Annotated in this window: 111 protein-coding genes, 1 tRNA gene, 1 other RNA gene and 2 pseudogenes (1 of these 115 cut by a window edge); 69 read left to right on the forward strand and 46 right to left on the reverse strand. The window is 37.4% G+C overall.

Annotated elements, in window-relative coordinates; all coding sequences use genetic code 11:
- Position 1: 1 nt before the first annotated feature.
- The 6 genes from IPM56_16180 to IPM56_16205 form a co-directional block, all read right to left on the reverse strand.
- A complete protein-coding gene (locus tag IPM56_16180) occupies positions 2-637 on the reverse strand; it encodes a hypothetical protein (GenBank protein QQS35759.1) in 636 nt (211 codons plus the stop codon).
- Positions 627-1,880: a DUF935 family protein gene (locus IPM56_16185; protein ID QQS35760.1), complete on the reverse strand. Its 1,254-nt coding sequence runs from the start codon at positions 1,878-1,880 to the stop codon at positions 627-629. Before IPM56_16185 ends, IPM56_16180 begins: the two co-directional genes overlap by 11 nt.
- Position 1,881: 1 nt before the next feature.
- The gene (locus tag IPM56_16190) at positions 1,882-3,528 is read right to left on the reverse strand and encodes a hypothetical protein (GenBank protein QQS35761.1); all 1,647 of its coding nucleotides are present in this window, start codon (positions 3,526-3,528) and stop codon (positions 1,882-1,884) included.
- Between the two features lie 176 nt (positions 3,529-3,704).
- Positions 3,705-4,268 carry a hypothetical protein gene (locus IPM56_16195; GenBank protein ID QQS35762.1) on the reverse strand — a complete coding sequence of 188 codons (564 nt, stop codon included), beginning with the start codon at positions 4,266-4,268 and terminating at the stop codon, positions 3,705-3,707.
- Positions 4,268-4,735, reverse strand: a complete 468-nt coding sequence (locus IPM56_16200; GenBank protein QQS35763.1) for a hypothetical protein — start codon at positions 4,733-4,735, stop codon at positions 4,268-4,270. Before IPM56_16200 ends, IPM56_16195 begins: the two co-directional genes overlap by 1 nt.
- Positions 4,732-5,142, reverse strand: coding sequence for a hypothetical protein (locus tag IPM56_16205; protein QQS35764.1), 411 nt, complete (start codon positions 5,140-5,142; stop codon positions 4,732-4,734). Before IPM56_16205 ends, IPM56_16200 begins: the two co-directional genes overlap by 4 nt.
- A 144-nt stretch (positions 5,143-5,286) precedes the next feature.
- Here IPM56_16205 and IPM56_16210 point away from each other — a divergent pair, with 144 nt between their 5' ends.
- The 16 genes from IPM56_16210 to IPM56_16285 all read left to right on the forward strand — a co-directional run bounded on the left by IPM56_16210 (position 5,287) and on the right by IPM56_16285 (position 20,679).
- Positions 5,287-5,865, forward strand: coding sequence for a hypothetical protein (locus tag IPM56_16210; protein ID QQS35765.1), 579 nt, complete (start codon positions 5,287-5,289; stop codon positions 5,863-5,865).
- 26 nt (positions 5,866-5,891) lie between these two features.
- Complete coding sequence (locus tag IPM56_16215) at positions 5,892-6,815, forward strand: hypothetical protein (protein QQS35766.1); 924 nt, start codon at positions 5,892-5,894, stop codon at positions 6,813-6,815.
- A gap of 160 nt (positions 6,816-6,975) precedes the next feature.
- A complete protein-coding gene (locus tag IPM56_16220; protein QQS35767.1) occupies positions 6,976-7,380 on the forward strand; it encodes a hypothetical protein in 405 nt (134 codons plus the stop codon).
- 82 nt (positions 7,381-7,462) lie between these two features.
- Positions 7,463-8,098, forward strand: coding sequence for a hypothetical protein (locus IPM56_16225; GenBank protein QQS35768.1), 636 nt, complete (start codon positions 7,463-7,465; stop codon positions 8,096-8,098).
- Between the two features lie 43 nt (positions 8,099-8,141).
- Complete coding sequence (locus tag IPM56_16230) at positions 8,142-8,348, forward strand: hypothetical protein (GenBank protein QQS35769.1); 207 nt, start codon at positions 8,142-8,144, stop codon at positions 8,346-8,348.
- A complete protein-coding gene (locus IPM56_16235; protein QQS35770.1) occupies positions 8,345-8,809 on the forward strand; it encodes a hypothetical protein in 465 nt (154 codons plus the stop codon). The genes IPM56_16230 and IPM56_16235 overlap by 4 nt, the downstream gene beginning before the upstream one ends.
- On the forward strand, positions 8,806-9,021 hold the full coding sequence (locus IPM56_16240; protein ID QQS35771.1) for a hypothetical protein: 216 nt from the start codon (positions 8,806-8,808) through the stop codon (positions 9,019-9,021). Before IPM56_16235 ends, IPM56_16240 begins: the two co-directional genes overlap by 4 nt.
- Positions 9,018-9,935: a hypothetical protein gene (locus IPM56_16245; GenBank protein ID QQS35772.1), complete on the forward strand. Its 918-nt coding sequence runs from the start codon at positions 9,018-9,020 to the stop codon at positions 9,933-9,935. The genes IPM56_16240 and IPM56_16245 overlap by 4 nt, the downstream gene beginning before the upstream one ends.
- A gap of 22 nt (positions 9,936-9,957) precedes the next feature.
- On the forward strand, positions 9,958-10,593 hold the full coding sequence (locus IPM56_16250; GenBank protein ID QQS35773.1) for a hypothetical protein: 636 nt from the start codon (positions 9,958-9,960) through the stop codon (positions 10,591-10,593).
- 95 nt (positions 10,594-10,688) lie between these two features.
- Positions 10,689-11,882 (forward strand): hypothetical protein, encoded by a 1,194-nt coding sequence (locus IPM56_16255; protein QQS35774.1) that lies wholly within the window; start codon positions 10,689-10,691, stop codon positions 11,880-11,882.
- Between the two features lie 10 nt (positions 11,883-11,892).
- Positions 11,893-15,411 carry a hypothetical protein gene (locus tag IPM56_16260; GenBank protein QQS35775.1) on the forward strand — a complete coding sequence of 1,173 codons (3,519 nt, stop codon included), beginning with the start codon at positions 11,893-11,895 and terminating at the stop codon, positions 15,409-15,411.
- Between the two features lie 16 nt (positions 15,412-15,427).
- Positions 15,428-15,838, forward strand: coding sequence for a hypothetical protein (locus IPM56_16265; protein QQS35776.1), 411 nt, complete (start codon positions 15,428-15,430; stop codon positions 15,836-15,838).
- A 1-nt stretch (position 15,839) separates the two neighbouring features.
- Positions 15,840-16,277 carry a hypothetical protein gene (locus tag IPM56_16270; protein QQS35777.1) on the forward strand — a complete coding sequence of 146 codons (438 nt, stop codon included), beginning with the start codon at positions 15,840-15,842 and terminating at the stop codon, positions 16,275-16,277.
- A 235-nt stretch (positions 16,278-16,512) separates the two neighbouring features.
- Positions 16,513-18,423 carry a hypothetical protein gene (locus IPM56_16275; protein ID QQS35778.1) on the forward strand — a complete coding sequence of 637 codons (1,911 nt, stop codon included), beginning with the start codon at positions 16,513-16,515 and terminating at the stop codon, positions 18,421-18,423.
- Positions 18,420-19,730: a hypothetical protein gene (locus IPM56_16280; protein ID QQS35779.1), complete on the forward strand. Its 1,311-nt coding sequence runs from the start codon at positions 18,420-18,422 to the stop codon at positions 19,728-19,730. The genes IPM56_16275 and IPM56_16280 overlap by 4 nt, the downstream gene beginning before the upstream one ends.
- A 154-nt stretch (positions 19,731-19,884) precedes the next feature.
- Positions 19,885-20,679, forward strand: coding sequence for a DNA adenine methylase (locus IPM56_16285; protein ID QQS35780.1), 795 nt, complete (start codon positions 19,885-19,887; stop codon positions 20,677-20,679).
- Between the two features lie 105 nt (positions 20,680-20,784).
- Here the strand turns inward: IPM56_16285 and IPM56_16290 are convergent, their stop codons facing one another.
- The 11 genes and pseudogenes from IPM56_16290 to IPM56_16340 form a co-directional block, all read right to left on the reverse strand.
- A complete protein-coding gene (locus IPM56_16290) occupies positions 20,785-21,006 on the reverse strand; it encodes a hypothetical protein (protein QQS35781.1) in 222 nt (73 codons plus the stop codon).
- 30 nt (positions 21,007-21,036) lie between these two features.
- Positions 21,037-23,280 (reverse strand): annotated as a pseudogene (feoB, locus tag IPM56_16295) (ferrous iron transport protein B).
- Between the two features lies 1 nt (position 23,281).
- Positions 23,282-24,304 carry a metal-dependent transcriptional regulator gene (locus tag IPM56_16300; protein ID QQS35782.1) on the reverse strand — a complete coding sequence of 341 codons (1,023 nt, stop codon included), beginning with the start codon at positions 24,302-24,304 and terminating at the stop codon, positions 23,282-23,284.
- A 22-nt stretch (positions 24,305-24,326) separates the two neighbouring features.
- Positions 24,327-24,989 (reverse strand): metal-dependent transcriptional regulator, encoded by a 663-nt coding sequence (locus tag IPM56_16305; protein ID QQS35783.1) that lies wholly within the window; start codon positions 24,987-24,989, stop codon positions 24,327-24,329.
- Between the two features lie 140 nt (positions 24,990-25,129).
- On the reverse strand, positions 25,130-25,477 hold the full coding sequence (locus tag IPM56_16310; protein QQS35784.1) for a TM2 domain-containing protein: 348 nt from the start codon (positions 25,475-25,477) through the stop codon (positions 25,130-25,132).
- Positions 25,478-25,488: 11 nt separating this feature from the next.
- Positions 25,489-25,803, reverse strand: coding sequence for a DUF2752 domain-containing protein (locus tag IPM56_16315; protein QQS35785.1), 315 nt, complete (start codon positions 25,801-25,803; stop codon positions 25,489-25,491).
- A gap of 125 nt (positions 25,804-25,928) precedes the next feature.
- Positions 25,929-26,588, reverse strand: a complete 660-nt coding sequence (locus IPM56_16320) for a cobalamin-dependent protein (GenBank protein ID QQS35786.1) — start codon at positions 26,586-26,588, stop codon at positions 25,929-25,931.
- Between the two features lie 67 nt (positions 26,589-26,655).
- Complete coding sequence (locus IPM56_16325) at positions 26,656-27,186, reverse strand: cob(I)yrinic acid a,c-diamide adenosyltransferase (protein ID QQS35787.1); 531 nt, start codon at positions 27,184-27,186, stop codon at positions 26,656-26,658.
- Position 27,187: 1 nt separating this feature from the next.
- The gene (locus IPM56_16330; GenBank protein QQS35788.1) at positions 27,188-27,592 is read right to left on the reverse strand and encodes a hypothetical protein; all 405 of its coding nucleotides are present in this window, start codon (positions 27,590-27,592) and stop codon (positions 27,188-27,190) included.
- A 2-nt stretch (positions 27,593-27,594) separates the two neighbouring features.
- Entirely contained in the window at positions 27,595-28,137 is a 543-nt protein-coding gene (locus IPM56_16335; protein QQS35789.1) for a DinB family protein, read from the reverse strand.
- A 429-nt stretch (positions 28,138-28,566) separates the two neighbouring features.
- A complete protein-coding gene (locus IPM56_16340) occupies positions 28,567-29,520 on the reverse strand; it encodes an MBL fold metallo-hydrolase (protein ID QQS35790.1) in 954 nt (317 codons plus the stop codon).
- Positions 29,521-29,684: 164 nt separating this feature from the next.
- On the opposite strand from IPM56_16340, the gene IPM56_16345 reads away from it, so the two are divergent.
- From IPM56_16345 to IPM56_16355, 3 genes are read left to right on the forward strand one after another with little or no spacing between them, the layout of a single operon-like run.
- Positions 29,685-30,281 (forward strand): hypothetical protein, encoded by a 597-nt coding sequence (locus IPM56_16345; GenBank protein ID QQS35791.1) that lies wholly within the window; start codon positions 29,685-29,687, stop codon positions 30,279-30,281.
- Between the two features lie 39 nt (positions 30,282-30,320).
- A complete protein-coding gene (locus IPM56_16350) occupies positions 30,321-30,596 on the forward strand; it encodes a GlsB/YeaQ/YmgE family stress response membrane protein (GenBank protein QQS35792.1) in 276 nt (91 codons plus the stop codon).
- A gap of 2 nt (positions 30,597-30,598) precedes the next feature.
- Positions 30,599-31,057 carry a MarR family transcriptional regulator gene (locus IPM56_16355; GenBank protein ID QQS35793.1) on the forward strand — a complete coding sequence of 153 codons (459 nt, stop codon included), beginning with the start codon at positions 30,599-30,601 and terminating at the stop codon, positions 31,055-31,057.
- Here IPM56_16355 and IPM56_16360 read toward each other — a convergent pair.
- The 6 genes from IPM56_16360 to IPM56_16385 form a co-directional block, all read right to left on the reverse strand.
- Positions 31,054-31,794 carry an NAD-dependent deacylase gene (locus IPM56_16360; protein QQS35794.1) on the reverse strand — a complete coding sequence of 247 codons (741 nt, stop codon included), beginning with the start codon at positions 31,792-31,794 and terminating at the stop codon, positions 31,054-31,056. The genes IPM56_16355 and IPM56_16360 overlap by 4 nt on opposite strands.
- A 2-nt stretch (positions 31,795-31,796) precedes the next feature.
- On the reverse strand, positions 31,797-32,585 hold the full coding sequence (locus IPM56_16365) for a tetratricopeptide repeat protein (GenBank protein ID QQS35795.1): 789 nt from the start codon (positions 32,583-32,585) through the stop codon (positions 31,797-31,799).
- A 1-nt stretch (position 32,586) separates the two neighbouring features.
- Positions 32,587-33,579 carry an HD domain-containing protein gene (locus IPM56_16370; protein ID QQS35796.1) on the reverse strand — a complete coding sequence of 331 codons (993 nt, stop codon included), beginning with the start codon at positions 33,577-33,579 and terminating at the stop codon, positions 32,587-32,589.
- Complete coding sequence (locus IPM56_16375) at positions 33,579-34,100, reverse strand: UpxY family transcription antiterminator (protein QQS35797.1); 522 nt, start codon at positions 34,098-34,100, stop codon at positions 33,579-33,581. The genes IPM56_16370 and IPM56_16375 overlap by 1 nt, the downstream gene beginning before the upstream one ends.
- 34 nt (positions 34,101-34,134) lie before the next feature.
- Positions 34,135-35,469 carry a UDP-glucose/GDP-mannose dehydrogenase family protein gene (locus tag IPM56_16380; GenBank protein ID QQS35798.1) on the reverse strand — a complete coding sequence of 445 codons (1,335 nt, stop codon included), beginning with the start codon at positions 35,467-35,469 and terminating at the stop codon, positions 34,135-34,137.
- 113 nt (positions 35,470-35,582) lie between these two features.
- Positions 35,583-36,128: a response regulator gene (locus tag IPM56_16385; GenBank protein QQS35799.1), complete on the reverse strand. Its 546-nt coding sequence runs from the start codon at positions 36,126-36,128 to the stop codon at positions 35,583-35,585.
- 22 nt (positions 36,129-36,150) lie between these two features.
- Between IPM56_16385 and IPM56_16390 the strand changes: the two genes are divergently transcribed.
- Positions 36,151-36,297: a hypothetical protein gene (locus IPM56_16390; protein ID QQS35800.1), complete on the forward strand. Its 147-nt coding sequence runs from the start codon at positions 36,151-36,153 to the stop codon at positions 36,295-36,297.
- A 61-nt stretch (positions 36,298-36,358) separates the two neighbouring features.
- On the opposite strand, the gene IPM56_16395 is transcribed toward IPM56_16390, so the two are convergent.
- Complete coding sequence (locus IPM56_16395) at positions 36,359-37,093, reverse strand: hypothetical protein (protein QQS35801.1); 735 nt, start codon at positions 37,091-37,093, stop codon at positions 36,359-36,361.
- A 166-nt stretch (positions 37,094-37,259) separates the two neighbouring features.
- Here IPM56_16395 and IPM56_16400 point away from each other — a divergent pair, with 166 nt between their 5' ends.
- On the forward strand, positions 37,260-39,545 hold the full coding sequence (locus IPM56_16400; protein QQS35802.1) for a TonB-dependent receptor: 2,286 nt from the start codon (positions 37,260-37,262) through the stop codon (positions 39,543-39,545).
- 42 nt (positions 39,546-39,587) lie between these two features.
- Here the strand turns inward: IPM56_16400 and IPM56_16405 are convergent, their stop codons facing one another.
- A complete protein-coding gene (locus IPM56_16405) occupies positions 39,588-40,112 on the reverse strand; it encodes a hypothetical protein (GenBank protein ID QQS35803.1) in 525 nt (174 codons plus the stop codon).
- A 289-nt stretch (positions 40,113-40,401) separates the two neighbouring features.
- On the opposite strand from IPM56_16405, the gene IPM56_16410 reads away from it, so the two are divergent.
- Positions 40,402-42,402, forward strand: coding sequence for a von Willebrand factor type A domain-containing protein (locus tag IPM56_16410; protein ID QQS35804.1), 2,001 nt, complete (start codon positions 40,402-40,404; stop codon positions 42,400-42,402).
- 100 nt (positions 42,403-42,502) lie between these two features.
- Here IPM56_16410 and IPM56_16415 read toward each other — a convergent pair whose 3' ends face one another.
- The 5 genes and pseudogenes from IPM56_16415 to IPM56_16435 all read right to left on the reverse strand — a co-directional run bounded on the left by IPM56_16415 (position 42,503) and on the right by IPM56_16435 (position 48,547).
- Positions 42,503-43,672, reverse strand: a complete 1,170-nt coding sequence (locus IPM56_16415; protein QQS35805.1) for an NAD(P)/FAD-dependent oxidoreductase — start codon at positions 43,670-43,672, stop codon at positions 42,503-42,505.
- An 80-nt stretch (positions 43,673-43,752) separates the two neighbouring features.
- Positions 43,753-44,115: pseudogene (locus IPM56_16420) on the reverse strand (four helix bundle protein).
- Positions 44,116-44,169: 54 nt separating this feature from the next.
- Positions 44,170-44,361 carry a 4Fe-4S binding protein gene (locus IPM56_16425; protein QQS35806.1) on the reverse strand — a complete coding sequence of 64 codons (192 nt, stop codon included), beginning with the start codon at positions 44,359-44,361 and terminating at the stop codon, positions 44,170-44,172.
- 115 nt (positions 44,362-44,476) lie between these two features.
- Positions 44,477-46,645 (reverse strand): DNA helicase RecQ, encoded by a 2,169-nt coding sequence (recQ, locus tag IPM56_16430; GenBank protein ID QQS35807.1) that lies wholly within the window; start codon positions 46,643-46,645, stop codon positions 44,477-44,479.
- 27 nt (positions 46,646-46,672) lie between these two features.
- Complete coding sequence (locus IPM56_16435; GenBank protein QQS35808.1) at positions 46,673-48,547, reverse strand: DNA primase; 1,875 nt, start codon at positions 48,545-48,547, stop codon at positions 46,673-46,675.
- A gap of 221 nt (positions 48,548-48,768) precedes the next feature.
- Here IPM56_16435 and ispG point away from each other — a divergent pair, with 221 nt between their 5' ends.
- The 8 genes from ispG (at position 48,769) to ruvA (ending at position 57,173) form a co-directional block, all read left to right on the forward strand.
- Positions 48,769-50,775: a (E)-4-hydroxy-3-methylbut-2-enyl-diphosphate synthase gene (gene ispG / locus IPM56_16440; protein ID QQS35809.1), complete on the forward strand. Its 2,007-nt coding sequence runs from the start codon at positions 48,769-48,771 to the stop codon at positions 50,773-50,775.
- Positions 50,776-50,984: 209 nt separating this feature from the next.
- A complete protein-coding gene (locus IPM56_16445) occupies positions 50,985-52,103 on the forward strand; it encodes a Nif3-like dinuclear metal center hexameric protein (protein QQS35810.1) in 1,119 nt (372 codons plus the stop codon).
- A 5-nt stretch (positions 52,104-52,108) separates the two neighbouring features.
- Complete coding sequence (locus IPM56_16450) at positions 52,109-52,831, forward strand: hypothetical protein (protein QQS35811.1); 723 nt, start codon at positions 52,109-52,111, stop codon at positions 52,829-52,831.
- A 254-nt stretch (positions 52,832-53,085) separates the two neighbouring features.
- An RNA gene (gene rnpB / locus IPM56_16455) (RNase P RNA component class A) lies at positions 53,086-53,504 on the forward strand.
- A gap of 25 nt (positions 53,505-53,529) precedes the next feature.
- Positions 53,530-55,254 (forward strand): single-stranded-DNA-specific exonuclease RecJ, encoded by a 1,725-nt coding sequence (gene recJ / locus IPM56_16460; protein QQS35812.1) that lies wholly within the window; start codon positions 53,530-53,532, stop codon positions 55,252-55,254.
- 6 nt (positions 55,255-55,260) lie between these two features.
- Positions 55,261-55,986 carry a YebC/PmpR family DNA-binding transcriptional regulator gene (locus IPM56_16465; protein ID QQS35813.1) on the forward strand — a complete coding sequence of 242 codons (726 nt, stop codon included), beginning with the start codon at positions 55,261-55,263 and terminating at the stop codon, positions 55,984-55,986.
- A 29-nt stretch (positions 55,987-56,015) separates the two neighbouring features.
- Complete coding sequence (gene ruvC, locus IPM56_16470; protein QQS35814.1) at positions 56,016-56,552, forward strand: crossover junction endodeoxyribonuclease RuvC; 537 nt, start codon at positions 56,016-56,018, stop codon at positions 56,550-56,552.
- A 39-nt stretch (positions 56,553-56,591) separates the two neighbouring features.
- On the forward strand, positions 56,592-57,173 hold the full coding sequence (gene ruvA / locus IPM56_16475) for a Holliday junction branch migration protein RuvA (protein ID QQS35815.1): 582 nt from the start codon (positions 56,592-56,594) through the stop codon (positions 57,171-57,173).
- Here ruvA and IPM56_16480 read toward each other — a convergent pair.
- From IPM56_16480 to IPM56_16500, 5 genes are read right to left on the reverse strand one after another with little or no spacing between them, the layout of a single operon-like run.
- The gene (locus IPM56_16480) at positions 57,170-57,826 is read right to left on the reverse strand and encodes a fumarylacetoacetate hydrolase family protein (GenBank protein ID QQS35816.1); all 657 of its coding nucleotides are present in this window, start codon (positions 57,824-57,826) and stop codon (positions 57,170-57,172) included. The two genes, ruvA and IPM56_16480, sit on opposite strands and share 4 nt — an antisense overlap.
- Positions 57,807-58,946, reverse strand: coding sequence for a glycosyltransferase family 9 protein (locus IPM56_16485; GenBank protein ID QQS35817.1), 1,140 nt, complete (start codon positions 58,944-58,946; stop codon positions 57,807-57,809). Before IPM56_16485 ends, IPM56_16480 begins: the two co-directional genes overlap by 20 nt.
- A 1-nt stretch (position 58,947) precedes the next feature.
- On the reverse strand, positions 58,948-60,201 hold the full coding sequence (locus IPM56_16490) for an asparagine synthetase B (protein QQS35818.1): 1,254 nt from the start codon (positions 60,199-60,201) through the stop codon (positions 58,948-58,950).
- Between the two features lie 53 nt (positions 60,202-60,254).
- Entirely contained in the window at positions 60,255-61,508 is a 1,254-nt protein-coding gene (gene clpX / locus IPM56_16495) for an ATP-dependent Clp protease ATP-binding subunit ClpX (GenBank protein ID QQS35819.1), read from the reverse strand.
- 8 nt (positions 61,509-61,516) lie between these two features.
- Positions 61,517-63,286, reverse strand: a complete 1,770-nt coding sequence (locus IPM56_16500; GenBank protein ID QQS35820.1) for a tetratricopeptide repeat protein — start codon at positions 63,284-63,286, stop codon at positions 61,517-61,519.
- A gap of 211 nt (positions 63,287-63,497) precedes the next feature.
- Here IPM56_16500 and IPM56_16505 point away from each other — a divergent pair, with 211 nt between their 5' ends.
- From IPM56_16505 to IPM56_16520, 4 genes are all read left to right on the forward strand, one after another.
- Positions 63,498-65,270, forward strand: coding sequence for a T9SS type A sorting domain-containing protein (locus IPM56_16505; GenBank protein ID QQS35821.1), 1,773 nt, complete (start codon positions 63,498-63,500; stop codon positions 65,268-65,270).
- A gap of 147 nt (positions 65,271-65,417) precedes the next feature.
- The gene (locus tag IPM56_16510) at positions 65,418-66,668 is read left to right on the forward strand and encodes a T9SS type A sorting domain-containing protein (GenBank protein ID QQS35822.1); all 1,251 of its coding nucleotides are present in this window, start codon (positions 65,418-65,420) and stop codon (positions 66,666-66,668) included.
- Between the two features lie 134 nt (positions 66,669-66,802).
- On the forward strand, positions 66,803-67,342 hold the full coding sequence (locus IPM56_16515; protein QQS35823.1) for a hypothetical protein: 540 nt from the start codon (positions 66,803-66,805) through the stop codon (positions 67,340-67,342).
- A 194-nt stretch (positions 67,343-67,536) separates the two neighbouring features.
- On the forward strand, positions 67,537-68,079 hold the full coding sequence (locus IPM56_16520; GenBank protein QQS35824.1) for a DinB family protein: 543 nt from the start codon (positions 67,537-67,539) through the stop codon (positions 68,077-68,079).
- A 185-nt stretch (positions 68,080-68,264) separates the two neighbouring features.
- Here the strand turns inward: IPM56_16520 and IPM56_16525 are convergent, their stop codons facing one another.
- Positions 68,265-69,158 carry an EamA family transporter gene (locus tag IPM56_16525; GenBank protein QQS35825.1) on the reverse strand — a complete coding sequence of 298 codons (894 nt, stop codon included), beginning with the start codon at positions 69,156-69,158 and terminating at the stop codon, positions 68,265-68,267.
- 400 nt (positions 69,159-69,558) lie between these two features.
- On the opposite strand from IPM56_16525, the gene IPM56_16530 reads away from it, so the two are divergent.
- The 16 genes from IPM56_16530 to IPM56_16605 all read left to right on the forward strand — a co-directional run bounded on the left by IPM56_16530 (position 69,559) and on the right by IPM56_16605 (position 82,553).
- A complete protein-coding gene (locus tag IPM56_16530; protein QQS35826.1) occupies positions 69,559-70,353 on the forward strand; it encodes a hypothetical protein in 795 nt (264 codons plus the stop codon).
- Positions 70,353-70,802, forward strand: coding sequence for a hypothetical protein (locus IPM56_16535; GenBank protein QQS35827.1), 450 nt, complete (start codon positions 70,353-70,355; stop codon positions 70,800-70,802). The genes IPM56_16530 and IPM56_16535 overlap by 1 nt, the downstream gene beginning before the upstream one ends.
- 10 nt (positions 70,803-70,812) lie before the next feature.
- Positions 70,813-71,139 (forward strand): hypothetical protein, encoded by a 327-nt coding sequence (locus tag IPM56_16540; GenBank protein QQS35828.1) that lies wholly within the window; start codon positions 70,813-70,815, stop codon positions 71,137-71,139.
- 111 nt (positions 71,140-71,250) lie between these two features.
- Positions 71,251-71,823 (forward strand): RNA polymerase sigma factor, encoded by a 573-nt coding sequence (locus IPM56_16545; protein QQS35829.1) that lies wholly within the window; start codon positions 71,251-71,253, stop codon positions 71,821-71,823.
- The gene (locus IPM56_16550; GenBank protein QQS35830.1) at positions 71,820-72,989 is read left to right on the forward strand and encodes a zf-HC2 domain-containing protein; all 1,170 of its coding nucleotides are present in this window, start codon (positions 71,820-71,822) and stop codon (positions 72,987-72,989) included. Before IPM56_16545 ends, IPM56_16550 begins: the two co-directional genes overlap by 4 nt.
- Positions 72,990-73,028: 39 nt before the next feature.
- Positions 73,029-73,580: a hypothetical protein gene (locus IPM56_16555; protein ID QQS35831.1), complete on the forward strand. Its 552-nt coding sequence runs from the start codon at positions 73,029-73,031 to the stop codon at positions 73,578-73,580.
- A gap of 115 nt (positions 73,581-73,695) precedes the next feature.
- Entirely contained in the window at positions 73,696-76,548 is a 2,853-nt protein-coding gene (locus tag IPM56_16560) for a T9SS type A sorting domain-containing protein (protein ID QQS35832.1), read from the forward strand.
- Positions 76,549-76,694: 146 nt separating this feature from the next.
- Positions 76,695-77,168: a DUF2269 family protein gene (locus IPM56_16565; GenBank protein QQS35833.1), complete on the forward strand. Its 474-nt coding sequence runs from the start codon at positions 76,695-76,697 to the stop codon at positions 77,166-77,168.
- A gap of 70 nt (positions 77,169-77,238) precedes the next feature.
- Positions 77,239-77,604: a cupin domain-containing protein gene (locus IPM56_16570; protein QQS35834.1), complete on the forward strand. Its 366-nt coding sequence runs from the start codon at positions 77,239-77,241 to the stop codon at positions 77,602-77,604.
- A gap of 130 nt (positions 77,605-77,734) precedes the next feature.
- Positions 77,735-78,412, forward strand: a complete 678-nt coding sequence (gene aqpZ / locus IPM56_16575) for an aquaporin Z (GenBank protein QQS35835.1) — start codon at positions 77,735-77,737, stop codon at positions 78,410-78,412.
- A 204-nt stretch (positions 78,413-78,616) separates the two neighbouring features.
- The gene (locus tag IPM56_16580; protein QQS35836.1) at positions 78,617-79,024 is read left to right on the forward strand and encodes a DUF3788 family protein; all 408 of its coding nucleotides are present in this window, start codon (positions 78,617-78,619) and stop codon (positions 79,022-79,024) included.
- Positions 79,025-79,028: 4 nt separating this feature from the next.
- Positions 79,029-79,880, forward strand: a complete 852-nt coding sequence (locus IPM56_16585) for a pirin family protein (GenBank protein QQS35837.1) — start codon at positions 79,029-79,031, stop codon at positions 79,878-79,880.
- 67 nt (positions 79,881-79,947) lie between these two features.
- Positions 79,948-80,985: a bifunctional transcriptional activator/DNA repair protein Ada gene (locus IPM56_16590; GenBank protein ID QQS35838.1), complete on the forward strand. Its 1,038-nt coding sequence runs from the start codon at positions 79,948-79,950 to the stop codon at positions 80,983-80,985.
- Positions 80,986-81,106: 121 nt separating this feature from the next.
- Positions 81,107-81,652: a dihydrofolate reductase gene (locus IPM56_16595; protein ID QQS35839.1), complete on the forward strand. Its 546-nt coding sequence runs from the start codon at positions 81,107-81,109 to the stop codon at positions 81,650-81,652.
- A gap of 21 nt (positions 81,653-81,673) precedes the next feature.
- Positions 81,674-82,114 (forward strand): SRPBCC family protein, encoded by a 441-nt coding sequence (locus tag IPM56_16600; protein ID QQS35840.1) that lies wholly within the window; start codon positions 81,674-81,676, stop codon positions 82,112-82,114.
- A 13-nt stretch (positions 82,115-82,127) separates the two neighbouring features.
- Complete coding sequence (locus IPM56_16605; protein ID QQS35841.1) at positions 82,128-82,553, forward strand: DUF1801 domain-containing protein; 426 nt, start codon at positions 82,128-82,130, stop codon at positions 82,551-82,553.
- 50 nt (positions 82,554-82,603) lie between these two features.
- Here the strand turns inward: IPM56_16605 and IPM56_16610 are convergent, their stop codons facing one another.
- Positions 82,604-84,643, reverse strand: coding sequence for a cellulase family glycosylhydrolase (locus IPM56_16610; protein QQS35842.1), 2,040 nt, complete (start codon positions 84,641-84,643; stop codon positions 82,604-82,606).
- A 176-nt stretch (positions 84,644-84,819) separates the two neighbouring features.
- On the reverse strand, positions 84,820-85,086 hold the full coding sequence (locus IPM56_16615) for a SemiSWEET transporter (GenBank protein ID QQS35843.1): 267 nt from the start codon (positions 85,084-85,086) through the stop codon (positions 84,820-84,822).
- 99 nt (positions 85,087-85,185) lie between these two features.
- On the opposite strand from IPM56_16615, the gene IPM56_16620 reads away from it, so the two are divergent.
- A tRNA-Lys gene (locus IPM56_16620) sits at positions 85,186-85,258 on the forward strand.
- Between the two features lie 29 nt (positions 85,259-85,287).
- Here the strand turns inward: IPM56_16620 and IPM56_16625 are convergent.
- Both IPM56_16625 and IPM56_16630 read right to left on the reverse strand, forming a co-directional pair.
- Positions 85,288-85,956: a hypothetical protein gene (locus tag IPM56_16625; protein QQS35844.1), complete on the reverse strand. Its 669-nt coding sequence runs from the start codon at positions 85,954-85,956 to the stop codon at positions 85,288-85,290.
- 94 nt (positions 85,957-86,050) lie between these two features.
- Complete coding sequence (locus IPM56_16630) at positions 86,051-86,707, reverse strand: hypothetical protein (protein ID QQS35845.1); 657 nt, start codon at positions 86,705-86,707, stop codon at positions 86,051-86,053.
- A 238-nt stretch (positions 86,708-86,945) separates the two neighbouring features.
- Here IPM56_16630 and IPM56_16635 point away from each other — a divergent pair, with 238 nt between their 5' ends.
- From IPM56_16635 to IPM56_16655, 5 genes are all read left to right on the forward strand, one after another.
- A complete protein-coding gene (locus IPM56_16635) occupies positions 86,946-87,857 on the forward strand; it encodes a glycosyltransferase family 2 protein (protein QQS35846.1) in 912 nt (303 codons plus the stop codon).
- Between the two features lie 8 nt (positions 87,858-87,865).
- A complete protein-coding gene (locus IPM56_16640) occupies positions 87,866-89,317 on the forward strand; it encodes an ATP-dependent DNA helicase RecQ (protein ID QQS35847.1) in 1,452 nt (483 codons plus the stop codon).
- Between the two features lie 33 nt (positions 89,318-89,350).
- Complete coding sequence (locus IPM56_16645) at positions 89,351-90,004, forward strand: hypothetical protein (protein ID QQS35848.1); 654 nt, start codon at positions 89,351-89,353, stop codon at positions 90,002-90,004.
- A gap of 142 nt (positions 90,005-90,146) precedes the next feature.
- Positions 90,147-90,545: a hypothetical protein gene (locus IPM56_16650; GenBank protein ID QQS35849.1), complete on the forward strand. Its 399-nt coding sequence runs from the start codon at positions 90,147-90,149 to the stop codon at positions 90,543-90,545.
- 173 nt (positions 90,546-90,718) lie between these two features.
- Positions 90,719-91,120: a HEAT repeat domain-containing protein gene (locus tag IPM56_16655; protein QQS35850.1), complete on the forward strand. Its 402-nt coding sequence runs from the start codon at positions 90,719-90,721 to the stop codon at positions 91,118-91,120.
- 74 nt (positions 91,121-91,194) lie between these two features.
- Here the strand turns inward: IPM56_16655 and IPM56_16660 are convergent, their stop codons facing one another.
- The 3 genes from IPM56_16660 to IPM56_16670 form a co-directional block, all read right to left on the reverse strand.
- On the reverse strand, positions 91,195-92,133 hold the full coding sequence (locus IPM56_16660; GenBank protein QQS35851.1) for an alpha/beta fold hydrolase: 939 nt from the start codon (positions 92,131-92,133) through the stop codon (positions 91,195-91,197).
- A 227-nt stretch (positions 92,134-92,360) separates the two neighbouring features.
- Positions 92,361-93,722 carry a TraB/GumN family protein gene (locus tag IPM56_16665; GenBank protein ID QQS35852.1) on the reverse strand — a complete coding sequence of 454 codons (1,362 nt, stop codon included), beginning with the start codon at positions 93,720-93,722 and terminating at the stop codon, positions 92,361-92,363.
- 137 nt (positions 93,723-93,859) lie between these two features.
- Positions 93,860-94,816: a lytic transglycosylase domain-containing protein gene (locus IPM56_16670; protein ID QQS35853.1), complete on the reverse strand. Its 957-nt coding sequence runs from the start codon at positions 94,814-94,816 to the stop codon at positions 93,860-93,862.
- A 78-nt stretch (positions 94,817-94,894) separates the two neighbouring features.
- Between IPM56_16670 and IPM56_16675 the strand changes: the two genes are divergently transcribed.
- Together IPM56_16675 and IPM56_16680 are read left to right on the forward strand one after the other, a co-directional pair.
- Positions 94,895-96,871 carry a PBP1A family penicillin-binding protein gene (locus IPM56_16675; protein QQS35854.1) on the forward strand — a complete coding sequence of 659 codons (1,977 nt, stop codon included), beginning with the start codon at positions 94,895-94,897 and terminating at the stop codon, positions 96,869-96,871.
- Between the two features lie 211 nt (positions 96,872-97,082).
- A complete protein-coding gene (locus IPM56_16680) occupies positions 97,083-97,973 on the forward strand; it encodes a T9SS type A sorting domain-containing protein (GenBank protein QQS35855.1) in 891 nt (296 codons plus the stop codon).
- A 202-nt stretch (positions 97,974-98,175) separates the two neighbouring features.
- Here IPM56_16680 and IPM56_16685 read toward each other — a convergent pair whose 3' ends face one another.
- On the reverse strand, positions 98,176-99,648 hold the full coding sequence (locus IPM56_16685; GenBank protein QQS35856.1) for a peptidase M64: 1,473 nt from the start codon (positions 99,646-99,648) through the stop codon (positions 98,176-98,178).
- 16 nt (positions 99,649-99,664) lie between these two features.
- Positions 99,665-100,990 (reverse strand): adenylate/guanylate cyclase domain-containing protein, encoded by a 1,326-nt coding sequence (locus tag IPM56_16690; GenBank protein QQS35857.1) that lies wholly within the window; start codon positions 100,988-100,990, stop codon positions 99,665-99,667.
- 140 nt (positions 100,991-101,130) lie between these two features.
- Between IPM56_16690 and IPM56_16695 the strand changes: the two genes are divergently transcribed.
- The 8 genes from IPM56_16695 (at position 101,131) to IPM56_16730 (ending at position 110,863) form a co-directional block, all read left to right on the forward strand.
- Positions 101,131-101,901, forward strand: coding sequence for an FKBP-type peptidyl-prolyl cis-trans isomerase (locus IPM56_16695; GenBank protein ID QQS35858.1), 771 nt, complete (start codon positions 101,131-101,133; stop codon positions 101,899-101,901).
- A 7-nt stretch (positions 101,902-101,908) separates the two neighbouring features.
- Positions 101,909-102,268, forward strand: a complete 360-nt coding sequence (locus tag IPM56_16700) for an MmcQ/YjbR family DNA-binding protein (protein ID QQS35859.1) — start codon at positions 101,909-101,911, stop codon at positions 102,266-102,268.
- 209 nt (positions 102,269-102,477) lie between these two features.
- Positions 102,478-103,473 carry an Omp28-related outer membrane protein gene (locus tag IPM56_16705; GenBank protein ID QQS35860.1) on the forward strand — a complete coding sequence of 332 codons (996 nt, stop codon included), beginning with the start codon at positions 102,478-102,480 and terminating at the stop codon, positions 103,471-103,473.
- Between the two features lie 58 nt (positions 103,474-103,531).
- Positions 103,532-105,592 carry an Omp28-related outer membrane protein gene (locus IPM56_16710; GenBank protein QQS35861.1) on the forward strand — a complete coding sequence of 687 codons (2,061 nt, stop codon included), beginning with the start codon at positions 103,532-103,534 and terminating at the stop codon, positions 105,590-105,592.
- Positions 105,593-105,660: 68 nt separating this feature from the next.
- A complete protein-coding gene (locus IPM56_16715) occupies positions 105,661-107,952 on the forward strand; it encodes a T9SS type A sorting domain-containing protein (GenBank protein QQS35862.1) in 2,292 nt (763 codons plus the stop codon).
- Between the two features lie 63 nt (positions 107,953-108,015).
- Positions 108,016-108,765, forward strand: a complete 750-nt coding sequence (locus tag IPM56_16720; protein QQS35863.1) for a T9SS type A sorting domain-containing protein — start codon at positions 108,016-108,018, stop codon at positions 108,763-108,765.
- Positions 108,765-109,271: a TlpA family protein disulfide reductase gene (locus tag IPM56_16725; GenBank protein ID QQS35864.1), complete on the forward strand. Its 507-nt coding sequence runs from the start codon at positions 108,765-108,767 to the stop codon at positions 109,269-109,271. Before IPM56_16720 ends, IPM56_16725 begins: the two co-directional genes overlap by 1 nt.
- A gap of 59 nt (positions 109,272-109,330) precedes the next feature.
- A complete protein-coding gene (locus IPM56_16730) occupies positions 109,331-110,863 on the forward strand; it encodes a hypothetical protein (GenBank protein ID QQS35865.1) in 1,533 nt (510 codons plus the stop codon).
- A 178-nt stretch (positions 110,864-111,041) separates the two neighbouring features.
- Here the strand turns inward: IPM56_16730 and msrB are convergent, their stop codons facing one another.
- Positions 111,042-111,584: a peptide-methionine (R)-S-oxide reductase MsrB gene (gene msrB, locus IPM56_16735; GenBank protein ID QQS35866.1), complete on the reverse strand. Its 543-nt coding sequence runs from the start codon at positions 111,582-111,584 to the stop codon at positions 111,042-111,044.
- A gap of 213 nt (positions 111,585-111,797) precedes the next feature.
- Between msrB and IPM56_16740 the strand changes: the two genes are divergently transcribed.
- The 3 genes from IPM56_16740 to IPM56_16750 form a co-directional block, all read left to right on the forward strand.
- On the forward strand, positions 111,798-112,340 hold the full coding sequence (locus tag IPM56_16740; protein ID QQS35867.1) for a hypothetical protein: 543 nt from the start codon (positions 111,798-111,800) through the stop codon (positions 112,338-112,340).
- 62 nt (positions 112,341-112,402) lie between these two features.
- The gene (locus IPM56_16745; GenBank protein ID QQS35868.1) at positions 112,403-114,769 is read left to right on the forward strand and encodes a TonB-dependent receptor; all 2,367 of its coding nucleotides are present in this window, start codon (positions 112,403-112,405) and stop codon (positions 114,767-114,769) included.
- A gap of 302 nt (positions 114,770-115,071) precedes the next feature.
- Positions 115,072-115,343, forward strand: the start of a protein-coding gene (locus IPM56_16750) for an EamA family transporter (GenBank protein QQS35869.1). It continues 604 nt past the right edge of the window; only the first 272 of its 876 coding nucleotides appear in the window; its start codon is at positions 115,072-115,074; the stop codon falls past the right edge of the window.

Raw genomic sequence — 115,343 nt, forward strand, 5'->3', positions numbered from 1 at the left:
TCTACAACTTTTGTATATGTTGGACAATGAGAGCGGCAGCATCAGATGTAAGTGAATCAATTTCCTTTTGTGTTAAGCCCATAAAGAGATGTTTCTTTTTTGCTTTACCTGCACCTACATGAGCGTAGTAAGCTTTCAATGCTTCGTCCGGAGATGGAAATCCAAGTACACCCTGCACAGCATTTGTTTCCTGCCTGAGTATTCCCAGGTTGCGCATCATTCTGCCAGTCCAGTGCATTGTAACTCTCGAAGTATCTTTACCCGATAATTCACGGTAGCGTTTGTAACCCTTCATTATCCACACATAAGTGTGACCATCTTTGTGTGTGTAAACTTTAAACTCCCCGCTCGATGCAGTGGTTAACTCTTTTCCGCCCTTCTTAATTGTTTTTGAAATATCATCTTCATCATTTGCAGCAGCTTGAGCTAATGCTTTACCAAACTTCTTAACAAACGCACCGTAAGGAATAGGCATTGGAGTTGTACTGTATTGATCAGCTCCCTGGGAAGAACCTTCCAGGTACTCAGCACGCACCACACGTTCAACAATAAAAGCTTTAGCAGTGTTGGTCAGAACAATCATTACAGCGTTTGAGGTTAGATTATTCTTTACCTGGTCAAATGGATTATTCTCCATCAATCACTTTCTTTTTAGGAGCGAACTGAATTACTTCCTCACCTTCTTTTGGTTCAGGTATTCCAAGTTTCTTATAGAATACTGATTTGCCAATAGGAATTTTCTCTCTCAATTCTTCATCGGTGAAAATGTTTGTGAATATACGTGAGTTGCTTTCGTAATCTTCCTGCTCTTCTTTTACTTCAACAAACTCGAAGTAATCATTTCTTGGTTCACCGTAATTGTTAATGAAATCCAGTTTCAAATACTGATTGGTAATGATGTCAACTCCTGTATCAACATCAGCATCGGTTATAAGGTCATCAACTTCATTCTGTACCTGTGCGGCGGCGCGGCTTCCGCCCTGTACTTCTGTAGTTAAATTCTGACCAACAATAGTAATTGCCATTTCAGTATTAGCGGCATCAAGAAACTCTTTGAATGAATCAGTTGAGTCTGACTTCAATGCCTGTTCATAAAGTATTTTTACATACTCAGGGAATACAGCAACTGAATCTTTCTTCAGCTTTTCAACCATTGCAATCAGTTTGCTTATCTCAACTTCATCAAGAGCTTCAGGATGTGTTGCATAAGTTGGGGGAATGCCATGACGCTCATTGTTGTCCGCCCAATGCCATCGTGTATGATATTTCAGAAATGACAGAAGATTAATTGCACGTGCATATGAACCGACATAGTGTTTCCTGTTTTTCATCGGTGAAAAACGTGTGATAATATTTATGTCCGGATCAAGAGGTATACGGCTAAACTCTTTTGTCTTTTCATCAGTGATTAATTCATCAAGCCAGTTATCAAGTGTTTCTGAATGGTCAAGCTCTGTAAGATCATAAGATTCTTTTTTCGTAACCATAGTACCGAACCTGGTATTATCGAAATACAGTCTTACTGCACTCTGACCAAAAATAATTCCGTCAATGATGTCATTCCATAGTGAAAATATATTAGCTTTTCTGAAACGTGTTTTAGTTTCGAGCAATTGTTTTTCTTCAACTGATGTCATCTTGTATTCTGCAGGCAGTTGAATGTCAAACTTGCGTGCACGTACAGCTCTCTTTCTTCGTTCGACTAAACCAAGAAATCTTCCGTCAACTTCCTGAAGCCTCTGCAGGTAACTCATAAGCAGTCTTACATCACGCTTTGTTTTTTTTTCAGTCAACGAAATGTTGGCAAGCCTGAGATATCGCTTTATCTGTGTGGTTGTTGGAAGCAGGCTATTTGTTAAATCTGAATTATGATAAGGCATATTAAATCCTCTCGGCTAATGTACGTTGTGAAATAGATTTTATTGCACCATCTACTTTGAATGAATTACTGTAGCGCACCAAGTGAAGTTCGTGAAGCAATTCAATTATGCAGATGAACCAATCGGGAGGGTCATCTTTTTTATTTCTCTTCTTTCCCTGAAAGTTGTGGAAGAGAGAACAGAACACTATTCCCATTTCTGTATCTTTGAATCCGGGAGGGAAATAGACTTCACGATTTTTATAAATGCGTTCAGCGTTCTTGGTGAGTGCATCAACATCATATTTTTTATACTCAATTGGCGGGACCGGAAAACCATGATTACGTGAATAATTCCTGACGTGAATAGTCCAGTGAGATTCCTGGCTGACATTACCATCAAACGCAAGTGAACGAACTATGTAACCATTCTCTTTAAGTTTCTTACGCATCTCAAGGGTGTCATCAAGAAGATCATCAGGGTCAGAATAACTTTTACAAATTACAATCGGAATAAAAAACTTTTGAAGTGACGGACTGAATCCCATTGAACCGGAAACAGTAGAATCACCTTTCTTTTTCTTAGCAAGGTTCGGGTCGGTGTAATTCACGATCTTAATATCTTTCGGAAGACTATCCCACTCCTGGTAGAATTCAATTGGAAATATATCAGACCCACGAAGCTTCGGACGTTGTTGAAAGTTGCCTGCCCAGTCATAATCATCTTCAGGCTGTAAGAACTCTTTAAGCTGTTCCTCAGTATCAGCAGGAAATTTAGCATACCACAGTGAACGTTGTTTGCCAGGACGTGAAGCATCCCAGGCAGGAAATACATGCAGTTCAAAATTCTTTGAAAGCTGACCGTTATCTTTTTCCCTGAGCAGTTGATTCATTGCTGTATCAACATTGAAGTTGTTACCTTCTGCGACAAATGTTCCCCAGGGTTCAAGAGACGAACGCATTTCATTTATTCTGTCAATACGTTTTCTTACTGCTTCTTTTGTAAGAGAGACTGTTTCGTTTTCAATATCTGTGAAAACAATTAAGTCATAACGATCAATAAGATTTCTTTGTCCGCCTCTTGTTGAACGCTCTTCTGATAACGGTTCAAGGTATGAGCCCTCCGGAGATTCAGATACATCAGAAACAATGTGCAGACCTTCGTCAGATATTTTTAACCACTTGATGTGATAGTCATTTTTGATACGGGGATTCTTTGAAAGGAACGTGTACACATCCATTAAAAATAATTTAGGCGCACGAAGTGTTCCTGAACCAAAGCCAATGTATTTTCTTTTAGCATGAAGAAAGGCATAAATAACTTTTCTCTTCAGGTAAGATGTTTTAGCATGCTTACGGGGACCGTAAATGATGTGAGCCTTTGCATCCTTGTTGTCAGTTATGCTTACAAGCTCATGATGAAACGCACCAGGTTCGGCGTAATCAGGATATACTTCCGGAGGGAAATAAGTTTTATCCCAGTACCAAAAATCATTTTTAGATTTTTCTTTACGCTTGTTCTTTGCTGTATCAGATAACTGTGATTGTTTGAACGGAGGAATGCGGCTTGCTTCTTTGAATACTTTTTCTTGTTCAGCAAGCGACTCTCTTTTTAATTCTTCCTCCATTTGTTTGAGGAAGAGATCATCATTCAGGAAAAATTCATTCATGGCTTAAATTTGGTAATTGTAAAAATTGAACCTGTCGAAACAACGTATTTATAAAAAACATCGATTTTATACCGTTTAAAACCCGTTTAAATTCAACCAGGATCGTTTAAAAATAAAAAGCCGTACTTTGTACCGGTTTTCTGAAAATCGTGGCTTGTACGCAAAATCAGGGTTTTTCACTTTTTAGTTTCTTTCCGGAGGATTTCAGCTTCCTCTTTATAAATTTTTAGTATCTCTTCATCACTTAAATTTGTTGAAGGAAGTAAAGCACATCTTCGCATTACACGAATTGTTAAACGGGCATTTGCATTTTTCAAATAGTGTTCAATCTGTGCAGTTTTATTTTTAAGTGATATCTTCTGAAGCTTCTCAACAAGAGCAGTTCGTTCCTTCAGAGAAATTCTTTTTGAATTTAGTTGTGCTATAATGACCGCAACACTGTGCTCGAAAAATTTTTCAATTGAAGTGAAGCTGCTTAGATCTACTTCCGGCAGATCCGTTACTATACTATCCGCTTCAACCTCTTCAATCTCACCTTGTTCATTGATATTAGTATCTGACAGTTTAGCGGGACGTGGATTGATTGTGTTATACACCTGCCAGTAAGTGAACTTACCATTAAAGTGTTCTACAATCTGTGCGGGCTTCAATCCGCTTTCAGCAAGATCTCGTATTTCTTTCTGGTAACGTTTTGAAATATTGAGAGCTCTTGTTTTTCTTTTTGGTTTTGGTTTGTTCATTATAGTCCCATGATGTTGCGGATATCGTATTTGAATTGAAGAGAAATTACTGAAGCCTGTGCGGACTTTCTTAAAACAACCATTGGTACATCCTGAAAATCAATTCTGATTAATTCATCATTGCCTTCAGGATTTTGTAAAACATATTCACCATAGTTTTCACGAATGATACGCATAACTGCAACTGCCATTAAGAATGCTTCCTTAAAACTTTCTGCAGCAGTCTCTTTTTCTGAACTGCAGCATTGAGCATAAACTGAAACGGGAACAGCAAGCGGGGTTTTATTTGCCGAGAGCTCTGCAGGTAAATCAAAGTCAGCATAAATACCCACGTAAGGTTTCTGCAAATTTTTTGCTGAGTCTTCAGACATTTCTTTTACATCAACCACATAATCCGGAAGTATGGTTTCATTCTGCAAAGCTGTTTTATCAACAAGTGTTTGAATAGTAGTTGTTGGTGGTATCATAATCTTTCACTCCGGTTATCTGAGTCAACATAGTAGGTTGATGTTTTAGAAAACCCCGTTTCAACCTTTACACCGTTATCATCATACACATCAAGCTTACCTGATTTGATCTGCATGAGAGCAGCCATTGCGTCATCAAACATTTTGCGCCGGCGCGACATTTCAAACTCATCCAGTTTATCCTGCATGCCGGTTGTAATCCACTGATAAATACTGTGTGCGTAAAACTGGAGGATTCCAATTGCCTGTTCGATATCCGCAGGTATTGGAATTAATGTATGCTGATACACAATGTTAGAGGCTTGCTTAACGGCGTCATCGTGACCAACGATAGCTGTATCACCCTGTGTGATGAATGAATTCTTACCGTAAAAACTTTTCAGTGAACTGCGATCAATAAGCGGCATTGTAACTCCTGATTAAAATCACTCTAAACTTAAACCGGCTGATTAAACTTTTCTTGACGGATACGGCATCCGTCATTTTTCTTTCTATTGACCGGTGTAGGTTGATGCCAATCTTTAATCCATTACTGAAAGGTCATAAAGAAAATGTTTGAGAAGCTGAAAGCACTATTAACAAAACTCGGTTTTAATCTTGAAGGCAAAGAGACAGAATTAAAAACTGAGATTGAAAAATTAGAAAAAACTAACGATGGCATCTATGACTTTTCCAAACTTGATTTGAGCAAGTTCAAAGATGACGGCAACAAGGAATTGATTGAAGCAGTTGTTAATCAAAATAAAATCCTCACAGAAAAAGTAACTACACTGCTTAATACAATCGGTCAGGAACAGACCCAAAGAGAAAATGCAAATAAAGCTGCAGCAGACCAGGCTAAAAAAGATTTTGAAAAGAAAGTTGATGACGCTGTCGAAAAACTTTTCACCGACAAAAAAATTACTGAGGCTGACAAGAAACAGTGGAAAGAAGATTACACAGCCAACTTTGAAATGACAGAAAGATTTGCTGCAAAGCTTACACCGCCTAAACAACTGGCAGGTAAAACTACTGCTGATGACAAAACCAAAACAACATCCACCACTGCAACTCCGGATAAGAAAGAATCTCCGCATAAGGTTTTGACTGACGCTATTCGTGAACAAATGGAAACAAGTAAAACAGTTTAATTTTTTATAAAACTAAAGGAGCAAAAATGAGGTTCAGGGATATATCAGGACAAGATTCAATCACCGCCACAGTTGTTAATGCGATGCTTGAAACATCAAATGTTCTTAACAACGCAGAGTTCTATTCTATAATCGGTAACGCAGACTATACAAGAAAGTCTGCATCCGCAACCGGCGGACGTTTCAGAGAGCTGAACTCCGATTACCCCGCCAACCAGGTTGACCCCCAGTTTGCTAACCCTACACTTACAATCTTTGGTGATAAGGTTGAAGTTGACAGGGCACACGAACGCAGAGGGTCAGATATTCCTTCCGTTCGTTCTTCTGAATTATTAAGCTTTGCCAAAAACCTGGGCAAAGAATTTCAAAACTATTTCTTTAACGGCGACAAAGCTGTCGACGCAAAGCACTTTAACGGGCTGAAGAAAATTGTTGTCGGTAATCAGAAAATAACTCCTGCTGCAGATGGTATACAGGTACTGCTTGGCAATACCAACGCAGCAAAAGAATCACAGCAGAAGTTCCTGGAGAACCTTGATGTTTTAATTCAGTCTGTAGACGGTGGCGCGCAGGCAATATCTATGGACGGAAAAACACTCAGCCGTTTAACCAGGATTGCTGAAGGTCAAGTTCAGTGGGATGTTGATGAATTCGGAGTTCCGTTACCAAGATATAACCGCATCCCGATTTTAGTTGCCGGTTATAACAAATCAGGCGGCTTGATTCTTCCACATAATGAAGTGTGCGGTAACTCCGTTAACTGTACAAGTATTTATGGTTACCGTTTCGGTGAAAAGAGTGATTTGAGTTTTGCGACAAACATAGGTGCTGAAGTTAAAGACCTGGGACTTGTTGGTGTACACTACACACATTCAGTTGATCTTGATCTTGACCTGGTTCTTCTTAACGCTAAATCAGCTTCAAGGCTCGAAGGCATTATAATACCATAGTAACATCGTGCGTCCCCTCGTGAGGCTTGGTGATATCATGACTGAGCCTCACTTTTTAAAGTACAAGCATTAAAACTTGTACGCAGGTAATACAAGCTTAAAACATTGAAAGGTCAGTATGAAAAAATTTTCGTTGTTCCTAATAGCCGGGGTGATGTTAATGAGTTTAACATTACCGGCACAGACCGTTGTTTCAGACAGCGGCACAATTGTATTTGATCAGAAGTATTCTGTAATGACTTACTCAGGGACCATAAAAGGAACCGACACTGTAAAACTTAAACCCGTGATACCGGTGAATGTCGGAGATCTGCTTGATGTTCAATATTACTTCCAAAGCGCAACTGACTCAGCAAAAGTAACGGTAAAGAGACAAGAAAGTTACTGGGCTGATCAGTGGAAGGATGTTAAAACCATTGTTACCGGCGATACCGGAGATGTTTATATAGCGGTAAGGGATACAATTAAAACATTTCCTTCAGCGACAAGACCCGTATTGATAGGAGTAACGGGCAATGGTTATACAACAACGTTCAAAGCAAAGTTAGTTTTCAAAAAAGAATAAAACAGGATGCCATTCCTGTCTCCACAATAAGCGGTGTGGTTTTCCTTTTACCCATGCCGCTTGTCTATAAAAGGAAAATTTTATGAAAGAATTAACAGTCCTCTTAATAATCCAGGTTCTGAAGAAATTTGGTTACAAGGTATTTGATAACAACAAACCTTTTAACCTGAATATCGTTGGCATAAGGTCGAACAACAACAAGCCCAATCAATTTGACGATACACTTGTGGTTTTCTATAAGGATGAAAGCGGCAAGTGGAAACTTCATCAATGGAAAATAACAACCGACCCGGGATTGTACTATCTGAAAAATCCATTGAACGTGGAGGGTGCGGCAATACTTGTTGAAGATCAGTATGAAAGTGCATACCAGATTGGTAAACACAGGGGCAAGTATGAAGCCCTTGTCCAGGTTAAGCCTGTTAAAGTAATTCGTGACGCTAACAGGGATGGCGTTCTTGATTTCGGTGAATCGAAACAGGAAGCCGGTTTATTCGGCATCAACATTCACCGTGCATACCCCGTTGGTGAAACAACTGCAGTTGATAAGTGGAGTGCCGGCTGCCAGGTATTTAAAGATGCGGAAGAGTTCCGTGACTTTATGCAGTTGTGTTATATGTCCGCAAGGAGATATGGTAACAGCTTCACGTACACATTGTTAAACGAAACAGATTTTGAAAGTGAGAAACAGAATGAGATATCTGATAGCGCTGCTTAATTGGCTGGGTTCTTTTTTTAACGAACCAAACGGGAAAGCTTCAATGAAGAGACTGATAATGTTTCTTATTACCTGGGCTTTCATTTACAGTTTTATTAAAGTCTCAATAGCCAGTGTTACAATTACAGATATCCCCTTGAACTGGGCATTCCTGCTTGCAAGCTTTATCGGGCTTGGTATTGCTGATAAGTATGTGACACTCAAAAAGAATGGAAATCCGGAGACAGAAAGTACTGCAGGTGAAAGGTGAACACAGTAAAATCCTTTGTTGCCTTGCTGTTATTACTGTTAACGCTGTTTGTTATTGTGATGGTAGCCGGTTGTTCAACACAGAAAGATATTATCCGGGACAAGAAAGTTACTCTTGCGGTTCCGCCATTAAGAGTAGTACTGCAGGAAATTAAACCGGTTAATGTTGATTCATTGATTCAGCATGTAATTGATTCGCTTGCTACCGACTCAACTTACTATGAAGCGGAAAAGGTAACACAAAAAGGCGACTCGGTAAAAATTAAGTTCTATCTGAAATCAAAAGACACAGGCAAGCCCAGCATTGAGGTTGATGTTAAACAGGTTCCGGTTGACACGACTTACGCAGATACAACAAGCGTTGTTAAGGAAAACAAACCGTTCACTGATTACTTACTTGGTGTGGGCGCTTTTGTTTTGATTATAGGGATGATAATATTTTTTATTAAACGAAAGTTATGATAACCAAATTGAAAAATCTTGCTGATATCCCGGTCTTATGGATAATCAATTTTTTTGCATCAATACTTCCCAAGCAGGAAGATCTGCTTGCGTGGGGTCAGCTATTACTGTTATGGTTAACAATTTTCTATACCGTTCTCAAGATCATATTGTGGTTGAAATTTCACGGACCTAAAATTTTTAAGAAGTATAACAAGGATAAAAAATTATGACACCTGGAATCCGACAAGCCTGGATAACTTCACGCAACAACCTGAACGCTGTAAATCCCAACGGACGTTTAGCTATTGGTTTTAACTCCGATCATCAATTTGTAATTGAGGATAAAACACAAAAAGATTCCCGCCAGAGAGATCTTCTTATCGGAACTGATTTTATGTTCAAGGGAACATCAAAACAAAACACTATGGCTGACTTACTGTGGTTTATTCAAGCCTGGAGAGAAGGTGTTGCCGCACAGATAACTTCTGAAAAAGAAGGTGCCACTTACGGCGCGGGTACATACAATTTTGACGGCGAAGAATTTATGGGTCTTGAGTGGAAGCTTCGTGAGTTCACAAACGAAAGAAGTCTTGAGATAACACTGCAGGCTCAGTTCGAACCGGCGATAACCACGCAATTAATTCAAAGTGCCGGCACAAATGTTCCCCGTGACCTGAATGCATTAAATCTTGGTCACAGAGGAGAGGATGATACAAAATACAAAGCACCGTTCCAGGGAGATGTTCAAAGTCCTGTAGCTACACCAATATGCAACGGTGAACAGGTGTTGAATAAAGAGTTCCTTGTTGAAAATATAGTTACACGACGTCACCGCAACCGTGCAACAACAACGTGGATTCATTTTTATCTCAAACTGCTTTTAGATAAAGCGGCTAACTGGGATTTGATTTCTCTTTATACAAAAAACCGTAAAGCAAGTTTGCTTGTATCGGAAAAAAATTCCTTGTCACCGGCAAGCACCAATACTTACAACTTTGGTGATGGTGTGTTATTCCAGAAAAACAAATTGAGCATCGATAAGGATGTACGTACACAGGAGTTGATCTGGGAAGGTTACGTATCACCGGCTGATATAGCCATTAATACCAACACCAATACACTGACCGTTACTGAGACCGTTTAACAATTAAATAAAAGGTAATTAAATGAGTGTTATAAACATCAATGCCGACCAGAACCAAGCTATAGTTGTAACAATAAATGATGCTACTGCAGCAACCGGTGAAAATATTCTTGTCCAATTTTTCGCTGACGATATCAACGTATTTAATAAAGCTGTATCAACCCTGGGCGGTAAGCAGAATGAACTGACCATAAACAATGGCGTTAGTTATGTGTTTACATTGTCCGCAGCAGATGCATTGCGATTGAACGGTGCTAATTCAAACACATACAAGATGTTTAAGTTATCAAACAGTGTTGATACCGCACCTGTTTTGAAAAACAATGGAGATATCACAGTGGAGCCCCTGGAAGGCAGTGAACCCATAGTTGAAAAAACATTTTCACAAAAACGAAAATACAGACATGTATTAGCTCACCTTGATCAGTTACTTCCGGATGACGAAGTTATTGTAATACACCCGCCCGATGGACACTCGGGTCCCTTTGTATTCGCACTGCTTGACCCCGCTTTACATCCAGGAAAAGAGATAATGGTTCTTAATGCAATTGACCTGGGTGAAATTACTGTTACGCTTTCCAACTCAGCAACCCAGTTGGCTGCAGGTGAAGCCGCATTGTTGTTTGATGACGGAAATGAGTGGATACGTTTTTTCTGAGAGCCCCGGGGACTGGCGGGGCTTTATTGAGGACTTCAGATGGGGATATACTTAGAACATCAGACGGTAAAATTTTAAGAGCAAAGGAAAGCTAAATGAAACACGCATATAAATTTTTTGCAATACTTTTTCTGTTCTTCACACATTTATTACTCGCACAGACCGACACAGTTTATTATGATCTCAATTTCACCGGCGGCAAAATCGACACACTCCTGAATAACATCGACCAGGGAATAATGCCGGTTAACTCAATCAGCTTTAGTGAGATGAATACAATTGCAACCGGCAACCTGCTTGGAAGAAATACTGCGGGCACCGGCGATATAGAAGTGCTGTCGCCATCAACTATACGCACATTGCTTGGGTTGGTTGTTGGAACCAATGTCCAGGCTTATGATGCTGACCTAACAACTTACGCAGGCATAACACCTTCAGCTAATGTTCAAACTTTATTAGGAGCTGCAGATTATTCAGCAGTAAGGACTCAATTGTCATTGACAATTGGAACTAACGTTCAGGCGTATGATGCAGACTTAACAACCTGGGCAGGAATTACACCAAGCGCTAATGTGCAAAGTTTATTAGGTGCTGCAGACTATTCCGGTATGAGAACTTTATTGAGTCTTGTTCCCGGAACAAACGTGCAAGCTTTCGACAGTGATTTAAGTACCATTGCCGGGTTGACAGCAACAACAGATAATTTTATTGTTTCGGTTTCATCTGCATGGGCTTCACGTACACCATCGCAAGTGCGGACTACTTTAGGTTTAGTAATTGGAACGAATGTTCAAGCGTATGACGCTGACCTTACTACTTACGCGGGGATAACTCCAAGTGCAAACGTGCAAACACTGCTTGGCTCTGCTGATTATAGTGCGTTCAAAACAAGTTTGAGTTTGAATAATGTTACGAATGAAAGTAAAGCAACAATGTTTAATTCCCCTACATTTACAGGAGTGGCAACATTCGCAGCAACGTTAAGCCCTGCGGTTGGATTAGGCACTGTTACAACTGCGATTGATTGGAGCCAGGGAAATAGTTTTACTGCTACGTTAACGGATGCCAGAGAATTTACCTTCAGTAACGTAGGCGATGGTCAGGTAATACAGTTATTGATTTTAAGAACGGATGGAGAGCTGGCAACTTTTAATAATGCGAACCTGGAATGGCCCGAAGATACACCTCCATCAAATGGTACAGGTAATGGCAGAGATATTTATACCTTCTGGGCTACGGGCGGAAAAATATATGGATGGCTGACACCTTTTATCGCACGTACCTGGTAAGGAGTGACTGATGAATAAATACTTATTCTTTTTCTTATTTTTCCTGTGTGGTTTGTTGTATGGTCAACAACACAAATTCGGGTTTTGGCATGCTGCGTGGAGCGGCACTCCTGATTTACCATCAACCTTTGCAATCACAGATGACGGTAGTGGATTCATTAATGTTTTTGCGAATGGATTCAGCAGTACTCCGATTGCTTATGATAGCTGTTTAGTATTATTAAAACAGGGTTCACTTCCATCGAGCCGTTATGATGGTACAGCAATCAGTAACTATTATAATGCGCCAACAATTCTTGATGAAGCGATCAATGCGTCAGCTCTCGATGGCGAAATTTGGTACGGCGCTCTTTACTTAAGAAGTACTGATGGCAAATGGTCAAGCCCGATTACTGATACTGCTTACATCGGAATTCCGGAGGAACTTTCAACTCCAACACTTTTACTTTCAGCCGGATCAGGAACTATCACAGTTAACGCCGGCTCACTTGATCCGAATGCAACTCACGTTCTGATTCAACAGCGAAGCTTTCAAAACCATACTTCAATTTGGAGAGATGGTTCAAGATTCAGGGATACTTTAATCGCAGTAGGAAATCTTCCTGTTACATTCACAGGAAAATACTATGATGAAGTATGGCATTATAAAATGGCTGCAGTCAACCCGGGAGATACATCCGGATTCACACCGATTGATTCAAGCTGGGCTGTCAACACAGTTGGAGATACAATCTGGTATGCTGCAAGCGCTACCGGCAATGGATCAGGAAGTGATACTCTGAACTGTAAACTTTATTCAGTTACTAATTTTCAGAACGATGTTTATGCAAATGTTTCGGGGCGACACATTAAACTAAAGAACGTGGATACGTTTGCTTCATCATCAAGAATTCTTTTGCCTTACACTCAGTCGTGGAGTGGAAGATCTTACGCGCCGGTTGTTGTTGAACCCTGGTATGATAACGGAATACTCCCGGTAGTTGACCGCACTACATCAGGTGAAATAATTTATGTGGAAAGAGGCAATCATATAATCTTCAGGAATATTCATTTTGCAGGTCACGTTACTTTCAATGTTCCATCAACTTATCATGCTGATAATTTCAGATTCATAAACTGTGAATTCATCGGAACAGGCTCCGGTGCAAGCGGTATGATCGCAATGTTCCTTCAGGAGACAAATGTTGTTGCTTATGATTCAGTTAACAGAGGATTTGCTGATTCGTTTTATGTGTACAACTGTTTATTCCAGAACATTTACTCAAGTGATGACGCTATCGGTTCTTCATCAGGTGGAATTGACTGGGTTATTTACAGGAACGTTGTAGCGAACACCGGCTCTGCTCTTGGTCAGGATGGAATTGATGTTGGATATGGTTTAAGAGTTATCATTGCATATTGTAAAATCTACAATACCTGGAACAACGGTATTAAGATAATGGCACAGCGGGGACCAAATCACGATGCACTTGTATGTTACAATTCGGTTATCGGAAATAATATGAGTGGTGATGGTAACTTTGCTTTTGATATTCGAACCTGCGTTGGTATCAGGTTTATGAATAACTCAGGAACAGGTTTCGGATATGGATTACCTGCAGAGACAAGCTGGCCCGATAACACTCATTCAGGTGCATTGAATGATAATTCAACTTATCCTGTTATTGCTTTCCAGGGACTCGGAAATAATATCTTCAACAATCTCTACGTTGGTGGAAGCGGTAATGGTTTTTCCGGATGGATAATTCACGGCGGAAAAAATATTATGTTCACTTATCCTGGTGGAGATACAACAAGAGCAACCTGGGGACCCGGACGCGATGACTGGGGAAGGTGGTATCTGAATTATTCAAGCTGGCATCACAATCTTTACAACAATCCTGCAGGCGGTGATAAAGCAAGATACATTGCGCGGCACTGGCCCTTAACCGGAAATGGAAGCATTACCTGGAATGGATCTTCTTATGATCTTTCAATCGGTTCCCAATCGTGGATTGAAAGAGATATGGAAGAGTTCGGAACAGGCTATGAAGATAAATTTTTCTCAAACATTTTTCTTCCTGCCCAGGTTGTTGATTCATCTTACAATAATGACGGCGATAGAGGATCACTTCAACCTGTCGAAGGTTCACCTGCTTTGTATGCAGGAACATTCAACGGAATGGCAGTGGACTTAAACTGGATGCCTGTTCCGGATACACTTGTTTCGATCGGTGCATACCAGGAATGCAGTGGATGCATCACTCCGGATTACCGTTACACAGTATCACCATATCCATTTGCATTCGGCACAATGGATACAACCGCAGCGAGTGATACTGTTAAGGTGCTTACAATCACTAATACAGGATTGCTGCCATTAACCATTACATTCAGCGGATTGAACACTCCATTCAGTATTGGAAGCGGTGGAACGATTAACAACAACGAACTGATAAATGTCAATATCACCGGCGAAAGGAATATGTCTCCGGGAACTTACATCGATACACTGCTGATCAGTACAAACGATTATGATACTACAGTAATTGTATCAATCACTCTTACACTTCCAAGTCCTCCTGCAATACTTAGTGGAACATTCACGGCACAGCAGGCAAATGATTCATTAAAAGTACAGCTCTCCGGATTTAATAATCCTGATTCAATAAGAATAGTTGGACAAACAGGTTCTTATCCTGCTAATCAATGGAGCGGAACAGTTGTTTATGCAGGAACAGATACTAATGCTGTTAATAATGATGTGTTCTACAATTCCGATTTCGATAACGGTGAAACCTGGTACTTCGCAGCTTATCAGCAATGGGCAAATGGTCAGTGGTCACCGGCAGTAACTGATACAGCATTATTCGGAACGGCTCCTGTAGTTGGAGATATTTTCAATATCACTTTTGAATCTAACTCAATGACCGGCTCCGATGCTTTCACTTCAGTAACAGCAACAACAAATACTTTTACAGTAGTGAGTGATACAGTTGCAGTTGGTACATACTCAGCGAAGATTGACCCGACAGGTTCAAGCAGTGCGGTAGTTTACGGCACAAAAATATTTACCAGCTCGGGCAGTATTTACATAAAATGGAAAGAGTGGCTGGGACATCCGGCAACGGGAGATTATGAAGCTGCGCCGTGGTTCAGGATTGATGACGGGGCGGGTTCAGATTTAATTTCAGTTTCAATAAGAAGAGGAACCTTTGAACCCGGTGGATATGATTTTCAATTTTCAGGAACAAACTTAGATGGCGGTGAATATGATTTGGGCACTGGTTCACTTACAATTGCAAATACATTTGGTCAGTATGTTGAATGTGAAGCGCGTTGGATAGACCACGCAACGACTGGCGGTGCGGTCGTTATTATCAATGGTGTAACTGTATTTTCCGAACTTAACAAAAACACATCGGCATTGAACAATCCCGCAAGATTCCAGATCGGGTTTGGTAATAACTCAAATGGTAATGGCGGTAATCTTCCGAATGTGAATAGCTATGTTGATGACATCAAAGCAAACAGTACGGCATTCCCTTGATGAATAAAGGAATCTTATGACAGCCCTATTTTTAGCTTCCGGCATTTTGATTTTAACAGCGTTGTTGATAGCAATGTTATGCAGAAGTCTTGTACATCAGTTGTGGCATCATTACCAACGCACAAAAACAAAGCTTGAGAAAATTCTTAAACGCAGGATAGATGATTATTGGTGGAACCCGGTTCTTTCCTACAACAACAAGAAAACAACTATGGTGCAGTTCTCAGATGCTTTCCACACGTTCAATACAATTGAGTTGGGTTGTTATGATTTTGTGATATCGCTTTTAGTTACAATCATAATTCACCTGGTAGTTGTATTACATGTGTGGCTGTTTATTGCTGTCTTGGTAGCAGTGTTTTTATTCATCGGTATCCTTGTGATGCCGCAATTTTTTAATCTTGGTTATGATAAACTTTGGAGATAAAATGGAAGAGGCTCAGGTTATAAATACTTACATCATTGAAGGTGTAGAATTTCAGCGGAAGGATTTGTCTATCATAGAATCTGATGCAGTTAACAAACTGCTTAAATATCAGATCAACAACACTATTGAAGTGAAAGGCGGGGATTCAGAAAAATTTCTTTCAATGGTACTAACGCCAATTAACATACAACCGGAACAGATGCTTGTGTTGAGCAGAACTCCATTCAGCAGAATAAGCAGGTTGTTGTATTCGCTGAAAGCTTTTATAACCCGTAAAAAATTATTGTTGGTTTGTTTTGGTAATTGTAATGAGGATACAGCCGCTGAGGTGCTGAAGCATTTTTTTACCAGGAGAATAAAGAACGGACTGAATTTACAGATGTTTTTCAACGACTTAATCAACGAATCAAAGAAGTCAACGGCGAAGCAAAATCGCTAAAAAAATATTTTAGCTCCCTCTTTATTCCTGAAATCAAATATGGTGATCTTGAATTAACGTTAATGTTCCTTGCTAATTATGACTTAACAAAAATTGAGTATCTAAAAACTAAAGTTCCAATGAGCAGTATCTACAAAGCATCATACTATCTGCAGGTTCAAAAACTAAACGAGCGTATTGATACAATAGCTTACCTTAAATACCTGGAATCACAAAAACCCCCGACTGTACGTTAATGGAAAATGTAATAAAACTTAAAATAGTAATTGACGGCAAAGAGGGTGAAGGCACTATCGATGTGATGCAGATTAAATCTGCGCTGTTAAAAGAATCCCTTGAAAATGCTCTGACTCCCAACGTTAATACCGCAATACTAAAATCATTTGTTACAGAACTTCTTAACATCAATGAAGCCTCTGAGGAAGCTGCAAAGGGTGTCGCTGATTTTATAAAGTACAACGATATCAGCGAACAGGAAATTGAGGAAGTGATATCAGCGCTGGCAAAAGAAAGAAGTCAGCTTGGGATTAATTCCGCAGCTTACAAAGAGCACAGCAATGCAATTGCCAATGTGACGCGTGCACTTGATCTGATGAATGAAACTCAGCAGACGAAAGTAGTCCCAGGCAGCTACAATATGAATATGGCAATAATGCAGTCTGGCTATATTCTTAATGATGCTTCAATGATCACTGTAAACTTTAGAATGGCAATGATGGGCGTTGCAAACAATATTCCTATGGTAGTTCAGGGAATAATGGCTGCAAAGAATGAAGCAAGCGGAATGGGTAAAACATTCGGACAGCTTGCAATGGAATCAATTAAGGGACCAGGTGGAATTCTGCTTGCCGTTAATGCTCTTATGCTTGTGCTTCAATTGCTTCCAGGACTGTTTGACAGCGGTACAAAATCAATTGCTGATCAGAAGGAAGAGTTAAAAAAATTACGTGATGAATATGCAAAACTAACAGACGTACAGCTTACAAATTATATTCAATCACGTGAGGAAGAGTTACGAAAGCTTCAGGAGAAACATCCTGGCAGAAAAACAATATATGCTGGTCCCGTTGGCGAGGAAGTGGCGGTAGAAGTTGATACAAAAGGACAAGCAAGGTATGGTTCTGATTTTAATAGGGTTCAAACACTTGAAGCTGAATTGAGTGCGCTAAAGGAAACAAAAACCAACCTGGGTGAAATAGAAAATATTGAGAACAGGATTTCACTAAACAGGCTTCAGCGTGAGAAACTGAGCCGCAATGAAGACAGTCCGTATTACTGGAAGAATGTTGTTAAAACAGCAGAGAGTTTCGAGGAAGCAAGAAAATCTTTAGAACAGTACATTGCTGCAGATGAAAAACTAATAGCATCGAGCAACCGCAACTCTTCATCAACAAATAATAACAATGAAGAAAAAACCAAACTGATCACTACTGAAAAGGAATTGCGTGAACAGCTTGCACTTGTAAACGCTGAGTTGTTAAAACAGAATACCGAACTTGATGAAGAAAACCTGAAAGCATTGCGTGAAAGTATTGAGGAACAGCTTAGACCTAAATCTGCTGAAGAGCCTCCGATTGTAATCTCCGGAGAGGTTGAAATAGAGGAGATCATTCTTCCTGATGAAGTGATAAGTGAAACAGAAGAGTTAGTGTGGTTAACTGATACTTTAACAGCATCATACCTTGAAGCGGGTCGTGCTGCAGCTTCCGCCGGCGCGCAATCAATAAAAGTATTTAGCCAGGCAAATTCAGTACTGCAGATATTCATCAACTCGCTGATACAGGCAGTTGCTGAGGCGCTTATGCTAAAAGCCGTAATGATGATATTTGATTTCTTTAGTGGCGGTGCTGCGTCTGCAGCAACATCATTTATTCCTGGTGCGGCTAATGGTGCAATTGTAACCAAGCCGCGCATTATGGCGGTAGGTGAAGGCAATGAGCCGGAAGGTGTGTTTCCATTAAGTAAGTTGAATCAGTTTGTAGCTGGTTCCGGCGGAAGTAATCTTGAGCATTTACTAAACACATATCTTGATAAGGTTGATGAGTGGCAAAGGAACATCACATTAGAAAGTAAGATTAAGAATGACCACATTCATATTGCCAATGAGAGAGCGGGGAAAATAAGAAAGGATAACAGAGTTGAATGAGTGTCATCAATGTAAAGTTTCGTACACCTACCGATAAATTTCATTTCATAATTAATGTCACTGATGGTGACTCCAAAACATATAACTACGATGGAATAGAACTTGAACCTTTTGAATACGGGAATGATGAAGACCTTGAAACTATTATCTATCCTGAATCAGTTACCATAAAGTTTTCATTACTGCCTGACACCGGCAGCATTGCTGCTCTTGATAACAGATATGTACAGCTTGGGAGATCGTTAAGACTTAACGAAACTAATGTGACCATCAATAAAAATGGGCAGGAACATTTATTGGGATTCATAGATGGGAAAACAGTGTCCAGTACCTATAAGAATAAAGTATTCCAGATAACAGTGTTAAGTAACTTTCATAAACTAAAGGATATTGACCCCAGAACATTAGACCCTAACGATTTTACTACCCCGGTTGATGTTGTTGTTGGTCCCGGTGGACAAGTTTTGTTTGTGGATTTAGTTCTGAAGCTTATTCAGCTTGTTTACCCAAGCGTTAATCAGGTAATTCTTGTTAGTAACATCAAGAGCCAGACGTCATATACAATACTTGGTGAACCATGGATTGCCAATGCTCAGTACTTCGGAGATTTTTCTAATAACTACATTGGTTCGATTTCTACATTTACAACTGCAGCACAAATAATTAAAGAGGTATGTGCAAATTTTGCAAGTGTAGGTATATTAAAAGATAGAAAGTTTTACATCCAATCAAGGTTCTATCAGTCACAATCAGCGGTTGTATTGAGTAAAGAATTGTTAGCTGACGATGCGGGACCAGAGCCGATTGATTCAACAAGATTTGATGGTCTGCAGGTTATCGTTACGCCTGCCGGCACATCTGCGGTTTATGAAGAGCTGTACGGTGAAGTTATAAAGGATGAAAACGGAAATGTTAAAAATTCTGATAATGTGGAAACGATACAATTGATTCAGCAAGGCGGATATCCACCCGGCAATGAAGGATTCCCATTACTCATTCGCAACCTATGGATATATGTTCCTGGATTCGTATCCGGTATAGGAAATACGCAGTTTACATCTTCTCTGCCTAACTCATTCTTTATCATTACAGGTGAAGCCCAAAAACCCTTATGGAAGTGTGTAGCAGACGCTGTCTGGGCTCTTATACAAAAGGATAGGGTTGTCTTTGGAATCACCATGAGTGCATTGAGTTGGACTTATGATACGTGGTATGTATTTGAGAATACTTCCGTTTATTTGAGAGCTCGCAAAATGTTCTATGATGAAATGAAAACCCGAACAAGAATGGAGTTGATAGATGGCTAAATAAAAAGGAACATACTCTCGTCCAAATTCCCTCGACACGGCCATCTCGAAAGGGCATTGAAATAAAAATATATTCCTTCCAGGTATTCAAGAAAAGCTTCTCAAAAACCTCTGTTAAAAATAGTAAATCAACTAATAAAAAACAGAGGCAAAAATGATTCCGTATGTAGGTGGAAAATCTTATCTGGCTAACTGGATTATTTCAAATTTTCCTGCAGATTTTCAGAAGAAACATTACTGTGAAGTATTTGGCGGTGGAGGCTGGGTTCTATTCAAGAAAGAACCAAGTTATCTTGAAACGTATAATGATCTCAACAAGCACCTGGTGAAGTTGTTCACGGTAATAAGAGATAATTATGAAGAGTTCAAACATTGTATCAACTGGAGTTTTCATAGTCGTGAAATGTATAATGAAGCAAAAGAAAAACTGAAAGATGATAAATTTCTTAATGATGTTGAAACAGCTTTGTACTATGCCATCAGGCAGATACAATCATTCTCCGGAAACAGTGAAAGCTGGGGTTATCAGTTGACCTCACACAAGCTTGTACAGGGTAAATGGACACCATTTATGAGAAGGTTGGAAATAATAAATGCACGATTGAAACGTGTTCAAATAGAGTGTCTGGACTTTGAGAAGTTGATAGCTAAGTATGACAGTAAGGACACTCTATTTTATGTTGACCCGCCGTATGTCGATTGTGAGTATTATTACAACAAGAATGGTGTGAACTTCACGTATGAAGATCATAAACGATTGGCGGACATACTGAATAACATTAAGGGGAGTTTTGCTCTTAGTTATTATGAGAATAAGTTAGTGCGTGAACTCTATAAAGGTCACAGGATAATCAAGAAACATACAGTGAAGCATTCCTGTGGCATTGTAAGAGCCAGAGAGGATAAAACAAAGCCTAAGTCAGTAGAGTTGCTCATTACAAATTATTAGGCTGTTTAGAAGCATTTACACACCCATTATTGACTATGTAATGGGTGTGTAAAAGTGCGAAAAATGATTATTTTAGAGGGGTAAAAGTGAATGAAATTTCTCAAATTAGTTGCAAAAATTTCTCAAACTCGTTGCGGCGTTATAATCATCAAACTTTTCACCTGAAAATTCAAACCCCGTTTCGATCTGCAGCCATCCGACAGGTACTATGGATGCTGATTCGGTTTTATCAGGTCTGTCAGTAACTAACTCGGGTACAGTATCCTGTGAAAACAAATCAACATTCAGACATAAGAATCCTATCAACAGTAACAAAACTGATTTCATAATTTTCCTTGCAGATGGATGATAAAATTTTTAAGAAGCCAGCAATCGCCAGATCTGTGTAACAAAAAATGTAACTAATAATCCCATTACAACAGGCAGCATTGTAGATATCAATGTCCACTTAATACTTTTAGTTTCTTTATAGATAGTAAAGATCGTTGTCGAACATGGATTATGCAGTAATGAGAACAGCATCAGGTTTATGCCTGTTAACAATGTCCAGCCACCAGCCTGAAGAATGTTTGCTGTATCAGCAACAGAATCAAGCTCAAACATCACACCATCTCCTGCACCTATGCCTGTTAGTCCTGAAGCTAATACAGTCAGCATAAGTACGGTGGGAATTACAATTTCATTTGCGGGTATTGCAATGATGTATGCAAGCAGAATCACACCATTCAGTCCAAGTACAAATGCAAACGGATTAACCCAATTAATAAAATGTACTGCAATACTGACATCACCAATTTTAATATTCGATACCAGCCAGATAACTATTCCCGCCGGTATTGCAAATACAATTGCACGCCACAGCACAAACAATGTTCTATCGATTAAAGAAGTGTAAAGTGTCTGCAAAATTCTTGGTGGTCGGTAAGGCGGAAGTTCTAATGTAAATGCAGAAGCTTCACCTTTTAAAACAGTTTTTGATAACGACCATGAAACAACCAGGCTGAAAGCAATTCCAAGTACAGCGACAGCAACAACGGCACCTGCTGAAACTAACCCTGCAAGGTGCGCAGGAACTGCAGATCCAATAAATATCGTTGCGATTAATATTTGTGTAGGCCAGCGTCCATTGCAAAGAGAAAAATTATTTGTAATTATGGCAATCAATCTTTCGCGAGGGCTATCAATAATTCTTGTTGCAATTATTCCTGCAGCGTTACACCCGAATCCCATACTCATTGTTAATGCCTGTTTACCATGTGCCCCGACTTTTCTGTATAAACTATCCATATTAAAAGCGACGCGCGGCAGGTAACCAAAATCTTCAAGTATGGTAAAGAGCGGGAAAAATATTGCCATCGGTGGAAGCATAACACTTATAACCCATGCCATTGCTAAGTAAGCCCCATCAATTAAAACACCGCTTAACCACCAGGGTAATATAGAATCGCAAAAAGTTTTTAATATTGGATGAAGAGTATCAACAAGTAATGAAGCGATCATGCCGGAAGGAACATTAGCGCCTTCAACAGTAAGCCAGAACACAATCGCAAGAAGCAGAAACATCAACGGAAACCCGAGATAAGGACTCGTGACGAGTTTATCTATAAATGAATCTATATCAAATTTCTTTTTGCTGTTATCCACTACAACGCTCTTGCCTGATATTCTTGCAGCATCGCTGTATATGTTTTCCATTAGCGAGTCATGAAAGTTTTCACCGAGTTCCCACCGCATATTATTTGCGAGGTTAAGAATAGCGTCGCTGTTTTTTGCTTCCTTTATCATAATAAAATTTTCTTAAGCTATTGACATGTTTGATTCATAACTATTTATTTTTCTTAGCTGTCCAAGTTCACCTGATTTAACAGCATCTATAATTTTCTGATCACCTTCTAGTAAACGCAACGCGACCCATCTCGCATTTGGTAAACCGGGAAAAAGTTCAAGTACTTTCAGTGTTAATGTTTCAACTGATTTTTTTATCTGTGATGAATCACTGCTTATTCTATGTGGTTTACAAATGTATTCGCCTATTGCTACTTCACTTATAAACTGAAGCAGTTCTTTGATTCCCTCTCCCTGCCGCGCCGCACAAAGCACAACAGGAATTCCAAGTTCGCGTGATAAACTTCTGTCATCAATTTTAATTTTGTGTCTTCTGGCTTCGTCAATAAGGTTGACACATAATACAGCACGATCTGTTATTTCAAGAACCTGGAGAACAAGATTTAAATTTCTCTCAAGTCTTGTTGCATCAACAACAATCACGGTTACATCGGGCTGACCAAATAGAATAAAGTCACGCGCAACTTCTTCATCTGTACTTGTTGAAAGAAGTGAGTATGTCCCGGGAAGATCAACAAGTTTAAAACGTTTATCCCTGTACTCAAATCCACCTTCAGCTCTTGTTACTGTTTTACCAGGCCAGTTACCTGTGTGTTGTTTCAATCCAGTAAGACTATTGAAAACCGTACTCTTACCTGTATTGGGATTTCCTGCAAGCGCAACAACAAAATCGAAGCGGTCCATATTGATACCAAGTTTTTTAAGATTACCTACGTTATGAACCGGGCATGTTTCGCATTGTGGATTCGTGTTCATATCATTCCTCGTTCTCTTTCACATATATTAAATCGGCTTGTTGTTTACGCAGTGCTACTGTTGTTCCTTTAATTGAGTAAGCAGTCGGATCACCGGTTGTACCTTTTAAACTTGGTTTTATTTTAGTACCTGGCACAACTCCAAAATCCAAAAGTCTTCTTCTTTGCTGACCTCTAATTGCTTTTGAAATACCGATAACAATTCCTTCTTCGCCGACCTTCAATGAAGATAGTGTTTTGAATTCATTCTTAATTTCATGCTGTTGGTCAATTGGTATAACGGTAATGTTTGCGGCAACTATCGGTGCAAGAACACACTCATCACCATCAGCTTCAAATTTTATTCTGTCTTTTGATGTTTCGATAAGATGAATCTGCATTCCGGGATGTAAACCCTGCGCGACTAACTGAGCATATACCGCCTGCGGTTCATCTTCGATATGGATTATACGAACAAACTCTCCAGCTCTTACATCTGAAAGTGAAACTCCTTTATGCCTGGGAAGTTTTCCATCAGAAGAAGGAATTGGATCGCCGTGCGGATCAAACACCGGGTTACCAAGTTGTGCTGCGAGTGCCTCCACTTGTTCAATTGTTAAATTGTGTTCTTTATCTTCGGCGGAACTATGCCACTCTACTTCAGGAGTAGTTGTTTCATCCGCTAAATACCGCTCCCAAAGCCTGTGGACTCTTATTACTCTCAATGCGTATGATCTGCCTTCGGATGTAAGTTGAATTTCATTATTGATGAATGAAACGAGTCCCATTTTTTCAAGTCGTGTGATTAATGCTGCGGACTCATCCGGAGTTATAGAAAGATTCCCGGCAAGACTGTTTAGATTACAAATAATATTTTTGTACTCACAGTCATATAAATATTTAAGTGCATCTTCAATCAGAATTCTTTTGTTGTTTCGTTTTGCATTTTGTATTTGAGAAAACATTCCTTTGCCCGGAAGAAAGAACAGAACAAGTACTGCTATCACAAGTACAGATACGATTAAAGCCAATAACGGGTCTATCATAATATTTACCTTTTGCTAAAACCTATTTTGTTTTTACTTCAACAAAAATATTTGCGGCAATAGTTGAACTCAGATTTATTTCTTTACCATCGATAATGACAAGCATTGAATGATCAAAATTCAGAATATCTTTTATTAAAATTTCTTTGTTCAATTCAATCCCGATCTTCGAGATGTATTTAAGAAAACCATTATCAAAATCATTTACTCTTATAACTTTTGCTTTTTGCTTTTCTTTCAAAATTGTTAATGGTATTGCTTTCCTTGGCTTGGGAAGCGTACCGTCCTTTCCTGGTATCGGGTCCCCGTGCGGATCATATTCCGGAAAGTCGAGCATCTCTTCCATCCGGTTTATCAAATCATCTGAACATGAATGTTCAAGCTTATGCGCTTCGTCGTGTACTTTATCCCAAGGCATTCCAACAACCTGGTAAAGAAATACTTCCCAGATACGATGGCGGCGAACCATATTCTTTGCGTAGTTCTTTCCTGATTCGGTTAACTGTATTCCTTTGTATTTCTCGTATTTAATATGACCATCACGTGAAAGTTTTTTTATCATATCAGTTACGGCGGCATTTGATATTTCAAGCTTCTCTGCAATTACACTTGTTTTAATTTTTCCGCCTATGTCAAGATTTTTATAGATCACACTCAGGTAATCTTCTTTAGAAATATTATGCATTCTCAGTTTTAAGTTTATTGTCGCTGTTAATTTAAGTGAACTTAAATTATTTGTCAAGCATCCTTCAATAAGATTAATTTTTAATGTGCATAAAAAACCCCGCCAAAGCGGGGTATTATGAATTAATATTTCAAGATAAACTATGATCCAACCATTGCGGCTACCTGGCGTGCCACTTTCAGATTATAATCGAATGCTAACTTTTTATAATTAACAAGATCGATGATAGTACCGATGACACAAAGACCGCCGGTAAACAAGTATAGAAGTCCCATACCTATTTGATCAAGTACAAACCGCTGAACCCCGGCAATTCCAAGGAATCCGATTAAAGTAAGTAACATGATTGTTTGAGCGTCTTTTCTCCTGGAGGTATAAATAGTAGCAAACTGTTGAAGTTTTGCATCATCCATATCTTTAACCAGTGTTTGAACATAAGCCATTTCATCCATTTCAAGCGTGGGCAGGTATTGGTAAATTTTATCCATATGAACTCCCTTCAATTAGGAATGATTTTATTTTGATTATTAATTATTTGATCTTTTGTTAGCTGAACTATTCTATAAACTAAAATTAATAATGCCGGAATTCCAAGCGGGTGCGATGTGAAAGATTCATAAATTTCAAAACGGAAAAGATGTGATATTGAATGACCAAGACCGCAACCGGGACAAAATCCAATTCCAAGATTATTAAACAAACAAAATGTAAAATGATTTTCAGTTGATGGAGAATAAAATGCAAGAAAGGTGAGAGCGAAAAGCCACAATAAAGCTTCAAGATTAATGCTGCGATATATCAGTCGGGCTTTCATATTCAATCTGATTTAAACTTAAATTAAAATAGCCATCAAGTCAATCTTTTCCTAATTGATGCCAACCGTTTATCAGCATTGAATTGCAGTTAAAATAATTTCAACCGATTAGCTCTGCCGTGCAATCAGTTGTTTTTAATGAAGGAATCCAGTTCGTGCAGTGAATCAAAGTAGAGAATATCAGGAAATTGTTTTAGTATGTTATCCTTTTCAAGTCTTGCTGCCTGCCCGCCGATAACAATTTTTTGTTCAGGAAAAAACTTTCTGATATGTTCAATGACATTAAGCAGGCGTAACAGATTCAAATACAAATTGAAAGAAAGTCCAACCAATTCCGGTTTAAAGGATTTTATAAGTTTTAATAAATCTTTTGACGGCACCGACGCTCCGAGAAATTTTGTGTCCCATCCATTGAATTCAAAAATATTAGAAACCATTAAAGCTCCGATTTCATGATGTTCTTTATCAATGCAGCTTATGATCGCCTTTTTAACAGATTTATTCTTCCCGGACTTTTTCGGTTTAATTGATGTGATCAATTCAAGTGTTATTTGTGATGCGGCATGCTCTTCGGCTACGGTTAAACTGCCTTCATCCCACATTTTGCCCACCCTGTACAAAGAACGCTGATACAAATCGGTATACACATCTTTTATATCAGTTTTTTGTGAGAGAAGTTCTTTTACTATTTCGGAACACCGCTGCTTTTTTCCTTCAATGAGATTATTAAAATAATCCAGGAAATAAACTTCACTTATATTTTGTTTTTCTTTTAATGTTCGCATATATCTTTAAATGTATGTTAAAGTATAAATCAATTTGATCAAAAAAAAGTTCCATTCAGAAGAACAATTATGATTCTATTCCTCTTCTTGATAACACCCCTTGCTGATAATAATGTTTAACTTCTTTCATTTCTGTTACAAGGTCAGCTTTATCAATAATTTCCTGCGGGCAATACCTGCCCGTAAGAATGATCTCAACTTCCGATGGCTTCTCGTTAAGAAAAGCTAATACCTGTTCCGTAGTTATCAACCTAAAGTATATTGAAACAAGAATTTCATCAAGAATTATTATATCGAAATCATTACTCAACATTTTATTTTTAGCTGATGACATACCTTTTAATGCCTTTTGAATTTCTTCATCCGGCGGCAGTTCTTTTTTATAAACAAAATCATCACCCGCAAATTGTTCAATTTCTATCCACTCATTCAGTGAGTTCAGACTCTTAAGTTCATTGTAAGGAAACTCCTTCATAAACTGCACTATGTAAGTTCTCAAACCAAAACCAGCAGCCCTGATCGCCTGCCCTATAGCAGCGGTTGTTTTGCCTTTTCCATTTCCGGTATAGATCTGTATAAATCCTTTTTCAAGTTTCATATTATTTTTTGAATATCAGTTTTTTGAAAGCCGTTGTAAATACTCCGAGTGTTATACCTGAAAGTAATCCTATCAGAGGAGCCATCATAATAAAAAAAATTTTTGCATCGCCGGGCGATGGCAGTTTCTCAAACCCTGACTTTAACTGCGGGTTATTATTTATATAGTGATCAAAAAATATTACCTGAATGGCTGATGACAACACTGCCAGTAAAAATCCAAGTACAAATCCATTAACAAAAAATTTTGCTGTAAGGAATTTTGCAAGTATAAATGCACAAACCATAAAGACGGGCAGCCAGATTATAAGTTCATACTTACCTAATAACCCCAGAACACCGGCGGCTCCCATTAATATTCCAAAAAATAAAAGCGGTAGAATAAGTTTCAGATTTATTTTACTCATTATTATCTATTTAAAACTCCAATTGCATTTTTTGCCTGTTTCAAATGTCTCCGGTTATGATAGGCAATGATCATCAAACAATCTCCCAGATTGTATCTTACAAGCGGTGAAGCGGGTGAAGTAATTTTATATGCAGCTAAATTTTTGTTTTTAAAGGTTTCAATTAATTTATTCAAATCTTCAAGTTGTTTTAAGAAAACCGAAATTACATCGCTTCTCACATTGCTCACTGTCAATCTGAATGCTTTTGGTGATTTATATTTTTTCATCTGATCCGGATCTACAGTTTTGATTATCATTTTTCCAATGAATGAATTCTTGAAATGAATATTCCCATTAGCATCTGAATTGTGTAAAGAAAGTTTAAGTTTCTCAAACACCGGAAAATACAAACCATTTGTTTTTATAAGATGTTCAAAACATTCACCCGCGCTCCAGGATTCAGATGATGGTTTTCTATTCAATAACTCGGGGGCAATATTTCCAAAGTCTTTTTTTATTTCGTTGGTGACTTCGGTTGAATAATCAAAATAAAATTTTAGCAAATCATTACTTGTCATATAACATATAAATTTGTTGAAAATATCTTTGCCCTAAGTTATAAAATTGAATGCTTACAATCCTCTTAATTTGAGACGTAGTTTGACTAAAGTTCATAGAATGAGACCACTCACAAATTTTTCATTTAATAATCAGAATTTTTTATCACTTATCTGTTGGCACAGAATTTAAGATTCAATTATTGGTTGGAAACAAACCATTGAGGGTAACATGGAAAATTTATCAAATCACGTATTCCAAATATTTGCAATACTGATTTTTGCCGGAGGACTGTTAGGGTTCCTATTCCTGTTAATGTTTGATGATAAATAAAAATTAGTTTGCTCAAAGGCTGATAGGATCGTCTCTTTTTCGATTAACCGGGGATCTAAATGAATGAAATGTGTTCCTGCGTAACTAACAAACGCATCCTGTCAGCTTTTATATTTGAAACTTCCGCCGATATCTTTTATCGCTATATTTATTTCATGTTTTGAAGCCTCATCAAGTAAACGCTGCATCGGTTCTTCTACAGGTTCCATTCCCTGTTTAAAAGTATAAAAATGAATAGGTATAAAGTGTCTTGCTTTAATATGCTGTGACGCCATTACCAAAGCCTCTTCAGGTGTGCAGTGATTTCTTCTCCATGGATGATAAGCCCCAATCGGCATTATTGCTACTTCGATATTATTTTCATTTATCGGCATAAATAATTCATGAAAAGCTGTATCGCCGCCGAATAAAATTTTAGTGTTATTCTTTTCTATTATATATGCGTTGAAGCTTCTGCCGTCTTCCATAAATCCTCTTGAACGATCTCGTTCCCATGGAAAACGCCAGCCGAAATGTTTTACCTCTAGTGCTTTAATTCTTAAATCAAGGGGAAAAATTTCTTCATTCCAGTCAATTTCATTAAGTGATTTCCATTCAAGATCCTCGATAACATCCTTAGTATTAAATGCTGTAACACAATCGATCTGATCAGGATACAGATCAACCAATGACGACAGAGTTTCATAATCCATGTGATCCATGTGAGCGTGTGACAACAAAACAAGATCGGGTTTTGGTATTTCTTCGAGTTTAAGTGCAGGCATTGTGTACCTGCTTGGTCCAAAGGTAAGTCCGAATATGTACAATCCTACTCTTTCAAAAAGAACCGGGTCTGTAATAATAATCGTCCCGAAAAAATTTATAAGAACTGTAGCGTGACCAATCCAGGCAATGTTTATTTCATCATCTTTCCAGGCAGAAGGATCTGGTTTTAATAAAGGATAAACATCATCTTCACTTCGCTTCCCGTAAATCTTTTCACTTAAAAAAGGAAATGACATTAATGACCCGACAAAAGCCGACGATATATTTCTAATGAATTTTTTTCTGTTCATATTTTACGAGTAATGTTGATGTAAATTAATACTGATATAATAATTTTGGTTTTGAATTTATAGTAGTAATAAAATAGGTTTAGACAAGGAAAATGATTTAAACTAAAACAATGGATTTTCCGTCAAACACATTCTTATATAACAATTTCCAAAATAAATTGCGATTGAAAAATTACCATCTGTTAAACAAAAAATACGCTCTTCTTCATATGAAGATATTTGTGATACTTATTCTTCCATTTGCCGGATGCTATGATGACAAAATCGAACAGGTAAAAGATGTGTATGTCAGTTACTTTCCGATGCAGCCCGGGAATAGATGGGTTTATGAAACCAACAATCTTGATTTGACTATTGAAATCTCAAGCTCAATATATTTAAACCATAATTTATATCATGAAGTTCTGAGAATTTATGATGGGGAAAGTGACACAATTTATTTGCGCGGTTCAATTGATGAAAAAATTTTTATCAACTTTAATAGACAGGATTATATCTATGTGGACTTTCTCAGGAATGAAGGGGAAATCTGGCAGTCCTTCGAAAGTTTTTATAGTAAAGTGAACAAAAAAGGATTGACTGTTCAAACCGCAGCAGGAACATTCCACAATGTAATCGAAATATTTACAGATAATACACAACTTTCTGATCTCTATGAGTTTAACAGGTACGCGCCCGGTGTTGGTCTTGTTGAATCAATAGGTTTCAGAAGAACCTACAGACTTAAAAGAGCATATGTTAATGGTATTACTTATCCATAAAATGAATTAATTTTCTAAGAACTTTTTTCAGGAAAAATTATGAGCCTGTTTCAAATATTAATTTTATTACTAATCGCTGGTATTTGCGGTTCAATTGCCCGATCGCTTGTTGGATTTTCAAAAGGCGGGTGCATTCTTTCTATAGCCGTTGGGTTTATTGGAGCTTTAATCGGCAACTGGCTTGCCCGCGAAATGAACCTGCCGGATTTTTTAACTCTCAATATCGGCGGAACCAGTTTTCCGGTTGTGTGGGCGATAGTCGGCGCAGTTCTGTTTAGCGGTATCCTGAGCGCACTAACTTCAGGTAAAAAATAAATATGGGAACACAGTTCAAAGGCAAACAGCAAGAGATAAGTTCACTTAATACTTATCTGAAATTAATAAGAGCCGCAGATAGCATAAGAAGCAGACTAAACAATTACCTTGTTGAAAATGGTATAACAGAAAATCAGTTCAGTGTTCTTGATGTGTTATATCACCTTGGTCCTACAAACCAAAAAGAGCTTGGTAAAAAATTGCTGCGAAGCGGCGGAAATATAACCCTTGTTATAGACAATCTGGAAAAATCAGGTCTTGTTAAAAGAGTGAGAGGCAAAGAAGACCGCAGACAATTTATTGTTGAGATTGAAGAACCGGGTAAAAAACTTTTCAAAAAAATTTTCCCGGGTTTTCTTGATATGATTGTGGAAACTGCTGACATCCTTTCCGCTAAAGAGCAGAAAGAACTTCAAAGACTGACTAAAAAAATCGGGTTGGGAAAACCGGTTGACGATTAATTTTCACGTTTAGTTTTTAGTTCATCAAGTACAATTGGCAACACCACACCGGAAGCATCAAACAGTGAAATATCTGCAATCGAAGAAATTTCGGTTGGATTAATATTCACTTCAACCAGGTAAGCTCCTGCACGTTTAGCTGTATAAATCAATGATGCGGCAGGATAAACAATCGCCGAAGTCCCGACAATAAAAAATAAATCGCAGTTTAATGAAGCTTCTTCCGCGCCTTTATATTGATCCTGTGGAAGGTATTCCCCAAACCAGACAACATCAGGACGTATTAATCCACCGCAGCTGCATCTTGGAATTTTTTCTAATGGATTAAAGTCTTCGTTATAATATGTGTGACAGTCTATGCAATAGTTTCGTTCAATATTTCCATGCAATTCATAAATTAATTTACTGCCTGCACGCCGGTGAAGATTGTCAATGTTTTGTGTCACGACTGAAACCTGTTCAAAATAATTCTGCATTTCCGCAATTGCCAAATGCCCCTTGTTAGGTTTTGCATGATGCACAATTTCTTTTCGATGATTATACCACTCCCATACGAGTTGAGGGTTTCTCAGAAAAGCATCAAAGTTTGCAAGCTCTTCAGGTTTTAATTTGTTCCATATACCATCTTTACCGCGGAAGGTAGGAATGCCGCTTTCAGCTGAGATGCCGGCACCGGTAAAAAAAACTACCTTCTTAAACGAAGGCAGTTTATTAAAAAAATCTTCCTGGTTATCCATTACTATTCGTCTTTAATTTCATTCAGAAGATTTTTTGCTTCGCTTAAAACTTTATCATCATCCTCATCAGCTTTGGGAGCCTTTTCAATTTTCTTTAAAACTTCTCGAGCTTTTTCGTATTCATCTTCTTCAATGTAAGCTTTGCCAAGGTCAAGATAGAACATCCTGAAATTAGGTCTTAAATTTATTGCCATATTAAATTGTCTGATTGCTTCTTCAATATCACCCCAGCCAAGTCCTATCGGTAATCTTACCAGGTATGATTTTTCGCAGACTTTTGCATGTGTTCTTCCAAGAACATAATGTGCTAACGCCTGAAAATGACTTCCGCCGTTGCCAAGCTGAATGGCTTTTTCACAATCTTCTTTAACATCATTCACTGTTCCGATTGCTGAAAATACTCCTTCAAATAACGCAGTCTTACCATTTGCTATTGCTCTGCGCAGATAGGTTATTGATTGATCGGAAGCCAGCTTTACGGATTTATCTGCATAATCAAAAGCTTTTCTGAACATAGCTTCCTGTTCATCTTTTTGTTTGTCGGTATTGGATGGAAGATGTTCGGCTATATCAACTAAAGCCCGGCTCATTCTCCAATGCACTTCCCAGTTATCTTTAAATTTTTGATTTGCCTGTTCAAGAATTTCAAGTGCTTTTTTGTTATTGAATTCACTCACCTGTTTATCAGCATCTTTTAATAGATCCTCCAGTGATTGAGGAAATACAATTATGCTTTGAACAAAAATTGCGAACAATAAAATCAGTCCTCTAAAAGTAAGTTTAGTTTTCATGTCAGTCATCAAATAAAGTTTTTTTTTCCTGTTCCTCTTTAATTAAATCCTGCCCATACAGATCGGTGCCTGCAAGCTGTATATATTTAGTCCACTTGCTGTCACTTTTCAATTCAGTTTGAATTGCATTTTTGTATGCGTTCACCTTTGCGCTTAACTCATCAGCCTGGTAAAGCGCAATTGCTTCAACTGTTTTGGGAACAACGGGTGATGCGTGTTCCAGCTTGCCCTGGTGACTAAGAATCAGATGGAGTAAAGAATTTTTTAGTTCTTCCGGAAATTCTTTAATCAAATTTATTTTTTCATTTACGATCATTGCAGCAATTGTAATATGACCTAACAATTTTCCCTTATCGGTGTACTCGAAAGATGTATCTGAATTCAGTTCTTCTATTTTTCCGAAATCATGCAGCATTGCCCCGCATACAAGCAAATCCCTGTTGATGTCCGGATGAATATCGCTCATCAGGTCGCAGATTTTTATTATCTCAAGTGTGTGTTCGATCAAACCATGCAAATATCCATGATGCCACATTTTTCCTGCTGGTGAAACAGAAAACTTTTGAAAATTCTCATCATCAAAAACTAAAGTAATTAGCTGCTTAAGTTTTTTGTCTCTGATTTTTTGAATGCGTGCGGTGAATTCCTTTTTCATTTCTTCAGGATTTCTTTTTGACTTCGGAAGAAAATCGGAAGATGAAACACCATCTGACGGGATTGCAAGACGAATGGTATCAACTTTTATTTGATTTGCGTTCTGGTATTCCTCAATGTGTCCTTTTACTTTTACAAGATCGCCGTTCTTTAAACCGGGAACCTGTTCTTCATAATTATCCCACACGTTTGCGCTTAAAGTAAGTGATTGATCTCCAAGTTCTAAACTAAGGTAAGGCTTCTGGTTTTTTGTTAATCGGACTTCGTTTCTTCGCACCAGAAGAAAATGGTCAACCCTGTTTCCTTTTACTAATGAAGCAAGCTCGGTTTGTTTTGTCATTATTGTTCTTTCAGAATTTCGTAAGAACTTTCTTTCGGTAAATGAGCAAGCACTGACCTGTTAAGCAATTCTATTGAAACCGCTATTGTCTTTTCGTTTGCTTCTTCCCGGTACACAGCAACAACATCTTTAAATGGACCGTCAAGAATTCTAATTCTCACTCCCGGAACAAGCCCTTCTTTAATAATATATTCTGTTTCAGTCTGCAGCATTTTTCTAAGATTATCAATTTGCCACGCCGGAATTTTTGCGGGGCTGCCTTTATCCGAAACGCATCTTACAACAGAAGGCTGTGTTAAAGAAAGTATTCTTTCTTTCTCGTCGGCAAAAATAAAAATATATCCTCTAAGCAAAGGTTCAGTCACTTTTTTCTTACGGTCACTCCATTGTTTCAATCTTGTTACCGATGGAAGATAAAACTCAACTCCTGCTTCTTCAATCTGTTTTGCAGCTTTAAATTCACTTCTTGGTTTGGTGTATAACGCAAACCAGTGTCTCTGATGTGTTAATTCATTTATCATCAGAGTTTCCCTGAAAAAATTATTATTAAGATCATCACTTACCCTGAACCGCAGCTCTTCCGATTGAATAGTAAGTTAAATCAAGATGTTTCATCTTTTCAATGTCGTATAGATTACGACCATCAAAAATCACAGGTGTTTTAAGTTTTGATTTAACTAAATCAAAATCCGGGTTCCTGAAAACATTCCACTCAGTTACAATTATCAGGGCATCTGCATTTTCAATTGCGATGTAAGAATTTTGTGCATACTTAATCATATCACCAATAACTGCTTTTGTTGTTTCCATTGCTTCAGGGTCGTAGGCAGTTACAGTAGCGCCTGCATCCACAAGTTTTTTTATCAGGTAATGTGATGGTGCTTCACGAACATCATCTGTATTCGGTTTAAAGGCAAGTCCCCACATCCCAAAGTGTTTTCCTTTTAAACTATCTTTATAGTGTCTGCTTATTTTCTGAAAGAACAAATCAACCTGGCGGTAGTTAACATCAATAACGGACTTTAAAATTTTAAAGTCATATTTATTTTCATTTGCGGTGTTAACGAGTGCAATAACATCCTTAGGAAAACAAGAACCTCCGTACCCTACACCGGGAAATAAAAATCGTTTACCGATTCTTGAATCAGCACCAATTCCGATTCTTACTTTATCAACTTCAGCGCCTGTTAGCTCACAAAGATTTGCGATTTCATTCATAAAGGAAATTTTTGTGGCAAGGAAAGAATTTGCCGCATACTTTGTCATCTCGGCAGATTTTTCATCCATAAAATATATCGGGTTACCGGAACGTATAAATGGTTCATAAAGCTGTTCAATTATTTCTTTCGTTTTAGGATTGCTCGTTCCTACAATAACTCTTTCAGGTTTCATAAAATCTTCTACGGCAATTCCTTCACGAAGAAACTCCGGGTTTGAAGCAACATCAAAATCAAAATTGGGGGCATGTTTTTTTACAGCGGCACGAACAAGTTCACTTGTACCAACAGGCACAGTACTTTTATCAACTAAAACTCTGAAGCCGAGGTTGGGTTCAGCTCTGAAGAACTTTCCAAGATCATCTGCAACTTTTAGTACGTATTGAAGATCAGCTTTTCCATCGCCGCCTTGTGGTGTAGGCAGGCAAAGCATAATTACAGCTGCTTTTCTCACAGCGTCGTGAAGGTCTGTTGTAAATGTTAATCTTCCTTCTTTAATGTTTCGTTCGAATAATGAATCAAGCCCTGGTTCATAAATCGGCATTTTACCGTTACGCATCATATCAACTTTTGCAGCATCAACATCAACACATATAACATTATTTCCGGTTTCAGCAAAACAGGTTCCTGAAACTAATCCCACATAACCTGTTCCAACTACTGCAATATTCACTAAGTCCTCCGTTTTTTTACTGTGAAATATAGCGATTGACCCAGTAACTTGGAACTGAATTGATTGATCGATAAAATGGATTAGGTGAGAAGAAAAATATTAATTCAGAAAAGTCAGTTTTCGAAAACCGCTTTCATTTTTTCTATTAATATTTTTTTGCTGACTGGTTTATCAAGGATATAGTTTACACCTAGCCTGGAGTATTGTTCTTTAACTTCATTCGCCTGCTTGTCGGCGAGAATTATAACCGGCAGCCGATAGTTCTTTATTGTTTTCCTTACTGACTCGGTTAATTGAATCCCGCCCATTAATGGCGACGAATGATTTGCAAGTATTAAAGTAGGAAATTTGCTCAAAGTTAATTCTAATGCCTCAAAACCATTTTGTGCTTCAACAAGGTTGAATGCTGGAAAATATTTTTTTACGATCTCGCCATAAAAATTTCTGTCCTGTTCATTTTCATCTACAATCAAAATACAATTTGAACTGCAGGGAATGGTAAAATGAAATTCACTGCCTTCGCCCTGCTTTGAATAAAGCCAGATATCACCGCTGTGCCTGTCAATAATTTCTTTTGAAAGAATCAGCCCCATACCCGTTCCCTTCTCACTCCTTGTTCCGGCGGTTGAAAACATTTTATCTATCTTAAAAAGTTTCAATTGATTTTTTTCCGAAATGCCGATGCCTTTATCCTTTACAATAATCTCAGCCATTTCGTTGTTAAAGATATTTGCGCTTACTTCAATTTTACTTCCTTCATTTGAATACTTAATTCCGTTTGAAAGCAGGTTTGTTATAACTATTGAAAGATGCCGTTCGTCACCCTGAACAAAGAGAGTGTCGCTGACGTTTAGTTTGATTTCAATTTTTTTTCTTATTGCCGCACCGGTTAAGGTTGATACGCAATTATAAATAACAGTTTTGCATGAAGTCTCTGAGTCTGAAGTTTAAGTCGTCCTGTGCTTAATCTCGACCAGTCAAGAAGATTATTGATCAACTGTAATTGATTTAAAGACGAATCATAAATGAAGGTCAGGTATTCAAGTCTGTCTTTCGCCGACAGTGAATTTTCGTTCATTAATATTTCAGCAAAACCAAGGATACTAGTAAACGGTGAACGGAGGTCATGTGAAAGCAGTGATATAAAACTATCTTTCGCTTCGTTTAATCTTTTTGCTTCAAGCATTTTTGAATGAAGCAGGTTTTCATTTTCCTTTGTGGAGGTAAGGTCGGTCAGTGATGCGTAATAGTAATTAATCTCTCCTTCTACGCCCCTCTCCTTCTGTATATTTTCTTTAATGAATATTTTTTTTCCTTTTTGAGCGGTTAAAGTATACTGAACTTCAAGCGCATCTTTAATGCTGCCGTCAAAAAAATCATCAAGTTGTCTGCGGACTGATAAATACTCTTCCTTATCAATAAGCGAATAATGTTTACCTTTAAAAGAATTAATTTCCTGAGCAGAATATCCGGTCAGGATAGTTATATTTTCCGAGAAAAAAATGTTCTGATTTATGTCGGCAGTTTCTGAAATCCAGAATGAAATGCCCGGTAACTTTTGAAAAATCAAATCAAAGTTTTTTTGTCCGCCATGCCTGGATGATGAGCCTTTTGCTTTAATCATATATGAAAAACCGGATTAAGAAATTTGAGGGCACTAAAATATCAACAGCATTTATTATTGATGAATCACACACAAATTATATAGAAATATAAATAATTACTTTGTTTAAGAAAAACGGAACTAATTAACATAGCTTTCTGTTTCAATAAAAAAATCTAATGGCAAAATGAAAAAGTATTTTTTCGTAATAATCTATTTGTTCGTACTTTACACACTCAACAGTCAAGCTCAATCAGGCAGTGCAGTAATTTATGGAACAGTTACAGATGCAACTACAAAACAGCCCATAACCGGAGCCAATGTTTTTATTCCCGGAAGTTTAAACGGTGATGCATCGGACAAAAACGGAAACTACCGTATTTCCGGACTTGAACCGGGAACATATCAGCTAAGGGTATCATCGATAGGCTACACCTCATTAATAAAAACTGATATTGTGCTTAGTTCCGTTAAACCTGTTCAGGTTGATTTTGAATTAACAGAACAGATTATTGAACTTGATGGAATCACTGTGTCAGGAGATTATTTTTCCAAAGATCCTTTCGAAGTAAATAGCATAAAAAATTTCAGTTATGAAGAAATAAGAAGAAGTGCAGGCGGATTTGAAGATGTTGTTCGCGCGCTTTCGATATTACCTGGTGTTGCGCAGGCAAATGCAGGAAGAAATGATCTTATTGTTCGCGGAGGTGCGCCTTCAGAAAACCTGTATATAGTCGATGGTATTGAAGTACCGAATATAAATCACTTCGGGACTCAAGGTGCAACAGGCGGACCGCTGAGTTATATCAATCTCGATTTTGTGAAGGAAACATCTTTTTCTACGGGAGGATTTCCCGTTCTTTACGGGGACAAACTTTCATCCGTGTTAAATATTAAACTAAGACAAGGACGAAATGATCGGCTCGGCGGAAAAGTTACAATAGCTGCAACTCAGTTTGGTTTAAATCTTGAAGGACCTTTAACGGCAAATTCTGATTTTATTTTTTCTGCAAGAAGAAGTTATCTCGATTTTATTTTCAAAGCCGCCGACTTTGCTTTTGTGCCTGAATATTATGATGTACTATCCAAAGCCAATTTTAAAATTGATCAGTACAACTCAATTTCATTTCTTTTTATCAGTGCGTTTGATAATGTAAAATATTTTAATGATACGGAAGAACAGAGATTTGATAACTCAAGAATACTCGGAAGCAATCAAACTCAATATGTAACAGGATTTATCTTCAGACGTTTATTCGATTATGGTTTTATTGATGTAACGTTGAGCAGAAACTTTACTGACTATGATACTCAGCAGAGCGATACTCTTTTTAATCCGATCTTCAAAAATAAATCTATTGAAGGTGAGAATAGTCTGAAAGCAGAGGCTGTAATAAAGCTAACAAAAACTTCAGAGTTAAATTTCGGAGGGATGATCAAGTCGGTCAAGTTTGAAGCCGATATTCTCTTTCCGACGTTTAAAACTTCATTCGGTGATTCACTTCCTTTGCAAACTTTATCTTCATCAAACAGGTTCACCAAACTTGCGTTATTTTCAAACTACAGTTTTTTAATGTTTAACAGCCTAATGATTAACCTTGGTCTGCGCGGTGATTTTTTTGATCCGCTTGAAAGTAAAATATTTGTAAGCCCAAGAATCTCCGCTTCATATCAATTTAATGAACTGACTACATTGAACTTCAGCGGAGGTATTTATCATCAGTCACCATCATACATTTGGCTTGCTGCTGATCAATTAAATAAAAAACTAAAGCATGTGCGGAACAATCAGTTGGTGATTGGATTTGAACATCGCTTGCGTGAGGATGCCCTGCTTAAGATAGAAAGTTTTTATAAAGACTATAAAGATTATCCGGCTAGTTTGATAAGACCATACCTGGTTCTTGCTAATACTGGGGCGGGATTTTCGGGCAGTGATGATAATTTTTCTTCATTTGGACTTGAACCATTAATAAGCGAAGGGATCGGAAATACAAAAGGTGTTGAACTATCTGTACAGAAAAAACTTTCTGACTTACCGTACTACGGCATTTTAAGTTTAACATACAGTCAGTCTGAATTTACTCCGCTTGACGGCATCACAAGAAAAGGAAGTTATGATCAAACATGGATATTTAATATAAGCGGTGGTTATAAATTCAATAACGAGTGGGAAACCAGTTTAAAATTACGGTACGCTTCAGGAAAACCATTCACTCCTTTTAATTCAGATGGTTCACAAAGTGTAGTAAACTATAATTCTGCAAGACTTGAAGCAAATCACAGTCTTGATATCCGCGTTGATAAACACTGGTTCTTCAGCGGCTGGACACTTATAACTTATTTAGATATTCAGAATATTTATAACAGGACCAACAGAAGCTTTATCCGGTGGGATGCGCGTAAACAGGCTGTTGATGATGAATCATCAATTGGTATTTTACCTTCAATAGGAATTAGTGCAGAGTTTTAGAGCACAATAGTACACTGATTATTATGATGTTTATGATCTGAATTATCGTCGTCGGTTATAAATCCCCAGAATAATACCGAGAGCTAATGACCATATTGCTGCTAATCCTATCTGAAATTCTTTTGGAAGTATAAATGTGACTGTGTGTGCGGGTATCCAGAACCACAACAAAGAATAAAATCCTTTATCAATATTTCTCCAGTTACTTTGTTGTGCAATTGCGTTGTCCAGCACACGATGCATAATTACAAGGAAAGGTCCGAATTGTAAGTTCATCATTGCTGAAATTGCAAATGATTTTCCGATGCCATCAAGTTCAGGCAGATAGTTATGAAAAATCAAACTGTCTACAAAGCCATTAAATCCCACAAAAGCATATTTGATAAAGACTGCAAGTATAGCCCATTCGATCATCTTCAACAGTAAAGTTTTTAAATCGTACGGTGAAAAAATTTTCCGTTTAACTAACCAATGTGAAACTATATCTCCTAATGTTCCAAGAATTGCAAACTGAATCATTGCTGAGATGAGTGGAAAATTTTTTACGAAATCTATATACCAGGACATTCAAAAACCTTTTCAATAACAATTACAAAAATGATTTCAAACATAGAAGTATTTATTGATGCACCCAAATAAAAAATTCTATCATAACAAACCATAAAGAACTTAACGCCTTCCAATCGGACTCAAATCAGCGTACTATTGCCCTTACCATCGATTGTATGCTAACAACAGTTTACTGCTGCTGGTACAATAGTTGAAAAATTTGTGCTAAAAAAATCCGGAGAAAATCCGTCTCTTGACTATAGCTGACTTCACGCATACATTGAAATCAAATTCATTGGAGGTTAAAATGTCCGCACTCAAAACAATCCTGTTAAGTTTGGCAGTCACAATCTCACTTTTTGCGGGTGAAGGAAAAATTGTTGGTAAGGTAACTGATGCTGAAACCGGCGAACCATTAATCGGTGCTAATGTAATTATTGATAATACCAAGCTTGGTGCAGCCACAAGCATAGATGGTACTTACATTATTCTGGATGTACCTGAAGGTACTTACACAATCATTGGGAAATACATTGGATATAAAGAAACCAAAGTCAAGGAAGTTATAGTATCTTCCAATCTCACAACTGAAGTCAATATTAAGCTGATTGCTGAAGCTTATCAAATAGATTGTATAGAGATAGTCTCTGAAAAGCCTTTAATAAATAAAAACCTTACTAACTCCACTACGGTTGTAAGTCCCGATAATACTTCGGTTCGAGGTGTTAATGGAGTTGTGAGTACGCAATCTGGTGTAGTCAATCAGAATGGTAATCTTCACGTAAGAGGCAGCAGAAGTGATAACAGTGGTTATATTGTAAATGGTGTGCAGGAAATTCAATTTCAGGCAGGTGGTTATACATGGGGAAATTTCAACACAGAAGAATACAACACAATAGTTGAAAACGAATTTCTTGAATCAATGTCAAATCCACTTTCGACTTTTTCGATTGATGTTGATGCCGCGTCATACAGCAATGTACGGAGATTTATTAATGCAAACACCATTCCGCCGAGAGATGCTGTAAGAGTGGAAGAGTTTATCAACTATTTTGACTATGATTACCCCCAGCCAAAAGACGGTTCACCATTTTCAATAACAACTGAAATTGGTGAATGCCCATGGAACAAAGACAACTATCTCATTCACATCGGGATAAAAGGGAAAGAATTATCTGATAATGAAAAACGCCAAAGTAATCTTGTGTTTCTTCTTGATGTTTCCGGTTCAATGACACCTGAGAATAAACTCCCGCTAGTAAAAAGATCAATGAAGATGATGCTTGATAAAATTTCGCCTAATGATAAAGTATCAATCGTTGTTTATGCAGGTGCTGCCGGATTGGTTCTTCCTTCAACGTATGTATCAGAGAAACAAAAAATTCTTGATGCAATCGACAGGCTTAATGCAGGTGGTTCAACTGCCGGTGGTGCGGGGATTCTGCTCGCATACAAAACCGCGGAAGAAAATTTTATAAAAGGAGGCAACAACAGGATCATCCTTGCTACTGACGGAGATTTTAATGTTGGTGTCTCAAACACGTCAGACCTGGTTAAACTTGTTGAAGAAAAGAAAAAGTCGGGTATTTATTTAACCATACTCGGATTCGGAATGGATAATCTAAAGGATGGCAGACTTGAAGAACTTGCAGATAAAGGCAACGGCAACTACTATTACATCGATAATTTTATGGAAGCAAAAAAAGTACTCGGGCATGAAATCACTTCAACATTGTTTACAATTGCCAAGGATGTGAAAATCCAGGTTGAGTTTAATCCTGCAAAAGTTTTAAGCTACAGGTTAATAGGATATGAAAACCGTATGCTGAAAAAAGAAGACTTTGAAGATGATAAAAAAGATGCCGGCGAGCTTGGCGCGGGTCACACTGTAACAGCATTGTATGAAGTTGTTCCCGTTAAAGAAGTAGCTGCAATACAGGGATATGAAAATCTTCGTTACCAGGAACACAGACTAAAGTATGAAGCAGTAAGCTCAAAAGAAGTTTTATTGTTCAGCATCAGGTACAAAGAACCGGATGAAGATACAAGTAAACTGCTGACTAAAACACTTGAGCTTGATCCTGAAAATGAAATGCAAGTTTCAGAGAATTTTCTTTTCTCATCCGCTGTTGCACAGTTTGCCTTGCTGTTAAGGGATAGTCAGTTTAAAGGAACATCTAACTTTGAATCAGTCATAAGTCTTGCTGAAGACTCACAAGGGAAAGATGAGTTTGGCTACAGGGAAGAGTTCATAACATTGGTTAGAAATACAAAGGATATGATTGAAAGAATAAGTATTCGTCAATAATAAGTTTGAATAGCACACGGATTAAACAGATCAAACGGATAAAAACTGATCTGATCCGTGTTAATCAGTTCCATCAGTCTAATCTGTGTGCTATTTGTGTTTAAACAACAAACACTTTTGCAATATCAATCAGCAATGATGGATTGTTCATCAACGCAGTTGTAAACACTTTGCCTAGTGTTCTTTTCTCGATTGGAATTTTTAGAATGGATTGTGCAATACTGTTAAACTTATCATCCGAAAAATTGTAAATGCCTTCCTTAATCCTGTTGAAAGTTTCGTGACGTTTACCGAGCCTGTCCTTCCATGCTTTATCATAAGTCAGGACATGATCGGGTTTGTTCATCTTAATAGCTTCAGCAGCAATTCTTCCGGCAATACTTCCACCGATCATTCCGCTTGCAATACCTCCGCCGCTTAGTGGATTCACCTGTCTTGCAGCATCACCGACAAGCATAATTCCCGGGGCTGAAATTTTATCAAGTGTAATTGAACATGGAACTCCGCCCGCAATTGTGGTAAGAACGGGAGCGTCAGGATAGTGTTTGTTCATAAAATCATTAAGGAAAGATTGTGCTGATTTTTTCTTTCCGATCAACCCGCTTACACCAAGACCAATATTTGCCTTTTTATGACCTTTAGGAAAAATCCAGAAGTAACCATTCGGCGCAACATCTTTTCCAAAGTAAAAGTAAAGTGTGTTCTGATCGACAGGAATATTTGCAGCAGTAATTTGCACAGCACTTTCCATATCACGGAAGTCAATGTGTGTTTCAAGTCCAGCCCATCGACCTACTCTTGATTCAACACCATCAGCAGCGATAACTACTTTTGCAGTTACTTCTTTTTGTTCGCCCTGAAATTCATATTTAACTCCGTTTACTTTTCCATCATTGTCAAACAATAATCCGTTTACATAAGCACGTGTGATAATGTGAGTTCCGGCTTCTGCGGCAGTTCGAGCGAGTTCGTAATCAAAAATTCTTCTGTCTAAAACATAACCTGCTTCACCGAAATCAATAATGACTTCGCTACCATCAGGAGCGTTAAAAGAGAACTTGCAGATCTTTGCCGCAATCCATTTATCATCACTTGAAATGAATTCTTCAACACCGGGTTTACTGATTGCTTCGCCGCATCTTACAGGATAACCAACATCACGATCTTTCTCCAGCATTAAAACCGAAACACCCTGTTCAGCAGCATAACGCGCGGCTATACTTCCGGCGGGTCCGGCACCGACTACTATTATGTCGTAGTTTGTTTTCATTCTTATTCTAGATTTCAATTTTTAATTAAACTGATTTCATTTGGAAAGTCTTCAGTCCACAGTTCTCAGTCAGCAAATCTTTATTTAAACTTTTCAGGGTTTTCAATCATATGATTTAACATTTTACCGACTTCTTCAGATATTAATTTATAGTCCTGGTAAACTTGTTTAGTAATGTATTTACAGCTTAAAGAAAAATCCAACCACACCTGTGTTTCAGAATTTTCCATATCGGCATCAGTCACTTTAGAAATAAAATGAGCGGGATATTTTCTTTTTCTATAAGCTTCTCCAATCGATGAACAAACACTGCGAGATGATCTCCTTATCTGAGAAGTCAATCCAAACTTTTCTTCTTCAGGGAAGGATTTAGTTAGATTAAAAATATCCATCGCCAACTTAAATGCTTATTGATATACTTTTAAATCTCTAAAAGTGCTCATCACTAAACTTTAATCATTTTTCTGATTGAAGGCTGACGACTGCGGACTGATGACTCATCCAGCTAACACACCTTCCTTCTTAAACTTAATCACCTCAATCGGGCAGCTCCAGACACACTTTGCGCAATTTGTGCAGCGAGGGTCAATGATAAATATTTCCGCTTCTTTCAATTCAATCGCGTCTTCAGGACAAACACCAACACAGCACCCGCAAAAGTCACACTTATCCGGAAGTATGTCTATCATTAGTTTGCCGGTTTTTGCTTGTCGGTAATTCATCATTTATAATTTTTTATTTGGCGGGAAAAGTTAAACAAACTAAGTGTTAATGAAAAATTTATTCATTGGGCGTCATTTTATGTTAATCCCGATTGATGTAAACCAGCTTCAGCAACTGAAGGTCATCATATGAAACACTGCCTTCGAATAAATCGAAAATTGTTCTTAAAGGAAACACACCATTTTTTTCAAATGCGTCAAAAACTTTTTGATGATATTTTTTTGATAAGTTAATTCGTTCAAGCAGTTCATTGGTTCTTATACTGTTTCCTTCATTAGCATATTTAACCAGATGCTGAATTATTGTCCTTTCCTGAACACCGAACTCCTTCGCTAATTTATCAATCGGTTTGCCTTCATTATAAAATTCACTTACAATCATATACTTTGGTTTTGCAGATGCGATTGAATTTATTTTCACTCTTGGTCTTGTTTCACCGATTGATATGTTATTAAGACTCATATGGTTTTTTATGATGCTCATAAATGCTTCACCATAACTTTCAAACTTGCGCTGACCTACTCCGCTTATGTGTAAAAACCCTGCGGTGTTAACAGGATATGTAATGCACATCTCGATCAATGTTTTATCCGAGAAGATAACATACGGAGGCACACCTGCTTTATCGGCAAGTTCTTTTCGTTTTGCTCTAAGCAGTTCAAATAGTTTTTCATCGTAAGGCTGATCAACCCCGGCAACAGCTTTTTTAGCTGATTTAATTTTTACTTCCGGCTCTTTAATAAACCCAAAAACTTTTTCGTTGCGGAGAAGTACACCATAAGATTTTTCCGTCAACTTCAGACTGCCATATTCATTATCGTTATTAAGATATTCTTTATTTACAAGTTGTCTTGCAATTAACTGCCATTGTTTTTTATTAAACTCTTTGCCGACTCCATACACAGTCAGGTTCTGATGGGCGTTAGAAAAAATTTTATCGTTTTCACTTCCGGTTAATACATCAACTATATAATTGATTCCAAAAATTTCCCCGGTGCGTTTAACTGCCGACATAAATTTCTGAGCTGCAATTGTTATATCACTGCTTTCCTTTTCATCACCAAGACAGTTATCACACATCGCGCAGTTTTCTGTTTTGTAATGTTCACCGAAATATTTTATGAGCGGATGTCTTCTGCACGATTCAGACTCGGCATATTTTATCATTGCATTAAGATGAACCTGTGCAGAACGTCTTTCAGCTTCATCTTCCTTCTGGTCGATGAAATATTTTATTTTGACAATATCAGAGTAAGAGAACAACAAGAGACAATCCGATTTCAAACCATCGCGTCCGCCTCTTCCTATTTCCTGGTAATATGACTCAATGTTTTTAGGAAGATCATGGTGAAGTACAAATCTTACATTCGATTTATTTATTCCCATACCAAACGCTATTGTCGCAATGATAATCTGAACTTCATCCTTGATAAATAATTCCTGGTTTAAACTTCTGTCTTCATCTGATAACCCGGCGTGATATGGTTTTGTTGAATAACCAATTGATGAAAGATAATCGTGAAGTGAATCAACCTGCTTGCGTGAGAAACAATAAATTATTCCGGATTGATTTTTATGTTCATTAATAAAATCAACAACCTGCTGATAAGAATTTTGTTTCGGAACAACTTCAAGAAAAAGATTTTCGCGGTTAAAACTGGCGACAAATTTTTTATGTTCAGTAAAATTCAGATTGTTTGCAATATCATCCTGCACACGCGGAGTTGCAGTTGCAGTCAGCGCAATGCAGACTGCTTGTGGAAATGCTTTCCTGAAAATGCCAAGCTGCCTGTAATCCTTCCTGAAATCATGACCCCATTCAGAAATACAATGTACTTCATCGATTGTAATGCAATCAAGCTTAACCGTTTTAATTAAGTTTGAAATATCTTCTTTCCCCAAAGACTCGGGTGCGAGATAAAGAAGTTTTGCTTTCCCGTTTTTTACACTTTCAAAATTCTGCCTGTAAACATCCTGTGTAAGCGAACTGTTGAGAAGAGCTGTACTTACTCCAAGCTGTCGTAACTGTTCAACCTGATCTTTCATTAATGAAATTAGCGGGGAGATAACAATTGTCAGCCCGTCAAAAATTAATGCGGGAACCTGATAGCAAAGTGACTTGCCCCCACCTGTCGGCATAATTACCACGGTATCTTTTTTATCAAGAACATTTTCAATTATTTCTTTCTGAAGTGATCTGAAAGAATCATAACCAAAAATATCCTTCAATATTTTGTATGCTTTATCCAAATGATATTTAAAGACTAAAAATGAATGTCAGATCTTTAACCCGTTCAGGTCCCTGCTTATTGAAACTTTTTCCTGCTCGAGTTCACGGTTAAGTTTCAGCAGTTCAAGTTGATTTAACTCATCCGTTGATTCCCGGATCAACCTGTGATTTTCTTCTATCTTTCTGTCAATCTCCATCGTCTTGAATTTTTGTACAGTATCAATCGCAATTTTTATCAAAAGTTTTTCAAATGATTCATTGGGACGAAGTTCATCCCAGTATTTACTTACTGAATATTTTTCAAATGTAACTTCAAGAAGATACGCGCGGAGTTTTTCATCAGAAATTTTTTCAAGGATGGATGATGCAATTATACTTTCACCATCATGAAAACAATTATAAATAATTTCAGCGAGATTGCGATGAGGCTCAAATAAATAATCATCTGAGGTTATATATCGATTTATAAGTTCAACTATGCTTTCGTTTCCCTCGAGCAAAAGTTTTATTAATTCTTTTTCAACTAAATAGTTTACTGACAATGAATCAGCAGGCTCCTGTTCAAGTCCGGAAACATTTCGTCTATTTAAACCAGCCGATTGTTGTTTTGTGTTTCTGTCATCCTGTTTAACGATGATCTTATCAAGTTCCGATTCAAGAAGTTTTTCACGCAGTCCGAATTTTTGAGCAATTGTTTTTATAAGAATATTTCTTTTCAACTCATCATTTATCAAAGCAACGGGTTTAACAAGCTCGCGTATCGCCGCAACAGTTGTTGATGCATCTTTGAAATAACCTTCGCGTTCATAATATGCAGTCTGGTATTCAAGAAAGTTTACACCTTTGTCAATTATCTCTTCAAACTTATCAGCACCATAATTATTTACGTAAGAATCCGGGTCTTCACCAGCCGGAAGAGAAACGACTTTTATTTCAATATCACGTTTTAAAAGAAGTTCTATACTTCTCATAGATGCTTTGATGCCCGCTGTATCGGCATCAAACAGCAGTACAACATTTTTTGTGTAACGAGAAAGAAGCAAAACCTGGTCTTCGGTCAATGCAGTTCCGGAAACTGCCACAACATTTTTAATTCCGTTCTGGTAAAGCGAAATCAGGTCCATATAACCTTCAACAAGAATGGCTTTATCCTGTTTTCTGATTTCATCTTTTGTCAGGAACAAGCCGTAAAGTGTTCTTCCTTTTATATAGACTAATGATTCCGGTGAGTTGAGATACTTAGCTGTGTTTTCCCGGTCTTCAAGTATTCTTCCGGCAAATGCAATTACTCTTCCATTAGGTGAAAAAAGGGGGAAAATTATTCTGCCGGAAAATTTATCGTAAAGTCTTCCGTCATTGTTTGAGCCTATCAGACCGAGGTATAATGCTTTTTCAAGATCAATCTTTTTTGCTGTTGCGTATTGAACAAAGCTATCACGTGATGAAAAAGAATAGCCAAGCCCGAATGCTCTTATTGTTGCCTGTTTGATTTTTCTATTAGCAAAGTATTCACGTGCAATTTCAGCATTATCATCATGCAAAAGATTATCTGAAAAATATTTTGCCGCATGTGTGTTTATCTCATAAAGTAATTCCTGCTCGGTTTGTTTTTCAGTTGATTCTGCATCATCAAACTCTAATTGAATTCCGGTTTTCTCAGCCAGTTCCTGTACAGCTTCGATGAATGATATTTTTTCATATTCCATCATGAACTTGAAAACGTTGCCGCCATTATGGCAGCCGAAGCAATGATATATCTGTTTATCAGAACTTACCGTGAATGATGGAGTTTTTTCACCATGGAAAGGACACAAGCCAAGCAGGTTTTTCCCGCGTTTTTTTAAAATGACGTACTCGGAAATTACATCTACAATATCAGCCGCAGCTCTTATCTCTTCAATTTTTGATTCAGGGATTCGCATTTAATGAGGTAACATAAGTAGAAAATAAAACATGAATTACTGTCTAAATATATAATTATGAGTTACAAGTTTGAAGTTTAAATTCATTATCAGTTGATATTTTATTTTTGAACATTAAATTTGAATAAAATTTAAGCGGTTCTGAATTAATGGAATCAATAAAAATCCAAAATCACTTATATTGTGGATGAACTAGTTAATCTTTTAAAGAAAGCTATACGATGCACGAACCGGTTGAAAAAATAAAATCATACTGCAACAGCTTAACAAAGTATTCCCGCTATAAAACCAGGGTTGTAAAAATCGGCGATGTTCCGCTCGGTGGAGATAACCCGATACGAATACAGTCAATGACAATCACTGACACAATGGATACTAAAGGTACTGTTGAACAAACCATAAGAATGGTAGAAGCCGGATGTGAGTATGTCCGCATAACAGCACCAAGTATAAATGAAGCGGCAAATCTTGAAAATATTAAAAAAGAACTTAGAGCAAGAGGATATTCAGTTCCGTTGATAGCGGATATTCACTTTACTCCAAACGCTGCCGAACTTGCTGCAAGGATTGTTGAGAAGGTAAGAGTTAATCCCGGCAATTATGCCGATAAGAAAAAGTTTGAAGAAATAGAATACACCGATGATGCTTATGATGCAGAGCTTGAACGGATAAGAAAAAAATTTACACCCCTTGTAAATATCTGCAAAGAATATGGAACAGCTATGAGAATCGGAACAAACCATGGTTCATTGTCAGATAGAATAATGAGCAGGTACGGAGATTCACCTCTTGGTATGGTTGAATCAGCATTAGAGTTTGTAAGGATTTGTGAAGACTTAAATTATCATGAAATAGTGCTATCTATGAAAGCCAGCAATCCGCAAGTGATGGTTCAGGCATACAGACTTCTTATTCAAAAAATGGAAGAAGAAAAAATGAACTATCCTCTTCATCTTGGTGTGACTGAAGCAGGCGGTGGTGAAGACGGAAGAGTAAAATCAGCAGTTGGAATAGGAACATTGCTCGAGGACGGACTTGGAGATACAATAAGAGTTTCATTAACTGAAGATCCTGAGTTTGAAGCGCCTGTTGCAATTTCATTAGCATCCCGATACACAAGCAGAAGTAATCACAAGGTAATTAAGCCGAATACATTTCTTCCTTATGATCCGCTTAATTATAAAAGAAGAAATTCATTTGAAGTAAATGGAATCGGCGGGAATAATGTTCCGCGGGTTCTTTCAGATTACAGTAAGAAAGGTGTAAGTGATTTTAAAGATCTTACTTCTATTGGCTATATTTATGATGCGCCAACTGATAAATGGAATATGAGTGATATGGCTGCCGACCTGATCTATCTTGGTAAAAAAGATAGTCAAATTGAACTTCAACCAGGATTAAAAGTTATACACGATTTTGATCACTGGCTGCAGCTTGGTGATAAAACAGCAAGTCATCCTTTATTTAATGTAAATGAATATTTACTTACCGAGCAAAAATCTCTTTCAGCAAATTTTCTGTTGCTGTCATTAAATGAATTAAATGAAGAGCTTATAAATAGACTTCGTGATGACAAAACTGTTGTACTTGTTGCTCAAACTCAAAACGAACACGCTATGGCTGAGTTACGAAGATTATTTATTGAATTAGTTAACAATGAAATACTAAACCCGGTTATCATCAAACGGGATTATGAAAATATATCCGAAGATGAACTAAGATTATTTGCCTCTACAGATATTGGCGGATTATTAATAGATGGATTCGGTGATGGCGTCTGGTTATCATACAATTCAAAAAAGTCTCCCGACGAAAATAATGGAACTTATGTCAGATCATTTATAAAAGATAAGAGTTCGGTTCAGGCAAACATAAACAGGTTATTGTTCGGCATACTTCAAGCGGCGCGGGTTCGCATTTCAAAAACAGAATATATTGCCTGCCCTTCCTGCGGCAGAACTTTATTCGATTTACAATCAACGACAGAAATGATCAGGAAAAGAACAGAACATCTTAAAGGTCTGAAAATAGCAGTTATGGGTTGCATAGTTAACGGTCCGGGGGAAATGGCTGATGCTGATTACGGATATGTTGGTTCGGGAGTGGGAAAAATTACGCTGTACCGGGCAAAAGATATTGTAAAAAGGAATGTCCCGTCAGAAGAAGCGGTTGACCGGTTGATAGAAATAATTAAGGAAGACGGATATTGGATTGATCCCGTCGTTTAGTCCAAAACTCCTAAATAAATTATTAAAATAGCATTGTTGGCGCATTTATTGATAATTAGAAATCAATAAGCTATATTAGTCCACCAAATATGATTGCTATTTTACCAGAAAGAATTTTAATCTTTATAACTAAACCCGGTCCTGAGTCAGGGCTTAAGAAAAGAAAAGTTTAGAAATGCACTTCAAATCCAGAAGTGCATTTTTTTTGTATGAAAAGTAAAGATGTGATAGAAGACATAGAAGAATGGACGCCAAAAGAAATCGCATGGCAAAAAGACAATGTCGGTTTACAGGTTGGCAGCTTAGAGCAAGAGATTAAAAATATTATGTTATGTCTTGATGTTGATGAAAACGTTATAGCAGAAGCCGGAAAGAAAAACTGTAACCTTATCATTTCCCACCATCCGTTCCTGTTTTATCCTATTAAGAAAATCAATACTGCTTCCGATCAAAAATCAAAATTAGTTTCCACCCTGTTAAAGAAAGATATTTCTGTTTACTCAATGCACACCAATTTTGATTATACAAAAGATGGTGTCAGCTTTAAACTTGCCGAAGCACTTAAACTTCAAAACATAAGATTCCTGAAAAACTTTGATAATAATCAGCTTAAGCTGGTCACGTTTGTGCCAAAAGACTCATTGAACAAAGTTGCAAATGCAATGTTTAATGCCGGTGCCGGAATAATTGGTGAATATAGTTCATGTAGTTTTTTATCTTCCGGAACAGGTACATTCAAAGGCTCTATAAAATCAAATCCGGCAATAGGGAAAAAGAATTTTCTCGAGCAAGTCGATGAACAGAGGCTGGAAGTGGTGTTAGATTCCTGGAAGTTAACCGGTGTAATAAAAGCCTTAAAATCATCTCATCCGTATGAAGAACCCGCATATGATGTTTATCCAATTTTAAATGGCAACGTAAATTACGGCGCGGGTGCAGTTGGGGAGTTATCCAGCCCGATGAATCAAAAAGCTTTTCTTGATCATGTTTCAAAATCATTGAGAATAAAAAATTTTCGTTACAGCGGAAAAGTAACAGGATATATAAACAAGATAGGCGTATGCGGAGGTTCCGGCACTGAATATATTAGCGATGCTGTGAGTGCTGGGTGTGATGCTTTTGTCACGGCAGATATAAAATATCATACTTTTCAGGAAATGGAGAAAAAAATTCTGTTGATTGATGCCGGACATTACGAGACCGAAATTCCTTCATTAAAAGAAATTGAAAAACGGTTGAACAGGAAATTAACCGGAAAACAAATAAAAGTTTATAAGTATAGCGGTTCAACGAACCCGGTAATTTTTTATAATAAAAAAGGAGCATAAATAAATTGTTTAACAGATTAAAAACTCTTTACGAGTTACAATTGATTGACGATCAGCTGGATGAACTGGAAGAACTCAGAGGTGATCTTCCAAATGCGGTTAAAGAACTTGAAAATAAAATTGACGGAATTAACCGTGACGTTGATCAGAAGGAAAAGGAAAGAACGGATTCCTTAAAAAAACGTGAACAGAATGATGAAGAAATCGAAAAATTAAAAGACAACCAGAAAAAATTTAAAGCTCAGCTTTACCAGGTCAGAAACAACAAGGAATATGATGCGCTGACAAAAGAAATTGATCATTCAGATGAAATAGTAAATAAACTTACTGCTGAAAACGATGCGCTTGCCGATCTGAGTAAAAAACTTAGTGAGGATATCGAATTAGTAACCCCAATGTTGTCGGAACTGACGGAAGAACTTAAAATAAAGCAGGCTGATCTGAAAGAAATCATTAAAGCCAATGAAAAAGAAGAAGCCAAACTTCTGCAGCTTAGAAAAACTAAAGAGACTGAAACGAAAAAACCTGACTATTCCGCATATATGAGAATCAGGAAAGCAAAAAAAGGAAAAGCAGTAGTAACAATAAAACGATCAGCCTGTTCAGGTTGTCATAATATTGTCCCTTCACAACGTCAACTTGAAATAAGAAGGAACAACAAGCTGTTTTTCTGTGAATACTGCGGAAGAATACTTGTTTCTCCGGAAGTTTCGGAATCTACAGAATAAAAAAAATCAGGAGGCTGCCTCAGAAGTACTTTCATACTTATAACAGATTTTTGAAATTTTACTTTTGAGACAACCTCTTCCATCCGGATGAAAATCCCCTATCATCTCAGCAAATCTTTTTAGCTGTTTTAGCAAGAGATATTTCGTATATTCGCACCACTGAATTCAATTGATTAACTGCTCGTTATTATCAGAGTGGTTTGAACTTTTTAATCAATTAATAACTTTTTTTATAAATACAGAATTAACATACTAATCCAAACCGGGCAATCGCTTTTGGTTTTATAACCAGAGGAGGAAAGTCCGAACTTCGTAGAACAGAGTGCCGGGTAATTCCCGGGGTTCCGCTTTTGCGGGATACGGAAAGTGCCACAGAAAAATACTTCTCCGGTTTAAACCGGGGTAAAGGTGAAAAGGCAGGGTAAGAGCCTACCGCAGTAATGGTAACATTACTGGTCCAGAAATGGATTCCGCTTTTGGCGGAACAAGGTAAACCCCACTCGAAGCAAGGTCAAATAAGGTAGTTGTTCCTTAACCGGAAGTGAGTTGTTCGCTCATAATAGCTGCCGGGTAGACCGCTGGATCCCGTTAGTAATAGCGGGACGAGATAAATGATTGCCGTCCTGATTTTTTTTCAGGATTACAGAATTCGGCTTACAGGTTTGGATTGCTATTAGTTCTTTAATTACCATAACTTTATGTTGAAAAAGCGTTGGAAAATTCAAGAAGTAAATGACGAATACGCAGTAAAATCACTCGCAGATTCCCTGAACATTTCTGAAGTCCTATCCAAACTTCTGGTTCAGCGTGATATCAAAAATTTCTCCCAGGCAAAATATTTTTTCAGACCAACACTCGATTCACTACACGATCCGTTCCTGATGGATGGAATGGAAGCCGCAACATACCGTGTTATAAAAGCACTTACAGAAAATCAGCTCATATATATTTATGGCGACTATGATGTAGACGGCACATGCTCAACTGCTCTTCTTTATATGTTTCTTAAAGAACTCGGGGCGAATGTTAAATTCTATATCCCCAAAAGATTAACTGAAGGTTATGGTATTTCAACTTCAGGAATTGATCATATAAAAAATGAAGGTGCCTCATTATTAATTTCTGTAGACTGCGGAATAACAGCCGTTGAAGAAACCGATTACGCAAATCGTATAGGTCTTGATATAATAATCTGTGATCATCATCAGCCTAAAGATCAACTGCCTAATGCTTATGCAGTGCTCGATCCGCTTAAACCGAATTGCAACTACCCGTTCAGTTATTTAAGCGGAGCCGGTGTAGCATTTAAACTTGCACAGGGAGTTTCTGAACGAATCGGTAAACGTGACCTGCCTTTAAAGTATCTTGACCTTGTTGCCTTAGCAGGTGCCGCTGATATTGTTCCTTTGATTGATGAGAATAGAATTCTTGTGAAAGAAGGATTGAACCAGGTCAACACTAATCCACGTCCGGGTATTGAAGCCTTGATTGAAAGCAGTAATATGGAGCCCGGTAATCTTACATCAGGACAAATTGTATTTACAATTGCACCGAGGATAAATGCTGTGGGCAGATTAGGCGATGCTGAACGCGCCGTTGAACTTCTTGTAACAGAAAATAAAAATGAAGCACTCGAACTTGCAAAAGTTCTTGAAAGTGAAAACTACCATAGAAGAAAAATTGATGTTGATACTTTTGATAATGCGCTCGACATAGTCGAAAACTCACTCGATCTTAACACCGACCTTGCCATAATTCTTCACCAGGAAAAATGGCATCCGGGTGTTATTGGTATTGTTGCGTCAAGGTTAGTTGAAAAATATTACCGCCCCACCATTATGCTAACAACAGTCGATGGAATTGCGAAAGGTTCTGCAAGAAGCATTTCAAACTTCAACATTTATGAAGCGCTGAAAAAATGTGAGGATCTTTTAATTCACTTTGGAGGACATCAGGCTGCTGCGGGACTTGCTGTTGAAGTTGAAAAAATCGAAGAGTTCAAAAATAAATTCAACAAAGTTGTTAAGGAGTCAATTACAGAGGAAGATCTTCTTCCGGAAATTAACATTGATACAAAACTAAAGTTCAGTGAAATCACTCCAAAATTCTTAAAGATAATTGATCAGTTCTCCCCGTTCGGTCCCGGCAATATGCGTCCGGTTTTTCTTGCAGAAAATGCTGAAGTAGTTAACACTCCAAGGAAAGTAGGAACCAATCATCTTATTTTGAATTTAAAACAAAACGGGTCCGATAAAATATTTGATTGTATCGGTTTCAATATGGCAGAACATTTTGAATCAGTAACTAAAAGCGGAAAATACCTGGACGTTGTTTTCACCATCGACAAAACTTTCCGTGATGGAAGAACATTTCCACAGTTCAGGTTAAAGGATTTAATAGTAAAAGAAAAATTTCAGGAGTAACCAGTAATGTCAGGTCATTCAAAGTGGGCAACCACAAAAAGAAAAAAAGCCGTGATAGATTCCAAACGCGGAAAAATTTTTACAAAGATGATCAAAGAAATCACCATCGCTGCACGTGAAGGCGGAGGCGATCCAAACGGCAATCCGAGATTAAGGCTTGCAGTAGATAATGCCAAGTCTGTAAACATGCCGGCAGATAACATTGACCGCGCAATTAAAAAAGCAACAGGAACTCTTGAAGGCGCTTCATACCATGAACTTACTTATGAAGGATATGCACCTGCGGGAATTGCTGTGGTAGTTGAAGTAGCAACTGACAATAAAAACAGAACTGTCGCTGAAGTCAGACACCTCTTTAGTAAAGGCGGAGGAAGTATGGCTGAAACCGGATCAGTATTATGGATGTTTGACCGCAAAGGTGTTATCACTCTTCCATGTCAGGGTAAATCTGAAGACGACTTGATGGAAATAATACTTGAAGCTGGCGCAGATGATCTTACAACGGAAGAAGAATATTTTGAAATACAGACCGCGTTAGAATCTTTTGAACCTGTAAGAAAAGCTGTTGTTGAAAAAGGATTAAGCATTGAAAATGCCTCGCTTCAATATATCGCAAAAAATATGGTTGCTGTAAAAGGCGAAGATGCTGAAAAAGTAATGAAGCTGATTGAGTCATTAGAAGATAATGACGATGTTCAGAATGTTTACTCCAATGCTGATTTTATAGACTAATTATTTTCAATAAAATATCAGGGAAATTTGTGATAATTCTTGGTATCGATCCCGGAACAATTATAACCGGTTACGGAATTATTCGTCACGATAAAAACACTTTTACCCATATAAGCAACGGGTTGATCAAACTTCCCGCATCGAATGACCTGCCTCATAAACTTGAATTAATTTATAACGGACTGTCAGAAATAATAAAAACTTTTAAACCCGATGAGTTTGTAATTGAAACAGCATTCTATGGAAAGAATGTTCAATCAACATTAAAAATTGGATATGCAAGAGGTGTTTCAATTTTAGCGGCCGTACACAATAAAATTCCTGTGAGTGAATATTCACCAAGAGAAATAAAAAAGGCGGTTGTTGGAAAAGGTGCAGCCTCAAAAGAACAAGTCAGCTTTATGATTAAAAGTCTTCTTAATCTTAAATCAAAAAAAATGAAACCTGATGAAAGTGATGCGCTTGCTGCTGCATTATGTCATGCTTTCAGAATGAAATCACCTGTTAAAAAATCAAAAAGCTGGAAATCATTTGTTGAACAAAATCCGGAGAGAGTTATTTCTTAATTGAAAAATTAAAGATTAAAAAATTGAAAGAACAAGACAGTGATAGGATTTCTTAGCGGCAAAATAATTTTATCAAAACCAACAAGGATTTTACTCAATGTAAACGGAGTTGGGTACGAAATAAATATTTCAATTAATACTTTTGAAAACATTGCGGAGAAAGAGGAGGTTTCTCTTTTCATCCATACTATTGTTCGTGAAGATTCAATAACGCTATTTGGATTTTATGCTGAATCAGAAAAAGAAATGTTTAACCTGTTGATCTCTGTAAATGGTATCGGACCCAAAATCGCATTAAGTATTCTTTCAGGAATTCAGACTGATGATCTGAAGAATGCAATTCAGTCAGGTGATATTTCAAGGATACTTGCTGTCCCCGGCATCGGCAGAAAGACTGCGGAAAGATTAGTATTAGAACTTCGTTCAAAAGTAGATTCGATAACTTCAGGTGAAACGGATCAGCTTCCTTATAATGTAAAAAATGAAGCAGTTGCCGCACTAACTACATTGGGGTATAATTCAAAAGTTGCTGAAAAAGTTGTCAGAGATATACTTCAAATGTTTCCCGCATTATCAATTGAAGAAGTGATCAAAAAAGCATTAAGCGGATTGAATAACTAAATAACTTCAGTTTGCAGTTCAATCATTTTTTCAAGTTTCGCTTTTAGTTTGTCGCCTCGATTAACTTTGCTGACTCCAGCCGGTGTTCCGGTAAAAATCAAATCTCCTTTTTCCAATGTCATTAATGAAGAGATGTATTGAACGATTTCTCCAGGTTTGAAAATCATCTTATTCAGTTTTTCCTTCTGTTTAATAGCTCCGTTTACAGTCAAAGAAATTTCTTCATCAAGAGTTAAATGATGTTCAGAGCTTAAAATAAATTCAGAAACAGCCGCCGAAGTATCAAAACATTTTGCAATTGTCCAGGGATGACTTTTTTTCTTTAACTCATTTTGAATATCACGAAGTGTCATATCAAGTCCTACTCCATAACCTGCAATTACTTTTTCTGCTTCAATCAATGATGCGTCTTTTATTGTTTCACCTATCAATAGAACTAATTCAACCTCGTGATGCATGTCCGTTGAAAAATCCGGATGAATTATTTTTTCACCGGAATAAATCATAGACGAAACAGGTTTAAGAAAAATTACAGGCTTCTCGGGAACTTCATTTCCTAATTCTTTTGCATGCTCTGCATAGTTCCTACCGACACATACAATCTTCCCGACAAAAAATTCTTTATCACTGTTTTTAATTTTTACTGATTTCATTTTCACCTTTTGCATTTTCAAATTTTAATTTAAGAACATCTTCAATTTCATTTATTACCTGCTGTGCGGTTATTCGCTTCATACATTCAACAGGAAAAATATTTTTGCATATATCCCATTGAGCCGGTTTGGGATTTTTATTCACGCAGGGAATGCATGCAATATCTGACGTAATAACTCTTGCCGCAACATCGGGGTGATAAGGTCCGGTATCGTCTTTGTTCATATAACCCATAAGACAAACGACGGGAATGTTTAATGCAGTAGCCGCATGGATTGTCCCAGTGTCAACACCAAGAACTAATTTTGAAATACTAGTTAAGGCAAAGAGATGTCTTACAGAAATTGTTTTTTCTCCTGCAAGCATCAAAGGTTTGCAGGAAAGTTTTTTTAACAATTTATTGAAAACTTCTTCATCCCTTTTCATTCCGTTAAAAATAATTTTGTAACCGAAATTCATAGCAAAGTGATCTGCAACATCGACATATGATTCAAGAGCCCAATCTTTTGGCGAATGCTGTACACTGCTGCCGGGGTTTATTAAAATTATTTTATCAGATTCATCAATTCCATTTTGTTTTAGAAAATTTTTTATTTCTTCAAGTTCGGATGATGAGACGACTAACATTGTTTTATCTTTGCCATCCAGCGTTGTCCACTCACGGACTAATTCAGCCTCAGCAAGTGCTGCCTGCTTTTTAGGACGGGGAATGAAATAGTCAACTGAGTTTTTCATCGACCCGGCAAATGAAGCTATCTTTTTTGCAAAGACCAGCTTGCCCATCAATGTGTAATGTGGATTAACTTCAGGTATGATTAACAGGTCATATTTCTCAAACGCCAACGAAAAAAAGAAAAAAAATTGTTTGATGATCGACAAAATGCTCAGGTCATAATTGAAGGGAATTATTTTTCTTACTCCCGGAAAATGTTTTAACACATCAGCGGATTTTTTTCCAACTATCACATCGATAAAAGCATCAGGGAAAGTATGATTTAATCTTGCAAGAATTGTTGTTATAAAAACAGTGTCGCCGATCAATCCGTCACGCAGCAGTAAAATCTTTTTTACGTTTGATTTCTTCTCAACAAAAGAAAAAAATTTTTCCCGCCTGTTCATTCTATGTTTTTTGTTTCTTCTTTGTAGCTGCAGGGAATAAAATATTATTGAGAATTAATCGGTAGCCCGGAGAATTTTTGTATAAAGTAAGATCAGTCGGTGGATCACCAACAGCGTGCTGATAATCTTCCGGATCGTGTCCGCCGTAAAATGTAAATGTTCCTCTGCCAAAATTTCCATGAATATATCTTACCTGGTCAGTGTTCTGCCGTTCAGCAAGAATGATGACTGAATTCTTTATCAGTTCTCTCCTGAACATAGATGTTTGCCCCATAAACCCGCGAATGACGTTTGCGTGATTTTGCGTCAGCATTGTTGGAACAGGATCGTACTTTGCAGAAAATTCGAATAGCGTGAAATAATCATTATCAAAATTTCCAACTTCAATTGGTTGTATATCAATATCACTGTACTCATATACAAAGGGATTCATTTCCAACTTAAAATCTTTAAAGGCAAGTGTGTTTGTGAAATCAAGTTTTTGTTGCGCGTTAGCATCAGAAGGATCACCATCATACATCTGGGCGCAGATATCGGTATTCATTGCCGCAAGCGCAATGTCATAAGAATCAGTAGCTGAACACATCGCAAACAGAAAACCTCCCTGCCCAACATAGTTTTTTATTGTGAGTGCTACATCCCTCATCATATCAGAAACTTTTCTGTAACCGTTTTTCTTTGCATTGTTCTCATATAAAATCTGGTTATCAACATACCATTGAGCATTTGCAAAACTTCCATAAAACTTTCCATACTGCCCCGTAAAATCCTCGTGGTGAAGATGTATCCAATCGTAATTTGAAAGATCGCCGCGGAGTATTTCGTCATTCCATATCTTATCATATTTAACATTTGCATACTCAAGTGCTAAAGTGACTGCATCATCCCAGGGCGCAAAACCCGGCGGAACATAAACAGCTATGCGCGGTGCTTTTTCAAGACGAACAATATCCATGTTGTTGTCTTCACTTTGAAGTAAAGAATAAAGTTGAACGACGGTTGATGCATCAACTATGTCAAACGCCACACTCTCAAGTCTGCACTCGGCTGCAAGTTTATCGGAGTACTCAAGCAGGAAAGAACCACCGCGATAATTTAAAAGCCAGTCTGCCTTGCTGCCCTGGGTAAGTGAGTTAAAAGTTATTCCATAAGCTTTGAGGTGATCGGTCTGTTTTAAATCCATGTAGATCAGGATTTTTGACTGAGCGAATGTAACTGTTGAAATGAAAATCAAAAAAAGAATTGTTCTAATCATAATTCATCGAAACAAATGATATGATACAGGTTAGAAATTTTCTCTGAAAATCTTTATGCGGATTTTCTGTCAGCTTCAATAAAAATAGGCTGCGCGCCTTCTTCAATCACATCCCTTGTGATGATGCACTTGTCATATTTTTCTTTGGACGGAAGATCATACATAATATCGAGCATAAACTCTTCAACGATGGAACGTAAAGCTCTGGCGCCTGTTTTTCTTTCAATTGCTTTTTTTACAATCGAGTCAAGCGCGAAAGGATCAAACTCAAGCTCAATGCCTTCCATCATAAAAAGTTTTTTATACTGTTTGAGTATAGCATTCTTCGGATCAACAAGGATGCTCTTATATGCTTCTTCCGATAGTGACTGCAGCGGTGCAATAACAGGAATTCTTCCTATCAGTTCAGGGATCAAACCATATCTTAACAGATCTTCGGGTAATGTATGTTTTATCAGATCATCATCTGTGGTTTTGGTTTTTTCAAGATTGGAAGCAAAGCCCATTTTATTTTTATTGATGCGCGTTGCAATGATCTTATCAATACCGTCAAATGCACCGCCGACGATAAACAAAATATTTTTTGTGTTTACATTTATCAGGCTCTGTTCCGGATGTTTGCGTCCGCCTTTTGGAGGAACACCCGCAACTGTTCCTTCAAGAATTTTTAATAATGCCTGCTGAACGCCTTCACCAGAAACATCTCTTGTAATTGATGTACTCTCGCTTTTGCGCGCGATTTTGTCTATCTCATCAATATAAACGATTCCCTTTTGTGCGCGTTCAAGATTATAATCAGATGCCTGAAGTAAATGTACAAGGACAGTTTCAACATCATCGCCGACATAACCGGCTTCGGTTAATGTTGTGGCATCTGCAATCGCAAACGGAACATCGAGAATTCTTGCAAGGGTTTGAGCGAGTAAAGTTTTTCCGACACCCGTAGGGCCGATGAGAAGAATATTACTCTTTTCAATTTCAACATCGTCAAGCTCAAAGAATGAACTTCTTGAATTAATTCTTTTATAATGATTGTACACCGCAACGGCAAGAACTTTCTTACCGCGTTCCTGACCGATCACATATTCATCCAGCGCTTTTTTTATTGATGCCGGGGTATGTGATTTGGGGGCGCGGGACTGGTTATTTCCATAAGCAGCAAGATTGTTCTTTAAGATATCAACACTGCTTCCGATACATATATCACATATATAAACATCCGGACCGGCAATCATACTGCCGACTTCACTACCGTCTCTTCCGCAAAATGAACATTTAACAATCTTCTGATTTTGTTTCTTAGCCATTCTATTCTCTAACTTATTTTTTCTTTTAACTTTATTATTTCTGCTCTTGCTTCATCCAGGTAAACAGATGAAGGAAACTTTGCAAGCAGTTTTTCATATGATTCAACAGCTTTAAAAGTATCTTTCAGTCCAAACTGAAAAATTTTTGCCATCAAATATAAGGCTTTATCGGCATAAATGTTTTTCTCAGCTTCATCCGAAATTGACTGCAGTATAGGTATTGCCGAAGTATAATCGTCAACCGCTATCATCATTTCCGCACGACGGAGTCCCGAAATATTTTTCAGAATGAAAGCCTGCTGATCTGATGCAATATTTTTATATATCTCATTCGCCTGAACATATTTCTGCTGTGCGGCAAGATATTCCGCTTCAGCAAACTGCAAAAGGTTAGACGAATCATAAGACGCTGTGTTCAAAAGTAATGAAAATCCTATCGCATCGTTTGCGGTGTTATCACCCAGGGATCGGGTAATTTCCTCAAGCAGTTTTTTTGATTTTTCCGATTCATTCTTAAAGAAATAAAATTGAGCCAGACGGTACTTTGCAGAATTCCGCCTGTCAAAACTTGTCCGGGAATTTTCATTAATCAACGAGTAGTATTCTATTGCCTTATCAAGATTCCCGTTGAGCAGCGAAATTTCACCAAGTCCTTCATAAGCGCTTGATGAAAATTGTGAATAAGGTGATTTCTCAATTATCTGTTTAAAGTACACACCTGCATTATTCCGGTCAGCGTATTTGAAAAAATAAAGCCAGCCAATCCGTAACTCAGATTCGTAAGAGACATCACTATCAGGAAATAATTTTGTTAACTGTTCATACAGCTTAATCACCTCTCCAGCTTCGTCTGTCCGGTTTGGTTTGATGATTGAATATGGTTTCCAGGTTTCCATATCTTCATCCGAAGTCGAGTAAAGTATTGCTTCTTTGGTTTTGGCAAGACCGAGTTTTATTTCCGATATGAAAGAAGAAGCAGGATACCTTTCAAGAAGCACGGTATAAACATTTTGCGCGGCGTTAAATTGTTTTTCATTGAAAAGGAAAAGAGCAAATGACATAAGCTCGGCACCGCCGCTGTTTAACTTCTTATCTATTGAAGAATAAAGATCAAACGCCCTGTCAAAGTTTTTTTGTTCGATATATAATCTTGCAAGTAAGTATTCAAAATTTGTATGTGAGTCACTGTACTTTTCAACTACAGAAATAGTTGACGTCAGCGCATCTGTTTTATTTACATATTGCATAATCCTTGATTCAACAGACGGAAGCTGATCCGGGTTGCTTGACAATATCCTGCAGTACTCTTCCGCTGCATCTTTATATTGCATTGTCAGCGAGTACAGGTTTGCAATCTCATAGGAAAGAGATTTCTTATCATCACCGAACTGCTGCCCGCGTTTAAGTATATCAATGGCTTTGTTGAATGCTCTTCTTTCGATTGCGTAGTTTGCAATTGTTCTGAATATCTGCGGATTATTCCCCATTCTGTCCAGGGCATCATCCCAGGTTTTAAAAGCCGAAACTTCATCACCTTTAAGATGATAGGTTGCACCGAGCATTCCGTAAAGTGTAATGTCGTACGGAAAATTTCTTAGTCTCTCTTTCAGCAATTGTTCGGATGCATCATACTCTTTAAGAGACAAATAAATTTTGTTCAGTGAATAGAAGTACTGAACATTTGCCTGGTCGGTTTTGAAGAGTTCCTCAAAAATGCTTTTTGCTTTTTCAAGATCGCCAGCCTGTTCATAACTTTGTCCAAGCAAAAAGCGGTTCAACTGGTTGTTTCCTGATTGCGCAATGCAAACATTCACCGAAATAAATAATATGATGAAGTACTTAATCACAGCTCAAAAATAGTAATTATTGTCCGGCTTTCAAGGCAAATTTCAGCGTTAAAAAATCAGGTTATTTTGTTGATGAATGTGCATGACTTAATCCTTAAATTTAAACAGAGATAGATTTCACAATGAAGCAGCCGGAGGCAAAATGAAAAAAGTATTTTTACTTCTCTTACTTTCAACCACTTATGTGCTTGCACAAACCATACCTTTTCCCGTTGATACAATTGTAAGAAATGAAAGATTCAACAACAGGGAATTTCCCGCGTATGATTCACAGGGAAAAATTCACCTGACATACACGGGACAGGTTGGAACAGACGGAGCGACGCGTGAAATTTATTATGTGAAAGAGGAAACCAACGGAACATTCACTACAACCAATATTACTAATAATCTTGTAGATGATAATTACTCATCATTTTCTTTTGACCCCGGCGGAACTGCGCATGTTGGGTTTACAGGAAGAGACGGTTCCAATCTTTTCCAGGTGAAGTACACAAATAATTCTACAGGCAGTTTTGGAACACCTATGTTCATAACAGCCGGGGGGTTAAACAAAGCAACTCCCATTTCAAAAGTTGGTCCTGACAGTATTGTGCATTTTGTGTTCTTTACATTTACGAGCGATCCGGATAATATTTATTACACAAATATTGATTCACGCGATTCTATGATACTGCTTACACCGGTGCTACTTGCGGCAGGTAAAACCGGCGGTGATTTTGATGCTCATCTTGATGTTGATCTCAACGGCAAAGTTCACATAGTAATGAAAACAGGAAGCGCGTTGGGCGGACCATTAAAGTATTTTAATTCAGTTGGCGGTGGGTTAGGTGAAGTTCCAACAGGAGTAACAGCAAATGTTACAAATCCTAAAGTGCTTATTGATAACAATAACAAAGTTCACATTCTTTACAGGAATGAAAGCGATCTGCGGCTTTATATAATAAATAATGTTTCAGGCAGTTTCAGTGCGCCGCAGCCGGTTACTCCGCCGGGGCAGCGACCTGCATTCGCGCAAAACTTTGCGATGGATGACAATAACAGGATTTATATTGTTTATCAGTCAAGCGTATCACAATCCGGAAGAGGATTTTATTTTATCTGGGGACAGAACAATGTTTACTCGGATACAATGCTTGTCTATGATCTTACATCAGAATATGTGACGAGAAATTCATCTGCTGTAATTGCAAGAGGTGACGGAGAGATTGCGATGTTCTACGCGCCGGGTGGTGTAAGGAACTCACAGGTTATATGTGATATCTTTTTACGAAGAGGAAATCTTTCACAAATAGTTCCGGTTGAACTGGTTTCGTTTAGTGCAGAAGCCCTTATGGACAGGGTTATGTTGAGCTGGGTCACAGCGACGGAAGTTAATAACAGAGGGTTTGAAGTGGAGCGGAGGCAAGTCTTCAGTCGGCAGTCTTCAGTCGGCAATCAGGAATGGGAAGTTCAAGGATTTGTTACTGGAAAAGGAACAACAACTGAACAGAATTTTTATTCTTTCATTGATGAAAACTTATCGGCAGAAGTTTATCAGTACAGGTTAAAGCAAATTGACCATGATGGTACGTATGAGTATTCAAAAGTTGTTGAGGTGGATTTATCCAAGCCGTTTACTTTTTCACTTGAACAGAATTACCCGAATCCGTTTAATCCATCTACGAAAATTAAATTTACGATTCCCTCAAACGTCAATGGTGAAACGGTAAATGTGAAGCTTACTGTTTTTGATGTGCTTGGAAATGAAATAGCTTCACTTGTTAATGAGGAAAAACCCGCAGGGAGTTATGAGGTTACTTTTGATGCTAACGGACTTTCGAGCGGAATGTATTTTTACAGGCTGCAGACTGGCGGTTTGTCTGACGGCAAGGCAGGGTTTAGTAAAACAAATAAAATGATACTGGTTAAGTAAGTGCATTGAATTATTCAAATGAGCACAATAAATACTCATAAATAAAATTACGTAGTATGTAATTTCGGTTCTATGTAGATTAATTGTAAGAATTTGATTGCTCAAAATTAATAATATAAGTGGGTATATTAATAGCGGGAGGATCATATGAAATTTCTAATGATTTTGCTTCTGGCTTCGTCATTTCAACTGACCTATCCTCAGATTTCCTGGCAACTTATAAGTAATCTTGATTCAATGGGAAGTGTTAACTCACTTCAGTTTGATTCAAACAGGAGGATTTATGCGGCAGCAAATAATGGTTTGTTTACTTCAACGGATTTAGGAATATCCTGGGAACGAAATCTCAGCAACGAACTGATGAATTCTATGATAACTGATTTATTGTTAATCGATACTCAGAATTTACTGATAGGAACTCATGACAAGGGGATTCTTAAAAGTATTGATGGAGGGAAAACCTGGAGTCAGACACAACTTAGTAATACCTGGATTGAAAAAATTGTTTTGAAAAAAAATACAGCAATTTTTGCTGCGACCGATGATAAAATGTACAAATCCACCGACGAAGGAATAAACTGGGAGAGATTAAGTAACGGATTTAATCCGTTCTTAAATGTTGTCTGGTCACTTTATATAACTGACCGGGGCAGGGTTTTAGCCGGAACTGAGTGCGGGCTTTACTCAACAGATGATAATGGTTTAAACTGGAACTTAATTGAGTCATTTAATTGTGGAGATGTTTTGGCAATCAATGGAATGACTAATGACGCAAAGATTCTTCTTGGAGGGGCAGATAGGTTATATGGAATTTATTTTAGTGAGGATGCAGGAAACTCATGGGAATATCTTCATTTTAATGATACAATATTTTATACGTCATCAATCTTGGTTTCCGGAAACAATGACTTTTACATTGGCGCAAAGATAAGCGGTATTTACAAATATAATGTTCTTGAAAATACACTGACGTCATTAAATTCAGGATTGCCGCATAGTCTGAATCTCGGGCGCGAATGGTATTTTGTCAGCGCAATAGCCATGGATAGTCTTGGATATTTGTATTTAGCAGCAAGTAATTTATATAGAAGCCGGGAGCCAGTCGATTCCTTAAAATACATAGCGAATAATTTTTATGATTTTTCTTTGAGCCAGAATTACCCGAATCCATTTAATCCAAGTACCAGTATTCAGTATGCGGTAGGCAATAGGCAATATGTATCACTAAAAGTTTTTGATGTGCTTGGAAATGAAATAGCTACGCTTGTTAATGAGGAAAAACCTGCGGGAAGTTATGAGGTTACTTTTGATGCCAACGGACTTTCGAGCGGAATGTATTTTTACAAATTGCAGGCAGGGGGTTTTAGTAAGACGAATAAAATGATCCTGATTAAGTAAATATGTATAAAAGATGGAATAGAGGCTGAGGTGAAGGCTTAGGGGGAGTGAAATTGTAAAAATAAACATTCAGGAAATCTTTTAAATGTTTATAAATACGGCGTAGTATTTTAACAGTACAGGTTGTTATTCAAATGATGATACCATCAATTTTATGTGATAAGTGTAATAAATTATTTCCTCAAAATTTAATTGTAGAGAGGGAAGATAATTTTTATTGTAGAAATTGCTTTGAGCAATTTATTGAAAATAATGAGCTTGCGCGAAAAGATGATTATAGTTTTTCAGTAAAATATCCTAAAACATATCGAGTAATAAAAATTTTATTCAAAAAAGAATTCAAAGTCATATTACATGTTTTATATGTATTCTCTTTAGCACTGTTAGTATACTTAGTGAATCAAAATATTTTTAATGACAATCAACTCATTATAAGCTTAATTGTTTTGAATTTGCCGTACATATTTTTTGTTTGGTCAGTTGTTTTTACAGACCTTGATGATTTCACGGATTCAATTTGGTACACGTTTAGGTGGGATATAATTTCACTGATTAAAGGAGAACCTCAAAAAGATTGGAATGCTGAAAGGGGATTGAAAATATGGATTTATGCGTCTGTGATAATTGTTATCACGGAATATATGTTGATCAATATTCTTAAATGGCAATTTTAGTTTAGAAAGAATAGTAAAATTCCAATATCCTGTAACTAGTTCAGCAAACATTTTGTGAAAAAGATTCATTATTAAAAATTAAACAATCCATATTTGCCTCAAAGAAAATTAATTCTCTATATTCTCATCCACATTTCAATAATTACGGTTCCATAAAAAGTTTTTAGTAAATCCACTTATTAAAGGAGTGAGTCATGAAAGTGATCGGTGTTCTTAGTTTGCTTGCTGTCACGTTGTTTGTTGTTACGGGATTTAACAGTAATCCTCCCTCGCCTGTTTTTGTTGATGAGTATATAGGTCAGTTGAAATTTATTGAAAGCCGTGTTCTTCAGCTTGAAGAGGCGGTGCCGCAGGATAAATATTCATACCGTCCCGCAGAGGGTGTAAGGTCTGTAAGTGAAGTTTATCTTCATATAGCCCAGGCAAATTATCTTTTTGTCGCTTTATCGGGAGGAAAACTTCCTGAGGGTCTGGAAATGGATCAAAAGAAATATGAAATGCAGACGATGGATAAAGCCAAAATAGCAGAGCTTATCAAAACTTCTTTTGCGTTCGCAACAGAGTATGTAAAGAAACTTAATGAGGAAGATCTCAATAAAGAGATTGAAGCTTTCGGAATGAAGTTCAGTGTAAGAAATTTTATGGTTACAATGTTAAGCCACACTCACGAGCATCTTGGACAGGCAATCGCTTATGCGAGAATAAACGGTGTAACTCCGCCGTGGAGTATGGAATAATTTTTTTAATTGAGATTGATCTGGCGATGTTAAATTTCCAGATCAAATTTTTAACTCACCTTACATATTTGTCATGCTGAACCTGCTTTGCCCGTCGGTTTATTTCAGCATCTGAAAACTTAAAATGCGAAGATCCTGAATCAAGTTCAGAATGACAAAGACAAAAACCTTATGTAAGGTGAGTTTTAATTTTTCAAAAAACTGATACGCAGAATACTTACCAGTAAAACTCCCGCTCCTATCCATTGAACGACACCAAGAATATTACCGTGAACAAAATATTCAAGTATGACCGCAGTAAGCGGAAATGACAGTTCGCATATAGCGGCAACAGAGGCAGTTATTTTTTTTAATCCGTAATAGTAAAGGAAGATCGCTGTTCCGCCAGTTGAGAACGCGATGATGAGAAAGATATAAACCTGGTTAGTTGTAACAGCACCTGCGGAATTTATTTCGCCCGTAAGCAGAACAATAAAAAGCATTACAAAAGATGTAATAAGGAATCTGAGGTACGTGCCCATCCTGTATTCAACATTTCTCAACGCCCGTTTGCTTAACACTGTCGATGAACTAAAGCTTATAGCCGCAACAAGTGAGAAGATTGCGGCGATGGTTGTTTTATCACCTGAGTTGAAGTCGGGCAGGTTTGTCCCGAACGTCATAAAGTACGCGCCGGTTATCGCAATTACAGCCCAGATAAAAAAATCTTTATGAAGTTTTTCTTTAAGCAGAACCGCCGCTAATGAAATAGCAAATACAGGCTGGAGTTTCTGAATCAGAATTACAATTGAAAGATTAACAAAGTTTACATAGAACAGTGCTTTAGTGATTGCCATTGTGCCAACCGCACCGCCGAGTATTGCAACTCCGGCAAACGCAATCCAATCTTTCGGTTTAAGACTTTTCAGTTCCGCAAAACGTTTTAAGAAGAATGGTGTAAGGATAACCGCGACCACAGCGCTTTCTATCAGCACAACAACAACAACGGGAAGACTGAACAGTGATGGTCTTAACACTATCCCGTCCAAAGCCCAGAGGCTTGCGGCTATTATTATAAAAACGGGTGCGAGTCTTTGCATAAAACTAATTTCAAAATTTGATTTGCAAAATTAAGTATGATTCATTTCTAAACCTAAATGTGAAATTCCGCTGCTGACAAACCATAGAGACTTAACAAAATGTTGTGTCCTAATTTCACTTTTAGATTCAAATTAGCAATCTGTCATTCTGAATTTATTTCAGAATCTTTTCAATTAAGTAGATCCCGAATGGCAATGCCATCGGGATGACTATTTGTGAAATTAGGACACTACTTAACAAAAATATTTCTTGCCTTTTTACTGAATTAAAAATATGTTGCTTCAGCATAAGGCAATAAAACTCACACCCGCTGATATTGCATATTCATTTCTACAGTTGATACCCGATAAACCTGTTAACGATCTGAAATATTATTGTTCATCATAAATAGGATTTAAGATGCCGTCAATATCATTAAGCGTTTCGTTACAAGAAGAATATACACGGTTGTTTAATACGTGTAATATTAAGACTGAAAAATTTCCGGATGTCGAGAATATTATTTCAAAGTTATCAGCAAATAAATCCAGGTATGAAAACGCAGTTGCAGGATTGAAAATTCCATGGTACTTCGTCGCGGTTATTCACAATATGGAATCATCGTTAAATTTTTCAAGGCATTTGCATAACGGAGATCCGTTAACCGCACGCACAAAACAGGTTCCAGCAGGCAGACCAGTTGATGGTGATCCGCCGTTCACATGGGAGGAAAGTGCAATGGATGCTCTGATGTATAAGAAACTTGAACAATGGGAGAATTGGAGTTTACCGGGTATTCTTTATCAGCTTGAAAAATATAACGGGTGGGGATATCGTTCAAAACACCCGGAAGTTCTTTCACCGTATCTATGGAGTTTTTCCAATCACTATACCAGAGGCAAATATATTGCCGACGGAACATGGTCTGATACCGCCGTGTCAAAGCAAAGCGGCGCAGCGGTACTGTTACGCCGTATGGCGGAGAAGGGAATAATTATTTTTCCCGGTGAACCCGTAATAGCAGTTGATGATGATGTTGATAAACCGGCGATTAGTTTTTCAAATAAAGTTATCCCTTACGGTGATGAGCTGCAAAAATTCTTAAACCGGTTTCCGGGTATTTATCTTAAAGAGGATGGTAAGCCGGGTAAAAAAACTTCTGAGGCATTTAAAAAAATTACAGGTTATTATCTGAAAGGAGATGACAGAGCATAATGAAACAAAAAAATTTTATCGCTTATCATGTAGAAACGATTGCCTTATTACTTGTATCATTTCTCTCATTAGAATGCACACCGGTAGCGAATTATAGTCCGATAGCTTATGAACAGGCAGTCACTTTAAAAGTAGAATCACTTGAAATAATGGAACTTGCGACGGGAGAATATTCAGCTAATGAAGAAACGGTAAAAGAACTGAAGAGAAATCTTAATATTGCTTATGAGTTTTCCAAAGGAAGATTGAATAATGAAATTTCCACCAAACAATGGGAGATACTTCTGGATCCGGAAAAAAACCTGCTGGGAGGATTTTTAGTTAGATGGCAGAATGCCGGTTCACTTTCCGAAATGTTCATAAGTGAAATGAAAAAAATTGTATCCGACGCTTTTGATACGATCATCGGACTTGAAGGCGGAAAAATAAAACCATCCGAAATTAATTAAAGGAATAGTTATGCCTGATTTTAAAGATCTGCTTAATACTATAAAGAATGACCTTATAGCACTCGCGAAAGATAATTTTGATGAATTGAAAGACGAGATACTAAAAGACGGAAGTGCATTTGCTAAAAAACTTCAGGATGATGTCCTCCGCTGGGGTGAAGGATTGGCTGGCGGTCATCTTACACCCGGAGATGTGGAGTTTTTAGTAAAAGCCAAAAAAGACCTTGCAGAGATGGAAGCCTTAAAACTTGCGGGACTATCTAAAATCAAACTTGAAAAACTGAAGAACCAGATCATTGATACTGTGATAGGATCAGTAATTAAAGTGTTTGCCTGACCCGGTATATCGAAGACAGTCGTGACTTTCGAATTATTTAATAATAATTAAAGACCATTTAAACCATTCAAAACCATCCGGAATCAAAACGTTAAAGAATATGAACTAAAAATGTTTAATGGACAATCTCAAATACACAATTACAGGGAAAGCAGTTTGATCGATTCACCTGAATCGGCTGTTGTAAAAGAAGCTCAATCAGGGAGTCATTCTGCGTTTGAATTTTTATACAAACAAAACGTGGGAAAAATATTTGCAGTGTGTCTCCGGCTGATCGCTGACAGAACCCGCGCGGAAGAATTAACACAGGATGTTTTTGTGAGAGCGTGGGAGAATCTTAATTCCTTCAGAGGCGAAAGTTTGTTCTCAACATGGCTTTACAGGCTTGCAGTGAATGTTGTTCTCGTGGATATGCGGACAGTTAAGAGACGTTCATTAAGATTTTCAGGTTTAAGCAGTCTGTTAAAGTTCACAAAGAAAACTGAACATAATCATGGTGATTCAATTGATCTTGAAAAAGCTGTTTCAACATTGCCTGAAAAAGCAAGGGTTGTTTTTGTACTTCATGATGTTGAAGGTTACAAACATGAAGAGATAAGTGAGATGCTCGGTATTGCTGAAGGAACAACGAAAGCTCAGCTACACCGGGCAAGAAAGTTATTAAGGGAGGTTCTTGTAAAATGAAATGCAAAGAAGTTAAATATTATATAAATGATTATGCCGATGGTTTACTCCCCGATGAAATGAGAGAAGATATTCATGCGCATATCCTGATCTGTGAAAAATGCAGGAATGAATATGAAGAGATTCAATCAATAAAATCGGAGGCGGCAAATCTTCCTGATGAAATTTTTCCTTCGCAGGAATTATGGGAAGGTATAAACAGCCGGATCAATCCGGGAAAGAAACAAGTAAACCGTGAAGCGAAAATTTATAACATCGCCTCAAACAAATCCGTTAGTACATTCGGTGAATCGCTTACACTGCGATTCAAACAGCCGTCACATAAAAGAACAATTTATGCTGCCGGCTTAGCTTTTGTGCTTATGGTTATTGTTTCGATTAGTCTGCTTACACTCCCGGGTCCCGCACCGGCGGCATTCCTCCAGGTGCAGAGTCTTGAAGGGACTTCAAAAATAAGTGATGAACAATTCAGTGATATCGGTCTTATAAAAATAGGCGACTGGCTTGAAACAGATGCTCTTTCACGTGCTAAAATAATTGTCGGATCAATCGGTGAGGTTGAAGTTGAACAGGACTCACGAATTAAACTGGTTCAGACAAAAGCCAATGAACACAGGTTAGCGCTTGATAAAGGAAAAATTCATGCAACTATCTGGGCGCCGCCAAGATTGTTCTTTGTAGAAACACCTTCCGCGACCGCTGTTGATCTCGGATGTATGTATTCGCTTGAAGTTGATGATAACGGTTCAACATTTTTACACGTTACCTCGGGATGGGTAGCGCTTGAAAACAACGGACAGGAATCCATCATTCCAGCCGGTGCAGTGTGCGCTACGTACAAATCATCGGGAACCGGAACTCCGTATTTCAAAAATTCAGATGAAAAATTTATCAACACGTTACAATTGTTTGATTCAGGTGTAAGAGATGTTGCTGTTATTAATGAACTATTGAAGACCAAAAGCAAAGATGATCTGCTCAGCCTGTGGCATATCATACCTAAGGTTGATGAAAAGTCGCGCGGAGAAATTTTTGCAGCAATGAAAAAATTAGTTGATGTTCCTGATACTATCACCAAAGAAAAAATAATCACCGCGGATAAAAAAACACTTGATGAACTCTGGGAAGTACTTGGGTTTGGAAGTAAATCTTTGTGGAAGATTTGATCACGAATAAGAATAAGAGAAAGATAAAGAGGTATTACAATGTTTATTAAAAAGTTGAATTCCCGAAAACTTGTCGTAACAGCAATTATTGTTTCAACAATGCTTGCTCTTGGTATGCTGTTCCAATCATCTGACCCGACTGGAAAAAACTGGCAGATAAAAATCAGATCAGAGAATGAACCTGGGGAAAAACTTGTTGTTACCGGAAAGGTATTTGAAAGTGATGGCAAAACTCCCGTCGAAGATGTTGAAATACTTGTATATCATACGGACGCAAACGGATACTACGGTGAAGGTGATGACCGGCTTGACGGGATAATGTTCACAAACTCCGAAGGACGCTATGAATATCACACAATAAAACCTGCGCCTTATCCGGGAGGAACAAACCCGGCACATGTGCATTACAGGTTAAGAGGGAAAAATATTCCTGAGCAATGGTTTGAACTTCAGTTTGCAGATGATCCTCACTTGAAAAAGGAACAGATTGAAAAAGAAATGAAAAAGAAAAACTTTTCTCAGATTCAAAAACTCACGAAGGATTCTGACGGCTCACTTAAATGTGAAATGGATATAATGATAGAAAGGTAATTGGTTTATCACATTTTGAAGTTTGACACCGGGAAAAATCTTTTCATTTACTAAGGGCTTATGATTTCTTAATTTGACCTCACTTTTTATAACACAAAATTCTGTTGAGGTCCGAATGAAAAACTCCAGACTGATTATTATTTTCTTACTGCTTGTGGCAGGAACTTCTTATTACTTCTTTGACTTAAACACATACAAACCTGACCCCAAAAAAATATTTAAAACTTCAGGCGCTTTAAAAGCTATGCAGTTTATGAATATGAAAAGGTCATACCCCGGAACTGATATTCCATCTGATGGTTATCAAAAAGCATACGATTATTCCAGACTTACGTTTGATAAGTCGGCGAATAAATTAACGACATACACCTGGGAACAAATCGGTCCACACAACATAGGCGGAAGAACACTTGATGTAGAATTCAATCCTCAGAATCCGAATACAATTTTTGCGGGAGCGGCAAGCGGCGGATTGTGGAGGAGTTATACCGGCGGACTTGGTGCAATGGCATGGGAAAGAATTGAAACGGGATTCCCTATGCTCGGCGTAAGTTCAATCGCGATTCAGCAGAGTGATTCAAATACAATTTATATCGGCACCGGTGAAGTATATAATTACCAGATGTCTTTAGGCGGTGAAGTTATCAGAACAACCAGAGGCAGTTATGGAATCGGAATTCTTAAATCAACTGATTATGGAAATACATGGATTAAAAGTCTTGACTGGTCTTACAACCAGGAACGCGGCGTAAATGAAGTTGAGATTGATCCGAATAACTCATCAATAATCTGGGCTGCAACGAGTGAAGGTATCTTTAAATCAACGAATGCCGGCGCTACATGGAATATCTCTAATAATGTTTTAATGGGTTTTGATATCGCCATAAATCCTTTGAACAGTAATATAGTTTATGTGTCACACGGTAATCTTGGATCAGTTGGACATGGTATTTACAGAACAACCAACGGCGGCACAAACTGGACAAAACTTACAAATGGTTTACCGTTAACATTCGGCGGCAAAGCAATATTCTCGATGTATAAAACTAACCCGCAGATAATTTATGTGTCAATAGGAAATGGCGATGCAAGCGGTGCGGGAACGTGGTTATGTAAAACAACAAACGGCGGAGACAACTGGACAATCGTAAATACTACAGACTATGCAACATACCAGGGCTGGTATTCACACTGGGTTGGTGTTCACCCAACTAACCCGGATTTTCTTTTAACCGGCGGGATAGATATTTATAAATCAACAAATGGCGGAACAAACCTGAACATTAAAACAGATTGGGCTGCATGGTATTTCGGAGTTACGATTCCCGGTGAACCGGAAGGTCCCTCTGATTATGTACATGCAGATCAGCACTCTGTTACTTTTCATCCGACAAATCCGAACATAATCTACTTTGGAACCGACGGAGGTGTATTCAGAACAACAGACGGAGGTGAAACTTTCGGCGGATGCAACGGCGGTTATCAGTCGACACAGTTTTATAATGGTTTCTCATCTTCATTCCAGACACCCAATCTTGGTATTGGTGGTTTACAGGATAACGCAACTGCAATATTTGAAGGAACAGTTGCATGGAGAAGAGTGATTGGCGGGGACGGCTGTCAAACAGGAATTAATGCAGCAAACGAAAATATTCTTTATGGAACTTCTCAATATCTTAACCTGCTCAGATCAACCAACAGAGGATTGAACTGGTCAGGTATTACCCCGGGAGGCAGAGTAAGTCCTGCATTTGTTGCGCCCTTTATAATATGTCAGTCCAACCCAAGTGTTATTTATGCAGGCAGTAAAGTTTTTCATCGTTCAACAAACAGCGGAAGCAGCTGGACTTTAGGTAACGGAGGAGTTCAACTCGATGGAAATGAAATCCTGGCTATAGGTGTTTCCGCGACTTCAACAGATACTGTATATGTTGGAACCGCGCCGACTACAACAACTGCGCATGTATTCAGAAGTACGAACGGCGGTTCAACATTTACAAACATAACAGGAATAATTCCCGACAGGTATATTGATGACATTGCTGTAGATCCATCCGATTCAAAAGTCGTTTATGTTGTCGTGTCAGGATTCGGTACTTCACATTTATTTAAATCGACCAACGCCGGTAATGACTGGATTGATATCGGGTCAACGCTTCCGGATGTTCCTTCGAGTGCAATTGTGGTTAATCCATTCAACACCCAGCAATTATTTTTTGGCAATGATATCGGGGTTTATTTTTCGCCCGACGCAGGACTATCCTGGTATGAATACATGATCGGGTTGCCGCAATCTGCAATGATCATGGACTTAAGTATTGTAAGATCAGATAACAGGATAAGAGCAGCTACACATGGCAATGGTGTATATGAAGCAGATATTGAAAATCTTGTTCCAGTTGAATTGGCTTCATTCTCGGCTGAAGTCCGGAATGAAAAAGTAATTTTGCGATGGTCTACTGCTACTGAGTTAAACAATAACGGCTTTGAAGTGCAACGATCGGGTGACGGAAAAAACTTTTTTACAATTTCATTTGTGGAGGGAAACGGAACTTCGACCGAAACAAACAACTATACTTATGAAGATAATAATGTCAATGGAAGATTATTCTACAGGCTTAAACAGGTTGATTTCAGCGGCAGATATTCGTACTCAAACATAATAGAAGTTAATGCAATTGCGCTGAATGATTTTGTGCTGGAACAGAATTATCCGAATCCTTTCAATCCGTCAACTATAATAAGTTATAATCTTATTGCTCCGTCTGTTATAACTCTGAAAGTGTTTAATGCTAACGGGGAGGAAATTAAACTACTTGAATCCGGTTTAAAACAAACAGGAAAACATTCTGTCCGGTTTGAAGATGAATCATTGAGCAGCGGTATTTATTTTTATAGTCTCACAGGAAAAAACCAGAACAGCGGAAGAGAATTCAGCATCACCAAAAAAATGTTGCTGATAAAATAAAATTTCTGTTAGTCAGAAATCTGAGTTGCATTGCTGCTGATGAAATGGTTTTTAAATATTTCCAACGGTTAACTTGAAAATTGTTTTTAGGTTAACCGTTCTCTATGTTTGTCTGCAGTCACCCTTAATATTTTTAATTTCAGCCAATGATTTATTTCTATCTGAAAATTTTTCATATCGCCGCGGTAATAATTTTTCTCGGCAATATTTTTACAGGTTTATACTGGATGCATAATGCCTTTAAAACAAAAGACCTGAGAATTATTTCTTATTCTATGAATGGCGTAATAAAGAGTGATAAAATATTCACCGGACCAGGTGTGGTCTTAATAACTTTTTTCGGATTATATATGGCATTCGAAGCTGGATATCCGATACTCAGAACCGGGTGGATATTCTGGAGTATTATTCTTTTCACAATATCAGGATTGATTTACGGAATAAAAGTCGCGCCGCTTCAGAAAAAAATATATAAACTATCTTTTGATAATATTGATAACTCAAATTTTAACTGGAGCGAGTTAGTCTCACTTTATAGACAGTGGGAGTATTGGGGATTAGCGGCATTATTAACTCCTGTTGCTGCAACGGTTTTGATGACACTTAAACTTCCGCTTTAATAAGTCAGTTACTTTAATCCCATTTTTTGTGGGAGTTGGGATAAAAAAATTAAAAGAGGTTAAATTCCAAATGGATTATAACTACAACACAAAGCTCGATATAAAATTTGCACATCTTGAAAAAGTAAGTATTCCCGATATGGTTAAAGAGAATACGCATAAATGGTTTAATCAAACTCTGACACAGGTTAATGATAGTGTTGTGCGCGTAGGAATTGTTCAAGGAGAATATCACTGGCATAAACATGATAATGACGATGAATTCTTTTTTGTACTTGAAGGAAAATTATTTGTCGATCTTGAAGAAAGAACAATCGAATTAAATCCCGGCGAAGGCGTTACAGTTTCAAAGGGAATTGTTCATCGCACACGGGCACCGCATAAAACAGTTATGCTAATGGTTGAGAATAAAGGAATTATTCCAACCGGAGATTGATTACCTTCTTAATTTATTAAGGATAAACATGTTTTATTGTTAATCATTTTATTCTTTTCTAATTTGGTTTCGTGTCTGGCTCCAAAACTATATCTGAAACAAATACATTTAACATTTACCAGGAGATGTTATGAAAAAGTTCGCTGCTGAATTCATTGGAACATTCTGGCTCGTGTTGGGTGGCTGCGGAAGTGCTGTACTTGCCGCTGCATTCCCGGGTGTTGGTATTGGTTTAGTTGGTGTATCATTAGCATTTGGTTTAACTGTACTTACTATTGCTTACTCTCTGGGACATATTTCGGGCGCACATTTAAATCCCGCTGTGTCTGTCGGCTTATGGATTGGAGGCAGATTCAATGCAAAGGAATTGCTGCCTTATATAATTTCTCAAATACTCGGAGGTATAGCTGCTGCAGGTGTTCTTTACATTATAGCTACAGGCAACGGAAGCGACATTGGCGGTTTTGCGGCAAATGGTTATGCAGAACATTCACCTGGTAATTACAGTCTTGGAGCAGCACTAGTAACTGAAATTGTAATGACATTCATTTTTCTGATTGTGATTCTCGGCGCAACTGATGAAAGAGCGCCGAAAGGATTTGCCGGGCTGGCGATCGGTCTTGCATTAACATTAATTCATTTAATAAGTATTCCCGTTACAAATACTTCCGTTAATCCTGCAAGAAGTATTAGCCAGGCTCTGTTCGTTGGCGGTTGGGCTGTTGAGCAGTTGTGGTTGTTTATTGTAGCGCCAATTACAGGAGCCATATTAGCCGGAGTGGTCTATAGTGCAATTTTCAAAAAATAGTTTTTAAGTTTGAACCAAAACAATCAAGTCACATTACACATATAGATTAGTTGTTTAGAGATGACATCTTTGTTACTGCTTTCGACTTAGATAAAAGTTTTGTTTGAATAATAAAATTAAATGTTTGATTCCTGATAAAGATGTCATCTCTTCCCAAGCTCAAAGTAAGTTATCAAGTAATTAATAATTCAGCGGTAGAATAAGATGGAAGAAAAATCTTTCATTGAAAAAAATATTAAACCTGATGAAGCGGGTTTAAAAAAGGCACTTGGAAAAACTTTTTCATTCTATGAAAAAATTATTAAGCAGGTTTCATCATTTAAATCAGATTGGAGCTTCTACAATAAAAGCGGATGGCTGTTAAAAATTTATGATTCGAAAAAAGCGCTGCTTTACTTTGTTCCGCTTAAAAATGAATTTATGATAAGTATGACTATAAGAGAAAATGAACGGACTGTTTTTATGAAAGATGATGAATTATCTTTCTTTCACGAAGAGATGAATACCAGCAAAAAATATCCTGAAGGATATGCTTTAAGATTTATCATTAAAACGAAAACTGATTATGATAATGTGTCTTTATTCATTCAAAAATTAATTTCGATGAGATAATATTTTGCGGACAATTAAAAAAATACATTATGCTGAGTCAGTACCGTTTGAAGGATTGAGAACGAACTCTCCCCTTCAATCACCAAACACTTCACCAATTGATCCGTTTATTTTACTTAACCATCACGGTCCGCAAACATACGAACCAAACAACACCGGACTTCCATTTGGTCCGCATCCTCACAGGGGAATGGAAACAGTTACATTTATTATCGACGGTGATCTTTCACATAAAGATTCTGCCGGACATGACAGCATAATAAAATCAGGCGGTGTTCAATGGATGACCGCTGGAAGCGGAGTTATACACGCTGAAGTTTCGTCAGAAGAATTTAAAAGGAACGGCGGCAATCTTGAAATACTTCAACTGTGGCTTAACCTTCCCGCAAAACTAAGAATGGCAAAACCGTTTTATAAAGGATTACAAAAAGATGAAATCCCTTTTAAAAGTGAAGATGAAGGCAGAGCAATCGTTAAGGCAGTTTCAGGTGAATGGAAAAATATTAAAGGTGTTATTGAATCAATATCGGGAGTATCAATATTTATTCTTGAAATGAAGTCTGGAGGAAAACTTGAAACAAGTGTTCCTGTTGATCATAACATATTCTTCTATGTGGTGAACGGAGAAGTAATCGTAAATGAACATCAGTCATCTGAAGGTGAACTTGTGGAGTTTAATCATGACTCCGAAAATATTTTTATTGAATGCAAAAAAGATTCTGTAATCCTGTTCGGACATGCAAAGCCATATAACGAAACTATTTTTGCATACGGTCCTTTTGTTATGAACAACCGCCAGGAAATACAGCAGGCTTATGAAGATTACCAGGCTGGAAAATTCGGCAACTGGGTTTAAAAAAATAGTTGTTAATTTTCCGGTTGTCAGTACGCTTCTCTCCTGTTAAGTTTCAAATAAAAAAATTATGCTTTCAAACACATCAATGTATAACGCGCTTGTAAGGAAAGATTCTTCATTCGAGGGAATATTCTTTGCGGCAGTTAAAACCACTGGAATTTTTTGCAGACCAACCTGTACAGCGCGTAAACCTAAAAAGGAAAATGTCGAGTTCTTCAAAACAACAAAAGATGCAATGCTCAGCGGGTACAGACCTTGCAAAGTTTGTAATCCATTAGAGAAATCGGGCGAAACTCCATCTTACATAAAAAGTATTTTGAAAGAGTTGAGTGAAAATCCTACCATAAAATTTAAAGATTATGATCTCCGCAAACGCAACATTGAACCAAATAAGATCAGGCGATGGTTTATAAAAAATCACGGTATGACGTTTCATTCATACCAAAGAGTTTACAGGATAAATTCAGCATTCAAAAAAATTCAGAACGGAGATTCAGTGACAACAGCGGCATTTGATTCAGGTTATGATTCATTAAGCGGGTTCGGTGATTCATTCAAAAATATTTTCGGTGTATCCCCTGTAAAAAGTAAAAACAAAAATGTTATTGATATAACAAGACTTGAAACTCCCCTCGGAACAATGTTTGCCGCAGCTATTGATGACGGAATTTGTCTGCTGGAATTTTCTGACAGAAGAATGCTTGAAACCGAACTGAAATACCTTTCAAAAAAATACGGGGCAACGATTGTTCAGGGAAATAACAAACATTTCGAAATACTTCAGGAGCAGTTAAGAGAATATTTCGATGGGAAAAGAAAAAAGTTTACCGTTCCCGTTGTAACGCCGGGCACAGAATTTCAGAATAATGTCTGGAATGAACTTCAGACTATTCCTTATGCAACAACGCGATCATATAAAGAACAAGCGACCGCATTAAACAAACCGGAATCTGTACGTGCAGTAGCAAACGCAAATGGTATGAACAGGATTGCAATAATAATTCCCTGCCACAGGGTTATTGGTTCTGATGGAAATCTTACAGGTTACGGCGGAGGATTATGGAGAAAGAAATGGCTCCTGGATTTTGAGCGTTCAAATAAATAAAGCAATACAATTGCTGTTGAAGATTCTGTGAACGATCATTTTTGATATCCGGCTTGATACTTACCTTGAATTAATTCTATTTTCTACCAGCCTTTATTACCAACATTAACCGAACATCATAATGCAACCAGAAAGAAAAGTGTTTGTTTATATCGCAATAAGTCTGGATGGTTATATTGCTAAAGAAAATGATGATATAAGTTTTCTATCGATTGTTGATAAGCCCGGTGAAGATTACGGCTACTCTGAATTTATAAAAGATGTTGATACAGTTATTATCGGAAGAAAAACTTATGACAAGGTTTTAACTTTCGGTATCGAGTTTCCGCATAAAGACAAACGCTGTTATGTAATTACACGAACACCGCGTGAGCCGGCTGATAAACTTATTTTTTACACACACAGTCTTAGGGATCTTGTTCTAAAACTAAAACAGGAAGAAGGAAAAAATATTTTTGTAGACGGCGGTTCGGAAATAATAAATACTTTACTGAAACAAAACCTGGTTGATGAATTTATTATATCCGTCATTCCCGTATTGCTTGGGGGCGGAATAAAGCTTTTCAGAGACGGCAGACCGGGAATGAATTTAAAATTAATCGGATCGAAAGAATTTGATACCGGTTTAATCCAGCTTCATTACAGAAAAATCAGTGATCAACAATAATAAAAATATATTGAGGGTTAAATGAAATACTCAACAGAAATTGAAATAAATCTTCCGGTAAACAAAGTGATTGAACTTTTTGATAATCCCGATAACATGAAAGAATGGCAGCCGGGTCTGGAGAGTTTTGAACATTTAAGCGGAACACCGGGACAGCCGGGGGCTAAGTCAAAACTGAAATACAAAATGGGAAAACGGGAAATTGAAATGATTGAGACTGTGACTGTGAGAAATTTACCAGAAGAATTTTCCGGAACTTACAAGGCAAAAGGTGTATTCAATATTGTTAAAAATAAATTCGTTCCTTTAAATGATGGAAAAACAAAATACATTACAGAACATGATTTTCAATTCACCGGTATGATGAAGTTATTCGGTTTGCTGATGCCCGGGGCTTTCAGGAAAGAGTCATTCAAACTGATGAAACAGTTTAAAGAGTTCGCGGAAAAATCAGGTAAATAAAAAGAGGAATAATATGTACGAATTAAAAACAAAACTTAATGATGCAAGCGTTCAAAAATTTTTGAATTCAGTTAAAGATGAAAAACAGCGCGAAGACAGTTTTGTTATACTTGATATTATGACAACAATAACAAAGCAGCCTCCAAAAATGTGGGGACCTAGTATTATCGGTTTTGGTTCTTATCATTATAAATACGAAAGCGGACACGAGGGTGATATGTGCCTTACAGGCTTTTCACCGCGCAAACAAAGTCTGACACTTTATATTTTGCCCGGATTTGAAAAGAACAAAGACCTGATGGAAAAACTCGGCAAGTATAAAACCGGCAAGTCATGTTTGTACATAAAAAAACTTGAAGATGTTGATATGAAAGTATTGAAAGACCTTATCAAACGCGGGCTTGCGCAAACAAAAGAGTCAGTGAAAAAGTATAAATAAAAATGCCGGACAAAAAATCCGGCACTTATTTTTAGAGTAGAGTAAGTTATCTATTTCAGTATCATCATTTTATTTGTCTGTATAAATGAACCGGCTTTAAGCTGATAGTAATAAATCCCTGAAGCTAATCCGGATGCATCAAAGTTGACTTCATGTTTTCCTGTTTCTTTGTATCCATCAACCAGCGTTGCTACTTCATTTCCTAATACATCAAAAATTTTTAACGTCACGTGTAGAGACGGGGCATGCCCCGTCTCTACGGATGGAAGTGTAAATTGAATTTTTGTAGTCGGGTTAAATGGATTCGGGTAATTCTGTTCAAGTTTAAATTCGTTTATTGTATTTGATTCATCTTCAACATCGCTTACGGTCAGAACAAATTCATAAAACGCAATATTAAATCCGCCGAAATAAAAATTAACACTGAATGTATGTGTCCCCTGCGGCAGCCAGATATCCGGGACAACTAAAGTACTCCAGTTCTGCCAGCCACCTGTTACAGGCAGTGACAGTGGGTTTGTTATATTATTTCCATCCATACGCAACAGCATGTTTCCGCCTGATTGGTTTGCGGCATATTCAATATTTATATCATATAATCCTGACTGCTGAACATCAATGGTATAGTTTACATATTCACCGGTCTGTATGAATGCAATATTAAAACCGTTAGAGAACGGATGACTTGACGCTTCTATATCAACACCGTCATTGCGGTACGACCATCCGCTGTTATAAGCTGGTCCCCCGTTACCCTGTATATTATGATAATCAACATCACTATATGCCGAATTGTTTCTACCCATATCATAATCAACCGCGTTGATTATACCCGGAACTATATTATCGGCAAATTTTAGATTAGCACTTGAATGAGGCAGGCGGAAAATTGCATCAATGACATCCTTCTGATATACACACTGGCTTATATGTAGTTTTTGCGCCTGAGTATTTAACGCATTAACAGAAAATTGGAGAGTTGGCTGAGAAACCTGTCCGTTCCAGTATCGAAGTAAATAATTATAGTCGTTTGTTTTTATTGCTGAAAGCGGATCGGCAATAGAACCAATCTTTTTATGCGGCCACCACGCCCACCCGATGTTGTTTGCTTCCATAAGACTTATACAGTCACTGAACCATTGATTTGAATTTTCACCCGACTCGCCAAGCCACAATGGAACATTATGTGTATTTCTGATATTCAATAAATACCCAATCGCACTTGGAGAATTTTCATTCCAGTATTTGTGAAAACTGTAAACCATGTTATTGTCCCAGGGCGGCGTAAGTCCGCTGAAATCAGTTGCGAACCAGTTGCCTTCGATAAACACAATATGATTTGTATCTACTTCACGGATTGCTGTTGTGATATCAATGAATAATTGTCTGAGAGGAACATTATTCGTTCCAAGGTCCCATGCTGTTTCATTTATAAGATCATAACCGCCGATCCATTCTTTGTTCACGTAACGTTCGGCGAGTTTTTTCCATAAAGCGATTGTCCGTTGTTTGTTTAAATCACTTTCCCATAGTGATGGATATGCAGGATCGTAATCACTTATGTTCTCTGCATTCTGTCCTCCGGGGGCACAATGTAAATCAAGAATAAGATAAAGTTGATTAGCTTCGCACCAACTTAATAATGAATCAATCTGCGCGAACCCTTCTTCGATGTAAACATACGGTTGATTGCGTTCGGTAAGCAGATCATAATGCATAGGCAGTCTTATTGAATTGAATCCCCATTCTTTAATGCGGTTAATATCAAGACGGTTAACATAGTTTGCGTAGTATAGATCCCAGAAAGTTTCTGCATTAGCTTCACCAATTAATGCTTTGATTTTATTTCTTATCTGCGTAGGTGAATTTGCAAATCCGCTTGTCTGAAGCATATAGCCTTCAGGTACAAGCCATCCGCCAAGTCCAATTCCGCGGAGAAGAATTTCATCGCCATTACCTTTAACAATTTTTTTGCCTGAGGCTTTAAGAAAACCCTGCGGGTAAGATGACCCGGTGAAAGCAAGAATCAGAGTGAAAATGAGAATAGCAAAAACTAAAAACTTTATTGAAACGTTGTAACCAGATTTCATTCGTAACTCGTTATTAATAATTAATTCTGCCGGAAGGCTGCAAAAATCAATCCGGTTTGGTGTGTTAATTTTTAACGCTTAATCACAGATTCGAGAATAATATCAGGATTATCTTTTTCAATTTTAATAATCAGGTGTTATTAAAATGATAAATGTGAGAAGCCGCTAAATGATCTTCACTTTTTTAGATAGTCAAGCCTGAACTTCATTAAAAGAATGTAAAGTGAAAGCAGAAGTGTAATCGAATTTGCGGCAATGATTGGAGGGGAAAGCAGAATTAACCCGTATATCAGCCAGCTTAACACACCGAGCGTCATTAATAAAAACATTCCGATAGAGATATCAGAAGTCTTTCTGGTTTTGAAAACTTTAAAAGCCTGCGGAACAAAAGATGCGGTTGTACAGAAGGCAGCCAGATAGCCGAAGATAAAATCGGAACTCATTAAAAATCCTTAATAAAAAATTGAGTAAAAATAAGAAGAAACTATTTAACAAGAATAGATTTATTTGCTCGATGAAATCAAAATCCGTAATTTTGCCCCGCACCCATAGCTCAGTTGGTAGAGCATCTGACTCTTAATCAGCAGGTCGCCGGTTCGAGCCCGGCTGGGTGCACGAAATGCTTTAACTATTTAAGGTTTTGTCTAGCCCGGTCCTTTGATTCCGATTAAAAAATTATAAGACATAAAAGAAAATTTGCCTACGTGCTCTCTAGGGTATTTGTTTAATTCAGGAGTTACATTAAATTCAAAGAAGCATTTGTTTAGCATCAACTTTAAACCTGCTTTAACTGTCACGGAAAATAACAATTCATCCATATACCATGGTGAGCGTTGAATGTTTTCTACACTTCCTTTTCCAATAAAATAAATATTATTCTCACCTATCGTATATCTAATATCAAATCCTAACAATGGAATTATTTTTAATTTTTCATTTAATGGAAATGAATATTGGAATACAAAAGGAACTCCTAAAATTAAATCGAAAATATCGTAACCCGAATAAACCATTTTACCATTAATATCGTGACCTTCTGGAATATTGATTGTAGCATTCTTTACTCGTAGTTCAATGCCCGAATAAGAACTTAATTCGTCCCCAGACATCAGATAAATTTCAAGCCCGAGTATTAACCCTAATCTGGATTCATATACGATCGGATAAATATTTAAGGTTTGTTCAGTTAATTTTGTATCAAAGAAAGTTCCGGCTTTGAATGATACTTGGGCAAGACTTAAATCTGAAAAGAAAAGTAAAATTACAATTACAATTACAATTACGATAACGATAACAGCACAATTCTTTTTCATATAACCCCATTATTAAAAATTCTTCAGTAAATATAGTAGTTTGTTTGCTCAATATATTTCGGGAAGAAATAAATCTTATTACTATATTATTTTCTTAGAACTCTTTTCCGCTAATTCCCGCCATTATATTAAATGACATAAATGAATATTGACCCACATGCTCAATTGGATACTCTGAAATTTCCGGGGTTACATTAAACTCAAGAAAGAACCTGCTATATGTAAGCTTTACCCCGGCTCTACCAGACGCGGATAATATCGCATCATCCATATAGTATGGTAAATACTCAATGTTCTCTATACTTCCCCCTCGACTAAAATGTATCATATCCTGATTCCAGGTAAATCTGAAATCAAATCCTAATAACGGAATAATTTTAATTTTTTCTGCTAACGGGAAAGCATATTCAAATACAAATGGAATGCCTAGCATATAGTCATACACATCGTAACCCGAATACACCATTTTACCATTAATGTCGTGACCTTCAGGCATACCAAATGTTGTACTTCGAATACGTAGCTCGACTCCGGAATACATACTAAAATCTTTTTGAGAAATGAAAAAAACATCCAACCCTAAAATCAGACCCAGATTAAATTCATACTTGATTGGATAAACTTTTGCAATAGTCTGTTCAGTTAATTTTGTATCAAAGAAAGTTCCGGCTTTGAATGATATTTGGGCAAGACTTAAATCTGAAAAGAAAAGTAAAATTACAATTACGATAACAGCACAATTCTTTTTCATATAACCCCATTCTTAAAATTCTTCAGTAAATATAGTAGTTTATTTGCTCAATATATTTCGGAAAGAAATAAATCTTATTGTCATTCAGATTTTTTTAAGAATCCATCAGGGAGAGGATCTGAAATGAATTCAGGTGACAATAATTGAAATTGCGACACCAATTATACTTTTCCTGCTATGATTTTACCCGCTTCTAAATTATTTTGAACTTCAAATCACGAATATTTATTCAATAAAAATGCCTTTATTCAGCTTACTTATTCCTGTTTACAACAGGGGAAAATTAATTACCGAAACTATCGACTCCGTGTTGAACCAATCTTTTAAAGATTTTGAAATCATTGTTGTTGATGACGGATCAAGTGATGATTCTCTTGAAGTGCTTAAAGGTTACGGCGATAAAATAATTCTGCTTCAGCAAAATAATTCGGGTCCTGAGGTTGCACGCAATCTTGCTGCAGCAAATGCTAAAGGCGGATATTTTGTTTTTTTAGACAGTGATGACCTTCTGCTTGATTGGACTCTTGAAACTTATGCTAAAATTATTTCAAGGTTTAATCAGCCGGGAATCTTACTCGGTAAACTTTTTGCGTACAGGAATGAAAATGAATTGATGTCATTGAACAAAATCAAAACTCCAATTGAAGTCGTTGTGTATGATGACTATCTGAAGAAAGACAGGAAGAACTGGAGTTCAAGCAGTATAATCGTTGTTAAGAAAAAAGTATTTTTTGATGCGGGAGGATTAAGGAACAGCACTCCGAATACATTTCACATTGATGATCATAATTTTTTAATGCGTACCTGTACTTACGGATCAATGATTCTTGTTGAACACCCTTACACTGTACTTTACCGTTTGCATGAAACCAATTCGATTCACAATCTTCAATTGATCATTAATGGTGTGCAGCGGTTAAAGTCGGCAGAAATAAATGGTGAATATCCGGGCGGCTCTTCTCGTAAGTTTGAAAGAATGGCTTCAATTGGCGGGCCGTTTTACGGCTGGGCTTTGTCTATGTTAAACAACAATCACTACCTGCTTGCTGCGGAACTTTTCTTTTCAGGTTTACCGATGATTATCGCGAACGTAATTCGGAAAATAAAACTAAAGCTAACAGGTGTTAAACAATCAGTTATTATTGAATAATATTTGCTATGTCGGCTAAACTTTCAACTCTTAAAAAATATTTCGGTTATGATTCTTTCAGAGGCGTGCAGGAGAAAGTAATTAACCGGATTGTTGATGAAAAAAAACATTCGCTTGTTTTAATGCCCACCGGAAGCGGAAAATCTTTATGCTACCAGGTTCCCGCATTAATGTTTGAAGGCGGAACAATTGTTATCAGCCCATTAATTGCACTTATGCAGGACCAGGTTGATGCACTCCGCAAAAAAAATATTCCTGCAGCTTTTATCAATTCAACATTATCTGCTGAGGAAAGAGAATCACGGCTAAAAGATTTTTTGAATGATAAACTGAAACTTCTTTATGTAACTCCGGAAAGATTTCGTAAAAAAGATTTTGCAGAACGAATCAGTAAAAAGAAAATTTCCCTTCTCGCTGTTGATGAAGCTCATTGTATCTCTGAATGGGGACATGATTTTCGTCCTGATTACTCACGTATCGGTGAGTTCCGAGATCTGCTTGGTAATCCTTTAACAATTGCTCTAACGGCAACTGCAACTAAGGATGTTCAGAAGGACATCGTTAAAAAACTTCATTTAGCTGAAAGCGAAATTGAGGTTTTTCACCAGGGAATCGACAGACCAAATCTTCGCCTTGAAGTAAGAGATGTATTTGATGAAAAAGAAAAGATGAATGAAATAGTATCAGTACTGAATAATTATAAAGGCGCGGGTATAATTTATTTTTCATTAATACAGACACTCGAAAAATATTCAGAGAAACTCGACGATAAAGGTTTTAAACACCTTGTTTATCACGGTAAACTTTCAGACAAAGAACGAAAACAAAACCAGCGCAAATTTTTAACAAGTGATTCTCTTATTCTCGCAACTAACGCATTTGGGATGGGAATAGATAAACCTGATATTCGTTTCGTCATTCACAATGAAGTGCCGTCTTCAGTTGAATCATATTACCAGGAAATCGGCAGAGCCGGAAGAGATGGAAAAGATTCAATATGTATGCTTCTTTATAACCAGGATGATCTTGCCATTCAAATGGATTTTATAAAATGGTCAAATCCTGATTCAAATTTTTATTCTGCTTTATATGATCTGTTGAAACGTGATATTCAAATGGTGAATGCTTCGGGCATTGATTCTATCCGTGAACAAATGCATTATAAAAACAGGAATGACTTCCGGATAGAAACTGCACTTAATATGATGGACAGGTATGGAGTTACTGAAGGTGCAATTGAAAATAATAATCTTTCAATTATCTCTGATTTACCAGATGAACTTTTAGATGAGGAAAGACTGAAAGCAAAACTACTAAGCGATAATAAAAAACTTTACTCAATGGTTCAGTATTTTAAACAGCAGGAATGCAGAAGAAGATTTATTTCAGGCTATTTTGGTTTTAATTCTGATAAGTGTGGTAACTGTGATAACTGCAGTGATGTTGAAAATGTGAATTAATAAAACCGGGTAAAAATTATAAAAGGTAATGTTATGAAGAAAATATATTTACTCATTGTCACTTCGATCCTGTTCCTTTCATGTAATGAAGATGATATTGAAGAATTATTTGACAGCACAATAACCGCTAAAGAACCAATCAGTGAAGTGATCACAGCAGCCCGCACTACTTTTGCCGCGGATGCAAGACTATCGGCTATATATGGAAAAGGTGTTGACATAAATGGTGAGATTGATCTGCGCAATACAGTTTCGCTGAATGCATTCGTTTACATTGTTCAATCCAGCATAAACCAGTCAAATGAATTTTATGTCCCGGTATTTGGTGCTGGACCAGTTAAGTCCCCGATAAACTTCATTACAATACTTTCATTTATAAGTGACACTACTGCAAAAAATATTGTTAGTGCCGCACTCGGCACATTAGCTTCTGTCAGCATTGATGATTCTGTAGATTATATGGACAGTCCTGCGGTGATTGATACGGCAATGCAATACGGCGGGTCAGTTTTTATGGATCAACATTCGGATACCAAGATTGATTTGCTTTTACTGCCGAGTAAATCCATCGACACAACAAGTATCAGTAATTCAGCTGACTGGATTGTCAATTTCCATTCATCCTCAGGTTCTTTGGTTCTATGGCTGAATACTCAAACCGGAAATGTTATTAAGCTGTCGCAATAAAAAATCAGGCTGAATAACTGACTTAAAATTAGCCCGCAATTATGTTTTGACATTTCTTAGACGATTTTGTGACAAGTAATCTTACTCAACAGATTATGTTCCAGCCAGCAATTTCTGATTCACTTTTTAAAGGAGGTATAACATGAACAGATTTAAATTGCAGGCAAATTTTTATTTACAGATCTGCCTTGTTTTGTTACTTTTTGCATTTTTTTCAACTGTTTCTGCCCAGGTTTCAAAAAGTGTTTCTGCCAAACCAGATAACCGGGCAATTAAATCTGCGAGCATTGCACAAAACTTCAATAACCTAAAACTTGCTGAAACCGCAGTTCTTTTTTCTGCCGATGAAAGGATTCAGGAAGCATCATCACTTCTTTTTGAAAGGCTTAGTACAGAAACAAGCCCGGAGCTTAAAGCGTTGATCGCATTTGCCCTTTACAATATTGGTGATGAGCAAGGACGAATCGCTGTAAGTAAAATGGCGGAAAATGATGAGAGTGAATATTTAAGGCGCATCTGCTTGGCAATTCTAAGTAAGTAATTTCAACATCACGCCTCTTTCTCAAGGGGTGTGATTTAATATTTAAGACTTCCCTTTCTTGCATGACAATTTTTTACAATCTGTTACCTTAGAATGACACTCATTGCAACACTATCCTGTAGATTTACATCAGAGCTTTTAACTAAGCTTACAACAAATTAACGGAGACTAAAATGAAAAACAGATTATTGACTACCGCAAAAAGAAACCTGGTTTTATTAACCGGAGTATTAATGCTTGCACTAAGCGTTAATCTTACAGCTCAAGGTGATAAAGTTGTTAAAAAAGAGATAAGTGAAAACATGCTAAAGAACCTTGAAGTTGCTATCAACTCTGAAAATGAAGGACTTAGACGAAGTGCCGTTTACCTTGCAGGAAAGTATAAAGTTGCCGAAGTAGTTGATGACCTTACAGAAATATTATCAACCGAAAAAGATCCGAATAACAGGGTGTTGATAGCACTTGCATTAAATGAAATAGGAAGTGAAGAAGCTCTTAAAGCTCTAAAAAAACTTTCCGTAAATGATGAAGATGTTTATGTAAGACGAATGAGTTTAGCCATAGTTAACAAATAAAAGATTTTCCTTTCCTCCTTATAGTTAGACAGCGTAAGACCTGACACCCTGAAGCGAAGCAGGGTGTTTGGGTTTTAAAGCCCTTCTGTCAGATACTTTTTAAAAAATGAAATTATTTCACGGTTATATATCTGACCACCTATAGCAGAAACATCATTATGACCAGCTTGCTCAATTGGGTACCAGATTTTGACAGGTGACCGTAAGTTCTCATAAATCTGCTTTCCATATTCAGGTTTGATATGACTATCATTTAAACCATGTACAATCATTGTTGGTTGAGTGATTTTAGAAGCAGAAAGAAGCGGCTGTACACTATCTGCAGAAAAATGAGCAATAACTTCAGCTTTATTTAATGAATTATCTGGAATAGAATTAATACTCAAAACAATGACTCTGGAAAAATAATCTCTGACAATTTCGCGAAGCGATCCGAATGGGCTTTGAGCAATTCCACAAACAATTCTATGATCTTCTGACATTGCCTGAATTGCGACGGCAGCACCGAGTGAAGTTCCGAAAACTGCGAATGGACCCGATCCACTAAAAAGAACTATTGCTGAATCTATATAAGCTGAGAGATCTTTTTTCTCGTAGTAACCAAACGTGCAGTTCAATCCCCCGCTTTCTCCATTTGCTCTTGAATCATAAACAACACAATTAAATCCTTGTTCAACTAACATTTTTGATGTGCGAAGCATTACGGATTTTGAGTTTCCGATTCCATGAAGTAAAAATATTGTACCGGTAGCTGGTTGGATTTGCGAATGGATAAACCAACCCTTAAGCTTTAATGTATCTTCAACTGTGATATCAAATTGTTCATATTTAAGATTAAGGTCAGATGGTAGTACAACTCCGTCATTAAATTTTCTGATGTCATCGGCTGTAACTCTTGACGGTCGAATAATAGAGTATGGCAACACATTCTCAACAGCATAATCAATTATAAAATATATTGCGATCGAGATAATGATTAATGCAATCGAAAATATTTTAATAAACTTCTTCAAGGAATTCAGGATTTAAAAAAGAATGTATAAACTAAGTATAAGACAACAACACTTACTATTAATCCCAAAACAACGAATAAGAGTTTATATTTTTCTTTGATTTTTTCGCCGGGAAATCTGCCAATGGTTATGACTCTTAAAAACAATACTCCTATTGTAAAGAAGATTGGATCAAGTATTTCATCGATTATTATATGAATCAGCATTAGTTTAGAATGATAATTGAATTAGTGATTATTTTTTTTCAACCTGAATGATCTAAAAAATCTTTCAGCATTTTTCTTTCCTGCTGAATCATCCGGAACAGAGGCAATGAACATCAAAATTTTTTTATCAACAACGTAGTAATTAACAAGAGCGTTCATCCCGTTTATTTCGGTTTGAATTTGTTTACCGGCACTCCCATCTACCGATACAATTGATTCTATTTTTAGTGAATCGGTATTAACCGTGATCCATCCGAGAATATCCTGCAAGATACTGTCTGCTTTTTCATTAATATCTGACAAAGTTTCATACTTGATCGCAATGAACACACTTTTTTCCGCAATATCTAAACACATACCGGATTCTATTTTTACATCAGGATCAACGACTGGAAACGGAATTGGAAATGGAGTCCCCGGCATCTCAATTTCAAACTCTCCTGTTGAAGGAGAATAAATCTGCCAGAGCAGTTCCATACTTTCAACAGAATATTTATCGCTTACTTCTGTGTTGCTGCTGAATACAGGTCTCAACTTAAATCCATCTTCGGCTAATAAAGAAATTACTCCTCTCTCGCCGGAAAGATGTCCCGCCCCGATTGCAATAAACACAGTTTGGCGCTTAACCAGATTATTGATCTCTTCAGCCATTTTAATATTCCGGTCGTATAAAATCACATTTGCGAGTTCGGGAAAATCTTCATCCCACCCGGTCATCATTTCGTTTATGAGTTTTAAATCATTTCTACTGTAAGCAATAATAAGCTCTTCAATGTCTGTTGATTCATCATTAATTATTTTTAATAACGACTCTCTAATTATTTCTTCTGTCATTGAGTTTAATACATTAAGCTGATCCTCAAGTGTTTCAACTGATGTAATTTTCAGTTTGTTGTATTTGGCAATTCTGTATAGGTATTCATCTAACGTGAAATCAAAATCTTCGTTTAGTTCCCCGTCCTCTAATGCAATGGTTATTATTCTGGGATCTTTGATAGGAATTTCATTCAGAGGCAGCCCCAGAATTTTCTCGGATTTTTTATTCAGCTTTTCATATTCTTCTTTTGTTAATAATTCCTCTAAGCTTTTACCTGTATATTTTATTTCTGCCAAATAATTCATAACCTGTAAATAGACCGAGTCCATATTCAACTCGCCTGCAAATGCATCGCAGTTTTCGATTGCAATTACAACTGAATCATGCAGCTCAAACACTCTTTTATCCTGAACGTGAATTGTACCGTACAGGTAGGATGGTTTCGTTAAACCATTATCTGAAATTTCCCACAAAAGACTTTCATCATAGTTCTGTGGAAAAAGGTTTATTGAAATGAATAAAAATATTATACCAGGCAGGACAGATTTTGTATGTATGTTTTTCATGTGAATATTTTGATGTGACTAAATTGAATTACCCTATTTTGTTTTAGCTCTGCAGCAAAATTAGAAAATATAATTCTCAAATACCCGTTAAGAATTCCGAAAATATCTCCACCCCCATCTTATTCTTTTTCTTAATCTTACTCTTTTATCATTTCAATACTTCCCTCTTCAGGAAATTTAAAATAATATTGAACTCTGTTTTTGTTTGTAAGCGTAACATCTCTGAGCCACGGGTTATACATTTTTAATATTTTATAATTGTACCCGTTGTTAATCGCGAACAAAGCAAGATCATTTATCGATGAATCAACAAGCATATCTTTGGTTTGTAAAGGCGGATATAAATCTTCATCCTTCAGTTCATAACCATATCGTTTGGGATTTGTAAGTATCAACTTCACAGATAATATCCTTGCCATATACCGCGATGTTTCTTCACCAAGAACAAGATTGTAATAATTTTTTGTGCGCTGCCGTTCAAGCTGTTTGGCAACTCCGTCAATGCCCATATTGTATGAAGCAGCAGCCACTGTCCAGCTTCCGAAAAGATCATAAGCTTTCTGCAAATACCTGCACGCAGCTTCAGTTGATTTTTCAACGTGATATCTTTCATCCACTTCCTTGTTCACGGTAAGACCGTATTCCTTTGCTGTCTTTTCAAGGAACTGCCAGAAACCTGTTGCACCTGCTGGTGAGATAACATTTGCAAGTCCGCTTTCAATCAATGCGACATATTTAAAATCATCCGGAATATTATTTCTTATTAATATCGGCTCGATTACCGGGAACCACCTGTTCGCTCTTTTAATTGATAAGAGTGTGAATGAATGCCAGTAAGTGTTCACCAAAAGTTCGCGGTCGAGTCTTTCTTTAACTTCATAATTATTCAGCGGAACATTCTCTCCTGCAAATTCCATTTGCGCAGGCATATATGGAGAGATAATTTTATATCCCTGCGGAAAATCATCATTGACTTTTCCATCAGCCTTAACTCCGTTTACAAAAACAAAAGTGTTAAGAAGATAATACAAACCGCCTGCTAAAATAAACCCGGTGAGTATGTAATAATATTTGTGTCTGTTACCTATTGTCATGCTAACCTTCAAAAATTTTTTAATATTCTGATAGGAAATTTTGATTTTGTTCACGTCTAAATATAACACAAGTGAGTAATGAATTCACATCACAACAAAATGACTTTGAAAAATTATAAGAAAATTATTTTCGCTCTTGTTCTTTTCCTGAATCAAATACTGATTGCGCAGGAACTTCCCCCTATCAATTTGGATTATTCATCCTATGTATTATCATCCGACGGAAAAGTTCTTGGTTATTACGGCGAGAAAAAACGAGTTGATGCCAGAAGCACGGGTTACGTTTCAAAATATGTTTTGTGGTCATTGATAGCTACAGAAGACCGTGACTTTTATAATCATGATGGTGTTTCAATTAAAGGATTGGTAAGAGGTCTGTGGCAAACGATAACGGGCAACACACAAGGCGGTTCGACTCTTACAATGCAGCTTGCAAGAAATTTATTCTTAACAAATGAAAGAACAATCTCACGTAAGCTAAGCGAGATTGATATTGCATATCAGCTTGAATCGAAATACACAAAAGATGAGTTATTGCTTTTATACCTCAACACAGTGTTCTTCGGACATAATGCTTACGGCATCTGGGCTGCTGCAGAAACTTACTACAGTAAAACTCCCGATCAGTTAAGCATAACAGAAAGTGCCGCGCTTGTGGGTTTGCTTCAATCGCCAAACGGATATGATCCGCTGAAGCGTCCTGATAAAATGTTGAAAAGAAGAAATGAAGTTTTATATAATCTTGTTGAAGTTGAAAAAATATCGGAGCGTGAATTCAACAAACTAAAAAAAGAGCCTTTGAATCTTATAATGAATGAAAACATTGCGGGACATTTTGTTGAATATGTAAGAATCGAAGCATCAAAAATTTTATCTCAGCTTGGATTATCTCTCAACAAAGATGAACTGAAAATTACAACAACACTCAATTATGAATTTCAAAAAGCTGCTGAAGATGCGGTTATATGGCAGTGGAATCAATTCCCCGAAAAAATGAAAAGCGCACAAATCGGATTAGTTTCTGTTGAACCAAATACGGGTGAAATAAAAACGATGATAGGCGGAAATCCAGACAGCGACAGTAAAGGATTCAACCGCGCGACACAAATTCTTCGTCAGCCGGGTTCTGCTTTTAAACCTTTTTTATATGGAGAGATGCTTGAAGATGGTTTTACAATTGAAACGCCACTCATTGATTCACCGCTGGTTGTTGATTCAGGAAAAAGCTATGAATGGCGACCGACTAATTCTGATAATTCTTTTTCTGGAATTAAACTCCCGATGATTACAGCGGTGCAGCATTCTGTTAATCTTTCAGCAGCACACGCAATAACGGAATTAACTTCACCTGATTCCGTGATTGAATTTGCAAACAGGATGGGGATAAAATCATTTTTAAAATCTTTCCCATCACTTGCGCTTGGAACAAGTGAAGTAAACCCGCTTGATATGGCATCATCATTTGCGGTGTTTGCTGCTTATGGAAATTATGTTGAACCGTTCGCGATAAAGAAGATCGAGGATAAGAACGGCAGGATCGTCTATGAAACTAAAAATGAAATTCAGACCGTTACCGATTCCGCCACAGCATATCTTTTAACAACAATGATGGAAACAGTTGTTGACAGCGGAACAGCAACATCAGTAAGAAAATATTATAAGGGAACAGCAGCAGGAAAAACCGGAACAACACAAAACTCAACCGATGCATGGTTTGTGGGTTACAATCCGCATTTATCAACTGCCGTGTGGATAGGTTATGATGATCCGCAAAAAAAACTTTCAGGTGGATTTCAATACGGCGGTTCTGCGTGCGCCCCCGTCTGGGCACGAATGATGAATGACATTTCTAAAAGTGTTCCCGGGTTTTTCGGAGATGTATTTCCAATGCCTTCATCAGTTGATTACAGAATGTTGTGCATTGATTCAGGTGAGCGTGCTGTTGAGGATTGCGTGAATGTCGGTTACTTCCCTGTTAATATTTCACTTCCGGTATTTGAATGTCACATTCACTCAAAAGAGAAAGAGTATTTTGATATTCATTATGCGTGGTGAGGGAGAAAGATTTCACGGAGAACCACGGAGACGAAAAAGTGAACCACAGAGAAATAAAAAATACTTTGACTATAACAGTTTGGCTTTATAGGTTAGTTGTAAGTTTAGTTCATTTTATTTTGGGGATGATTGGGTGTTGGGCAGTTTTTCGGATCAACTTCTCAACTGTTCCTTGGAGTGTAGTTCTTCTTTCACCTAAAGGAGTTTTGATATGCGAATTATGATATTACTTATATGTACATTATTGGTTTGTACATTGATGAACGCTCAAACAATTGATCCAAAAAACTTCTTTCCATCTTCTGTTGGTAACATTTGGCAGTATAGCGGTATATGGGGCGCAACAGAACATCTCTTCAAAGATTCTGTAGATAACGAAGGATTTCGTCATCTGTTTTACACATACGATGGTTTTTTTCCTGACTATGCTACTTACAAACTTGATACGCTGAATCAAGTGGTTTATTATACTCCATTTCAACTGAGCTGGTATTACTATAAACTTAATTGTGATAGTGGAGCTATTTGGATTGTAGATTCACTAGATTTAGGAATTGGAATGACATACAAATTAGCATTGTGTCGGAATCAATATAATGGTCAGATATTTGGTGTAAACACTACCTTTAAAGAAATAACTTTTTACGATTATCAGTCAGACACAATTATTACTCAACAGTCCTGGCCTCGGTACACATTTATACTTGCATACGGAATAGGTGAAATATCGCAGTTTGATGAAGAAGGCGGTGGTCCAGTTAGAGTTTTGCAAGGTTGTATAATTAATGGCGATACATTAGGCATAATAACTTCCATCGATCAAAATCTAACTTCCCTAGATAAATTTATTCTTCACCAAAATTACCCCAACCCATTCAACCCAAATACAACAATCAGTTTCAGTATTCCCGAAACTGATTTTGTGCAATTAAAAGTTTTTGATATGCTTGGTGAGGAAGTTGTAACACTTGTTAATGAATCTAAATCACCAGGAAATTACTCAGTCCATTTTAATGCGGCTGATCTGCCGAGCGGGATTTACATTTATTCATTGAGAGTTAACGGGCAAGTACAAAACCGTAAGATGTTGCTGATTAAGTGATGTAATCACTTAATAAGAAATCCCTGTGGGAATACAGTCAAAATAATTTTCCTGGTGTACTTTGTGAAAAGAAAGTTTTTCAGAATACAACTTCGTGCTCTTTGTGGTTTCTGTTTTTTTTACCACTAAGAGCACAAAGCAGAATGTAATCATCAATGTTTTTCACAAAGAACACAAAGTGAGAATCACTAAATATTTCTTCTCACTCTTCCGCATAAAAATTAATAACCTTCTCTATCGCTGCCTCGCAAACTTTGCAGAAGGGTTTTGTTCCTTTGGAAAACATTATGCAATCAAGCATTGATCTGTACAATCCTTTTGACGCATAACCCGCGCCCTCATAAGCGCCGACTTTTCCATAGAACTTACTCGACTTTAAGTATTTATCAACAACCTCTGAATGTTCGCGGTCTTTTTTATCATACTCTGTGCGAAGTTCCGCAATTACTTTTTCATCCGCGCGGTTTCTCGTAAGTTCTGCAATTTTATTATTGATCGCTCTTCGTTCCGCCTGCCACTCGAGATCCATCTTATCAAAATTAACTTTTTCCCATGGTGTCGGCAGTTCAATGTTTTCCGCTGTCAGATTTTTCCATTTAATATTTTCCGGATCCATCAAACGGGTGATGTTCGGTTCAACAGGTTCAACGCCATCAGGGTAAAATTCATTATACGCCACATCCGATGTGTAATACTCATCTGCTAATCCTGCAAATGAATGCCCGAATTCATGAAGAAATAAATAATCCTGGAACTGATTGTCTGATGTGAAAGTGCAAAACAGGTTATAAATCCCGCCGCCGCCGTAACGGTCGTGATTGACCATTATATAAATAGCATCATAAGGAACATAAGCAGCAAGGTCGCGCATTGTTTTGTTGTCTTCAGTCAGTAAATATCTTTCCGAGCCGAGCGAGTTGAATGTTGTGTTCAGAACAGTGTTCTTAAAAATATTATGCATCGGCAGATCGGTTCCGCTATCAACGGAAGGTTTAAGCACTCCATACACATTAAACTTGTTTTTGTGCCGTGCATATGGCTCAAGTTTGAAAAAAGTATTCGTGAATTTTTCAAGGTCGGATTTAAACTTCGCTTGTTCTGATGAAGTGTATCCGTCACCAAGGATCACAACATCAACTTTGTTTTCAGGATTTCCGCTGAATAAACTTTTTACAACAAGCACAGAAGGATCATTCGTTGTTTCCCTGACTATGTTCATATCATCAGGATCAATTTTAGCTGAATAGATCTCCTTCATTGAATTATCACGCAGCCTGTTTTCAACAACAAACCTGAATTTGTTTTTCGGATGAGGGATTATCGCTGATTCGTGATATGCTTTTTTAATTCCGTTCAGTCCATCATCACCGGTTTTATATTCACCGAAGTAACTATCAAATCCTTTGGAATAAATCAGCGTACCTGATTCTAAATCGTAAATCTTGAAGTAATATCTGCCGTTATTAAAATTGTCAACTAAGTTTTTCTTATTTCTGTTCCATTTATCATAAGTGTAAAACCTGTCAATGGTGATGATCTCTTCATTGTTACTACCGATGTGAAGGTAATCGATGCGGAGAGTTTTATCATGAAAATAATCTTCAAACTTCATAACATCCTTTGGAGTTATTGATAATTGAAAAAATAAAAATGCGAATAAAATATTTTTGAACATCTGATCCTCCTTAAACTTAAACAAGCTGGAAAATTTCAACCGGTTCTTCTCTTCCTTTCACGGAATGAGCGCCGAGTGATACTACTTTATATCCGTTTACAAAAATCCTGTTAAGCACTTCTTTAGAAATTAATAACTGTGAGTTAAACTGTTTATTCAACTGTTCGATTCGTGACGCAAGTATAACAACATTCCCTGTAATTGAATACTGCTTGCGTAAAGATGAACCCACATTCCCGGTAACTGCATCGCCCGTGTGAATTCCGATTCCAACACGAGTAGGAATTATTTTTCCTTTACGGGATTCTTCATCTAACATCCGGATAATTTCCACCGCGGCATCGACAGCGTATTGACAATCATTTCCCTTTGAAACAGGCGCGCCGAATGTAGCCATAAAACCATCGCCGACAAACTGGTTGATTATGCCGTTGTACTTATTAATTATATCAATCATAAATCCGAAGATCGTGTTAAGGTAAGCAACAATTTCTTCGGGTGATTTTTTTTCAACTGTCGGAGTAAAGTTCCGGATATCGAGGAACATCACACACACATTTCTTTCCACACCGTTTGCATAATCAGCTTTTGTATCAAGCAGCTCATCAACTACGGCCTGCGATACCTGCTGACCAAGAACATTTTTTATCCGGTTACTTTCTTCGATATAACGCATTGAGTTAAAAATACCGCGCCGTATCTGAAGAGTGATAAACCCTGATGCTAATCCGCTTATTAAAAGAAAAATTCCTTTAACGATATACAACATATTTGAATTCAGTACTGAAAATTCAGAAGGAACAGGATAATTTGATTTTATATAATAACACAACGCAAGATATTCTGTTGCAGCAAGCAGTCCTGTAAAAACCGATAACTTAAAATTCAGCCTTAACGCGGAAAGAATAATGAACGGAAGATACGCAAACGGTGAAGGTCCGTTTATAATAAGATACGGATCAAGTGAAGCGGAAAGAATTATCATAATAACCGTAGGCATACTTATCTCGACAAAAGTATTGCCGTACCTTACAGGCTCGGGAAGTTTTTTATTTATTCTTATCCGGTATGAGATTACCGCCCGAAGCATCAACTCATAAAGAAAAAAAATACCGAACGTTATTGAAATAATATTAAAGAATTTATAAGCACCGAACAGCCGGATATATTCTTCCTTATACAACCAGAATAATAATGAAAGTATTACCCATAGAATGCCAAATATGAACAACAGCAGATTTACGCGTTTTTTTTCACTGATGAGAACATCACGCGCAAAACTGCTTTCTAACAGCTGTTTTTGTTCATCGAATTTTCTTTTTAAAATGTTTTTGATATTCATCTGGTAATTTTTTAACTGCGGTAAATTTAATGAAGCATAAAGTTAATGTACAATAAATATTGATAAATGAATTTCAATTCTCTAAACCATAACTTATTATTGTGAAGTAAAAATCTTTCTTAACTTTTTCAGAGGTTTTTGTGAAATCATTTTTTCTCACTGTTGTTTCGATAATAGTTTTCAGCTTAACAGTCATTGCACAGTCAGACACAATTACAACTGCAAGCGGACTTAAATATATCATCATTGAAAAAGGTTCAGGAGAAAAAGCAGTTACCGGAAAAGAAGCCGCTGTTCATTATACAGGTTATCTGCTTAATGGAACAATTTTCGATTCATCCATACCGAGAAAAGAACCTATCGAATTTATACTCGGTAAAGGTATGGTAATTAAAGGCTGGGATGAGGGCATTTCATTGATGAGCATCGGTGATAAAATGAAACTGATAATTCCCGCAAACCTTGCCTATGGCGAAAGAGGCTCCGGAGATGTTATTCCGCCGAACTCAACATTAATATTTGATGTGGAGCTTGTAGGACTTTCCGATCCCAAAACTCCTATTTACCCGGTGCTTGAAGAAATTGTTTTAAATGAAAGTGTTGAAAAGGCAATCGAAAAATACGACGAACTTAAAAAGAGTAATCCCGATGATTATAATTTCAAAGAAAGTCAGTTAAACACTCTTGGTTACAGGCTGATGAGAGTTCAAATGATGGAAGAAGCAATAAAGATATTTGAATTTAATGCTGAACTATTTCCGGAATCATCTAACGTGTATGATAGTCTTGGTGAAGCATATATGCATTCAGAAAAATTAGATGAAGCGGTAAAGTGTTATGAAAAATCGCTTGAGCTTAACCCTGAAAACACAAACGCAAAACTTATGATTCAAAAGCTGAGTGAGAAATAAGCATCAGATGGACCTTGAATCAATAAGAAAATACTGTCTTAAAAAAGTTGGAGTAACAGAACACTTCCCTTTCGATGAAGTGACTCTTGTATTTAAAGTCGTTAAAATTTTTGTGCTGGTCAGCACTGACGAATTCCCTTTGCGGATGAATCTAAAGTTTGATCCGGAAAATGCAGTTGAGGCAAGAGAAAAATATGAGGCTGTAATTCCCGGTTATCATATGAATAAAAAACACTGGAACACAATAATCCTTGATGGATCAGTTCCGGTTAAAGAAATATATAAATGGATTGATGATTCTTATGATCTGATTGTTGCATCGCTAAAAAAAGCCGACCGGGAAAAACTGAAACCGGGTCAAGAATAAATTTTAACAGGCATCAATAATTATCTCTGAAAAGTAAAATTTTTATCACGAAATAATTCAAAATGATGAATTTGGGCTGGAATTATCGTAGTGAAACAGGGTCAAGTATTTCTTCTTTGAACTTTATTAAATATTAAATAAATTTCTCGTGCCCGCATAAAATAAAGCAGGGTTTAGGTGATTTAGAAACAGTAAACTGAATGAATCATATGATCAAAAAATTTTTCCCCCTCTTCTTACTATTCACATTCTTCGGATGTAAAACTAACCCGCCGGTGGAGCCGGTAGTCCCTATAAACCCGACTCAATCAGGTAAGGTTTATGTTCAGGGAAATGTTACCGGTGCGCTAATTTATGTTGATGGATTAAGTACCGGTGTTTTAACTCCTGATACAATTACAACTTCTGCTGGAGACAGGGTAATTCATCTTGAAAAAGAAGGTTACATCCCCCAGGATAATGATGTAACTGTAATCGCAAACTCAACCGTAGTTCTGAGTTATGATTTGAAACTTCAGAAAACTATACTGCTGGAAGATTTTGCAAATGTGAGTTGCATTCCCTGTGTCGCTTCGAATAAAATAATTGAAGCACTTACAAGAGTTACTTACGGACATTCAAAATTAATTGCTATAAAATATCCTACAAACTTCCCGGGACCCAATGACCCGTTCTATCTTGCAAGTAAACCAAATTGCGATACAAGAATGACTTTCTACAATATCCTGTTTGCGCCTACAACTATAATCGATGGCAGGATGCGACCGATATCAAGTGATTCTATAAAAATAAAGGACAGTATAAACACAAGACTTCAGATACCACGCCAGTTTGAAATGACAGTGACAAAAAGTATCGTAGATTCAGTTTATTCGACAACTGTGACAATCGAGACACTTGATGGCGCCGGTATAAATTTTACAAATCTTGTTCTGCACACTGTTGTAACAGAACAGGAAATTGAATTTGCAAATCCGCCCGGCAGCAACGGCGAAACAAAATTTTATGATGTTATGAGAGAAATGCTTCCAAATTTTTCAGGTGAAGTTATTTCTAATATTAATCAGCCGGGAGTTTTTACTTTTAACCGTAGTTTTACATTAAGCGGAAGCAAAGCATCCTGGGATAAAACGAAATTGCATACGGTAGCGTTTATACAGGACAGAGTCACAAGAGAAGTTTATCAGGCAGTATCAACGCATTAGTGTGGTTGATACAATGGAATTAACTAACATAATTCATTAAATAAAACCGGAGAGAAACATGAAAAATAAATTTACTTTCATCTCTTCTATTCTTGCAATTATACTTTTACTGGTGGTTTCTACAGATTTAAAATCACAAACACAAAGAAATCCTGTGCTTGAGGAATGTACAGGCACCTGGTGTCAGTGGTGCCCTTGTGGTCATGATATTATTGAATCGATTACGCAATCGATGCCTAATGCTGTGGTTTTATGTTATCATGGTCCTGCAAACACTCCAAGTGACCCATGGTCAACTTTCCAGGGAAATGATATTATAGGTATGCTTTCAATGTCATCATACCCTACCGGTGTAATTGACAGAACCGGACCTCCACAATCAAGAAGTGCCTGGGCTGGATTAATGGCAGCTCGTTTATCTGTTCCGGCAACTGTAAGTATAGATCTTCAGAGATCATATAACAGGATAACCCGCGAACTTAGCGCAAATGTTGATGTTTCAGCTTTGGTAGATCTTACCGGCGAATACAGAATGAATATTATACTACTTGAAAATGGTTTGGTTTACCCTCAAACAGGAAATGGTTCCTGTCCCGGAGCTTCAGATTATGTTCACGATCATGTTGTTCGTTCAATTATTAATGGATCAACCGGTGATGAATTAAATGGTACAAATCCATGGCCTACAGGAACTGTTCATGGCAAAAGTGTACAGTATACAGTACCAGCTGGTATTAATCCTGATAGTTGCGATCTTGCTGTACTCGTATATAAAGTGGCTTCACCTTTTTATACCAGTGAAATACAGCAGGCAGAAAAATATGTTTTAATTCCGCCCGATTACGTAGCTACAATATCTTCAACAAGTCCTGATGTTATGGGAACAAGTACAACCCCGGTTCAATTCACAACCATTCTTCATAACGAAGGATTAATGAACGACGTTTATGATATCGGCGCTCTTCTTTCTGCCCCAACTGGATGGACCGGTGAATACACAACAGTTAACGGTACATTCCCCTTCGGTACTGTTGATAGTGTCGCAATTGCTTCCGGTGATTCTACAGAAATCACTATATCAGTTAATCCAAACTCGGTTGATGGTTTCGGACTTACGACTATTACCTATACATCACGTACAGAACCCAGCACAACCGGAGATATTATTTTCAGAAATGTTACAACCAGCGGTGTTGAAGTGCTTGTTGTTGACGCAAGCGGTGAGGGTTATGGTGATCTTGTTTTCAATTCACTGGAAAGAGTTTATCCAGGTACTTACGGTATTATCTCAAAAGATGCCGTAGCTCCATTCGGTGATCTAACAGGATTTGATATGATCGTATGGTCTGCAGGCATTTCTACCCCGGTATTATCAACAGATGAAGTGACTATGTTACAGGAATTTCTTGATCAGAACGGACAGTTATTTATTAATGGTCAGAATATAGGTGCGGATATATTTGGAGCTACGGGACAGAGCCAGCACGCTCAGTCATTCTATAATAATTATTTGCATGCTTCATATGTTCAGGATGTCGGAACGAGTTTCCTTATCCAGGGATATGCCGGTGATCCTATATCCGATGGACTGTTATTAATACTCGGTGATGTGTACGCAAAATCACCAGACCAAATAGCTGAATTTGATGCCAGTGCGACTCCTATTTTTAAATTCGGAAACGGTCCTAATGTAAGCAGTATTAAAGCAGAGACTGACGACTTCAGAGTTGTTTACTGCGGATTTGGCATTGAACAGATTCAGGATGCTGCCATAAGAGATTCGTTGATTTCAAGAGCTATGCTGTGGCTTAAAGGCGGTATTGTTTCAGGTGTAGCGGATAACAACCTGATACCTGAAGTTTATTCACTTGATCAGAATTATCCGAATCCTTTTAACCCTGCAACAGTGATCAAATACCAGGTTCCCGCAGCTGGTAATGTTGTACTAAAAGTTTATGATGTACTTGGTAAAGAAGTTGCATCACTTGTAAACGAAAACCAGAATGCCGGTTATTATAAAGTATCGTTTGATGCATCAAACCTTAGCAGCGGTGTTTATTTCTATACACTCACATCAGGTGAATTTACATCAACAAAGAAAATGACTTTGGTTAAGTAATTTTATTTCGCACAGCTCCTGCCAGGTGGGCAGGAGCTGCTTTATAATATCTAAACATGGGAGTAAGTATGAAGGTAAAATTGTTACTTTCGTTTTTTTTGGTCTGCATCTTTTCACTCACCGTTTTTGCTCAGGGTGTTAGACTTCAGTTTATAACTGTTAACCAGTATGGAAACAACCTTTACCTGGATAACGTTACGTTAGGCAATCAATTTAATAATGACGTTGGAGTTGGCTCTATCAATAATATAAACCCGGGAACAAGTTATGCTATCGGCTCAGCCCCGTTTGTTGTGGCTCCGGATGTAACTGTCCTTAACGTCGGAAAAAATAATGTTACATCATCATTCAATGTTACAATGACTGTAACTCCCGGAGGTTATTCAAGCACTAAACCTGTTGCTTCATTACTAAGTGGTCAGTCAACAAATTTAATTTTTGATAACCTTACTATTACACCCGGCGTTGCCATTGAAATCACCATCACTACTTCATTGGCAGGTGATGAAAACAGTTCAAACAATACTCTGGTTCAGAATACAAGTTATCTTCCGGGCGTTCAAAGAAAAATTCTTCTGGAAGAATGGACAAGTTCAACTTGCGGACCGTGCGCAAGTAATAACCCGACAATTGACGCATTCGTTGCAGCAAGATTCACATCCTTAGTCCCAATAAAATACCATATGAACTGGCCACAGCCAGGAAATGACCCGATGTATCTTTATAATCCCACACAGGCAACAGACCGCAGAACATATTACGGTGTAAATGCCGTTCCCCATGTAATAATGGATGGAGTTGTAAATCCATCTTATCCTTATACGGGTGCAACAAGTCTTCCAGGTGCATACGATCCAAGATATTTGGTTGGTTCGCCTTTATCAGTTACTGTCACTGATACAAGAGTTGGAGATTCTATTCGCGCTGTTGTTGAAGTAAACATTGTGTCACCACTTCCTGCAGGAAATTATTATTTAAGAGTGCACGCAATAGAAAGACATATCCACTATGCTACAGCACCAGGCTCAAACAATGAAACAGATTTTTACGATGTATTCAGGAAAGCATATCCAAGTTCACTTGGTACATCTCTTCCGACTGCTGCCGGTAATTACAGTTTCAATTTTACTTACCCGCTTGATATGGCAGTTTGGGTTGATAGCATGATTTACACCGCCGCATTTGTACAGAATGATGATACAAAAGAAGTTTTAAATAGCGGTAAAGGTCGTAATGTTACTGATCAGCAAATATTTACTAATGTTCTAAACACAATAATTGAAAAACCGGTTATCTCTGATGATTTTATTTACGGAACAGAATCTATCATCAGAACAAATGAAACAGATGCGCTTGTCGGAACATTTCACTATAATCTTTTTGAATCTGCTTTTCCGCCTGCAGGCTGGACATTAAAAAACCCTGACGGCGGAATAACATTCGCGCAGTTCACGGGTGCTAACGGACCAACATTAGGTGGAAACAGATCCGTTAAAATGGATTTCTACTCATACTCAACTACCGGACAGACAGATACACTTACATCACCGGAATATTTAGGACTTGATGTAACAGATTCAGTAAAATTTAATTATGCGTATGCACAATACAGTTCATCGTATAATGACAGACTTGTGGTACGGGTATCTAAAGACGGCGGATTAACATATCCTTACGTAATATTTGACAAAGCAGGCGCACAACTTGCAACGGCTCCTACAACAACAAGTTCTTTCACTCCTTCTGCAAGCCAGTGGGCTACTTTCTCATATTCGCTTGAAAGTATTGTCCCGGTTGAACTGACATCATTTACGGCATCTGTCACCGGGAATAATATTATACTGAACTGGTCAACCGCGAGTGAAACTAATAACAACGGGTTTGAAGTTCAGAAAAAAATCGGTAACGAATTTGTAACCATAGCGTTTATCGAAGGCGCCGGAACAACTACAGAAACACAATCATATTCATTCACAGAGAAAAATGTTGCTCCTGCTGTTTACGTTTACCGCCTGAAACAGGTTGATTATTCAGGAACATATCAGTACTCAAATACAATTGAAGCTGATGTTGCTTCCCCAAAAGAATTTTCACTTGATCAGAATTATCCGAACCCATTCAACCCGTCGACTAAAATATCTTTCTCACTTGCAGATGATTCAAAAGTATCATTGAAAGTGTTTAATCTGTTAGGACAGGAAGTTTCCGAAATATTTAACGGCAGTCTTCCTGCAGGTCCTTATAAAATGTCATTTGACGGAAGTTCATTGACAAGCGGTGTTTATCTGTACAGACTTGAAGCATCAGCTAAAAACGGAAGTACTTTTACTGAAATCAAAAAAATGACTTTGATTAAATAGTAATAAAATACGGGAGAGGTTAAGAGCCTCTCCCTTTGTTTCAATAACATATATGAGAGAACGATGAAAAAATTTTTATTTGCCGGCTTCTTTTTATTCTTAGTATCAGGTTTTGTATTGAAATCTCAGGCACAGGATATTGAAGTCATTGTGCATGCGACCCAGCTTATTGACACACTTGGTTATGGTAATATAGAAGCGGTTTTTGATTTTGAGGTAATAAATATTTCAATGATGGAACAGTCGGTATTTGAGGTTAGAACAATTAATGATTTACCTCAGGATTGGACTTCATCCTTATGTTTCGGCGAACTTTGTTTTCCTCCTGATATTGATAGTGTAGTAACAGCTGATCCTTTTCCGCAACCACCCCTGCAACCAGGTGACACATTAATTACATCTCTGCATGTTTATCCCCTGACAAATGTCGGAGTTGGACATGTTCAGTTACAAGTAGGAACTTTAAGAAACCCCGATGTTCGAGTGATATTGGATTTTTATACGACAGGAATTATTACGGATGTAAATGAAACTGGTTCTGTTGTTACTTATTCTTTAGATCAAAACTATCCTAACCCATTCAACCCATCTACAAACATTGTTTATTCAATTCCTGAACGAGGAAATGTAAGCATCAAGTTATATGATGTACTTGGTAATGAAATTGCGGACATTCTTAACGAAGACAAAGAAGCCGGTGAATACAGCTTGCAGCTCAACACTCAAAACTATGATCTATCAAGCGGTGTTTATTTTTATACGATGAGAGTTAATGATTTTGTTCAAACAAGAAAACTGATCCTGGAGAAGTAATGAAAAAACTTTTTTTAATTGTACTCGTTTTATTTTTTTCAATTAATGTTTTGCCTCAGAATGGTGAAACCAAATCAGGTAAGAAAGCTCCCGGTTTTAAATTAGCAGATCTTGATGGTAAGTATGTTGATTTAAAAAGTCTTCTCGGCAAAGGTCCTGTACTTATAAGTTTCTGGGCAACCTGGTGTAAACCCTGTGTTGAAGAACTTACCGAATACAAAAAGATATACAACGACCTGAAAGAAAAAGGTTTTAACATGGTTGCAATTTCAACCGATTCTGAAAAAAGTGTTTCGAAAGTAAAACCTTTTGTAAAATCCAAGGACTATCCTTTCACTGTTCTTCTTGATACAAACTCTGAAATAGCAAGAAAGTATTATGCAGACCCGATACCTTATTCAGTGCTCCTTGATTCAAAAGGAAATATTGTTTATTCACATCTCGGATATAAAAAAGGAGATGAGATCGAGCTAAGAAAAAAAATTGAAGAACTTTTAATGAACTAATTATAAAATAAATTTTTCTATTACTGACTATGAAATTTTCCCGCCTTCTTTTTTTGCTGATGTTCTGTCTGATTATCTCGTCAGTTTCCTTTTCACAAAATGAAGATGAACCCGAAGAAGAATCGGAACCGATTACACTTCCATCCGGACTCTTCCTTTCAAACCAGATGAAGTACTCTTACGACTATGATAAGGAACTTGAGATATTTGAAGACTGGTTAACACTTGATTACCGTAACGGAATTTTTTCAACCGGAATCCGTTTTGAAATGTTCCAGCCGAATGATCCAAATCCATCTATCAGCAGGGGCAAAACACGCTTTGCTGATATCGCTTTTAAATATATTAAAGCGGAGATTGGTGATATTGAGCAGGGCGGTGAAATAACAGTCGGCAACTTCTATACTCTTTTCGGAAGAGGAATGATTCTTAAAAGTTATGAAAACAGATCGATCCGAATTGACAATAATCTTATCGGTGTAAAACTTCTCGGCAGGTATAACGGATTTATTGTAACAGCATTAACAGGTATGCCTGAAAACTCCGATGCAACAAGAACTGACCTGCTTCACGCCGTTGATCTTGAATATGCCGGATTTAATATGTTGAGAGTCGGCGGAAGTTTTGCATCAAACCAGCCGAATGTTGATGGTGTTGCCCGTACAAGACTCGCGTCACTACGTGTTCAGCCGAGTATCTGGAATTTTGATTTTTACGGAGAATACGGAATAAAACAAAACGAAGACATCAAACAGAATATTTTTAAAGGTGAAGATGAATTAGCTGGTGAAGCATATTATCTTAATGGAAGTTTTTATTATGATCATCTGAGTATTTCAGGTGAATATAAATACTATGATAATTTTGCTTTTGAATCTTATGACAGAACGGTTTCATACAACACACCTCCCGCAGTGAGAAAAGAATATACTTACGCATTGCTTAACAGGCATCCTTCACCGCTTAACCAGCAGGATGAAAAAGGTTTTGCCGCAGAACTTAATTATACTTTCAGTGATGAAACTTATTTAAGTGTGAACTACGGTGAAACAAAAACTATCGGTCCGGGTTCTTATTATCAAAAAGTTTTGCAGGATACACAAACAGTAAGACTTCAGCTTAAAGAAGCATTCGGACAGATTGGACATACATGGAATGATATGATTTCCACAATCGCCGCATTTGGTTATATGGAAGAAGGTTCGACAAATACCAAAAGCATAACTCCGGTACTTGAAAATAAATTTTACTTTGATGATGTAAACACAATCAAACTTGTACTTGAACATCAGCATACAACGGATAAAACCACATCAGAACAGTATTACGATGATGTTGTTACTGTTGAATATCTGCGTTCTCCCAAACTTAGTATTTCCGTTGTTGCGGAAATGCAGACCAAAGAACCCGAGAAGGGAAGAAAAGTAAGAAAGGTCTGGAGTTTCATTTCATTCGGTTATAAAATCGGCGAGCACACAGATGTAAGTTTATTAGTCGGAACACGCCAGGCTGGCAACATTTGTATCGGCGGTGTTTGCAGGTATGAACCGGAGTTCAGCGGTGTTGAACTGAAGATGTTTACAAGATTGTGAGAAGGTTTTAAAAGGTAGCCGCAAGCTTTAGCTTGCGTGGAATGAGTAACGAACTATTGGTTCCAAATACATACTTCGCAGGCTGAAGCCTGCGGCTACCAGATGTCAATATTAATTAATCCCTCGCGTTTCCTGTCACGAACAACTTCGTGACAGGACATTTATCTTTTCTGTTTTTCTACTTCCTTTTAAACTTCAATGAAACTGAATTAATACAATACCTGTCACCCGTTGGCTGCGGACCATCATCAAAAACATGACCGAGATGTGAACCGCAATTTGAACACAACACCTCAGTTCTTACCATTCCATGACTATAATCAGTTTGCAGCTTAACGTGATCTTCAGCAGTTGGTTTGTAGTAACTTGGCCAGCCGCATCCCGCATCAAACTTTGTTTCTGAACTGAATAGTTCCTGTCCGCAAGCGGCACAGTAATAAGTTCCTTTTTCAAAATGCTGATCGTATTCACCTGTGTAAGGTCGTTCAGTTCCTTTTTGTCTTAACACATAATACTGTTCGGGTGTTAATTCTTTTTTCCATTCTTCATCAGTTTTCATAACCTTTTCCATTTTCATTCCTTTGTTTTTTGTGTCTTTTTTGTTCGGATCGTTTTGAGCAGCAGCATTATTTATATCGGAAGAACTTACAGTAAAATAAATAATCGCCGTAACAAAAAATATAACTGCGGGGATCAGAAGTTTTTTCATCTTATACCTCATTTCATTATTGGTTTCTGTTGAATTGTATTAGTCACTTTGCGTTCAAAATGTAACGAAGAATTTCATTTGTGAAAAGTTACATTTTTTACTCTATCAAAGTTAGTATTGATATATCACGAAAGTGTCACAGGTTTGTGTATAGAGAATCTCCTTCAAATCCCGTATTTTTGAACGTGTTTTAAATAGGATTTTGTATTCACAAACGGAGCCACAATGAAAAGAATATCACTCGTAATCACTTTCATAATCATCATTTCATTTGCCGCAGGTTCAGTATTCGCACAATCAGTTTATAAAAAAGAAGATAAGATAGGACAGGTTGGTCTGGGATTAGGTTTCGGCGGTATTTACGGAAGCGTTTCCTTTCCTCCAATCAGTTTTGGATTTCAATATGGCATTCACGAAAAAATTTCAGTCGGCGGAATTATTGGTTACACATCTTCAACCGAAGAAGTGTTCTTTACCAGGAATTATGAATGGAAATATTCCTACATAGTAATCGGCGCACGAGGTGAATATCATTTTCTTGAAAACGTTGACAAGGTTGACGGATACGCAGGCGCGACACTTGGTTACAACATAGTCAGTGTTTCCGAGCCTACCGGCTTTGGCGGAACTTACTCCGCTTCGGGAAGTTATTTACTGCTTGGTGTTCACATAGGCGGAAGATATTATTTTAATCCGCAGATAGCCGCATTTGCAGAGCTTGGGTATGGCGTTGGTTATTTGACTATCGGGGTAGCGTTTAAATTATAGAAATAAAATCGATCCTGTCGGATCTGTATATAACAAGGGACAAATAATTTTGTTTAATCATCATGAAAAATATTCTTCTTACTATAACAATACTTTTCTGTTCAATTCAAATTATTTCAGCACAACAAGGAACAATTAAAGGAACGGTTAAAGATAATCTCTCCGGAAGCCCGCTGATAAATGTCAATGTAACTTTAAATGAGTTTGCATCAGGAACAACGACCGATAAAGACGGCAACTACAATTTAAATGTAAGCTCCGGATACTATCACGTTACCTTTTCTTATGTTGGTTATAAAACTGTAACAGCGACTGTTGAAGTTGTTCCTGCAAAAGAAACGATATTAAATATTTCACTACTACCATCCAGCGTTGCAATTGGTGATGTCACTGTTTCATCAACACGTTACATCACAATGGAAAAAGATATTGCTCTTCCAATGGAAGTGATCGATAAAACTTTAATTGATAAAAAAGCGGTTAATACTCTTTCCGATCTTTTAAAGAACGAACCGGGACTTTCAATATCAAGGGATGGAATCTGGTCAACATCTGTTGTAATAAGAGGTCTGAGCAAATCGAGTATTGTTTCGATGATCGATGGGAACAGGATTGAAACCGCAACTGATCTTTCCGCAGGATTAGCAATGATCGATCTTTCAGACATTGAAAGAGTGGAAGTAATAAAAGGCGGAGTTTCATCACTATACGGAACAAGCGCGTTGGGCGGGGCTGTAAACATCATTACTAAAAGAAAAACTTATGGAAGTAAATTCTTTTTATCCGGTACAACTTCGGGAGATTATAATTCCGTTAATGAGGGATCATCAGGAAGATTATCACTTACAACTGGAACAGACAAATTGTACTTGCGTGTAAGTGCTTCCAAAAGAAATACTGAAAACATAAACACTCCACGGGGTGAATTAAAAAACAGTATGTACAATGATCAGAGTATTTCGCTAAGCGGCGGAATAAAACTTATTCCAAATCACGAACTTATTCTTGATTATCAGAATTACAAAGCAACAGATGTTGGGGTTCCCGGCGGTTCGGTTTTTCCGACTAACGCTTCTGTAAAATATCCGTCGCATAAAAGAGATATGTTCTCAGCCGAATACAACATTACATCACTTGCCGCTTTTCTTCCAAAAGTTTCATTGAAATATTTTAATCAGAATATTTACCGTGAAGTTGAAAATATTCCAAACCAGGTTGTTGTTGATTCAGTGAACAGGAGAAAAACTTCTGTGCTGAGCATACTGCCTTACGGAAGACATTTTACAAACGGGGCACAACTTCAAACAGACTGGTTACTTTCAAAAAGTAATTTGCTTATTGCCGGTGTTGATGTTTGGCAAAGAAATCTTGACAGCCGAAGACAAAGAAATATTAAAGTTGAAACATTTGATTCAACATGGACAAACATAACCACAACAACAAACAGGACTTTTGGCGAAGCCCCTCTGCCCGAAGCAAAGTACAGAAGTATAGGAACATTCGCGCAGCTTGAAAGCAACTTGTTTGATGATAAATTATCAGTTACTATCGGCGGAAGATATGATCAGATTAATATTAAGAGTAATGATGTTTTTAATCCTGTTTACATCATAACTAATGGTGTAAGGAATGATAATCCAGCCGATTCATTGATCTATGCCGCAACGGATGAGAACAATAATTCATGGGGCGGAAACATCGGTCTGCTTTATTCAGTTGATGATAACATAGATTTGTCTTTTACCGCGGCACACTCATTTCGTTCACCCTCACCCGAAGAACGATTTCAGTTCATAGACCAGGGAAGTATTGTACGATTTGGTAATCCACGGCTTGAACCGGAAACAGGAAATTTCTTTGATCTCGGATTCAGAGTTTGGGAAGATAATTTTTCATTTAAAGGTAGTGTGTTCCTCAACCTGATGAAAAACCTTGTGACTGATGTTCCCGGCTTTTATGAATCAAGAAGATCAACCTATAAATCAAATATCGGTGAAGCGCGTTTATATGGATTTGATTTTGCAACTGAGTTCACGATTTCAAATTATGCGTTGACATATATTTCAGCTTCGTATGTAAGAGGTGAAGACACAGGAAATGAAACTGATCTGCCGCAGGTTCCGCCGTTGAATGGCAGGATAGGAGTCCGCTCTGACTATCTTAAATATGTTACGATAGATTTAACAGCAAACATTTTTGACAGGCAGGATAAAACTGCTTCAGGTGAAATTAACACTCCAGGTTATGTTTATTATGATATGTATCTGAGTTCACTTCCGATCAGTTTTAGCTATGCTGAGTTTCAACTATTTGCAGGTATAGAAAATATTTTTGATAAAGCATACAGAAATCATCTTGCTACAAACCGCGGTTTGGTTAACATTGAACCCGGAAGAAATATTTTTGTAAAGGCAAAACTGAGTTGGTGAAATTCAATATTATTTTGATAGGTCAAGTGTCACACTGAGCCTGTCGAAGTGTGACGGTGTTTTTAACTAGTTCGTCTTCGACATCTGCCTCTGCATAGAGTTGCAGAACTGTCATTCCGAACTTGGTTCGGAAACTTATGTTGAGGTTTTGTACAATAGAAGACCCTGAAACAAGTTCAGGGTGACAAAAAGAGATTTGTACAACACCCTCCTAGAGCAGGTCGACTGACATATTGGATTTATTTAGACAAAGTTCAGTTCCTCAAAATTCTTAATGAAATAGATTCTTTGAATATAAAATTATGACCTGGTTCATACTCGCATTTACATCTGCAGTACTTTCTGCAGCGGCTTCACTCGGTGAAAAGAAATCTCTATTTAAAATGAGTGCGATAAATTTTTCTTTTGTGTTATCTCTATTCACACTTTTATTCTCGATTCCGTTTTTTCTTTCACCAACTTTTCAACAGCCCGGAACAACGAGTCTTATAATCCTTTTTGCCAAAACACTGCTTAACTCGTTCGCGTTTTTGTTTGTGATGTACTCGATAAAGAATTTAGATATCAGCGAAGC

It is taken from the genome of Ignavibacteriales bacterium, assembly GCA_016700155.1.
Classification (GTDB): Bacteria; Bacteroidota; Ignavibacteria; order Ignavibacteriales; family Ignavibacteriaceae.

Excerpts from the sequence above, each read along its gene's own strand:
- IPM56_16180 (QQS35759.1), bottom strand. The coding sequence starts at position 637 with ATGGAGAATAATCCATTTGACCAGGTAAAGAATAATCTAACCTCAAAC.
- IPM56_16185 (QQS35760.1), bottom strand. The coding sequence starts at position 1,880 with ATGCCTTATCATAATTCAGATTTAACAAATAGCCTGCTTCCAACAACC.
- IPM56_16190 (QQS35761.1), bottom strand. The coding sequence starts at position 3,528 with ATGAATGAATTTTTCCTGAATGATGATCTCTTCCTCAAACAAATGGAG.
- IPM56_16195 (QQS35762.1), bottom strand. The coding sequence starts at position 4,268 with ATGAACAAACCAAAACCAAAAAGAAAAACAAGAGCTCTCAATATTTCA.
- IPM56_16200 (QQS35763.1), bottom strand. The coding sequence starts at position 4,735 with ATGATACCACCAACAACTACTATTCAAACACTTGTTGATAAAACAGCT.
- IPM56_16205 (QQS35764.1), bottom strand. The coding sequence starts at position 5,142 with ATGCCGCTTATTGATCGCAGTTCACTGAAAAGTTTTTACGGTAAGAAT.
- IPM56_16210 (QQS35765.1), top strand. The coding sequence starts at position 5,287 with ATGTTTGAGAAGCTGAAAGCACTATTAACAAAACTCGGTTTTAATCTT.
- IPM56_16215 (QQS35766.1), top strand. The coding sequence starts at position 5,892 with ATGAGGTTCAGGGATATATCAGGACAAGATTCAATCACCGCCACAGTT.
- IPM56_16220 (QQS35767.1), top strand. The coding sequence starts at position 6,976 with ATGAGTTTAACATTACCGGCACAGACCGTTGTTTCAGACAGCGGCACA.
- IPM56_16225 (QQS35768.1), top strand. The coding sequence starts at position 7,463 with ATGAAAGAATTAACAGTCCTCTTAATAATCCAGGTTCTGAAGAAATTT.
- IPM56_16230 (QQS35769.1), top strand. The coding sequence starts at position 8,142 with ATGAAGAGACTGATAATGTTTCTTATTACCTGGGCTTTCATTTACAGT.
- IPM56_16240 (QQS35771.1), top strand. The coding sequence starts at position 8,806 with ATGATAACCAAATTGAAAAATCTTGCTGATATCCCGGTCTTATGGATA.
- IPM56_16245 (QQS35772.1), top strand. The coding sequence starts at position 9,018 with ATGACACCTGGAATCCGACAAGCCTGGATAACTTCACGCAACAACCTG.
- IPM56_16250 (QQS35773.1), top strand. The coding sequence starts at position 9,958 with ATGAGTGTTATAAACATCAATGCCGACCAGAACCAAGCTATAGTTGTA.
- IPM56_16255 (QQS35774.1), top strand. The coding sequence starts at position 10,689 with ATGAAACACGCATATAAATTTTTTGCAATACTTTTTCTGTTCTTCACA.
- IPM56_16260 (QQS35775.1), top strand. The coding sequence starts at position 11,893 with ATGAATAAATACTTATTCTTTTTCTTATTTTTCCTGTGTGGTTTGTTG.
- IPM56_16265 (QQS35776.1), top strand. The coding sequence starts at position 15,428 with ATGACAGCCCTATTTTTAGCTTCCGGCATTTTGATTTTAACAGCGTTG.
- IPM56_16270 (QQS35777.1), top strand. The coding sequence starts at position 15,840 with ATGGAAGAGGCTCAGGTTATAAATACTTACATCATTGAAGGTGTAGAA.
- IPM56_16275 (QQS35778.1), top strand. The coding sequence starts at position 16,513 with ATGGAAAATGTAATAAAACTTAAAATAGTAATTGACGGCAAAGAGGGT.
- IPM56_16280 (QQS35779.1), top strand. The coding sequence starts at position 18,420 with ATGAGTGTCATCAATGTAAAGTTTCGTACACCTACCGATAAATTTCAT.
- IPM56_16285 (QQS35780.1), top strand. The coding sequence starts at position 19,885 with ATGATTCCGTATGTAGGTGGAAAATCTTATCTGGCTAACTGGATTATT.
- IPM56_16290 (QQS35781.1), bottom strand. The coding sequence starts at position 21,006 with ATGAAATCAGTTTTGTTACTGTTGATAGGATTCTTATGTCTGAATGTT.
- IPM56_16300 (QQS35782.1), bottom strand. The coding sequence starts at position 24,304 with ATGATAGACCCGTTATTGGCTTTAATCGTATCTGTACTTGTGATAGCA.
- IPM56_16305 (QQS35783.1), bottom strand. The coding sequence starts at position 24,989 with ATGCATAATATTTCTAAAGAAGATTACCTGAGTGTGATCTATAAAAAT.
- IPM56_16310 (QQS35784.1), bottom strand. The coding sequence starts at position 25,477 with ATGGATAAAATTTACCAATACCTGCCCACGCTTGAAATGGATGAAATG.
- IPM56_16315 (QQS35785.1), bottom strand. The coding sequence starts at position 25,803 with ATGAAAGCCCGACTGATATATCGCAGCATTAATCTTGAAGCTTTATTG.
- IPM56_16320 (QQS35786.1), bottom strand. The coding sequence starts at position 26,588 with ATGCGAACATTAAAAGAAAAACAAAATATAAGTGAAGTTTATTTCCTG.
- IPM56_16325 (QQS35787.1), bottom strand. The coding sequence starts at position 27,186 with ATGAAACTTGAAAAAGGATTTATACAGATCTATACCGGAAATGGAAAA.
- IPM56_16330 (QQS35788.1), bottom strand. The coding sequence starts at position 27,592 with ATGAGTAAAATAAATCTGAAACTTATTCTACCGCTTTTATTTTTTGGA.
- IPM56_16340 (QQS35790.1), bottom strand. The coding sequence starts at position 29,520 with ATGAACAGAAAAAAATTCATTAGAAATATATCGTCGGCTTTTGTCGGG.
- IPM56_16350 (QQS35792.1), top strand. The coding sequence starts at position 30,321 with ATGAGCCTGTTTCAAATATTAATTTTATTACTAATCGCTGGTATTTGC.
- IPM56_16355 (QQS35793.1), top strand. The coding sequence starts at position 30,599 with ATGGGAACACAGTTCAAAGGCAAACAGCAAGAGATAAGTTCACTTAAT.
- IPM56_16360 (QQS35794.1), bottom strand. The coding sequence starts at position 31,794 with ATGGATAACCAGGAAGATTTTTTTAATAAACTGCCTTCGTTTAAGAAG.
- IPM56_16365 (QQS35795.1), bottom strand. The coding sequence starts at position 32,585 with ATGAAAACTAAACTTACTTTTAGAGGACTGATTTTATTGTTCGCAATT.
- IPM56_16370 (QQS35796.1), bottom strand. The coding sequence starts at position 33,579 with ATGACAAAACAAACCGAGCTTGCTTCATTAGTAAAAGGAAACAGGGTT.
- IPM56_16375 (QQS35797.1), bottom strand. The coding sequence starts at position 34,100 with ATGATAAATGAATTAACACATCAGAGACACTGGTTTGCGTTATACACC.
- IPM56_16390 (QQS35800.1), top strand. The coding sequence starts at position 36,151 with ATGCCTTTATCCTTTACAATAATCTCAGCCATTTCGTTGTTAAAGATA.
- IPM56_16395 (QQS35801.1), bottom strand. The coding sequence starts at position 37,093 with ATGATTAAAGCAAAAGGCTCATCATCCAGGCATGGCGGACAAAAAAAC.
- IPM56_16400 (QQS35802.1), top strand. The coding sequence starts at position 37,260 with ATGAAAAAGTATTTTTTCGTAATAATCTATTTGTTCGTACTTTACACA.
- IPM56_16405 (QQS35803.1), bottom strand. The coding sequence starts at position 40,112 with ATGTCCTGGTATATAGATTTCGTAAAAAATTTTCCACTCATCTCAGCA.
- IPM56_16410 (QQS35804.1), top strand. The coding sequence starts at position 40,402 with ATGTCCGCACTCAAAACAATCCTGTTAAGTTTGGCAGTCACAATCTCA.
- IPM56_16415 (QQS35805.1), bottom strand. The coding sequence starts at position 43,672 with ATGAAAACAAACTACGACATAATAGTAGTCGGTGCCGGACCCGCCGGA.
- IPM56_16425 (QQS35806.1), bottom strand. The coding sequence starts at position 44,361 with ATGATAGACATACTTCCGGATAAGTGTGACTTTTGCGGGTGCTGTGTT.
- IPM56_16435 (QQS35808.1), bottom strand. The coding sequence starts at position 48,547 with ATGCGAATCCCTGAATCAAAAATTGAAGAGATAAGAGCTGCGGCTGAT.
- ispG (QQS35809.1), top strand. The coding sequence starts at position 48,769 with ATGCACGAACCGGTTGAAAAAATAAAATCATACTGCAACAGCTTAACA.
- IPM56_16445 (QQS35810.1), top strand. The coding sequence starts at position 50,985 with ATGAAAAGTAAAGATGTGATAGAAGACATAGAAGAATGGACGCCAAAA.
- recJ (QQS35812.1), top strand. The coding sequence starts at position 53,530 with ATGTTGAAAAAGCGTTGGAAAATTCAAGAAGTAAATGACGAATACGCA.
- IPM56_16465 (QQS35813.1), top strand. The coding sequence starts at position 55,261 with ATGTCAGGTCATTCAAAGTGGGCAACCACAAAAAGAAAAAAAGCCGTG.
- IPM56_16480 (QQS35816.1), bottom strand. The coding sequence starts at position 57,826 with ATGAAATCAGTAAAAATTAAAAACAGTGATAAAGAATTTTTTGTCGGG.
- IPM56_16485 (QQS35817.1), bottom strand. The coding sequence starts at position 58,946 with ATGAACAGGCGGGAAAAATTTTTTTCTTTTGTTGAGAAGAAATCAAAC.
- IPM56_16490 (QQS35818.1), bottom strand. The coding sequence starts at position 60,201 with ATGATTAGAACAATTCTTTTTTTGATTTTCATTTCAACAGTTACATTC.
- clpX (QQS35819.1), bottom strand. The coding sequence starts at position 61,508 with ATGGCTAAGAAACAAAATCAGAAGATTGTTAAATGTTCATTTTGCGGA.
- IPM56_16505 (QQS35821.1), top strand. The coding sequence starts at position 63,498 with ATGAAAAAAGTATTTTTACTTCTCTTACTTTCAACCACTTATGTGCTT.
- IPM56_16510 (QQS35822.1), top strand. The coding sequence starts at position 65,418 with ATGAAATTTCTAATGATTTTGCTTCTGGCTTCGTCATTTCAACTGACC.
- IPM56_16515 (QQS35823.1), top strand. The coding sequence starts at position 66,803 with ATGATGATACCATCAATTTTATGTGATAAGTGTAATAAATTATTTCCT.
- IPM56_16520 (QQS35824.1), top strand. The coding sequence starts at position 67,537 with ATGAAAGTGATCGGTGTTCTTAGTTTGCTTGCTGTCACGTTGTTTGTT.
- IPM56_16525 (QQS35825.1), bottom strand. The coding sequence starts at position 69,158 with ATGCAAAGACTCGCACCCGTTTTTATAATAATAGCCGCAAGCCTCTGG.
- IPM56_16530 (QQS35826.1), top strand. The coding sequence starts at position 69,559 with ATGCCGTCAATATCATTAAGCGTTTCGTTACAAGAAGAATATACACGG.
- IPM56_16535 (QQS35827.1), top strand. The coding sequence starts at position 70,353 with ATGAAACAAAAAAATTTTATCGCTTATCATGTAGAAACGATTGCCTTA.
- IPM56_16540 (QQS35828.1), top strand. The coding sequence starts at position 70,813 with ATGCCTGATTTTAAAGATCTGCTTAATACTATAAAGAATGACCTTATA.
- IPM56_16545 (QQS35829.1), top strand. The coding sequence starts at position 71,251 with ATGTTTAATGGACAATCTCAAATACACAATTACAGGGAAAGCAGTTTG.
- IPM56_16550 (QQS35830.1), top strand. The coding sequence starts at position 71,820 with ATGAAATGCAAAGAAGTTAAATATTATATAAATGATTATGCCGATGGT.
- IPM56_16555 (QQS35831.1), top strand. The coding sequence starts at position 73,029 with ATGTTTATTAAAAAGTTGAATTCCCGAAAACTTGTCGTAACAGCAATT.
- IPM56_16560 (QQS35832.1), top strand. The coding sequence starts at position 73,696 with ATGAAAAACTCCAGACTGATTATTATTTTCTTACTGCTTGTGGCAGGA.
- IPM56_16565 (QQS35833.1), top strand. The coding sequence starts at position 76,695 with ATGATTTATTTCTATCTGAAAATTTTTCATATCGCCGCGGTAATAATT.
- IPM56_16570 (QQS35834.1), top strand. The coding sequence starts at position 77,239 with ATGGATTATAACTACAACACAAAGCTCGATATAAAATTTGCACATCTT.
- aqpZ (QQS35835.1), top strand. The coding sequence starts at position 77,735 with ATGAAAAAGTTCGCTGCTGAATTCATTGGAACATTCTGGCTCGTGTTG.
- IPM56_16580 (QQS35836.1), top strand. The coding sequence starts at position 78,617 with ATGGAAGAAAAATCTTTCATTGAAAAAAATATTAAACCTGATGAAGCG.
- IPM56_16590 (QQS35838.1), top strand. The coding sequence starts at position 79,948 with ATGCTTTCAAACACATCAATGTATAACGCGCTTGTAAGGAAAGATTCT.
- IPM56_16595 (QQS35839.1), top strand. The coding sequence starts at position 81,107 with ATGCAACCAGAAAGAAAAGTGTTTGTTTATATCGCAATAAGTCTGGAT.
- IPM56_16600 (QQS35840.1), top strand. The coding sequence starts at position 81,674 with ATGAAATACTCAACAGAAATTGAAATAAATCTTCCGGTAAACAAAGTG.
- IPM56_16605 (QQS35841.1), top strand. The coding sequence starts at position 82,128 with ATGTACGAATTAAAAACAAAACTTAATGATGCAAGCGTTCAAAAATTT.
- IPM56_16610 (QQS35842.1), bottom strand. The coding sequence starts at position 84,643 with ATGAAATCTGGTTACAACGTTTCAATAAAGTTTTTAGTTTTTGCTATT.
- IPM56_16615 (QQS35843.1), bottom strand. The coding sequence starts at position 85,086 with ATGAGTTCCGATTTTATCTTCGGCTATCTGGCTGCCTTCTGTACAACC.
- IPM56_16625 (QQS35844.1), bottom strand. The coding sequence starts at position 85,956 with ATGAAAAAGAATTGTGCTGTTATCGTTATCGTAATTGTAATTGTAATT.
- IPM56_16630 (QQS35845.1), bottom strand. The coding sequence starts at position 86,707 with ATGAAAAAGAATTGTGCTGTTATCGTAATTGTAATTTTACTTTTCTTT.
- IPM56_16635 (QQS35846.1), top strand. The coding sequence starts at position 86,946 with ATGCCTTTATTCAGCTTACTTATTCCTGTTTACAACAGGGGAAAATTA.
- IPM56_16640 (QQS35847.1), top strand. The coding sequence starts at position 87,866 with ATGTCGGCTAAACTTTCAACTCTTAAAAAATATTTCGGTTATGATTCT.
- IPM56_16645 (QQS35848.1), top strand. The coding sequence starts at position 89,351 with ATGAAGAAAATATATTTACTCATTGTCACTTCGATCCTGTTCCTTTCA.
- IPM56_16650 (QQS35849.1), top strand. The coding sequence starts at position 90,147 with ATGAACAGATTTAAATTGCAGGCAAATTTTTATTTACAGATCTGCCTT.
- IPM56_16655 (QQS35850.1), top strand. The coding sequence starts at position 90,719 with ATGAAAAACAGATTATTGACTACCGCAAAAAGAAACCTGGTTTTATTA.
- IPM56_16665 (QQS35852.1), bottom strand. The coding sequence starts at position 93,722 with ATGAAAAACATACATACAAAATCTGTCCTGCCTGGTATAATATTTTTA.
- IPM56_16670 (QQS35853.1), bottom strand. The coding sequence starts at position 94,816 with ATGACAATAGGTAACAGACACAAATATTATTACATACTCACCGGGTTT.
- IPM56_16675 (QQS35854.1), top strand. The coding sequence starts at position 94,895 with ATGAATTCACATCACAACAAAATGACTTTGAAAAATTATAAGAAAATT.
- IPM56_16680 (QQS35855.1), top strand. The coding sequence starts at position 97,083 with ATGCGAATTATGATATTACTTATATGTACATTATTGGTTTGTACATTG.
- IPM56_16685 (QQS35856.1), bottom strand. The coding sequence starts at position 99,648 with ATGTTCAAAAATATTTTATTCGCATTTTTATTTTTTCAATTATCAATA.
- IPM56_16690 (QQS35857.1), bottom strand. The coding sequence starts at position 100,990 with ATGAATATCAAAAACATTTTAAAAAGAAAATTCGATGAACAAAAACAG.
- IPM56_16700 (QQS35859.1), top strand. The coding sequence starts at position 101,909 with ATGGACCTTGAATCAATAAGAAAATACTGTCTTAAAAAAGTTGGAGTA.
- IPM56_16705 (QQS35860.1), top strand. The coding sequence starts at position 102,478 with ATGATCAAAAAATTTTTCCCCCTCTTCTTACTATTCACATTCTTCGGA.
- IPM56_16710 (QQS35861.1), top strand. The coding sequence starts at position 103,532 with ATGAAAAATAAATTTACTTTCATCTCTTCTATTCTTGCAATTATACTT.
- IPM56_16715 (QQS35862.1), top strand. The coding sequence starts at position 105,661 with ATGAAGGTAAAATTGTTACTTTCGTTTTTTTTGGTCTGCATCTTTTCA.
- IPM56_16720 (QQS35863.1), top strand. The coding sequence starts at position 108,016 with ATGAAAAAATTTTTATTTGCCGGCTTCTTTTTATTCTTAGTATCAGGT.
- IPM56_16725 (QQS35864.1), top strand. The coding sequence starts at position 108,765 with ATGAAAAAACTTTTTTTAATTGTACTCGTTTTATTTTTTTCAATTAAT.
- IPM56_16730 (QQS35865.1), top strand. The coding sequence starts at position 109,331 with ATGTTCTGTCTGATTATCTCGTCAGTTTCCTTTTCACAAAATGAAGAT.
- msrB (QQS35866.1), bottom strand. The coding sequence starts at position 111,584 with ATGAGGTATAAGATGAAAAAACTTCTGATCCCCGCAGTTATATTTTTT.
- IPM56_16740 (QQS35867.1), top strand. The coding sequence starts at position 111,798 with ATGAAAAGAATATCACTCGTAATCACTTTCATAATCATCATTTCATTT.
- IPM56_16745 (QQS35868.1), top strand. The coding sequence starts at position 112,403 with ATGAAAAATATTCTTCTTACTATAACAATACTTTTCTGTTCAATTCAA.